The organism is Kribbella sp. NPDC056861, from assembly GCF_040687575.1.
Taxonomy (GTDB): domain Bacteria; phylum Actinomycetota; class Actinomycetes; order Propionibacteriales; family Kribbellaceae; genus Kribbella.
This window is the reverse complement of sequence record NZ_JBFBNQ010000005.1, coordinates 748,106-854,114: the sequence shown is the minus strand read 5'-3', so window position 1 is coordinate 854,114 and position 106,009 is coordinate 748,106. Positions and strand designations below refer to the sequence as shown.

Genomic DNA, 106,009 nt, shown 5'->3' with positions numbered 1-106,009 from the left:
CGGTAGGTCGTGGGAGAGTAGGACGTCGCCGGACATTCACACTGTTAAGGGCCACCCCGCAAGGGGTGGCCCTTAATGTGTTTACCCCAGAAACAATTTAGTGGCTGAGGCGCCTGGTCAACGCGTCCGCAGCCTGCCGAGTCCGCCGCGCCAACATGAACCGCTCACCGGCCGGGATCGCATCAGTCCGGAACGTGATGTGGCAGGCGGGTAGGACATTGGCAGGAAAGGTGTATGCCGACGGCTCGCGAGCTGAAGGAATCCGTCGACTCGGACGGGGAGTTAACGAGTCTGTCGACCCGGGTGGGGAGTTGCCAGCAGCGCAGCTTGGTTGTCGACCTTGCGCTGGACGCTGGTGCTGAGCGGATCCACGCCGGCGGGGTGGGAGACGGACGTAGGAAGACAAACTTGGCTGGTCGGCGAGGTCGTCGAACTGGAGTCGGGGGGAGCGCGGTCGACGTGGCTTCTGGCGAGCGGCATTGTCGTCGGCTGCGGCTGCGGCTGCGTCCTAGTCGGCTTCGGCCTCATCCTGGTCAGCATTGTGATGGGCATCTAGCCAGCGCGACTTGCATCGCCGTGGTGTTGTCGCTGCCACGCCGTGGTGTTTCGCAGTTACTGCTGCTGCACGCACACGTCGGGCCGGTGTGGCCCTGCCATAACAGGCGGGTGTTGCCTTCTTGCCACAGCATGCCGGGAATGACCTGTTGCAGGTCGCGGATGTCGCTTTGCCACAGCTCGCGGACGTCGCTCGGCGCAGTGCGCTGCTGTCGCCTCTGCCCCAGGAGGTGGTGGAGTCTCTGCGCTTTCGCGAGCGAACGTACCTCGGCCTGGCAACTCGTGCCGTCGACCTGGGCCACGGCCATGCCGGCGGGGCCGAGGAGGCGTTCGCGAGCTGGATGTCGCACGACGCGGCCGGCTGACGTCGACACTTGGGCCCACCACTGGCCGGCGTAGACGTTTGGGCTTGCGGCTGGCTGGGAGGGGCGAGCGATCTCAGTGGGGGTTAGAGGTCTTCGGGGGAGATGCCTACCAGGGCGGCTGCGGCGCAGATGTGGATCGGGGTTAGGTCTGCGGGGGCTACGGGGGCCTGGAGGAGGGTGCCTCGTTCAAAGGGGGTTAGGGCGATGTCGATGCCGTGGGCGCCGGCGATCATGCCTCGGACGTAGGTGAGCCAGCCCATCATGGGGATGCCGCGGCGGAAGACGCCGGCGGCTGCGGCTAGTTCGGTGTCGGCGATGCTGGCCCATTCGGGTTCCCAGATCGTGACGACTGCGCGGAGTACCTGGGCGAAGCGTTCTGACTGGGTCAGGGCGTCTTCGTCGCTCCAGTGCAGGGTGAGTTGGTCGGAGACCGTGGTGAGGGTGCCGCCCATGGAGAGGTCGAAGAGCCAGGGGAGTTCGCCGGCGCTCTGTAGGTGGAGGCGGGTGGTGCTGGAACCGTTCGAGAGGACCTTGGTGGTTGCCTCGACCATTTCCTTGAGCGGGGCGGAGCCGTCTGCCTCGAGGACGTGGAATCCCCAGCGTTCGTCCTGGGTCCACAGGTGGACGTCAGGGAACGCGACGGCGACCGCGGTCAGGGTGCGGCCGACGCGGAGGGCCCGGTGTTCGACTGTCTCGTCGCGGTGGGCCCACTGGGCGCGTAGTAGCCAAGATGCCATCTCACGCCCTCCGATCAGCTGCCGGCTGGACCTGTCCAACGGACGGTACGCCGAACGGTGAGGGGTTGGCCAGAGCTCCGCCTACTCCGTGTAAACGACTGAGGAGGGCTGGGACGGACATCTGCAGACACCTCACCCTCCCAGTGTGAAGGACCCCTAGGTCAATCCCGACCACCGGGGTCGGTTTTCGGTAGCAATCCACCACAATCTCGTCTCCGACAGGCAGAACTTGGCGGGCTTCCAGCAGCTCGATGCCCGACCGCCCGGTGCGCGTCTGAGCCGGTGACCTCGTTGGAGGTCTGAGTTGCCTGGCCGTACCTCGGGAGCGGCGACCGTGCCGACCTTCCCGCGGGTGTTAGTCGGTGGGTGGTTCGGGGGTGGCAGTTGGTTCGGTGGTGGCGGGGGCTTGGGCCTTGGCGTCGGTGGTGGGCTGGTTGACCGCTTTAGTGGGCTTGCGACGAGTGGCTGACTTGGTGGTTTTTGTGGTGGAGCTGGCGGTGTCGGAGGCGGATGGAGCTGCCTCGGGTGTCGTGCTGGCGGTAGTCGCTTAAGCGGTTGAGGTCGGCCTGGGCGAGCCGGAGGGGGGAGCCGGGTCGAGCGGGGGCTCGGTGGTGGCGCGGGTGGGCGCGGTAGAGGTGAGCGCTGGCTCGCTCGGGTCGGGGGAGTCGAGGGTTGGTTCGGCTAGTTCGAGGGTGGGGCGGGGGCCTCGGTAGGAGTCGAGCCAGGTGCGGAGGAGTTCTACTCGGGCGGAGTACTCCTCGTTGCCCTTGACCACGGGGGCCTGGTTGTAGGCCATCGTGTCGGAGGAGCGGCGGAGCTTGACGTACAGGCGGGACGAGGACAGGGCGTAGCGTTCCATGTCGTCCTGGAGGGCGCCGATGACGGTGATGTTGCGGTCGCGGCCGATCTGTTCGAAGAGGGCTACTGCTTCGCGGCGGTGTTGGGAGCCGAGGTTGCGGCCCAACTCGTCGAGGATCAGGAGCAGGGGGCGGTCGGAGCCGCCGGCGAGGGCGGCGGCGCAGACCAGTTTGACGGCCTTTTCGTCCATCTGGGCGGTGTTGCCCTTGACGTTGAAGGCGGAGAACGGGCCGCCTTCTGAGCGGCGCCACTTCGGGGTGACCGTCCAGCGCCAGGGCTTGTCGGGCTCGGCGGGCGGGTCGGGCTCCGGGTACTCGAGTTTGGCGCCGTAGCCGCCGTACTGCTGGTCGAGGCGGTCGAATTCTGCCGAGACCAGGCGCAGCCGGGCCTTGATGCCGTCGGCCAGCGAGGAGCGGTGGGCGCGGGCGGTGCTTTCGGATTCGTCGAGGCCTTCGCGGGCGCGCTCGAGGGCGGCGTTGCGTTCGGCACGCTGGCTGGCGATCTGCTGTTGCTGGAGGCTGTCGAACGTCTCGTGCTGAGCGAGGTGGCTTGCGAGGGTCCGTTGCAGGGCGGGGACCAGCGAGACGCGGGCTCCCAGGGTGCCGTTCGACCAGCCATCGGCGCCGTTGAGGATCTCCCAGAGCTCGGAGGGGATTTCCTCGCGGGAGCGGGCGTTCGGGAAGCAGCGGCGTACGACGTCGTCGAGCTGGGTGCAGGCCTGGTGGTTCCAGTCGGCGGTGGTACGGCGCTGCGACGCGTCGTCCGGCATCGCGACCAGAAACTCGGACGCCTCGGCGGCGCTGCCACCCCAGGTGGTCGTCCTGGTGACCAGGTCGAGGTTGGTTTGCTCCTCAAGGAGTACGAGTCGGCGGCCGGCGAGCTCGTCGAGGATGCGGCCGTGGTCGCGGCGGGTGGCTTCGAGGTTTTTCAGACGCTCGTCGCGGACGAGTTGCTGCCCGGCTGCTGCTTCGGCGGATTCCTTCGCGGCCTGGAGAGCGGGGGCGAGGGTGTCGCGGTCGGTCTCGTGCTGGTCGTTCGCCTCGCGGAGCGCGAGGATCTGATCCTGCACATCCGCGGCGGTGCCCAGGGCGCGAGCGGCCGCAGTACGGCGCTCTGCCTGGTCGACCCGCGCGCGAGCTTGCTCAAGCGCCGACGAGGCGGCTGAGCGAGCGGCGACAGAGGAGTCGAGTCGGCGCCGGGCGGCCTCGATTCGAGCAGTACGACCGGTGATCGCCTCCTCGAACTGCCCAACGGCGACCACACCAGCGGGATCGTCGATGACCTCTTTGGCGGAGCGAGCGGCCAGCGCAGCGAAGAACCCATCGAGCTTAAAGCGCTTGTCCGCCGACGCAGGCCCACCCTTGAAGGCAGCAGTGCCAGGTCGGTTGGCCAGCACCAGGAGGAAGCCCGGATAGCCGGCATCGGTCAGCGCCGTGGTCGCGAGCGCGACATCGGCCGCGTCGACGACAACAGCCTCCCGGTACGGCGCGAGCCGCGGCTCCCACTCGGCACGGTCAGAGTTCGCGAGCTCAGTGATGTCGGTCAGCGCGCCACACTCGATGCCTGCCGTGGTCAGCACCTGTTGCTGCGGAGCGGAGACGGTCTGGCCGCTCTCGGCCTCGCGCAGGTCGGCAGTCGCCTGGTCGACCGCGGAACGCGCCGCGTGGTCCAGCCCGATGTGCTCCTCAAGCACAGCACGAGCCTCTGCTTGCTCCTCACCGGCAGCGGTGAGGTCGCGTCCATCGGCCGAACGCCCAGCATCGAGCAATCGCCGATGTTCCTGGCCGAGTCGCTCGAGCTGCTCGCGGACTGAACGCTGCGCAAGATCCAGCTCGCGATCGCGCGCATCGAGCTTGTCGCGCTCCTGCCGGGTCAGCTGGACGTCGCGCAGCAGGTTTTCCTCGCTGCCGAAGGCCTCGATCTCGGTGTCGACCGTGTCGCGCTTGGCCTCCTGCTCGGCCACCCGCTCGTCGAGAACACTCAACTCCTGCACGATCTCGCTGTTTCGCGCGTCGCCGTCGACCAGGTACCGCGCGCTGCGGGCGCGCCAGGACTCTCGAGCGGCAGTCAGCGCCTCGCGGGCCGCCGCGCGTTGCAGGATGCCCGCCTCGACGGTGGCCATCTCCTGCTCCCACCGCTGCAGGTCGGCCGCGGCTTGCTTGGTCGCCTCGCGTTGGGTGTGCTCGGCGGAGCGGTGAGCCTGCTCCTGCTCCAGCTCGTGGTCGAGCCCGGTGAGGGTGGCGATCGCGTTGAAGATGCGGGCCGGGCCGAGCTCGTTCAGTGGCTCGGCGAGGAGGTTGGCGGTCGGAGACGATCTGACCGAGGTGGACAGGAACGAGACGCAGCGCACCTGGCCGCCGTACAGGACGGACGACAACTTGTTGGCGTGGAAATCGGTGCGGCCGTTGGAGTGGGGGAGCGCGGCCCAGAGCGCGTCGGCACCGGCGGCCCGCTCGGACTCGGTGGTGCCGTAGGGGACGTGCAGGCCGCTCTTCCAGCGCAGATCCAGGTACGACGCTTTGCGGTTGATCCTGATCCAGACGGTGATCGCGGCCGCCTCGATCTCGGCCAGCTCGGTCAGGTCAGGATCGGAGAAGACGCCGACGATGTAGCCGCGGTCGACGTTCGACCAGGTGCCTTCCTGGCCGGCCGCCTCGGCGGTGAAGAGCAACTCGGCTGCACCGGGAGCGCCGCTGGTCAGCCGCCATTGGTCGTCGGCGTGCAGCAGGGACAGCGCGGCGATCCAGGAGGACTTGCCGGCGCCGTTCGAGTCGACCGGGCCCTGACCGGCGACGGTGACCAGACCCTGGCCGACCATCGGGATCGGGTGCGTCGACAGCCGGGACAGGTCGACGACCTGGACGCCGAGCAGCACCTTCGAGCCGAGGATGTCGAACGGTCCGTCCTCAGCCGGGGTGGGGGTGCTCATGCCGCTCCTTCTTCAGTGGAAATGCCTTTGCGAGCGCGGATGGCCTCCGCGATCGGGCTCGACGGCGCGGCCGCGAGGATCAGCTGATCCTGCAGCCGGCGGCGCGCGGCCGGGGTGAGGCGTTGCAGTTGCGGACCCGGGATGTAGCTCGGGCCGCCGGAGTGGTCGCCGGACAGCTGGATCAAGCCGGCGGCCCGGAGACGTTGGAGGGCCAGGCGGCGCTCTTCCGCGCTGATCTTGGTGGTGCGCAGTTCGTCGACGGTCGTCGGGCGAGCCGACTTCCAGCTGTCTCCGGTGAGGATGCCTTCGCTGCGCGGGATGGCGACCGAGTGGACCAGCACGAGGACGAGGACGGCGCGGTCGACGACCGAGAGCGGTTGCCAGCCTTGCGCCGTCAGGGTCGCGGCGATGTCGTCGGCATAACCAGCCGTCCAGTGAGTCCCGTCGACGTGGACGAGGGTGCGGCCGATCAGCTTCAGCATCTTCGAGACCTGGCGGCGCAGCGTGACATCGCGAAGACCGGCCAGTTGGACCTCGGCCACCGGGTGGGCGGCGTACTGAACAGCACTGAAAGCAGCCAGTACTTCGTCGCGCGTACGGTCGCTGAGGTCTTGGAGGATGGGGTCGAAGAGGGCGTGGTGGTCGTTCATTCGTCCTCCTCGGCGGTGGCTGAGGTCGGCAGGGGGTCTGCAGCGGGGGTGGGTGCCTGCGGCGGAGCCAGTACTGCGGGAGGCGGGTCCGGCAGGACTCGGCAGACTTCACGCAGGGCCACCAGTTGAGCCGGTCCCCAAGTGATGACCCGGGGGCCCAGACGGACCTCGCCGGCCTTCTCGTTCCAGAGGAGCCAGTTGGTGGCGTGGAGGCGGCGGAGGCTGCCGATGATCAGGGTCAGGTCGCTGGACTGCTCGGGGCGGCCGCGGAGGCCGGCGTAGACGGCTTTGACCTGGGCGAGGGTGCCGGTGACGCCGGGCCAGGCGGAGCCGCTGCGGTCGGGCCAGCAGCAGGCTACGCAGATGGAGAGGACTCGGGCTGTCTCGTTGGGCTGTTCTACAGCTACGGGAGGCATGCCGAGTTCTTCCAGGACGCTGTGGCCGGCGCCGGCGGGGAGGGTTGGCAGCATCCAGAGGGAGGTGCCGTCGGGCTCGGCCGCGCGAGTGAGGCCGGGGATCGCCGGGGTGTCCGGTGAGACCTGCAGGGGGCCGGCTGATTGAACCTTTGCCCACCACAAAGCGTTGTAGCCGCGGCCACTCTCGACCGTCTCCGACGTGCTCATCGCGTCACCCGCCGGAACGAGCCCTCGGTCGCCCACGGCGTCCCAGCGGCCGGATCGATCCGCATCCCGTCGCCCCACACCAACTCGTAGTCGAGCTCGTCATGCAGATGCGCCGCTGTCAGCTCAGCCAGCACCCGCCGAGCGGTGACCCAGTCGCCCGCATCATCAACCACATCCACGATGCTCACGCTGGACTGCCCGGCCAGGATCCGCTCAGCCTGCGCTCGCAGATCCTCGCGATCCGTCGCGGCCGCGGACTCCGGCGCGTCGGTCTCGGATGAAGGCCGCGGCGGCGCCATCCGTGCAGTACCGGTACGCCGCCCGGACTCGACCGCCTCCAGCATCCCTTCCGGCGAGAAGTCCGGCGCCGCCGCGTCGAACAGCAACCCGTCCAGAACTCCAGCCAGTACGTCGGTATCGCTGCTCCGCGTGAACGTCAGCCAAGTCTCGATCGGCAGCAACCCGAGCGCCCGCGTAGTCCCGGCTCGCTCGACCAGTCGCCCGGCGGCAAGCTGCACCGCGTCGGCATAAGCGGCCAGCGACATCCGCAGTTGCGTGCAGACCTGATGCAACCCGGGCCACCGCTCGAGCACGATGCGGTGCACCTTCTCGGCTTGCTCGATCAGCCGCTCGTTACCCCAGGCGAGCTGCGCGTTCTCCCGCAGTTGGGCCGTGGTGCTGGTCGAGACCAGGATGGACAGCTCGTTCCCCAGCAGCCGGAAGACCTTGGTCAACCGCTGGATCGACGCTTGCCCCTGCTCGGCGACCGCCTTGGGATCGCTCACGCTGTGTGCTTCAAGGGTGAGCAGCTGGTGCAGCTCGGCCTGGCCGCCCTGCACCGACATCCGCTTGAGGAACATCAACATCACGTACGGCGCGAACGCCGCCCGGTGGCGCAGCTCGTTGGGCCGATCCACCAGCTTGGTGATCGCGCCGTACTGCCGCAGTACCTCGAAGCGGCGCACGATCACGTCGTGCGGATAGCCCCGGCAGGCGAGCGTGGCCTGCTCGACGGTCAACCCGTCGCTGCCCGCCTCGGCGAACGCGTCCAGGATCGCCTGGTCCGCATCCAGCAGCTCAGGATCGACGATCATCGCGCCGGCCTCACGGGCGAGCACGGCGAAGACCTGCCGGTAGACGCGCAGGACGGCCGCTTCGGCCTCCGCGTCCAGCAATGTCGCGTCCATCGTGATCTCCTCCCGTGCCCGGCCGCCCCCGAAGACAGCCAGATGAGCGACTTTATCGACGGCGACCGCCAATCAAAAACCGAGTGACGGCACGGCTGTGGATATCTACCATCCAAAGCATGATGAGACTGCTCGGCTAGCGCGTCCCCACGCCCTAGCCGACCCCAGCGAACCGAACCCGGCGCAGACCCCAGAGGGTGGTCCCCGGGGCGGTGAGCTGTTCTCATTCACCGGAGTCACCTCATGACACCGTCAGCTCTCGACGCCTTGTCGATCGGCGCGCAGCACCCGCGCGGCCGTGCCCTGCTCGCCGTCCGCAAGGACTCCGTCCCCGGCCGGATCCTGGTCGAGGGCAGCTGGGAGCACAACCAGCTGCTCACTACCGCGACCCCGATCGACACCTTCTATTACTGTCCAGAAGCCTGCGTGCAACCCGACGAGGCGGCCAGGATCGCCGCTCGGGCGCAGGAAGTCTTCCGGATCTCACCGAAGCTGCTCGCCCGAGTCAGCCGCAAGAGCAGGTCCGACGGCCTGATCTCCATCGCCCGGCTCCCGACCTGGCGACCGAATCAGCTGCACCTCGACGACGATGCGCTCATCTTGGTCGCCGACGGTGTCGAGTACGCCGGCAACCTCGGCACCCTAATCCGCACGGTCGACGCAGCCAGCGCCGACTGCCTCGTCCTCACCAGCCGCCGGGCCAAGCTCACCAACCCCGCTGTGTACGCCGCCAGCCGCGGCATGGTCCTGACCACGCCGGTCATCGAATTCGACGACATCGCAGCGGCTGCCCAATGGCTCAGGAAACACCAGTTCGAGGTCCACCTGGCCGACCCCGCCGCAACGGGCAGCTACAAAACTCCGCAGTACAGCGGACGAACAGCCTTCGTCGTCGGCTCAGAAGGCGCAGGACTGCACCAGCAGTGGCACCAGCAGGGCTTCGGCAAAGTCTCGATCCCGATGCTCGGCCAGGCCGATTCACTCAACGTCGCGTTGTCAGCGGGCATCCTGCTCTTCGAGGCTCGCGCCCGCAAGGAGGGGTGGTGACCCCGTTGACCCACGCTCGATCAGCCGGACGTCCAACGTGATCGGGGCAGCGGGGTGCTCCTTGCCCTCCACTGTCCCCAGCAGCAGCTGTACTGCGATCGCCGCCTTCCGCGGAATGTCCTGCGCGATCGTGGTCAGCTTCGGCGTCACGTAAGCACTCAGATCAAGGTCATCGAAGCCAAGCACCGACACATCACCAGGCACCGAGTAACCGCTCTCCCCAAGCCCTTCCATGATCCCGATCGCCAAGATGTCAGCGGTCGCGAACACAGCCGTCGCAGCAGGGAACTCCTCCTTCAGCCGCCGCCCGAGTTCGCGACCGCTGGCATGTGTCGTGTTGGCAGTGACCAACCGCTCCTGCCACACCAACCCGGCCTCGGCAAACGCTGCCTGAAACCCGGAGAACCGCTCGTGCACCACGCCCACGTCGGAGAACGAAGGCCCCGCGAACACGATCTCCCGATGCCCCAGCTCCAGCAGATGCCGAGCAGCCAGCAGCGCACCGGTGTGATCGTCGGACCGTACTCCGGTGGTCAGCGGATTCGCCGAGTAGCTGTCGATCGCCAGCAACGACACCTTGCCGACCGTCCGCGGTGTGAGCCGGTCGATCTCCTCGTCCAGGAACCCGAGCAGCACCGCGCCGTCCAGGCTCCACGACTGCAACGCCTCCGCGACCTCGGCCGGCTCGGCGATCCCGCGCAGCAGCAGGTGGTAGCCGCCCTTGCGTAACTCCCGCTCGATCTGCCCGACGATCGCCACGTTGTGCGGGCTGATCATCAGGCTGTCCTCGTCGGCGGCCGGCACCAGCAGCCCGATCAGCCGCGACGACTTCGCCGCCAGGCTCCGGGCCGACGCGCTCGGCACGTAGCCACGCTCGGCGACGATCCGCTGGATCCGGTCGATGGTGTCCTTCGACACCCGGGCGCGCTTGCCGTTCACCACGTTGGAGACCGTCATCATGCTGACCCCGGCCTCGTCGGCGATGTCCTTCAGCGTGACCCGCACCAGCGGCTCCTCTCGATCGTCGCGGCCAGGATACGAGTGCGACTCGCCCATTGACACCTGCCCAGGACCGGCCTTACGGTCCCACCAAGGTGGAGCGCTAAACCTACCACGATCGATCGGAGTTCGGGTGAGCCAAGAGGTGAGCACAGCGGTGACCACAGAGGTGAGCACAGACCAGTGGTGGCGGGACGCGACGATCTACCAGATCTACCCGCGCAGCTTCGCCGACGGCAACGGTGACGGCACCGGCGACCTGGCCGGCGTCCGGTCGAGACTGCCCTACCTGAGCAGCCTCGGCATCGACGCCATTTGGTTCACCCCGTGGTACCTGTCCCCGCTCGCCGACGGCGGGTACGACGTCGCCGACTACCGCACGATCGACCCGGCCTTCGGCACCGTCGAGGAGGCCGAGCAGTTGATCGAAGAAGCCTCCAAGCTCGGTATCCGCACCATCATCGACGTCGTCCCCAACCACATCTCCAGCGAGCACGAGTGGTTCAAAGCAGCGCTGGAGGACGGCCCCGGCTCACCGGCCAGGGAGCGCTTCTGGTTCCGCGGCGGCGAGGAACTGCCGACCGACTGGGTCTCCAGCTTCTCCGGCGACACCTGGACCAGGACCAAGAACCCCGACGGTACGCCGGGGGAGTGGTACCTGCACCTGTTCACCCCCGAGCAGCCCGACCTCAACTGGAACCACCCCGACGTCCGCCGCGAACACGAGGAGATCCTCAGGTTCTGGTTCGACCGGGGCGTCGCCGGGATCCGGATCGACTCGGCCACCATGCCGGTCAAGGACCCCAGCTTCCCGCAGTACGGCGAGACCGACGAGCACCCGTACGTCGACCGCGACGAGTTGCACGACATCTACCGATCCTGGCGCGCAGTCGCCGACTCGTACGCCGACCCCCGGGTGCTGGTCGGCGAGATCTGGCTGGCCGACCCCGAGCGGTTCGCCCGCTACCTGCGGCCGGACGAGATGCACACCGCGTTCAACTTCGACCTGATGGGCCGGCCGTGGAAAGCGGCCGAGCTGCGCGAGTCGATCACCTCGACGCTGGCCGCGCATGCTCCGGTCGACGCCCCGGCGACCTGGGTGCTCTCCAATCACGACGTGACGAGACCGGCCACGAGATATGGCCGCGAGGACAGCTCGTTCTCGTTCCAGGACAAGCGGTTCGGCGTACCGACCGATCTGGCCAAGGCGCAGCGGCGCGCACGGGCCGCGGCGCTGCTGACCGCGGCGCTGCCCGGCTCGCTCTATGTCTACCAAGGCGATGAGCTCGGCCTGCCCGAGGTCGAGGATCTGCCGCTCGCCGCGCTGCAGGACCCGATCTTCCACCGCTCCGAAGGCGCCGACCCCGGCCGCGACGGCTGCCGCGTACCGTTGCCCTGGACAACTACCGGTCCGAGCTTCGGCTTCAACACCCAAGGCTTCACCCCCTGGCTGCCGCAGCCCGCGGACTGGGGCTCGCACTCGGTCGAGGTGCAGGAGCGCGATCCCGGCTCGATGCTCAACCTCTACCGCGCGGCGCTGGCCGGCCGCCGTGACCTCAGCACAGAACACTTTGCCTGGCACGAACTCAACACCGCCGACGTCATCGCCTTCAGCCGGGGAGACAACTTCCTCTGCGTGGTCAACCTGGGCGACGACCCGATAGCACTCCCGCCGTACGGCGAAGTCCTGCTCGCCAGCGCCGCCCTGGCCGGCGATCGCCTCCCCACCGACGCAGCCGCCTGGCTGACCACGAAGTAGGAGAACCACCCATGAAACTCACTCCCATCGCCCTGGTGGTCGCCCTGGCGGCGAGCCTCACCGCCTGTTCGGGGTCGGACGACGCCACCAGCCAGCCGAGTCCCGGCGGCCCGGTCTCGATCAAGGTCGCCCGCGACCCCGGCCTGGACAAGGGCGCGATCGCCGCCTTCGACGCCCGGGTCGCGCAGTTCGAGAAGGACAACCCGACCATCGACGTCGTCCCGCAGGAGTACAACTGGACGGCGACCACCTTCACCGCGCAGCTTGCTGGTGGCACGCTGCCCGATGTCTTCACCGTCCCGTTCACCGACGGCCGTGGCCTGATCGAGCGCAAGCAGATCGCCGACCTGAGCGGCCTGATCGCCGGGCTGCCGTACGCGAACAAGTTCAGCGAGAAGGTCGCCCAGGCGGGCAAGGCCGAGGACGGCAAGATGTGGGCCGTCCCGATCGCGGCGTACGGGCAGGCGCTGCACTACAACCGGTCCCTGTTCAAGCAGGCCGGGCTGGACCCCGACAAGCCGCCGACGACCTGGGACGAGATCCGCTCGAGTGCCAAGCAGATCGCCGAGAAGACCGGCAAGGCCGGGTACGCCGAACTGACCACCGACAACACCGGCGGCTGGATCCTGACCACGCTGAACTACGCCTTCGGCGGCCGGACCGAGAAGATCGAGGGCGACACCGCCACGGCACAGCTGGACACCCCCGAGATGACCTCGGTACTGCAGCTCCTGAAGGACATGCGCTGGTCCGACAACAGCATGGGCGCCAACTTCCTCTATGACTGGGGCGGTATCAACCAGGCCTTCGCCTCTGGCCAGATCGGCATGTACGTCTCCGGTGGTGGCAACTACGGCTCCCTGGTCACGCAGAACGCGCTCAAGCCGGCCGACTACGGCGTAGCGACCATTCCGCTCGCCGAAGGCGGCGAGGCCGGAGTACTGGGTGGTGGCACGCTGGCGACGGTCAGTGCCAAGTCCAACGACGCTGTGAAGGCCGCCTCCGTCAAGTGGATCGACTTCTTCTACATGCGGAAGCTGGCCGACAAGGACGCGGCAGTACTCGATGCGAAGACCACTGCTGCCTCCAAGCAGCCAGTGGGCGCCCCGCAGTTGCCGGTGTTCGACAAGGCGACGTACGACGAGTCGCTGGGCTGGGTGAAGGAGTACGTCAACGTCCCGCTGGAGCAGATGAAGCCCTACACGGACAAGATGTTCGACCAGCCGCTGGTCACCGAGCCGGTCCGGAAGACCCAGGAGGTCTACAAGCTGCTCGACCCGGTCGTGCAGGCGGTGCTCACCAACAAGAACGCGGACATCGCGGATCTGCTGAAGAAGGCCGACGCCGAGGCGCAGGCACTTCTCGACCGGAAGTAGCCGATGAGAAGGGTTAAGGGCAGCAGCCTCAGTACGCTGGTCTTCCTGCTGCCGCTGCTCCTGGTCTTCGGTGTCTTCTCCTGGATCCCCATCCTGCGCGCTGTGGTGATGAGCTTCCAGGAGACCAACCTGGTCACTCCGGCGACCTTCGTCGGCCTGCAGAACTTCAAGGACGTGCTGGCCGACCCCCTGCTCTGGACAGCGGTCAAGAACACCTTGTATTTCGCCTTCCTGGCGTTGCTGTTCGGCTACCCGGTACCGCTCGTCGCAGCCGTCCTGATGAGCGAGGTACGCCGCTTCAAAGGTCTCTACAGCGCACTGGCCTACCTGCCGGTGGTGATCCCACCGGTAGTGGCAGTGCTGCTGTGGAAGTTCTTCTACGACGCCGGCCCGAACGGTGTCTTCAACACGATCCTCGGCTCGGTAGGGCTCGGCCCGGTGTCCTGGTTGCAGGACGCGGGCAGTGCGATGCCGGCCTTGGTGCTGGAGGCGACCTGGGCCGCGGCCGGCGGCACGGTCATCATCTACCTGGCTGCTCTGACCGGAGTCGCCACTGATCTCTACGAAGCTGCCGAGATCGACCGGGCGTCGATCTGGCGCAAGATCTGGCACGTGACGCTGCCGCAGCTCCGAGGCGTCCTGTTGATCACCTTCATCCTGCAGATCGTCGGAACGTCCCAGGTCTTCCTGGAGCCGTTCCTGTTCACCGGCGGCGGCCCGGCGAACTCCACGATCACGATCCTGCTGCTCATCTACGACTACGCCTTCGCGAACAGCCTGGGCGGCGAGTACGGCGCCGCCACCGCGCTGAGCATCATGCTGGCCGTTGCCCTGGGCATCCTGTCCGCGATCTACTTCCGCCTGACCCGATCCTGGAGCCGCTCATGAGCAGGGGTGTGCTCTCGTCATCGGACTGGCGCCGGCCCGGCGTACGGCGTACTGCGCGGAGTCTGCACGTCGTCCTGCTGGGACTGCTGTTCCTGATCGGTCTCGGCCCGATGCTCTGGCTGGCCAAGGCCGCGATCACCCCGACCCAGGACACCCTGCGCGCGCCACTGGCGTTGTGGCCGAACGGGATGGACTGGGGCAACCTGGCCACCGCCTGGACCCGGGTGGAGATCGACAAGTACTTCTTCAACACCGTGGTGCTGGCGGCCGGCTCCTGGTTCGTCCAGTTGCTGGTGGCAACCACGGCCGGCTACGCGCTCTCCATCCTGCGACCCCGGTACCGCCAGGCGCTGACCGGGATCGTGCTGGCCACCTTGTTCGTGCCCTCGGTCGTGCTGCTCGTTCCGCTGTATCTCACGATCGTGGACCCGCCGCTGCTGAAAACGTCGCTGATCAACTCGTTCTGGGCGGTCTGGCTGCCGGCCGGCGCGAACGCGTTCAACATCCTGATCGTGCAGCGGTTCTTCGACAACCTGCCCCGGGAGATCTTCGAGGCCGCCCGGGTCGACGGCGCCGGACCGTTCCGGATGTTCTGGTCCGTCGTCCTCCCGATGTCGCGCCCGATCCTGGGCGTGGTCTCGGTGTTCGCGATCATCGCGGCCTGGAAGGACTTCCTCTGGCCGTTGCTGGTGCTCCCCGATCCCGATCTGCAACCCCTGTCCGTCCGTCTCCCGGCGCTACAGCGTTTCGTCGAACTCGATGTGTTCCTGGCGGCACTCGCGATCTCGACGGTGATACCCGTGGCGCTCTTCCTGGTCTTCCAGCGACTGTTCCTGAAGTCCAATGCTCTGAGTGGCGCAGTCAAAGGCTAGTTCCGCCCCCGCCCAGTAACACCTGAGAGAAGGGCTCCACAGTCATGCCCAAAAAGAGGTTAGCCACAGCATTCCTGGCCATGATCTTGGCCACCACCTTCCTGCGACCAGCGGACGCCGCTGGGTTCACAGCGACCGTGCAAGCGGAGAGCGCGACCTTGGCCGGTGGCGCGGTCGTCGCGACCGACCACACCGGCTTCACCGGCTCCGGCTTCGTCGGCGGCTTCACCGACGGCAACAAGGGAGCCGCAAGGGTCACTGCTGCGGTCAGCATCCCGACAGCCGCCAGCTACGACCTGTCGCTCAGGTACGCGAACGGCACCGGTTCTGCCAAGACGCTGTCGCTCTACCGGGCCGGTACGAAGGTCCAGCAGCTCACCCTGCCGCCGTCGGCCAACTGGGACAGCTGGTCCGACCTCCACACCACCCTGGCGCTCCCAGCCGGCTCCAACCAGCTCAGCTACCGCTTCGACTCAGCGGACTCCGGCAACGTCAACCTCGACAAGTTGACCGTCACCGACCTCCCTGGCGGCGGCCCGACGCCGGTCGGCGCCCTGGAGGCCGAAGACGCGACCAAGGCCGGGGGAGTGGTCGTCGCGACTGACCACCCGGGCTTCACCGGCACTGGATTCGTCGGCGGCTACACGGACGCCAATAAGGGCAATGCCTCAACGACCTTCTCCACAACTCTCACCAAGGCCGGGTCGAGCACAGCAACCTTGAGATACGCCAACGGCACAGGCGTCGCCATGACACTGTCCCTTTACGCCAACGGCACCAAGGTCAGGCAGATCAGCCTCCCCGCCACCGCCAACTGGGACACCTGGGGCACTGCGGCCGAAGCGGTCCCGGTCGTCGCAGGCGCCAACACCATCGCCTACAAATTCGACACCGCCGACTCCGGCAACGTGAACCTCGACAACCTCACCGTCGCCGCCCCCACCGACCCGCCGCCCGCAGGCGGAGGCGGAGCCGCACTGGAGGGCTCGTTCCTCTCCGGCGGCACCTCAATCGGTACGTCGATCGCCGGGTACGCCGGCACCGGGTACGTCACCGGCTTCACCGCTGTCGGCAGCCGCGCCATCCGCACGGTCAACCCGACCGCCGCAGGCAACGCAGCCACCACCCTCCGCTACAGCAACTCCAGCGGCAGCACCAAAACCCTGAGCGCCTACGCCAACGGTGTGAAGGTCGGCCAGGTCTCGTTGCCTTCAGCAAGTGGTTGGGGCACCGTCCAGCAGACCCTGCCGCTGCGCGCCGGACTCAACCTGATCGGCTACCAGTACGACAGCGGTGACAGCGGCAACGTCGCGCTCGACGACCTCGCGGTCACCGGCTCGACCGATCTCGCCGCCCGTGGCGCGACCGTGCCCTACACGGAGTACGAAGCAGAGAGCAGCAACACGAACGGCGTCGTGATCGGACCCGACCGCACCTACCGCACTGTTGCCTCCGAGTCGTCCGGGCGGCGCGCGGTACGGCTGGACAACGCCGGCAAGTACACCCAGTTCACGTTGACCAAGCCGGCCAACTCGATCGTCGTCCGCTACTCGATCCCCGACAATGCGGGCGGCACCGGGATCACCGCACCGCTCGGCGTCTACGCGGGCGGCTCGAAGGTCAAGGACCTGACGCTGACCTCGGCGTACAGCTGGGTCTACGGCAACTACCCGTTCCCGAACGACCCCGGTCTGGGCGGCGGACACCGCTTCTACGACGAGGTCCGCTCGACGCTGCCGTCGTACCCGGCGGGCACGGTGCTCAAGCTGCAGAACGACGGCTCCACGCCGATCACGATCGACCTGATCGACACCGAGGTGGTCGCACCGGCGTACACGGCCCCGGCCAACTCGGTCGACCTGACCGCGTACGGCGCCGTGTCGGGCTCTGGTGACGACACGACCGCGTTCAACTCGGCGGTCAGCGCGGCCAAGGCGGCCGGCAAGACCCTCTGGATCCCCAGCGGCACCTTCGACCTGAACGCCCGGGTCAACATCGACAACGTGACGATTCGCGGCGCGGGCATGTGGTACTCGACGATCCGCGGCAACGCCGGCCGCGGCGGCTTCTTCGCCAACGGCGGCGCCGTGCAACTCGCCGACTTCTACTTCGCCGGCGACGTGCGCTACCGCGACCCGGACGGCTCGGTCACCACCGACGCCGCCCTGGAAGGCAAGTTCGGCCCTGGCTCGCTGATCCACAACGTGTGGCTCGAGCACTCCAAGGTCGGCTTGTGGGCCAGCAGCGGCACCGACGGCCTGTACGTCGCCGGCGTCCGGATCCGCGACATGTTCGCCGACGGCCTCAACCTCAACACCTTCAGTGGCGACGGCAGCCCGGTCGTCAACAGCCGGGTCGACCAGAGCGTCTTCCGCAACACCGGTGACGACGCGATGGCGATGTGGTCGTTCACCAGCGCGGTCGCCAACTGCGCCTTCACCTTCAACACCGCGGCCCTGCCCGCGCTGGCCAACGGCGGCGCGATCTACGGCGGCAACGGCAACAAGATCGAGGACAACCTGTTCTCCGACACCGTCTACACCGCGGCCGGGATCACGATCAGCACCTGGCACTCGGCCCAGCCGTTCAGCGGTACGACGTCCGTCCAGCGCAACACGATCACCCGGGCCGGCGGTTTCAACACCGACTGGAACAGCAGCCAGGGCGGCCTGTGGATCTACGCCGAGGGCCGCGAGATCACCTCACCGGTACTGGTCAAGGACGTCGACATCATCGACAGCACCTACCAGGGCATCTCGATGAGCTGGCAGAAGAACGTCACCAACCTGACCTTCGACCACGTGAAGGTGCAGAACACCGGCACCTTCGGGATCGACATCCAGGTCGCGGGCTCGGCCACCTTCAACTACGTGACCGTCTCCGGCACCCCGTCCGGCGGTCTCAACAACGCCTTCGGCTTCACCCTCAACCGAGGTCCCGGCAACTCGGGCTTCTGACCCCACCCCCTCCAGCCTCCCGCGCCCCTGACCGGCGCGGGAGGCTGGCCCCTGTCCGGGTAAGGGAGAATGACAGAGGTAACCGGCAGAGCTAGGAGTAGAGCAGTGGCGTTTGTGGCGGGCGAAGTTGTCGCACCGGGAGATCCGCGGATCGTGCTGGAGGGGCAGTGGGGGCATCAGCCCGGGCTGGCGATCACGGTCAACTCCGGGTCGCGGATCTCGTTCACCTTCAACGGGACCGCGGTGCAGGCGCTCTTCGACGTCGCCGAACTCGAGGTGCCGCCTCATTTGTGGATCTCCGTCGACGAGGCCGAGCCCGAGCTGCATGTGGTCGAGCAGCCGGTGATCGAGCTGACCGCGGAGGAGGCCGGGCAGCACAAGGTCGAGATCGTGGTGAAGGACGTCAACGAGCACGTGAACCGGTGGGATCCGCCGTTCGGGTGCGCTGTCGTGTTCGCCGGGCTGGTGCTGAGCTCCGGCACGCTGCTGCGGCTGAGCGGCCGTCCGAGTGGGCCGCGACTGGAGTTCTACGGCGACTCGATCGTGCAGGGCGTTCGCGCGCTCAGCGACCATCCTGAGTCCGAAGGCGCCGACGGCAGCAAGTCGTTCGCGTATCTGACCACGCGAGCCCTGGGCGCAACGGCGTACCAGGTGGGGTTCGGGCGGCAGGGCGTCGTGCGGACCGGCAACGGCGACGTACCGGCCGGGGCCGAGTCGTTCGGCTGGAACTTCGCCGGCTCACCCGCCGAGCGGGTCGAGCAGCCTGACCTGGTGGTGGTCAACCTCGGCGTCAACGACGAGACGCTGAGCGCCGCGCAGTACGGCGAGTACCTCGCCAAGCTCCGGACCGCGTACCAGGGCACCGAGATCGTTGCCCTCAGCCCCTTCAACGGCAAGCACGCCGACCAGATCGAGGCGGCGGTCAAGGCGGCCGACGACCCGAAGATCCGGTACGTCGGGACCGACGGCTGGATCACCGAGGACGACTGCACCGACGCCGTGCACCCGAGTGCCGAAGGCCACGCCAAGATCGCCACCCGGCTGACCGAGGAGCTCAGCAGGTTGCTCCCCGGCCGCAGCTGACAGCCTCGTCACCCGGGGCGAGGCGCTCCGGGTGACGAGGACCTGATCAGTTGCCCGCGATCAGCCGCTTGGCGAGCACCGGCGAGAACGTCCCGGCCGGTACGCCGGTGCCGACCCCGCAATCGCCGTCGGAGTCGCCGGGGACCTTGAGCCACAGCAAGCTGTCGACCGTCCCCGAGATGTGCCGGCCGTCGCGAGAGGTGTCGCCCAGCTTGCGCCCGGCCGGGTTGCACCACTCGCCGTTCGACCCGTTGCCGTTGCGGCTGGTGTCGATCACGAACTGCGCCGGGCTGTTCAGCGCCGCCCGGATCGCGTTGCCCTTGGTGGCCGACTCGGCGGTCCGGTAGTAGTTCGAGGTGTTGAGCGCGAAGCCGCGGATCTTGCCGACCTCCACCAGCTTCAGCCGCCGAGCTATCTCGTCGGCGGCGATCCAGGTCGCGTTGCCGCCGTCCATGTACGCCCAGGTGTTCGGGTTCTTGGCCGCGAACTGGTTGACGGCGTACTTGAGCAGATCGAGCCGGGTCTGCTTCTCGGCCGCCGGGACGCAGTCGAGCTGGGCCAGCGCGTCCGGCTCGATGACGACGACGGCAGGTCGATTGCCGATGCCGTCGGCGAACTGGCTGATCCACGCGCGGTAGGCGGCCGGAGTACCGGCGCCGCCGCCGGAGTGACTGCCACAGTCGCGGCCCGGGATGTTGTAGGCGACCAGGATCGGCAGCTTGTCGGCGGTGTCCGCAGCAGTCGTGTACGCCGTGACTGCCTGCTTGATGTCGCCGCTCCAGTTGCCGAACCAGCGCCCACCGGCCTTCTCGGCGATGTTGGTCCGGATCGTCGCGGCATCCGGGCTGGACGGGTTGTTACGCACCCAGACCGCCGGGTTGGAGTTCGGATCCACATAGAACCCAGTTGTCATCGACACCGGATCACCAGCCGGTACTGCGTTCGCCGTGGTGCAGGCCGCAACGACGGCCAGGGCGGCAGCCGCGGCAACCCGGCCGGCGCGATTCACTGGCCGTTCCAGGTCGCCAGGACCCGGAGCTTGTTCCACGGGATGTGGGACAGCGCGCCGGTCGATCCGTCCAGGCCCACGTTCTTGAAGATGCCGCCGCTGCGCATGCCGTTGCCAGGCTTGGTCCAGGGCGCACGGTTCGGGTCGGTCAGGTCGTCACCGGCGACACCGATGCCGCTGATCGGGCCGGGGCCGCCACTGTCCAGCACGTAACCGCCGTACTTCTGCATCGCGACGCAGATCATCTTCTCGCCCGCGGTCGCGCCGCTGAGCCCGTTGCAGTCGACCGACGGATCGAGCTGGAGCCGGGCGCCCATCGGCACACAGGACGAGCCGCTGCTGTCACCGTCGGTCTTGCCGGCCGGCTTGCGGAAGCCGCTGTTGCAGCTCTTGGTCGAGGTGAAGTAGAGCGCGTGCTCGATCGCTCCGCTCTGGATCTCGCTGTTCAGGATGAACCCGACCCCGGCCTGCACCTCGGCCCCGGTGCCGACGCCTTCGGTCTTGGTCTCGGTGCCACCGCCACCCGCGGCCGGCCAGACACCGCCGCAGCTGCCCTTCCAGGTGCCGCTGGACTTGCTCGCGCCCCAGATGGACTTCACGGTCTTGTCGTCCTTGTTGTAGACGACGATCCACTCGTCACCCGGCGACGGGATCTCGCGGGCGGCGTAGTCAGGAATGTGGATCCCGGCCGCGCCGACCGAGCAACCCCAGTCCTCGCTGAACGTCGGGTGGTACAGCGGGTCGCTGTTGCTGGCGGTGTAGATGGTGATCTGCCACTCGGGGCCGTTCAGCCGGGGCGTGTTGCTGCCCATCGAGCTGACGATCGAGGCCGACTTCGAGTCGATCCGGGGGTTCGCGGGGATCTGCGAGCGGAAGTAGTTCACCGAACCGTCGGTGGCGGTGAACAGGTCGGCCGGGCCGGGCTGCCGCGGATCCCAGTTCCCACTCGGCGGCGGCGTCGTGGGCGGAGTGGTCGGCGGCGTCGTCGGGGGAGTGGTGGGCGGGGTGGTCGGAGGGGTGGTGGGCGGGGTGGTCGGCGGGACGCTGCTGCCCTTCTCGTACGCACCGATGTCGTAGCCGCCGCCCACCGGCCGGACACCCTTGTCCCGGTCGAACGCCGGAGCACCGGTCGCGCTGCCCGCATCGATCGCCGTCGAGCCGTCGGCCAGGTGGTAGTCGCCGCCGCTCCGGTTCACGAAGCCCGGGTCGGTGGTCAGGTTGTGGTCGTTCGAGAACGGCCCGCCGATCCCGGAGCTGTTGCCGGCGAAGATCGTGTTCCGGACGACGTTGCCCGACCCCGACACCTCGGAGGCGCCCACGATGCCCGGCTTCGGGTTGTCGGCGATCGTGTTGTTGATGATGCTGATCCCCGAGATGGTGCCGCTGCTCTCCTTCCAGAAGGAGATTCCGCCACCCGCGTTCTTAGACGACACGTTGTTGTAGATCTTGATGTTCTGCGCCTTGCGCGAGCTGGAGTAGTCCTCGACGGCGACGGCGATGCCGGCCTTCGAGCTCTCCTTCGCGCCGTAGGTGACGTTGTTGTAGACCTCGACTCCGCTGGAGGAGTCGACATAGATGTTCGGCCCGCGGTTGTCGTGCACCAGGTTGTCGTGGATCGACCCGGCCGCGTTGTCGTCGTACTTCGCGTCGATGCCTTCCTCGCCGTTGTCGTGCACGTGGCTGTTCTTCACCTCGAACCGGGTGGTGTTGTCGCCCATCGAGATCGCCTCGTGCGAGGCGCTGGTGCCCTTGTCGTTGTTGTGGTGGACGTCGCAGCCGTCGACGGTGATGTCGCTGCCACCGAGGATCACCAGACCCCCGTTGGACGACGAGGACACCTCGCAGCCGGCGAAGACGATGTTCTTCGCCTGGTAGCCGTAGACACCGTGGGTGGGGGAGCGGGTGATGGCGATTCCGGCGATCGTCACCCAGGAGACGCTGTCCAGGTTGAGCAGACCGTTGCCGGACTTCAGCGACTTGTTGCCGTCCAGTACGACGCGCGCGCCGGCCGCGGCCTGGTAGGTGACGGGCTGGCCGGACGAGCCGCTCTTGGGTTTGAGCGACTCGACGTACGTGCCGGCGCTGATCAGGATGGTGTCACCGGGCTGGGACGCGTTGGCCGCGGCCTGGATGGTCGAGTACTGGCCGCCGGACTTGGCCACGGTCAGGGTGCGTCCGGCGGGGGCCTGCTGGGCGGTGATCGCCGCCAGCGAGGGCTGGACGGAGACGGCTGCGAGGGCCGTCACCGCCGCGATGCCGATCAAGTGGTGTCGTCTCATGGGAATCCTCTGCGAAGGGCGAAGGGGCGCAGACGAGCCTGCTGGACGGCGATGAAATCTCGATGACAGACCGCTGGTGAGTCGTCACTCAGGGTGGAGCTAGGCAGTTCGACCCGTCGGAGTCGCGGTCAGCCGGTCCTGCAGCCGGGCGGCCAGGACCGGGTGTACTCCGTCGTCCACCTCGGCCAGGGCACGCAGCAAGTAGTCCCGGGCCTGACCGGGCTGCTGGGACTCGATGCACCTGGCCAGGCCGTTGAGGGCCTGGGCGATCCCCAACGGGTACTCGCGCTCCTCGCAGAGGCGTAGTACGTGCTGGAACTCTTCTGCGGCGTGTCCCTGGCGGCCGACGGACAGCAGGCTGCGGCCGAGGTGCAGGCGGGCGTCGACCTCGTCCAGGTAGGTGCAGTTGCCTACGGCGACTTCCAGGGCCTGCCGGTGAGTCTTGACCGCGTGGGCGTGCCAGCCGAGCTGCCGGTAGGCCTCGCCGAGGTGGAGGAGCGTGTAGCTGAGCGGGAAGTCCAGGGTGTGGGTGGCGGCCAGGTCCTGCGCTCTACGGGCTGCTTCGAGCGCCGCGTGGGTGTGGCCGGCGTCCAGGTGGCAGGCCGCGATGCCGTTCAGGAGCGTCGGTTCGAGCCGCTCGTCGCCCAGTGCCCGGGCGACGACCAGTGCCTGCTCGTAGTACTCGAGGGCGGTGGAGAAGTTCCACTGGCTCGCCTGCAGCGCCGCCAGGTAGCCGAGGGTGGAGACCGTAGCTCGCTGGTCGCCGGCGAGTTGGGCCAGCCGCAGCGACTCGCGGAGCAGGTCGGCCCAGTCCGAGTTGAGGTCGAGCGATCCGATCGAGTAGCCGAGCGAGCCGAGGATGTGGGACAGCAGTGCCGGGGACTCGTCGGTGACGAGCGCGGCCGCTTGCCGCAGGTCGCAGACACCCTTCGACGGTCCGCAGCGGAACTGGCCGATGTGACCGCGCAGATACAGCAGCCGGGCCTCGCCCTCGCGGTCGGCGGAGCGTTGCGCCGCCGCCAAGCCAGCAGTCAGTACTACGTCCACTTCGTCCTGCTCGTTGCGCTGGTGCAGGTACGGCGCGAGCGCGATCGTCAGAGGCACGGTCAACTCGTCCCGGCCCAGCCGCTCGGCAGTCTGGACAGCAGCAACCAGGTTGGCTCGCTCTGCATCGGCCCAGCTCAGATCGCGGCTCACGTCAGGCCCGGTCTGGTCGGTCACCTCGTCGTCAGGGAGCGGGTCGTGGTGGTGCGCCGCGGATCGGCGGGCAGTGCGGACGTAGTACTGGAGGAGGCTGGTGATCGCCTCGTCGGTGCCGTCGGCCGGCATCTGGGCGGAGTAGGCACGGAGCAGATCGTGGAACTCGAAGCGCCCCGGCCTCGGCTGCAGCAACAGACTCGCGTCCACCAGACCCTCGAGCACGTCCTCGGCGTCATCGGCAGAGATCCCGCACAGTGCTCCGGCGCCGTACTTGTCGATGTCCTTGCCCGGCATCAGGCTCAGCCGCCGGAACATCGCTTGATGATCAGCCGGCAGTTGCCCGTACGACACGGCGAAAGCCGGACCCACGCCGTCGGTCTCACCGCTGAGCTCGGTCAGCAAGCGGTCCCGCAGCCGCTGGTTCAAGTGGGCCACCGGCCAGGCAGGTCGATGCTTCAGCCGCGAACCGGCAATCCGCAGCGCCAACGGAAGCCGCGCGCACAGCTCGATCAACTCGGCGATGGCCTCGCGGTCCGTCACGCGCTCGGCGCCGACCAACTCGGTCAGCAGCGCGGTCGCTTCCTCCTCCGCGAGCAGACCGAGAGCCAGCCGGTACCGCGTGTCCAGGCCGGCCAACTGCCGACGACTCGTCACCAGCACCGCACAAGTCGGTGCCCCCGGCAACAATGGCGTGATCGACCGGCTGTCCGGCGCGTTGTCGAGCACGACCAGCAGCCGCAGCCCCGAGGTCTCCGACCGCCACAACGCCTGGCGTCCCTCGGGGTCGCACGGAATCTGCTCCGCCGGTACGCCGATGCCGCGCAGCAGGTGATCGATCGCGCGATCGACGCCCAGCGGCTCGCGGCCGGGCGTGTGGCCGTGCAGGTCCAGGAACAACAACCCATCCGGGTACTGCGCCGCAACGCGTCGACCGGCCCGCACGGCCAGCGCGGTCTTGCCGAGCCCGGCCATGCCGTCGATCGCCACCACTGCGGGCGCGCCCTGCTGGTCCGGCCGCAGCGCGGCGACCACGGCGTCGAGTTCCGTCGTACGCCCGATGAAGGTCGCGCCGCTGTAGGGCAGTTCGTCGCGGCCGGAGCCGATCTCGCCGGTATCGCGCAGCAGTTGCTGATGGATCGCCTGCAGCTCCTGACCAGGCTCGACCCCCAGCTCGTCCACCAGCGTCGTCCGGGTCCGGAGGTAGGTCTCCAGCGCCTCGGCCCGGCGGCCGCTGCGGAACAACGCCGTCATCAGCTGGGCCGCGAACCGCTCGTCGAGTGGCCGCTCCTCGACCAGCGCCGACAACTCCGGTACGACGTCCGCGAACCGTCCGTCGGCGATCTCCAGCCCGAGGCGGTCGCTGAGCACCTCGTCCCGGCGCTCGAGCAGCCGTCGGCGCTGGCCGGCCAGGTAGTTGCCCGGCAGCCCGCTCAGCGGCTCGCCGCGGAACAGGGCGAGCGCTTCGCGGTACCGGGCCGGGTCCTTGTCCTGCCGGGCCGCGGTGATGGCCGACTCGAACCGGTCCACGTCGAGGGTGCCGGGCGGCATCCGGAGTACATAGCCACCGGTGGTCCGCTCGAGGGTCACCTCGGGCGGGAGCGCCTGACGGATGCGATAGACGTAGGTCGGGATCACCCGCAGGCCGCTGGACGGCGGGTTCTCGTCCCAGACCAGGTCCAGCAGTTGCTCCGCGGACGACTCCCGGTTGGCGCGCAGGGCGAGCACCGCCAGCATCGCCTGCTGGCGGATCGGCCCGGAGTTCAACACGGTGCCGCCGTACCGGACAGTCAGCGGCCCGAGCAGATCGATGCTGAGCGCTTCGGCCATGTCCAGAGTCTCCTCCGGTCTGTGGAGCGTTCGTCAAACCTCTGCACACTATTCGACCCTGATGGAATAGCTGCCGATTGCCGAGTCGCCGGTCAGCCGCCACGATGGGGTGATGGCGGCCACCGAAATCCCCAGCGTCGACGACTACATCGCGTCGTTCCCGGTCGAGGTGCAGGCGATCCTGCAGCAGGTCCGGAAGACGATTCACAGCGTCGTCCCGGGCGCCGGCGAGACGATCAGCTACCAGATCCCGACGATCACGCTGGACGGCAGCTCGCTGCTGTACTTCAGCGGCTGGAAGAAGCACATCGCGGTGTACCCGGTACCGACGGTCGACGACGAGCTGGCCGCGGCGATCGAGCCCTACCTGTCCGGCGCGAGCACGCTCAAGTTCCCGCTCGCCAAGCCGATCCCGTACGAGCTGATCGCGCGGCTGGCCGAGGCGTTCGTCGCATCACGGGCGGCCGAATAGCTCCGCGGGATCAGGGGAGGGCGGCGCGCTCAGCATCCAGTCGCTGAACTGCTTGGTGAACAGGTACCAGAGGCCGTCCGGCCCGAGGCGCAGCTGGGCCCGGTCGGCGGTGATCCGGTTGCCCTCGATCACTCCGTCGAGCGCCTCCAGTCCCTCCGCCAGTGCGCTGGGATCGATCTCGACCGGGTGATCGGTAGCCGCGGCGAGCCCGCCCGCGCCGCCTTCGCGCCAGGCGACCGCCCAACTCGTCAACCGTCGAGCGGTCAGCCCGCTGCGATGCGCGAGGTCGGCCAGGCCCGGCGTACCGAACAAGGCGGCGGCTCGGCGGGCCAGATCCTGATCGCGGGTCAGCCTCAGCCCGCCGTCGCCGTCCCCGGCAGCCAACTCCCAGGCGCGCCGGGCAGCGTCGGTCGCCAGCGCGACCAGATCCTTGCCATCGACACCTGACTGCCGCGGCGGCTCCAGCACCTGTACTGCGGTAGGCGCCCCAGGCTGATTCAACGGCCGCACCGGCATCGGGACAGGCCCCGGCATCCGCTGGAAAGCCGCCTTCGCCAGTACGCCGACAGGCTGCGGCTTGAGCGCCTGCGGCTCGCCGCCGACCGACCGCCGGGCTCGCAGCGCCGACAGCAGCTCGTCCTTCTGCTTGCCGCGCAGCAAGAGCAACTCGAACGGATCCTCGTCCAACGCATCGGCGATCAGGTAGCAGACCGCCGCGGAGTGCTTGCAGGGAACGGCGAAGTCAGGGCAGTTGCAGTCCGTCCGCACCTCACCCGCATCCGGCAGCAGCTCCAGACCGGCCGCCTGGGCGTCGTCGACCAGCTCCGGCGGCAGCTCCCCGTCGAGCAGCGCGGCGACGCGACCGATCTGCGCCGACACCACGTCGAGCACCGCATCCCACTCGGCATCGTCGAACGCGCGGATCTTCACCGTCACCTGGTACGGCGTGACGCGGCTGCCCTGCACCGACGCGCGCACCACCCCCGGCTCGACCTCAACCTCGAGCACGCTGCCACGTCGCGCATACGAGCGCCCACGCCCAAGCCTGTTCGGATCAAGCTGCGCCTGCCGCTCCAACGCCCCGATCCACGCCTTGCCCCACCAGGTCCCTCCGAACGGCCGTCGACTCCCAGCCCCCTTGGCCGCCGGCAGCGCCGCGCTCTCCCCGTCCCGCTGCCTCCACCCCTGCCACGGCGTCCGCTCATTCATGGTGTGCGACCAACTGCAGACGGGTTGTGAGCACTTGCCGCGCCGGACTTGGCAGGCGTCGTCGACAGCTCCACCAACTCGGTCAGCTCGGTATCCGACAGCTCACTCAGCCACGACTCACCCGACCCCACCACCGCATCCGCCAATGCACGCTTGGCCGCGATCACCGACGAGATCCGGTCCTCCAGCGTGTTCTCGGTGACCAGCCGATGCACCTGCACCGGCCGGTCCTGCCCGATCCGATACGCCCGGTCCGTCGCCTGGTCCTCGACCGCCGGGTTCCACCAGCGGTCGTAGTGCACGACATGCGTCGCCTTCGTCAGCGTGAGCCCGACCCCGCCGGCCTTCAGCGACAGCAGGAACACCTGCGCCTCACCCGCCTGGAACTGCTCGACCAGCTGCTCCCGCTTCCGCACCCCGATCCCGCCGTGCAGGAACAACGTGCGCACCTGCCGGGCCGCCAGATGCGCCTCGATCAGCCGGCACATCTCGACGTACTGGCTGAAGATCAGCACCGACTCGCCCTCGGCCAGGATCACGTCGAGCAGCTCGTCCAGCGCCGCGAGCTTGCCCGACCGCCGGGGCAGCGGACCGGGCTCGTGCAGGAACTGCGCCGGATGGTTGCAGACCTGTTTGAGCTGCGTCAGCAGACTCAGCACCAGCCCGCGCCGGGCCATCCCCTCGGCCTCCTCGATCTTGGCCAGCGTCTCCTTCGCCACCGCCTGGTAAAGGGTGGCCTGCTCCGCCGTCAGCGGTACGACGAGATCGTGCTCGGTCTTCTGCGGCAACTCCGGCGCGATCCCCGGATCGCTCTTCTTCCGCCGCAACAGGAACGGCCGGGTCACCCGCGCCAGCCGCGCCGTCGCCTCCTCGTCGTGATACCGCTCGACCGGCACCGCGATGTCCTGCCGGAACCGTTCCAGCGTCCCGAGCAACCCCGGCGCCGCCCAGTCCAGAATCGACCAGAGCTCGGACAGCCGGTTCTCCACCGGCGTCCCGGTCAACGCCAATCTCGTTGCTGCAGGCAACGTTCGCAGCGCACGCGCCGTTCTGGACAAGGGGTTCTTCGCGTGCTGTGCCTCATCGGCGACCGCGAGCCCCCAGAAGATCTCGCCCAGCACCCGATGATCCTGACGCACCACCCCGTACGTCGTCAGCACCACCTCGTCCGGCACCAGGTCGGACAGCGATCGCCCAGCCCCGTGATACCGCCGCACCGGTACTTCGGGGGCGAATTTCGTCAACTCGCGCTCCCACGTCCCGAGCAGCGTCGACGGACACACCACCAGCGTCGGCCCCCGCCCACGCTTCGACAGCTGCAGGTGCAGAGCGATCACCTGGATCGTCTTGCCCAACCCCATGTCGTCGGCCAGACACCCGCCGAACCCCAGCTCGGCCAGCTGCGCCATCCACGCCACGCCTCGCCGCTGGTAATCACGCAACGTCGCCCGCAGCCCCACTGGCTCGGCCAGCGGCTCCGGCTGCTCGGCAGCACGCAGCCGCTCGACCATCGTCAGCAACGAGCCGTCCGCGTCGAAGGCGACCAGCTCACCATCGATCTCCAGCGACCCCGTCAGCGCCGCTCCCAGCGCCTCGGCGCCACTGAGCTTCCGCGATCCACCCCGGCGCAGCTTGCGGACCAGCTCCTGATCGATCCGCACCCACCGCCCGCGCATCCGGATCATCGGACGCTTCGCCTCGGCCAGCGCGGTGACCTCCGCCTCGGTCAGGTCCTGCCCATCCAGCGTCGGCCGCCAGCGGAACGCCAGCAACTCCGTGAGACTGAAGTCGGGACCAGTCACCGCACCCGGCGTCGGCGTCGCCTGAACCGCACCCCGCAAGGCGAGCTCACCCGCGAACAACTCGGCCGGCCACAACACCTCGATCCCAGCGCCGTCGAGCGCATCACTGTCACCCGCCAGCTCGTCCAACGCCTCATCGCCAACCGGTACTTCTGCCGGCGCCGCATCCCGCAACGCCACTCCGAGCGGCGGCCAAACCCGGGCACCACGACGCAACGCCAGCAACAGATCCGTCTCGGCCCGCTCACCCAAAGCAGCCAGTACTGCGGGAGGCGCGTTCCACACATCAGCGACGTCGACCAGCAGACTCGGATCGACGCCGCTCCGCAGTTGGAGCACGGCGCGAAACTCGGAGTCGTCCTCAGGCGGCTCGATTCGCAGTACCAGTCGGGCGCCTGCCTCCTCGCTGCGCGCGGTCTCTTCGAGCCAGGCCGTCGACCCGGTCAACTCGATCGGCTCGACCGCGGCAAAGGCAGCAGCACCACCCCGTACTGCGACTGCCGCGGCGGGCGTGCGCACCAAGGTGTCGGCCAGCGCGTCCCAGAAAGCCCGGACAAGCCGCTCGGGATCGACCAACCTCAATGGCCGCGACCCCTCGACAGCCAGAGCGTGGCCCTGCGCGGGCATGGCCGAAGCGAGATTCCGCAGCCAGCCATGATCGGACGGATCCAATGGCGCCACCCGCCAAGCCCCGAAGCCGACTGGGCTCAAGTCAGGCACCAACCGACCACGCCCGACCAATCCAACACCCGCCAAGGCAGCCGCTGCCCAGGCGCGTCGGCTGCCGGACCACTCGTCGTCAACCGGCTGGGTCAAGAAGGTCAGCGCCTCAGCAACCGGCATCAGGTGAGCAGGCACCTGCACTCGCCGGACCTGCTCGCCGCGGGGGAGGACCAGCTCGACCTTCTCGTGCGCGACCAGACCGGCCGCCGCGAGGTCGCCGTACAGGACCAAGCGGCCCGCTCGCGGCGGGTCAGCTGGTGCGAACGCGATCTCCAACACCCGTCGAACCCTACCGACCGGCACCGACAACCAGCTTGACCTGAACAATGGTTGAGGTAGCAGGGTCGTTCCTGACACCCGAAGACACAGTGAAGGGAACGCGGATGAGGGCAGCGGTAGTGACGAAGTTCGGTGGCCCGGACGTGATCGAGGTCCAGGACTGGCCGGAGCCGGTCGCTGGTCCCGGTCAGGTGCTGGTCGAGATCGAGCTGACCGACCTCATCTTCGTCGAGACGGCGATCCGGCAGGGGCAGCACGGCGGCTTCTTCGACGTGACGCCGCCCTACGTGCCCGGCAACTCGTTCGGGGGAGTCGTGCGCTCGGTCGGTCCGGAGGTCGACCAGCAGTGGATCGGCCGTACCGTGCTCGGCCGGACCGTTGCCTTCGGCGCCCATGCCGAGCTGGCGGTCGCCGCTGTCGAGGAGCTGGTCGAGCTGCCGGACGGCCTGGAGTTGGAGACCGCAGTGGCGGTCTTCGGTGACGGCTTCACCACCTTGCTGCTCGAGCAGCTGGCACCGGCCCTGCAGGGCAAAAAGGTGCTGATCACGGCTGCTGCCGGCGGGATGGGCGTGCTGCTGGTCCAGCTCGCGCACCAGGCCGGCGCCCATGTGATCGCCGCGGCGCGCGGTCAGGCCAAGCTCGACCTGATCAAGGCGCAGGGCGCCGACGTGGTGATCGACTACTCCGTCGCGGGCTGGGACAAGCTGGTGCTGGAAGCAACCAACGGCCAGGGGATCGACGTCGCCTTCGAAGGTGCCGGGGGCGAGCTCGGGGCCGTCGGGTTCGGCACCGTGCGGGACGGTGGCTGGATCTCCGCGCACGGTGCGCCGAGCGGCGGCTTCGCGACGTACGACCCGGCCGAGGCGGAGCGACGTGGGATCACCGTGAAGGGGATCATGGACCTCCGCGCCGACAGCACCGAGGTCGTGGTGGCCGGCCGGGACGTGCTCGAGCGGGCGGCGCGCGGTGACCTGGTCCCGGTGGTCGACCGGACGTTCGCCCTCCAGCAGCTCGGCCAGGCGCACACCGCGGTCGAGTCCCGGTCATTGCTAGGTAAGGCTTTGATCAGGATTCGGTGACTACCGGTTAGACCAATCCCTCCACTGGGCACTGGTACCGATAGCGGTAACCAGCGCTTTGTGGAGGGCTGATCATGTCGCTCACCGATTCCGCGGTACTACGGTCAGTTGTCCCCGACCGGTTGGTCCGAGAGCTCGCCCACAGCAGGCGGGACCGGCCGTGCGGACACGATCGCGTTGCGGCCTTCGCGCTTGGCGGTGAGCAGCGCGTTGTCGGCGGCCAGCACCAATTGGTCCATCGTGCCCGCCACCTCCGGATAGATCGCGGCACCGAACGAAGCGGGCACACCGTTGATCACCGTCTTCGACGTCCCGGTGGTGCTGACCGCGACGGTCAGCGTCGCCAGCCGCTCCCGGATCCGCTCCGCGACCTCGAGCACCTCGGACTCCGAGGCCCCGGGCAGCAGCACGGCCAGCTCGTCGCCGCCGACGCGGGCCACCAGGTCGCCCTTGCGCACCTCGGCCCGGACGCTCTCGCCGACCGCCTTCAGGGCCTGGTCGCCGGCCGGGTGGCCGTAGGTGTCGTTGATCTCCTTGAACTTGTCCAGGTCGAGCAGCAGCAGGCCTACCTGGCTGTGCAGCGTCTCGGCCCGGGCCAGCTCCACCGGCACTGCGCTGGCCCAGTACGACGGGGTGGCGAGGCCGGTCTTCACATCCGTGCCGGCCGCCCGCTGGTACTGCGGGAGCAGCAGGTCGCGGTGCAGCGCGAGCACGGTCACCATCAGCACCGGGACGACCCATGGGTATGACGTCTGTACCGCCGCGATCGCCACGCCCAGGCCCAGCCCGGCGCAGACCACCAGTTGGTCGGACAGCTCGCCCAGCGCTTCGCGAGCGGTCGCCTCCGGGGAGGCCAACAGGATCGCGCCGATCACCAGCGCGTAGTTCACCAGCCACCAGGTCGCCCCGGCGGCGATCACGACGAGCAGCGACAGGAAGCTGACCGGCACCCGCGGCTCGGCGACCAGTCCGCCGGCCCGCAGGACGGCGGCAGCGGCGGCGCTGGCCAGCACGTAGGTGGAGGTGGAGAAGATCTTGCGGTGGGCAACTGTCCGTCCGTACACCCGGAACCAGGAGTACAGGTAGGCCAGCACGATCAGCGGGATCACCAGCGACAGCGGCAGCAACAGCAGGCTGGCGAAGATCCACAGGCACTTCAGGTTCGAGTGCGGTGAGGTGTTGGCGGCCATCTCCCGGCGGCGCTCGATCCCGCGGACCAGCTCCAGATGCAGCGTCGAGGCAACGGCCAGGACGGCGAAGGCGGCCCACTCCGAGGAGGTGACACCGGGACCGGACAGCGTCGAGCGGACCGCGAGGGAGGTGATGGTGACCGCAATCACATCAATTGCGAGCACATATCCCAACGCCGCGGGCGGCAACGACCAGAGCTTCCATTGTCGGGGTGGCACCCAACTGCTCCGACCGATCAGAATCATCTCAGCCTCACACAGTTCGACCTGAACGGTTATGTCTTCATCGTAACGGCCTGTTCACGTCAGGTCACCCCTGTGTCCGGATTCATTACGCGGACTCCACCACTTCGAAGGGTCGAAAATCATGAGCAAGGCAGCGCGCGCGACCGGTACCGGCAACGACTGGTTCATCGGCGGCAACGACTGGTTCCAGGGCGGAAACGACTGGTTCGCAGGCGGGAACGACTGGTTCACCGGTGGCGGTAACGACTGGTTCACCGGGGGTAACGACTGGTTCGTGCCGGCCGGTGCGCAGGGCGGTAACGATTGGTGACGAAAGGTAAATCTTTACCTTTCCTTTACGCCCGGCCGAACTGATTCACACCGGCAATTCGGCCGGCTTTCGAGATTGCCTTCACGCGGATTTTACCGAAATCCGCCGGGCCTGCCGCCAGGCGGAACCCGCGACCACCGCGGTGACCACCCCGGCGGCCCCCATCACGGCCAATGCCAGCGACGGCGTGAACCGTTCGGCCAGGACTCCGGCGAGCAGGATGCCGAGGCCCTGGCTGCTCTTCAGCGCAGTACTCGCTACGCCGAAGGCCTGACCCCGTTGGTGGTCGGGCACTGCCTGGACGAAGCTCGCGCTGGCCGGCAGATGGTAGGACGACGCGACCCCGGACAGGCCCCAGAGCAGCACTGTGACGGCCAATCCGGGTTTGAGGGCGCAGAACACCAACGGAACGCAGGCTGCGATCGCCAGCGGCCCGAGGAATCGCATCCGGCGCTCGGGGGGCCAGAGGGTGATCAGCCACATCCCGAGGACCGCGCCGGCAGGTTGGGCTGCCAGCAGCAGCCCGGCTGCCTCTGCTCCGCCGCCGATCTCGTCGGCATAGGGGACCGCCAGGCCCTCCACCGTGACGTAGAAGCCGGCGACGGTCGCCAAGGCGACCAGGGCGCGCAGGCTCGGAGTACGGGCTACCAGGGATGCTCCGGCAACCAGGTCCTTGAAGTAGCTGCGTCGGGGCTCGCCCTCGGACTGCTGCGAGGGTGCCGGTCGATGGCGTACGCCGAAACCGATGAAGGCCGCGGACAGCAGGAAGGTCGCCGAGTCGAGCAGCAGAGCACCGGAGGTGCCCACTGCGACCACTGCCAGGCCGCCTGTTCCGAAGCCGAGTACCTGGCTGAACTGGACGACCATGTCGTTCGCGGCCTTGCCCAGGACGTAGTGGTCGTCTGGCAGTACCACCGGGAGAGTAGCGGCCCGAGCGGCGTTGAACGGCGACCCGAAGGCCTGCAGCCCGACCAGCAGCAGGATGACCACCAGCAGCGGCAGCGCATCGACTGCCATCGCGGCGACCAGAACGGCGCGCGCGAGGTCCGTGATGATCATCACGCGGCGCCGCGGATAGCGATCGGCGAACCCGGCCAGTAACGGCCCGAACACCAGATCCGGGATGTAGGTCAGCGCGTAGGTGAGCGCCGTCAGCCCGGCCGACTCGGTTCGCTCGAACACCAGTACGGACAAGGCGACCCGGGCCAGCTGGTCGCCGATCACCGACAGCACGCCCGCCATGAACAGGGCGCGGAACTCGGGATGCCCGAACACATCGCGCCAGCGCGCCTTCGTCACCACCCGGCCACCATGCCGCAGACCTTAACCACTATCCGTGGTCTGACACCTCCTGCCCGTCACACCGAGGGTTTCCCTGCGCACCGGCAGGGTGCCGGCCGGACCCGATCCGTCACGGTGACCGAACACACGGTGACTGGTCAGTACCAGGGCTGGCACTGGTGTGCTGCATTCAAGGGTTTGAAGCGGCAAATCAGTGTCAAAAGTGGCAGCCGGTGACGCAGGACTTGTCCGCCGCCCGTAGACTGGTCTTGTCTGGTACCGGGGTCTGGGCGGGGCGGCTCCGACCCTGGTGCCGGACTTCTTTTCTGCCCGGTCTTCGACCCAGCTTTCGGCCCGGTCGTCGGCCCGCCGGAAACTGTCGGTGCCACCCGGTAGCGTTCGAGTTGCCAGGGGCGGCTCCTGGACGTGCTTCCTTCTCCTCTTTCCAGGCAACGTAGCGCGCCCGCTCTCCGCCCCTGGCAGCTCTTGCTGTCTATTCGGGGGAGGCATCGATGCCGCACGCGCTCGCTGCTGTGTTGCTGCGCCGCAGCCGGCTGGTCGACGCCGACGCCCTGACCCCACCGGTACGCCGCTCCGCCTGGAGCTGGCTGCGGCGTCCACTGACCACCCCGGCCGGCCTGTCCGCGTTGCAGGCAGACCTGATCGAGCACGGGCTGCTGCTGTCCGCAGACCTCTACCGGTACTGCGCAGGCCTCAGCCCGTTGGCGCTGGCCGGCTTCGGCCGCACAGTGCTCGACCTGCTCGACCTGGAGCCAGGCGCGAACGCATCCCACGTGCCACTCTTCCGCGGCTTCCCCGAGAGTGTGCCCGGCAACACCGAGACGTTCTACATCGACCGAGTCTTCGCGCAGTTGCTCCAAGAGCCGAATCAGCCCTGCGTGCTGTGTGGCGAGGCGAAGACGGTCCATCCGGTCTCGCCCTGCGCGCACCTGGTCTGCCGCTCCTGCTGGGACGGCTCCGACTTCAGCGCTTGCCCGCTGTGCCTGCGGCGCATCGATCCCGACGATCCGTTCCTGCAGCCTTCGTTCGACGAGGTGCCGACACCGGTTCGCACCAGGCGGTTGCGGCTGCTGTCTCTTGCGCCGCCGGACGCAGCACGTAGTACGGCGTCAGGGCTGTTGGCGCGCCGCGCGCCTTTGTCGGAGGCAGACCGCGCGGATCTCGCGGTGCTGCTGGCCGAGGCGGACCCGAGCTGGCTGCCCGACATCATCCCCGTGCGCGAGACCCGTGCGGTCGTTCTGGCCGAGCTGCTGCCGCGATTCCCTGCCCTGCTTGACGATCTGGTCGAGACCGCGACCGACGTACTCCGCCTGCTCTACGTGCTGATGGGCGCCGACCCTGGCCTCCGCACCCGGCCGATCCGCCGACGCTCGCTGTCGCGGGCCACTCGGCGGCAGGTGCTGGCCCGCCTCGACCGGCTGCCGGTCGAGGCGCTCGTCGAGGACATGCTGCGGCACGGCCGCGCGTGGAAGCGGATCGCGGAAAACCTGCACCCGTTCGAGTTCGCGGCCCGCTATCCGGTCGCCGCGCTGGCCTTCGCCGTGGTCCGCCGGACCAAGCTGGACGGGTCGACGCCGACCGGCCTGGCCGTGCTGAGCGAGGCGGCGGCGCATCCACTGATCCGGTTGGAGGACAACCGGCTCACGATGAGCACCTTCGCGAGCCGCATTGAGGGCGCGTTCAGCTACGACCGGCCGGATCTCGCGCTCGACCTGCTGCGCGGCCGGCCGGGGGAGATGCTGCGCCGGCTGGTCCAGTTGGCCCGGGCGCTCCCGCCCGAAGCGCAGCCCAGGCTGGTCGACGCGGTGATGACCGCGGTGTCCGATGTCTCGCCGGTCGTCCTGACCGCAGCGCTCGGTCAGCTCCGTACTCCGCCCGGCGATTTGCGGTTGTTCTTCCCGCGCGGTGGCACCACCCGGATCTGGACCACCGTGGACGAGCGCGACCCGCTGCCGGCCGGGCCGGCCGCGGCGCTGGGCGGAGTACTGGTCACCGAGTTGTTGCGGCGGGCAACGGCATTGCCGCGGATCCGGCGGGCGTTCCTCGACGAGGAGCTGTCCCGGCTGGCGGCACCGGGGTCGGAGCGGGGCGCCTCCTCGACGCTGCTGCGGATGACCCGGGGGAGCGCGCAGCCGATCCCGGAGGACGAGCTGCTGCGGCTCTTCCTGCACTGGGTCGAGCCGGCCGGGCGCCGGGTGGATCTCGACCTGTCGGTGGCGGTCTTCGACGAGGACTGGGCTTTCGTCGGGCTGTGCGACTACACCCGGTACAGGTTCGATCAGGACGCGCTGGTGCACTCGGGCGATCTGACGTCTGCGCCCGGACCGGACGGGTCGACCGAGTTCGTCGACCTGGACCTGATCGCGATGCAGCGGGTCGGCGGGCGGTACGTGCTGCCGGTGGTGTTCAGCTACAACAACGTTGCCTTCGACAAGCTGGAGCGCGGCTTCGCCGGCGTGATGCGCACCCCGTCCCAGCTCTTCGACCCGGCGGCGGTGGAGGAGCGGTTCGACCTGGCCGGACCGGCGAAGATCCTGCTGCCGTTCGGCATCGACCTGCGCACCAAGCAGCTCCGCTGGTACGACGTGAACCTGAGCGCCGCCGGCTACGGGCACAACGTCGCGCGGTACGGCGGGCAGATCGCGCTGATGGCCGCAGCGATCGAGGAGACCCACGGCGCCGGTGACCGGGTCAGCCTGTGGGAGCTGGCGTGCTGGCACGCCGCCGCGCGCACCAACGAGGTGGTGGTTCGCTGCGCCGACGGCTCGATCGTCGGCTACCTGCGCGGCGACACCGAAGAGGTGGCCGACTTCGCCCGCCGGCTGACCGCTCGCCTCGAGCCGGACCGTTACTGGGATCTCGACGCAGCCAACCGCGCGGACTTCGTCGCGGTCGTCAACGGCGACATCGACCCCAAGTCGGGCGCCGAGGTCTATGCGCTGCACCCGCAGCTGCTCGACCCGGGCAATCTCGACCTCGTCGACGCACCTCATCTGCTCTCCACTCTCGCCCCGGACGCCCGCGCGAAGATCGCCACCCGCTGACCCCCTCTCGTGCTCTTTTCAGCCTCAGTGGAATGTGGTGCGCGCCGCTCGCCGCCGACCTAGGGTCTCCCCGGCGAGGCGTCGGGGTGACGGCTGCCACAACGTGAGGGGTGGGCCGTGGGGCCGATAGGTATGTCTGTGCGGAACCGTGCCGCGAAGCGGATCGCGGGACTGATCTCGCTGGCGATGCTGGCGGCGGTGTTGCCGATGGCATCGATCGTCGAACCGGCCGATGCGGTGACCTTGCCGCCGCTGCGCGCGGTCGCCGGGGCTCCTGACGCCCAGGCCGCTCAGTCCGCGGCTCGCCGGCAGGGCTCCAAGGTCGAGGTCACCAACCTGCGGACCGAGAAGCAGACCGTCTTCGCAGCCCCGGACGGCACCATGAACCTGGAGCTGTCGCCGACCCCCGTCCGGGTCAAGCAGGGCAGCTCGTGGGTCGGCGTCGAGACCGACCTGGTACGCCGTACCGACGGTTCGGTCGGCCCTGCGGCGGCCTCGGTGGAGCTGAGCTTCTCCGGTGGCGGCAAGACCACGCCGTTGGTGGCCTTCGGCAAGGACGGCAAGCGGCTCGCGCTCAGCTGGCCGGGTGAGCTGCCCGAACCGAAGCTGGTGGGTCCCACCGCGACGTACCCGGAGGTCCGCCCGGGCGTCGACCTGGTGATGACCGCGACAGCCGCCGGCTACACCCAGCACCTCGTGGTCAAGAACGCTGCCGCGGCCGTGGCCCTCACCCGGGTCGAGCTCGGGATGCAGACCACCGGCATGACGATCGCGGCCACCAGGACCGGCGCGCTGGAGGCGAAGGACAGCAAGGGCCAGGTCGCGTTCACCGCGCCGCCGTCGGCGATGTGGGACTCCGGCGCGCTGACCTCCGTGGCGGCCGTCGAGGTCACGGCGAAGAAGCTGACTCTGGTCCCGGACCAGAAGCTGATGCGTGACCCGAAGGCGAGGTTCCCGATCACGGTCGACCCGAACTGGAACACCTGGGACAAGAACTTCTGGACCTCGGTCGTCTCCGGCAATCCGGACCGGGCGTACCCGAACACCAGCCCCGGCGGCAGTGACGTCGCCCAGGTCGGCAAGTGCGACTGGAGCAACTGCGGGATCGTGGGGACTGCCCGTTCGTACTTCCAGTTCGACACCGGCGCCGGCGGGATTCTGCAGGGCAAGGCGATCATGGGTGCCTGGCTCGACACGGCCGTCGTGCACAGCGGTAACTGCACCGACAGTTGGCACACGCTGCACGTCAGCGCCCGGGTCGACGGCAACACCAAGTGGTCCAACATGCCGACGGGTGGCGAGATCGCCGGTGCCAACGCACCTCGCGCGAACACCAACGGCAACTGCGGGGGCTGGAAGCCCTTCTCCTTCGGGCTGCCGACCAATCAGATCAACGCCGGTGGCACGTCGACGTACTACCTCCAGGCCGGCAACGAAGGCGACTCGTCGTTCTGGCGCAAGTACGACCCGGCCGCGACCAAGCTGCGGGTCAGGTTCAACGGCGCCCCGAACACCCCCGGCAACGTCCGCACCGACCCGCCGCTGGCGGCGGCCTGCAAGTGGTGCAACGGCACCCAGTACTTCTCCGGCACCTCGATCCGGTTGCTCGCCGGCCTGTCCGATCCGGACGGCAACAGCGTGCTGCCGCAGTGGGACATCTACACCAACGGCGCCGTGGAGAACCGCTACGGCGGCCTGCAGGGCAACGGCGCGACGCACGACACCACGGTCGCGCTGACCGAGGGCAAGACGATGGAGTGGTACGTCCGGGGCTGGGACACCGACGAGAACAACGGGAACCGCCTCGCCTCCGGTCCCTGGGTGAAGGGACCGGGTCCGTTCGTCGTCGACAGGACAGCTCCCTCGTCGGCGCCCAAGGTGAGCGCCGTGCTCTATCGCCAGGACAACCGCTGGCACGGCGGCGTCGGCGTGCCGGACACGCTCACCTTCGAGCGAACCACGCTGAGCCCGCCGGACGCCGGTACCGCGGATGTCGACCACTACCTGTGGGGCACCAGCAATCCGCCGACCAAGTGGGCCGACGCGACCGGAGCCCTGGGTGGCCCGGCCACCGTGACCTTCGCGCCGGAGACCGACGGACCGCAGGACATCTTCGTCCAGAGCGTGGACCGGGCCGGGAACAAGAGCCCGATCCAGACTCATCACATCTACGTGCGGGCCGGGAACGGCGCCCTTTCGCAGTACCCGCTGGACGGCAACACCACCGACGAGGCGTTCCTCGGCGACCGGGACGGCGCGCTGGCCGGCGGGCCGACGTACGGGACCGGCGCGATCGGCAGCGCGCTGCGGCTGGACGGTCTCGACGACTCATTCTCGGCACCCGGCGCGGTCCGGACCGACACGAGCTTCTCGGTCTCCGCGTGGGTCAAGCCGGAAGCGCTGCCTGACAGCCAGGTGGCCGCGATCGCCACCCAGGAAGGAGATCGGGTCGGGGCGTTCTACCTGAACTATCGCGGCGACAGCCGCAAACTGACCTTCCAGCTGACCAACAGCGACCAGGACGAGCCGAACTCGCAGTGGGTCCAGGGTCCGGCCATTCCGATCGGCGCGTGGAGCCATGTGACCGGCGTCCACGACCAGCAGAGCAACAAGCTGCGGCTCTACCTGAACGGCGCGAAGGTCGGCGAGACGGCGCTGCCGGCCGCCTTCACGCACTGGGCGGCAGCCGGTCCGCTGAGCGTCGGCCGGGACAAGTGGAACGGCAACTTCGGTGACTGGTTCAAGGGGTCGATCGACGAGGTACAGGTCTTCGACCGTGCGCTGACCGACGCCGACGTACGGGCCGCTGTCGGGCGCGACAACGTCCGGACCGGCCAGTGGAAGCTCGACGACCAGCCCGGGACGACGGCGCGCAACGACGTCGACGGCGGCTCCGACCTGGTGCTGTACGGCAACGCGGCGCTGTCCGGCCCGGCCGGCGGTGGCGCACTCGGCGGCGCACTCCAGCTCAGTGGGAGCGTCAGCAGCTACGCGGCCACCAGCGGACCGGTACTGCGGACAGACCAGAGCTACACGATCGGCAGTTGGGTGAAGGCCACCCAGGCGCCGCCGGAGGGGCAGGCCGTCACGGCGGTATCGGCCGACAGCACCACGAACAGCGCGTTCTTCGTCAACTATCGGACCGTCGGCGGCAAGGGCAGGTGGGAGTACCTCGTACCGTCCGCCGACACCGGTACGCCACGGGCCGCCGATGCCCAGATCCTGTCGACCGTCGAGGCCAAGCTCGACGTGTGGACCCACCTGGCCGCCGTCTACGACGCACCGGCCCACCAGATCAAGCTGTACGTCGACGGCAAGCTCGCCGGCACCATCGCCCAGAACGCCGGCTTCAACGCGGCCGGGCCGCTGACGATCGGTCGCGGCAGGTGGGGCGGCACACTGAACGGTCCGTGGAAGGGCTCGATCGACGACCTGCGCGCCTACAACCGGGAGCTGTCCGAGGCGGAGCTCCAGGGCATCGTTGCCCGCAGCAACGTCACGGCCGGTAGCTGGAAGCTGGACGGCACCGCGAACGACAGCTCCGGCCGGGGGCTCAACGGCACGCTCAGCGACGGGGTGCTCTGGACCGGCGGTCAGTCGGCCAACCCGGCACCGGGCGACCTGGCGTTGAAGCTCAACGGCACCAGCACACACCTGTCGGCGCCGGCGGCCCTCGATCTGCGGCAGAGCTTCTCGGCAACGGCGTGGGTGCGGCTCGACTCCGATGCCCACAGCGCCGCGGTGGTCTCCCAGGACGCCGGACGGATCAGCGCGTTCAACCTGCACCTGGCCCGGGACAAGAAGTGGGTGATGGCGATGCGCAGCTGCGACGCCAACTGGGTCTGCCTCGAGAGCAGGGCGACCGGCCCGGAGGCGCAACTGGGGGCCTGGACCCATCTGGCCGCCGTCTACGACGCCTCCGCGGGACAGCTGGCGATCTACGTCAACGGCGTACTCACCGGATCCCAGGCGTACAAGCACACCTGGGACTACGCGGCGGGTCCGCTCCGGATCGGTCGCGCCACCTGGGTCGACGGGAGCATGGTCGACTTCTTCCCCGGGGCGATCGACGACGTCAACGTCTACAGCCGGGTGTTGTTCGCCGACGAGATCCGGGCGATGGCCGGCCGTGACCTGACCCTGGCGCACAACTGGCGCCTGGACGAGCCGAGCGGCGCCACCGCGGCCGACTCGGTCGGCGCCCGCGGCGGTGCGCTGACCGGCGCGACGCACGTGGTCGGCAAGCTCGGCAACGCGCTCGACCTCGACGGCGTGGACGACACGGTCACCACCACCGGCGTGGACGTCGACACGGCGAAGAGCTTCACCGTCTCGTCCTGGGTCAAGCTGCGCCGGATCTGCGATCCCGGCGAGGAGTTCCAGTGCCGGTTCACCGCGGTCAGCCTGGACGGCGGCGCCACCAGCAAGTTCCGGCTCGGCCTGGTCCGCGACATCGACAACCACCCGTTCGGCGCCTGGACCTTCGAGATGCCGGAGGCCGACGGCACGGTGACGAAGGCGTCGGTCTCCGCGGAGGAATCGGATCTCGGCAGTTGGGTCCAGCTGGTCGGTGTGTACGACGCCAAGGCGCAACAGATCTGGCTCTATGTCAACGCGACGCGGCAGAGCGACGGCACCTTGAACACGCCGTGGAAGGCGACCGGAGGACTGCAGCTCGGCCGCGGCCGGGTCGACGGCGCAGCCGCGGAGTACTGGCCGGGGCAGCTCGACGACGTCCGCGTCTACACCGGTGCGTTGGACAAATCGCGGATCGAGACGCTGTTCGCGTCGTACCCGGTGACCGGCGGTGGAACGCCGACCATGCCGACGGACCCAGCGGCGTACTGGAAGTTCGAGGAAGGCACCGGTACGGCGCTGGCCGATGCCTCGGGCAAGGGCAGGACGGCGACCATGCGCGGCACCGCGACCTGGACGGGCGGCCGTAGTGGCGCGGGCGCCTGGTTCGACGGGATCACCGGGTACGCCGACACCGGTACGCCGGTGCTGAACACGGCGGGCAGCTTCTCCGCCTCTGCCTGGGTCTACCTGACCCAGACCGGGCAGGGGAACCGGACGATCGTCGCGCAGGACGGCAACCGCAACAGCGCCTTCCTGCTGCAGTACAACAGCCAGGCCAACCGATGGGCGGTGATCGTGCCGTCGGCCGACCAGGACAATCCGGCCGACAGGGTCCTGCTGACCTCCCCGCAAGAGGTCGTCACCGGACTCTGGACCCAGGTCGCCGTCTCCTACGACTCCGGGCTCAAGCAGCTCAAGCTGTACGTCAACGGCGTGCTGGCAGCGGCGCAGGTCGGGGTGACACCGCAAGCCTCGACCGGCAGCACGACGATCGGCAGGGGCAAGTGGAACGGCGGTCCGGTCGACTACTTCGCGCGCGGGATCGACGAGGTCCGGTTGTTCACCCGGGCGCTGTCCGACGGTGAGATGGGCAAGCTGCACGACGACGCGGCGGCGGTGTCGATCGGGTCCTGGCGGTTCGACGACGGCACCCCGCGGGACTGGTCGCATCGGACCAACCCGATGACGACTGCCGGGACGCTCGGCTACCCGGACAGCCCGATCGGTGGGAAGGCGCTGCAGCTCGATGGGCAGAGCGCCGCCACCGGCCAGTACTGGGTCGGGGCGCCGCGCGACAGCTACAGCATCTCGGCCTGGGCGAAGCTGACCCGCGGCGACAAGGTGGCCACCGTGGTCGGCCAGGACGGCGACAAGATGAGTGGCTTCGTCCTGCAGTACCGGCCGGGGCTCGACCGCTGGGTGTTCGGTACGCCGGACCGGGACGCGGAAGGCGCAGCTTCGGCGTACGCGGTGTCGGGGAAGCCGGCCGTGCTGAACGAGTGGACGCATCTGGTCGCGGTGCACGACTATGCGGCGCACCAGTTGCGGCTGTACGTGAACGGTGCGTTGGCGGGGACGAAGAACGACGTGACAGTGGTGGACAGCTGGGGTGGTCTGACGATCGGGCGGGCGAAGGTCAACGGCGTACCGGCTGATTACTTCACTGGGCTGATCGACGAGGTGCAGACCGAGCAGGGGATGGTGCCTGACGCCGAGATCGCGCTGCGGGCGGCGTACGGGCAACCGGCGGCTGGGCAGATCGGCCGGTTCGTCAACGCGGCCGGCGCTCGCTACACGGGCAGTACGGACGAACCGGTCCGGGCCGGCTACCACTTCGAGCGGTCGCTCGGAGCGCCGGTGGCGGCCGGGACCAACACGAAGGTGCTCGACTTCGGCCGGGTGTACACGGTGAAGCCGACCAACCTCTCGACCTTGCCGCTGTATCGCTGCACCTCGGGCTCGACCACGCTGGAGTCTCAGCAGGCCGACTGCGAGGGCCTCGGCACCCAGAGCGAGTTGCTCGGCTACACGCTCGCCTACGCCCGGCTGGCCCGGTACAACAACCCGGTGGCCGCTGATCACCACAGCACGACGTCCGAGGTCAATCCCGGCTACCGGTCCGAAGGCCAGCAGGGATGGCTGGCCAAGGCTCCCGGCGCCGGGGCGCAGCCGTTGATGTCCTGCCGCGACGGGGTCGACAACTTCCTGTCCGACCAGGCCGACTGCGAGGGCAAGACCGCGGTGGGCGCGATCGGGAACATCTGGCCGACGGCGCCGGCCGGACTGACCAGCGCGCCGATCTACCGTTGCTCGCTCAACGGTGAGCGGTTCGTCTCCAAGGTGCAGAACTGCGAGGGCCTCACCCTCGAACGGCAACTCGGCTACGTGCTGACGGCACTGCCTGACGTCGCCGCGGTCTTCGTGTGAGAGTTCGATGACTTTTCCGGCGTCGATGCGGTGATCATCACCCCGATCGGTGGCACCCGGGAGTACAAAGGAAGAGGCGAAGGGAGCCACGCATGACATACGACGTGGTGGTGCTCATCGAGCGGGAGATGAGCGAGGGCGACGCGCGAAGGGTCGCCGCCCTGCATGCACGGTACGAGGAGCCGGTGGACTATCACCTGCTGGTCTCCAGTCACCCCACCGAGGGGATCGGCGGTCCGATGGCGTTGCTGGGCACCAGCTTCGCCGACGTCGCCGGCTTGTCCCGGGGAGCCGGTCCGGGCCGTACGACGACCGCCACGGCGCTGGCGGATCCGCAGTACGACCTGGCCTCGGTGATCGAACACAGTTCGCGACGACTCCGCGGCCTCAACGACTGCCGGGTCAACGTCTCCATCACCCACGGTGAGATCCTGCTGGCTTTGAGAACGCTGGTCAGCAGCACCAAGAGCCAGGAGGTCGTGGTGGTCGCGTGGCCGGAGACAGCGGCTCGTTTCCTCTGCTCCAACTGGACGGAGAACGCCGGCCGGGAGCTGAAGGTCCCGCGGATCCGGGTGCTCGAACACTCCGACTAGCCGCTACGCGTCCTCCCGACCAGCGCGTCTCGCCCGCCAACGCGTCCTCGATCTGCCCGACAGTGCGCTGATACGGTCGTCACCGGCGATCCGCCGCAGCTTGACCGCCGGTAGGCAGGCAAAATGCGCACATGTTGGTCAGAGGAGTTCGCGTGAAGTCGTATTCCCCCCGGGCGATCGCGCTGGTCAGCGCCGCCGCCTTGCTGGCTGTGACTGCCTGTTCGGCGGGCTCCGGTACGTCGTCGGGCTCGTCGCCCGGCGGCGACCAGTCGCTCGTCGTCGGAGTGGTCGCCGAACCGGCCAGCCTCGACTTCACCACCACCGACGGCGCGGCGATCCCGCAGGCGCTGCTCGGCAACGTCTACAACGGCCTGGTCAAGCAGGACGAGGCCGGCAAGATCGTGCCGGACCTGGCCAAGTCGTGGACGGTCTCGCCGGACCGCAAGACCTACACCTTCGAGCTGGTCGACAACGCGAAGTTCACCAACGGCGCGGGGTTCACCGCGGCCGACGCGGTGTTCAGCATCAACCGGGTCAAGACGGCCTGGACCACCTCGCTGAAGTCGGTGATGGAGGTCGTCGCCGAGGCCAAGGCCGTCTCGCCGACCCAGCTGCAGGTCACGCTGACCAAGCCGAGCAACGGCTGGCTGTTCCGGATGACCACCCGGGTCGGCGCGATGTTCTCCCAGACCGGCGTCGACAAGCTGGCCACCGAGCCGATCGGCACCGGACCGTACAAGTTCGGCAGCTGGAAGCGCGGCGACTCGATCGTGCTCCAGCGCAACGACGCCTACTGGGGCACGAAGCCGTTCTTCAACCAGGTCACGCTGAAGTACTTCAAGGACCCGACCGCGCTCAACAACGCGTTGCTGACCGGCACCATCAACGTGATCAGCACCGTCCAGGCGCCCGAGGCGCTGACCCAGTTCACCAGCAACAGCAAGTACCAGGTGATCGAGGGGACGACGAACGGCGAGGTGGTGCTCTCGTTCAACAACTCGCGTCCGGTCTTCAAGGACCTCGCGGTCCGGCAGGCGATTCGGCAGGCGATCGACCACAAGGCTTTGCTCGACACCTGCTTCGCGGGGCGCGGCAAGCTGATCGGCAGCATGGTCCCGCCGACCGACCCCTGGTACGAGGACCTGACCGGGATCGCGCCGTACGACAAGGCCAAGGCAACGGCCGCGCTGAAGTCCGTCGCCGGTACGACGCTCCGGCTCCGGCTGCCCACGTTGCCCTATGCAACGTCGTGTGGCCAGGTGGTGAAGAGCCAGCTGGAGCAGGCTGGGCTGAAGGTGACCATCGACCAGCTCGAGTTCCCGGCGGCGTGGCTGACCACGGTCTTCAAGAACGCCGACTACGACATGTCGATCATCGCCCACGTCGAGCCGCGTGACCTGGGCGCGGTCTTCAACGCGAAGTACTACACCCGGTACGACGACCCGACGCTGGCCGGGCTGCTGGCCGCGGCGGACTCCGGCGACGAGGCGGCGCAGGTCGACAACATGAAGAAGGCCGCTCGCCGGCTGTCGGAACAGGCCGCGGCCGACTGGCTGTTCCTGCTGCCGAACCTGATGGTCGCCGAGAAGAACCTGACCGGTCTGCCGACCAACGCGATCACCGAGTCCTTCGACCTGTCCCGGCTCGCGCGTTCCTGATGGTTCTTCGCCTGGTTGAGCGCACCGCCGTGCTGCTGGTCAGCCTGGCGGTCGCCTCGGTGCTCGTCTTCGGGTTCATGGCGGTACTGCCGGGCGACCCGGCGAGGGTCGCGCTGGGGGTGAACGCGTCGGACGAGGCGGTTGCCGCGCTGCGTCAGCAGTTCGGGCTCGACCGGCCGTTGACCACGCAGTACGTGGACTGGCTCGGTGGGCTGCTGCACGGCGACTTCGGCACGTCGTACGTGTCGAAAGTTGCCATCGGCCCGCAGGTGGCCGACCGGTTCCAGGTGACGCTCTGGCTGGTCGTAGTCGCGATGGTGATCGCGCTGGTGCTGGCCGCTCCGGCGGGAACGGTGATGGCAGCGCGGCACCGCCGGCTCTCCGGTCTCGCTCTCTCTGCTCTCTCTCAGTTGGGCGTCGCGATCCCGGCGTTTCTCGCGGGGATCTTGCTGATCATGCTGTTCGCGGTGAAGCTCGGGTGGTTGCCGGCCAACGGGTGGACGCCGCCGGCTTCGGATCCGGGGATGTTTCTTCGCCAGCTGATCTTGCCGGCGCTGTCTCTCGGGCTGGTTCAGGGTGCGGTGCTCACGCGGTACGTGCGGAGCGCTGTGCTCGAGGTGCTGCGTGAGGACTATCTGCGGACCGCGCGGGCCAAGGGGTTGCGGCCGTTTCCGGCGTTGTGGCGGCACGGGGTGCGCAATGCTGCGGTGCCGGTGGTGACTGTGCTCGGGTTGCAGCTGGCGACGTTGCTGATCGGCGCGGTGGTGGTCGAGCGGGTCTTCGTGATCCCGGGGCTCGGGAGTTTGTTGCTCGACGGAGTCTCCAATCGCGATCTGCTGCTGGTGCAGGACGTGGTGATGGTGCTGGTTGTCGCAGTACTGGTGGTCAACTTCCTGGTCGATCTGCTGTACGTCGCGCTCGATCCCCGGTTGCGGGTGACCCGATGAGACGCTGGAACCCGAGTCTCGTCGTCGGTACTGCGATCGTCGGGTTGATCGTGCTGACCGCGATACTGTCGTTCTTCTGGACCCCGTACGACGCCACGCTGGTCGACCCGGCGGTCCGGCTGGCGACGCCGTCGTGGTCGCACTGGTTCGGTACCGACAAGTTCGGTCGGGACATCCTGAGCCAGTTGATGGTCGGGTCGCGGACCACGTTGTTCGTCGGACTGGTGGCCGTCGGGGTGGCGGCGGTGATCGGGGTGCCGGTCGGGATCCTCGCGGCGATGAGCCGGCGGTGGGCGAGTGAGCTCATCATGCGGTGCAACGACCTGTTGCTGGCGTTTCCGGCGTTGCTGCTGGCAATCATGTTCGGGGCGGTCTTCGGGGCCAGCACGCTGACCGCGATGGTTGCCATCGGCATCGCGACGGTGCCGTCGTTCGCCCGGGTGATTCGCAGTGGGGCGTTGCAGGTGATGCGCACGGAATACGTGCTGGCGGCTCGTGCGGCCGGACGGCGGCCGTTGCCGATCGCGGTGCAACATGTGTTGCCGAATGTGACGAGTTTGATCACTGTGCAGGCCTCGGTGTCGTTCGCGATCGCGGTACTGGCTGAGGCGGCGTTGTCGTTCCTCGGTTACGGGACGCCGCCGCCGACGCCTTCGTGGGGTCGGATGCTGCAGGAGAGTCAGGAGTTCCTGTTCAGCGCGCCGCGGCTGGCGGTGTTCCCGGGGGTGGCGATCGCGATCGCGGTACTGGGGTTCAATCTGCTGGGTGACGGGTTGCGGGACCGGTTCGATCCGAAGCTGGAGGACCGGCGATGAACGACGTACTGACTGTGCAAGGTCTGACCGTCACCGTGCGGGACAAGACGCTGGTCGAGGATGTGAATCTGACCGTTGGCCCGGGGGAGCGGGTCGGGCTGATCGGGGAGTCCGGCTCCGGCAAGTCGCTGACCGCCTTGAGCGTGATCGGCCTACTGCCCGAGGACGTTTACGCGTCCGGCTCCGTGCGGTTGGCCGGGGTTTCGCATGACCTGATCGGCGCTGACGAAAAGCAGATGTCCCGGGTTCGCGGACGGCAGCTCGCGATGGTCTTCCAGGAACCGATGACCGCCCTCAACCCGACCATGCGCGTCGGCGACCAGGTCGCCGAGGCAATGCTCATCCATCGCACCGTCGCCGGCCGCCGCGCCGCCCGCCTTGCCGCCGTCGAGCTTCTGGACCGCGTCGGCCTCCCCGACACCGCGCGGGCCTACCCACACCAGCTCTCCGGTGGCCAACGGCAACGAGTGGTCGTAGCCCTTGCCCTGGCCAACGACCCCGCGCTGCTGATCTGCGACGAACCCACCACCGCGCTGGACGTGACCGTCCAAGCGATGATCCTCGACCTGATCATGCAAGGCGTCGCCGCCCGCGAATCCGCCTTGCTCTTCATCACCCACGATCTCGCGGTGGTCGCCACCGTCTGCCAACGCGTCCTGGTCATGTACGGCGGCCGCGTGGTCGAGTCAGGCCCGGTCGCGGAGGTCTTCACCACCCCCCGGCACCGCTACACCCAAGGTTTGCTGGCAGCCTCCGACCTGGAGTCCGCCGACGCCCGCCTCCCCACCATCCCCGGCAACGTCCCCGCCGCCGGACAGTTCCCCTCCGGCTGCGTCTTCCGCACCCGCTGCACCTTCGCCACCGAAGTCTGCGCGGAAACCCCTGTCTGGGAGGGCGTTGTGGACCGCGGCTTCGCTTGCCACCACCCCGCTCCGACCTTGGAGCCAACCCGTGTCTGAGCAAACACCCAGCCCCCAGGACATCCCCGCTTCCGACGGGATTCCGGCACCCGTGAGCATCCCCGCGCCCGGCGCCATGCCTGCCTCCGGGGGTATCTCCGTGCCTGGCGCCGTTCCCGCCTCCGGGGGTATCTCCGGCCCCGGGCACCCCCAACCCCACCGCCCTGGCGGCCACCCAACTCGCTCAACCTCCGGCAACCAGCCTCCCACCACCCCCAGCCCTGGCGGCCACCCAACTCGCTCAACCTCCGGCAACCGGCCTCCCACCACCCCCAGCCCAGGCCCAGCAATCCAGGTGCTCGACGTCCACCGCGCCTACTCCCGCCCCCGCACCTCTCTCTTCAAAGCCGCCCCGACCGTCCACGCCCTCCGCGGCGTCAGCCTCGAAGTACAGCCAGGCGAACGCTTCGGCATCGTCGGCGAGTCCGGCTGCGGCAAGTCGACCCTGCTGCGCATCATCGCCGCCCTCGACCGCCCCACCTCCGGCGAGGTAGTTGTCGAAGGCACCAACATCACCCGCCTCCCGGAGCGCCGCCTCAAGTTCCTCCGGGAGAACCTCCAGCTCGTCTTCCAGGACCCGATGAGCTCCCTCGACCCCCGGATGCGGGTCCGCGACATCATCGCCGAACCGCTCGTAGTACAAGGCCATCCAGCCTCCGGAGAGCGCGTTCGCGAACTGCTCGAAGCGGTCGGCCTGTCAGCGGACGCCGGCGACCGCTACCCACACCAGTTCTCCGGCGGCCAGCGCCAGCGCATCTCCATCGCCCGCGCCCTCGCCCCGCGCCCGCGGATCCTGATCGCCGACGAACCAGTGAGCGCTCTCGACGTCTCGGTCCGCGCCCAGGTCCTCAACCTCATCTCCGACCTGGTCGACGAACTCAACCTCACCCTGGTCTTCGTCTCCCACGACCTCTCCGTGGTCAGGCACGTCTGCGACCGCGTCGCTGTCATGCACGCCGGCGAGATCGTCGAGACCGGCCCGATCGGCCAGGTCTACGTGACCCCCACCCATCCGTACACCCGCCGCCTGGTCTCCGCCATCCCCACTCTGCCAAGAGCCCTGGCCGGCGCCACCACCACCGACCTCCTGAGAGGAGCCACCGAATGAACTTCCCCGAAGGCCTGCCGATCGGCTCCGACTGGGTCCCAACACCTTCCACCGCCCCGGTCCACTTCCCGTACGACGGAACTGTGGTGGCCGAGGCGCCCATCGGCACCGTCGAGCTAGCGGGTCGGGCACTTGAGAACGCGCTCTCTGTCCGCACCCAGGTCGGCCGCCTGCCCTCCCACGTCCGGCGCAAAGCCCTACAGGGAGCGCTCTCTGCCCTCACCGAACACCGCGACGCCTTCGTCGACCTGCTGGTCCTCGAAACCGGCAAACCGCTGGTCGACTGTCGAGTCGAGGTCGAGCGCACCCTCCTCACCCTGGAAACCTCCGCCGAGGAGGTAGCCCGCCTGCACGGCGAAACCGTCCCCCTCGACCTGCTCCCCAGCGGCGACGGCCTGCAAGGCTTCTGGGTCCGCAAACCGATCGGCGTAGTCGTCGGCATCACCGGCTTCAACTACCCGCTCCTGCTAGCCGCCCACAAGATCGCCCCCGCCCTCGCCGCAGGCTGCCCAGTCATCATCAAGCCCGCCCCGCAAACCCCACTCGCAACCCTCTGGCTCGCCCACCTGATCCGCGAGTCCCTAGTCTCTGCCGGCGCCCCCGCATCCGCCGTCCAACTGGTCACCGGCGGAGCCGACGTAGGCTCCACCCTCACCACAGACCGCCGAATCGGCGCAGTCTCCTTCACCGGCTCAGCTGCCGTAGGCCACCAAATCGCCCGCGACGCAGCCCCCACCAAAGTCCTCCTCGAACTCGGCTCCAACTCGGCCCTGGTAGTAGCCGAAGACGCCAACCTCCCCGCAGCCGCCGACGCCGTAGTACGAGGCGGCTACTACGCCTCCGGCCAAGCCTGCATCAGCGTCCAACGAGTCATAGTCCTCGAATCAGTCCGCGAAGCCTTCCTCGCCGAACTCACCCCCCGCCTCGACCAACTCATCGTCGGCGACCCCCGCGACCCGTCGACCCGCGTATCAGCGCTCATCGACAACCACTCCACCACCCGAGTCCGCACCTGGATCGACAACGCGATCACCGCCGGCGCCACCCTCACCCACCCCAGCCACATCACCCAACCGACGGCCCCTCTCCCATCTCTTCCGGCCGACGCGACCTCAGCCCCCGCAACCTCCCCGGCCGCATCCGAACCAACCCCAGCCAAAAGCAGTGCAGTAATCAAGCCAACAGTCCTCCTAGACCTCCCACCCAACCAACCGATCTGGGACGAAGAAATCTTCGGCCCAGTCATCGCCATCCGCTCAGTCCCCACCCTCGCCGCCGCCTTCGACACAGTGAACGCCTCCCGCTACGGCCTCCACGCCAGCGTCTTCACCAGCTCCCTCGCAACCACCTTCGCCGCCATCGACCAACTAGACGTCGGGGGAGTGGTGATCAACGAAGTACCAGGCTTCCGCTCCGACGTGATGCCGTACGGCGGCGTCAAGGACTCCGGCACCGGCCGCGAAGGCCCCCGCTTCGCCATCGAAGAACTCACCACCACCCGAATGGCGATCATCCGCCCGAACCCCTGAGGTGAACCGATGACCGACTACGCCAACTTGTTCCGACTGGACGGCAAGCACGCGGTCGTCGTGGGCGCCGGCAGCGGCATCGGCCGCGAAGCGGCACTAGCCCTGGCCGCCCAGGGCGCACGCGTCACCGCCGCCGACCGCGACCTACCTGCCGCATCACAAACAGCCGCACTCGGCACCGAGCTTACGGCGTACGAGCTGGATGTCCTCGACGAACAAGCAGTCTTCCAAGCAGCGCGCGACCTCGGCGACGTCGACATCCTGATCTTCACCGCCGCAACCAACGTCCGCAAACGCCTCCTCGACTACACCGGTGGCGAGTTCGACCGCGTCGTCGCCCTCAACCTCCGAGCCTCGTTCGACCTCGTCCGCGCGTTCGGCGCACCGATGGCAGCGCGTGGCCGCGGCAGCATCGTCGGCTTCAGCTCGATCCGCGCCACCACCGTCGAGCCCGGCCAATCGGTGTACGCGGCAACCAAAGCGGGTCTCGTCCAGCTCCTGCGCACAGCCGCCGCCGAGCTCGGCCCCAACGGCGTACGGGTCAATGCGATCGCCCCCGGCGTGGTCGAGACCCCGCTCACCGCGCAGATCAAAGCGGACCCGAGCTGGTACGACGCCTACGCGCAAAAGAGCGCTCTCCGCCGCTGGGCCACCCCCGACGAACTGGCCGGCGCGGTCGTCTACCTCGCCTCCGACGCCTCCACCTTCGTCACCGGCAGCGTCCTGCACGTCGACGGCGGCTGGACCGCGATCGACGGCCGCTTCGATCCTCCGAACTGAACCGACCGCGCCTGACCTCGACCGACCCGTCTGGAGCTTGAGCACGATGACTGAGCATCTCGCCGATCTGACCGCCGTCGAGCTCGTTTCCCGTTACCAGGAAGGCTCGCTGTCGCCGGTCGAGGTGCTCGAAGACGTCCTCGCCCGGGTCGAGACCCTCGAACCGAAACTCTGCGCCCTCTACGCCCCTGACCCGGCCGGCGCCCGCGCCGCGGCCCGCGATTCGGAGTACAGGTGGCGGAGTGGCGAGCCAGCGGGCGCCCTCGACGGCGTACCGGTGACCATCAAGGAAAACATCGCCACCCGCGGTACTCCGGTCCCGCAGGGCACTGCAGCGACCGAACTCATCCCAGCCACTCAGGACGACCCAGCAGCCGCCCGCCTGAGAGCAGCCGGCGCCGTCATCTTCAGCAAGACCACCATGCCGGAGTACGGCATGCTCTCCTCCGGCGTCTCCACCTTCCACCACCTGTCCCGCAACCCCTGGGACCTCTCCCGCACCCCCGGCGGCTCCAGTGCCGGAGCAGGTGCAGCAGCAGCCGCAGGCTACGGCCCTATCCACCTAGGCACCGACATAGGCGGCTCCATCCGCCTCCCCGCCGGCTGGTGCGGCCTAGTAGGCATCAAGCCCACCCACGGCCGAGTAGCGGTCGGTAATCCCTACCCAGGCAGAGCAATCGGCCCACTAGCCCGTACTGCGGCCGACGCCGCGCTGGCGCTGACCGTCATGACCGGACCCGACCGCCGCGACTACACCTCCCTGCCCGGCGTAGTAGACACCTACAACCCGTCCCTGGACCCGCAGGGCCTCCGCATCGCACTACTCCTCGACGCAGGCCTCGGCCTCCCGGTAGACCCCGAGATCACCGCAGCAGTCTCCGCCGCCGCGACCGCCCTGGAGAAGGCAGGTGCCGTCGTCGAACTGATCCCGCCGATCATCACCCGCGAGATGCTCGACGGCCTCGACCACTTCTGGCGCGTGCGTTCGGCGTACGACATCAACGCATTGCCGGAAGACCGCCGCGCCAAGGTTCTGCCCGAGATCCGCCACTGGGTCTCGACCGCGGACACGCTGACCGCCTTCGACGTCTTCCACGGCTACTCGCAGATGCACGCGATGGCGTTGGCCGTCGACGCAGCCTTCGCCACCTACGACTTCATCCTGTCCCCGGTCGCCCCGATCACGGCGTTCCCCGCCGAACTCGCCTACCCGACCGACGACCCCCTGAAGCCCTTCGAACACATCGCCTTCACGGTCCCGTACAACATGTCCACCCACCCCGCCACCACCGTCAACTGCGGCTTCTCGACGGATGGTCTCCCCATCGGCCTCCAGATCGCGGCACCCCGCTTCAACGACCTAGCCGCCCTGAGCCTGGCCGGCTTCGTCGACTCGGTAGTGCCAACCCACCGACCCTGGCCGCAGCTCGGCTAGGCGAGGCGCAGCTGCGGCCGAGGATCACTCCCAGCCTTCAAGATCTCAGCAATCACCGGCACCGGCAGATGCAACTCGTCGGCCACCTGATCCACCCCGTACCCCGACTTCTCCAGCAACTCGAACGTGAGCTGCATCAACGTCGGCACCTCGATCGCACTCAATGGCCCCGGCTCCGGATACCCCCACTCGTTGAGCTGCTGCATCCCGCGCCGATAAGCATTCGGCGTCAGCACGCCAAGGTGATGCGCCCGATACACCAGCGCCTTCAGCGAAACCCCCCACCGCTGCTTCAGGTGGTGCAACTTCTCCCAGTCCAGCCGCCGGGGGAGTTCATCGACAATCTCGTCGGCCGGCATCAAGAACTCGGCAGCAAACGAATCCGCCTCCTTCTCCACGATCCGCGACCCCGGTGCCGCATCGAAATGCATCACCAGATGCGCCAGCTCGTGCGCCGAGTCGAACCGCGCCCGCGCCGCATCACCCTTGGCCGGATTGAGCAGCACCACCGGCCGGGTCGGCAAGTGCGCCGAGAACGCATCGACAGTCTGCGAGATCTCCGGCAACCGTAGTACGAGAACTCCGGCGGCCTCCAGCATCCGCACGACGTGTGGCACCGGCCCCGGCCGCAACTCGAAATGAACCCGCGCCTCCGCCGCCAACTGCGCGATATCCGCCAGATCAGGAGCCTCCGGCGCCCTCAGGTCAGGCAACAGCAGATGCGGCAACTCGACATGCTGCTCCAGCGCCGTCACCACATCGGCCGCCAACTCCGCGAACGCCAGCGCCCGATCCCGCTGCAACTGACTCGTCGTCCGCAGACTCCTGAAATGCGGACTCGACGCCGACCCCGGCTGCAACGACCGCCCCAGCGTGAAGAACTCCGCCGGCACCCCGAGCGCCAACGACATCGCCGCCACCAACGGCAACGTCGGCCGGGTCTGCCCCCGCTCGAACTGACTGACCGCCGCCGGCGTGACCCGAATCAGGTCCGCCAACTCAGTACGCCGCAACCCCCGCAACCGCCGCGCCAACGCCAGCCGCAACGGATCGAACCGCACCGCCACCCCCGCCGCCCGCCGCTCCCGCACCTCCACGTCAAGACGCGCGACAGCACCCACAGACCGAGATTCCTCCGGGCCTGTGGTCGAATCAGGCCCCATCGCGGCCGGCCACCTGGTCTTCGCCACCCCGAAGACGGACAGCGATCGGCGGCACCGGCCGTTGATCGAACCGATCCTCGTCGTACCCACCGCTGGGCACGATCGGCAACTGGTCACCCGGCAGATCCCGATGAATCAACTGCACCGCGAACCACGGCCCAGCACCGTCCAAGGTGTCCCGCGGAAACCCGAGATAGGCAGCGATGTCCGCGCTCTCCGGATCCGCCGCCCACGCGAGATGCAGGTACCGCGGCGATCCGGCCGCCGAGTTCGCCGCCAACTCCTCGTCCGGCAACTCGAACCCGTCGAACAACTCGAGCTGGTGACTGTTGGCCGCCGGCCCCTGATGCCTGGTCGCCGACGACTCCCAGTCGATCGAGTACGGATCCGCGTCCACCGACTTGCCCGGCAGCTTCGACGCCCGCAGCGTCCGCCCGAGATGCACGACCCGCAGCGAGTTGCCCTGCAGATCAGCCCGTACCTCGTTGCGCTGCGCAAACTCCTGCACGGTCCGGTTGGCGAAGTTCCGCGCCGATCCCATCCCCAGTGTCACGGCGTCATCGCCCAGGGCGGGCTCGTGCCGATCGAGATTGGTGCGCCAGACGTCGCGCAACAATCCGACCAACTCGGGCAGCACACCACTGGCCGTCCAGTCGGACGTCACCTCGCTGAGCAGGGCTTCATGCATGCGACCAGTTATAGCGGAACCCTCGGACAATTACCGGAAAATCAAGTGGGCGTGTCCCGAACTCAGTACTCGCCGTACACCTGGACCTTGGTCCCGATCGGCGTCTCCGCGAAGATGTGGTGGATCTCGGGCCGCATCACCCGCACGCACCGGTGGCTGGCCGGGTACGTCTTGATCAGCGTGTTCACCCGGCTCCCGTGCAACGCGATCCCCGGCCGGTCCTTGAGGAAGTAGATCGAGTCGTACATGTACGCGTCGTCGTACAGGCTGCTCTCGTGCGCGCCGGCCCACTTGCGCCACACCTTGCCGGTCCGGTTCGGCGTCTCGTACCCCGGCGCCCCGGTGGAGACCCAGACGATCCGCCGGATCTCCTTGCCGACGACCTGGTACAGCACCAGGCAGGTCTTGTTGACGTAGATCCCCGGCTCCTTGGTCGCCGCCGGCTTCTTGGTTGCCTTAAGCACCGACTGGACATCGGCAGCGGTCAGCCCGTCGCGGCTGACCGGCATCCCGTTGGTCTCCCGCCACGCGCACAACGCCTGCTTGGCGCGCTTGGTGATGTCGCCGTCGACGTCGCCCACCGGGTACCCGAAGGCCTTGAGCTTCGCCTCGACCTGCTTCGCGTACGCCGCCACCGGCCGCGGCTTCGGCTTGACCGTCGGCTTCGTGGTCGGCGTGGTCGGTGTGGTTGTCGGCTGAGCGCTCGGTGTGCCACTCGGACTGCTCGTCGGCGTGCCCGACACGCTGGGCGTGCTGCTTGGAGTACCGCTCGGTGTCTCAGACGGTGTCTCGCTGGGCGTCGCAGTAGGCGTCCCGTCGGACGGCGTAGCGGAAGCACTCCGACTACTCCCGGCTGAAGGTTCCGCCGCCACATCAGCGCACCCCGTCACCGCAACGGCAAACAACACAACCCCAGCAACGAGACCACGCGTTCGAGACACGATTCCCCTCTCCGTCAGCACATTCTCAGCGTCGCAGAGGCGCACCACCATCAGTCGAAGACCCGCCGAACGCACCCGTGACCGAACCGTTGCCTCCGGCCTCGACCCACCAACCAAAAGCAGGCCGGACCCACCCGGGTTCCGGCCTGCCGTGAAGAGCTTTCGACTAAAGCCCGAGGTCCCGCAGAAACTCCGGCTTGTAAGCCTGCATCACCACATACCGAGGATCGGGCGTCTCGACACCCTCATAGCTCGGCTCCGGCGCACCAGCCTCATCCACCGGCGTACTCGGATCAACCCACTCCTGCTTGGCGTGACTCCACCGCGTCAACGTGAAATCCGCACTCAGCCGATCATCAGCAACAAGCTCCCGCACAGTCTTCTCAGCCTCGCGCGCGTCGACCTCGGTACCGGCATAAATCAGCAACCGCGACCCATCCCGGGTCACCGTCACCTGCCCGCCGAGCTTCTTCTCCGCCGCCCGGTCCAGATCAACCGCCCGCAACCGCTCCAAGAACGACAACCCGTGCTCGTCGTCATCCAACTCAACCTCAACGCGGAACTCATCAGCCATACCCCCACCCTACCGACCGACGTACGGCAACTGGACACGCAACCTCGTCGCGCACGGTGACATCTCACGCCGCAAAATCACCGCCTACCCATCACCTATACTTCTGAGTCATGGAGCTGAGGCATCTCGAGCACTTCGTCGCCGTCGCCGAGCAGAAGCACTTCACCCGCGCCGCCGAGGCGATGTCGATCTCCCAATCCGGTCTCTCCGCCTCCATTCGCGCCCTCGAGCGCGAACTCCACGCTTCCCTCTTCGTCCGCAACACCCGCAGTGTCGAGCTCACCGAAGCCGGCCGAGCCCTCCTCTGCGAAGGCCGCCGCACCCTCGCCGCCGCCGAAGCCGCCAAGGACGCAGTAGCCGCAGTACAAGGCCTCCTCCGCGGCACCCTCAGCGTCGGCCTCGAACAGTGCCTAGGAGTAGTCGACGTACCGTCCCTCCTTGCCAAGTTCCGCTCCGCCTACCCAGGCGTCGAGATCGAGGTCCGCCAAGGCGGCTCCACCCCCATGCTCGACGAGCTGGCCTCCGGCCGCCTGGACGTAGCCTTCGTAGCCACCGCCGGCCACCCCATCGACGGCCTCGACCTCCGCCCCCTCTCCACCGAAGACATGGTCATGGTCTGCTCAGCAGAACACCGCCTCGCTTCAACCCCAGTCGTCTCGCTCCAAGACCTGGCGGGGGAGTCGTTCGTGGACTTCGACCCCACCTGGGGCGCCCGCGCAATCTCCGACCACGCCTTCGCCACCGCCGGGGTCGCCCACCCGGTCACCATCGAGGTCAACGACGTCCACACCCTCCTGACCCTGGTCAGCCACAACCTAGGCGTCTCCCTCGTCCCCGAACGCATCGCCGCAAAACACGGCAACCACGTCACCGTCCCCCTGGCCCCCAACTCAGCCGACTCCTGGCAAGTCTCAGTAGCCATCCCCACCGGCTCCGCCGCCAGCCTCGCCGCCGACGCCCTGATCGGCATGCTCCCCACCAGCAAAACCAACAAGCCGGCAGCCTGAACGGCGTACCGGCTTGCTGAACCTGCTTTCGCTCTACCAGGCGTAGTCCTCGGGTGAGGTCTTGTACCCCGGGAAGATCTCGTCGAGCCGAGCAAGCGCCTTGTCATCAAGCTTGAGATCAACAGCCCGTACCGCGGACTCCAACTGCTCCATCGTCCGCGGCCCCACGATCGGCCCAGTCACAGCCGGCTGATGCAACAGCCACGCCAGCGCCACGTCGCCAGGCGCATGCCCCAGCTCATCAGCAAACGCCTCGTACTGCTCGATCTGCGGCCGCATCTTCTCCACAGCCTCCTTGGCACGCCCTTCGAGCCGGCGCACCCCCTCAACATCCTTCTTCAGCACCCCACCCAACAACCCACCCTGCAACGGCGACCACGGAATCACCCCAAGCCCGAACTCCTGAGCCGCCGGCAACACCTCGCGCTCCACATCGCGCACGATCAAGTTGTAGATCGACTGCTCACTCACCAGCCCCGCGTAGTTCCGCTTGGCGGCCTCCGCCTGAGCCTGAGCAATATGCCACCCCGCGAAGTTGCTACTCCCGGCGTACAGCACCTTCCCCTGCTGCACCGCCACCTCCATCGCCTGCCAGATCTCCTCCCATGGCGTAGCCCGATCAACGTGGTGGAACTGATACAGATCGATGTACTCCGTCTGCAACCGCTTCAGCGAAGCATCCAACGCCCGCCGAATGTTCAACGCGGACAACTTGCCCCCATTGGGCCACTCATCCATGTCGCCGTACACCTTGGTCGCCAGCACCGTCTTGTCCCGATTAGCCGGATCCTTGGCAAACCACCGCCCGACGATCTCCTCGGTAGCCCCCTTGCCAACGCTGCGCCCATAGACGTTCGCCGTATCGAAGAAGTTGATCCCCTTCTCATGCGCCGCATCCATGATCGCGTGCGAGTCCTCCTCGCTGGTATGAGGCCCGAAGTTCATCGTCCCCAACACAATCCGACTGACCGACAACCCCGTACGCCCAAGCTGAGTGAAGTCCATACCACCCAACCTCCCTCGCCCACCCCAAGATTTCCAACAGAAGAATCAACTCAGTCCGATCACCCCACCTTCTGAGTGCGGTGGTACGAGCAGCAGTGTCTTGGCCGCTCATTCCGTCATACCTGGAGAGCGGGGGTCTCGCGAACATGTGTCGAGGTGGCTAATACGTTGGGTGTCCCTTAACTGAGCCCTGCTACCTGTAGCGAATACGGATTGCTGAGAGCAACACCCGCAAGGTCGGTAGGTCGAAACGCCCGCGTTCGAGCGGGCTGCCGCGCCAGGATTTACATTGGTTCAATGTGACTGAGCGTGAACGTCGATCGACCGGAGGCTGTGATGATCTCAGCTGGCGACTTTCAGGCGCTGGTGGCGCTTCGATTGAAGCAGGGCGAGTTCATGGCACTCCAGGCGGTGCAGGACGATCGCGGTGTCCAGCCACTGCTGGAGTTCGAAGTACCGGAGAAGTCTCTCGAGACGCAGCTTCGGTATCTTGAGCAGGTTGCCCGGCAGTTTCATGCATTTGGTCGGCTAGTCATGGTCGATGCGTCCGCTCTGGAGGCAGCTCCGACGTTTGGTGGTGAGCAACAAGCAGGTCTTGGCAGTCTCGCTGACCGGCTGGGCGCACCCGAAAATCTCCTTGCGTTTCCTGAGCAGATTCCATTCGTGCCGGTTGTCGGTGATGGTCTTGCCGCGAACCAGCTCGCTTGGACTGGTCGACTCTGTGCAGAACTTGGAGCTGGTGGGGCGCTTCGCGTAAAACATGAGGCGTTCATGACAGGCGAGATCGAGCGGCTGCTGAAAGGGCTGGAGCTCGCCGTCGGTGACGTCGACCTGATCCTCGATTTGGGATACCTAGAGTCCATCACTGCGGAGCTTGCGGATTCGGTGTTGAGCGCGTTCGAGGCTGCGAGGACGGTTGGGCCGTTCCGGTCCAGGACGCTACTGAGTGGCTCGATTCCATCGACTCTTGAGCGAACGGCGCTGTGGGAGCGGCCGAGGTTCGAGGAAGCTCTTTGGGGTGCTGTGGTCGACGGCGGCGGAAGAGATATCCGTCTTGGCGACTACGGGGTCGTCTATCCTCGCGGCGGGAAGTTGTTCCCCAGCAAGCACGTTAATATGAAGTACACCTGCCCTGAGCACTGGCTCTTTGGCCGCGAGCGAATGGCCGATTCGAAGAAGCAGGCTTCCACTCTGGAGATCGTCTGCCGGAACCTGGTCGAATCCGAAAGCTTCTCGGGCCCTGAGTTCTCTTGGGGAGATCAGGAGATCGCCAACGCGGCGAACGGAACGGGCACGGGTAACAGCTTGAAGAGCAAGCCGATTGCCATCGGTACCTCTCACCACCTCGCGTACCTGGCCTCGCTTCAGGCGGCTTGATAGCGGTTCATCGCCCAGGTTTCCTGCACGTCATGAGGGCAGGTGGTTCAGGTGGGTCAGTTCGGTGGTGGCGGTGGATTGGCCTAGGGGATCGCCGGTGGTGGTGGCCAAGGCGAGGGCTGCGAGCGCGGACTCAAGGGCCTTGGTGGGGGAAGAATCGGCGCGGTGGATGGCGGCGAGGGTTAGTAGGGCGTCGGTTTCTATTAGGCGGAGGGTGTACTCGCGGGCGGTTTCCAGGGCCGATTGGGCGTGGGTGGTGGCGTTGACCAAGTGGCCTAGGGCGAGGTGGGTGCGGGCCAGTGAGAGGTGGGCTTCGGCTGTGGGTTCTCGTTCGGTGGATTGTTGGGCGAGGGTGAGGCTTTGGGTGTGGTCGGTTAGGGCGGCGGTGAAGTCGGAGGTGGTTTCCAGGACTGCGCCGCGGGCTCGGTGGGCGTTGGATTGGGAGAGGGGGCTGCCGGAGGTGGTGGCCAGGGTTACGGCGTGGTGGGCCAGGGCTAGGGCTTCGGTGGGGTTGCCGGTGGTGGCCAGTACTTCGGCGAGGGTGGCGGTGGCGGCGGATTCGCCGGCGTGGGCGCCGATGGTGGAGGAGAGGTCGGTGGCTCGGCGGGCGTAGGTGAGGGCTTCGTCGTGGTTGCCGAGGCGGAGCACCAGTTGAGCCAGGTTGGTGGAGTGGCGGGCTTCGCTGACTCGGTCGGCGGTGTCGTGGGCGAGTTCCAGGGCCTCGTGGAGGTAGTTGCCGCAGGCATCTAGGTCGCCCAGGGACCAGGAGAGGATGCCCAGGTTGCCGATGGTGATGCCGATCTCGTCGGAGTCGTTGGCGGCGCGAAGGATGGCGAGGGACTCTTCGAAGTACAGGGCGGCTTCGGCTAGGCGGCCTAGGTTGTGGTGGATTAGGCCGAGGTTGGAGAGCGCTTCGGACTCGATCACTGGCCAGTTGCCGGAGCGGGCTAGGAGTAGTTGCTGGTCCAGGTGGCGGGCTGAGCGTTCGTAGTCGCCGCGGATGCCGAAGGCTACGGCCAAGCCGCCGTGGCAGCTCATTCGGGCTTCGGGGTCGGCGGCTTCCTCGGCTGCTGAGAGGGCGACCTCTAGGACGTTCACGAGTTCTGAGATGTCTTGGCGGAGGGTGTGGTAGCGGCGGAGGCGTTCGCCGAGGGTCCAGGCGATCGGGAGGGGGCCGGTGGCCGCGGCGGCGCGTAGTACGGCGGCCAGGTTTGAGCGTTCCAGGTCCAGCCAGGCCAGGGCTGTGGTGTCGGTGAAGGTCGGAGTTCCGGTTGCTGCGGGGAGTCCGAAGGTGAAGGGGCGCGGGCGGATTGTGCGGATGGCGGAGTCGGCGGCGGCGAGATACCACTGGTACAGGGCGGTTCTGGCGCTGGCCAGTTCGGCGGTGGTTTCCTCTGCCAGGGCTCGGTCGGCGGCGAAGACGCGGAGTAGGTCGTGGAGGCGATAGCGGTCGTCGCCCAGTTCCTCGACGAGGTGGTTGCCGACCAGCAGGTCGAGGCTGCGGCGGCCTTCCGCGTGGGAGACGCCGGCGATCCGGCAGCCGGCGGCGAGGTCGAAATCCGTACCGGGGTGGAGTCCGAGTCGGCGGAAGAACCTTGCCTCCAGCAACGGCAGGGCGTCGTACGACGAACTGAAGACGGCCCGGAGTGAGGTCGCCGAGTCGCCGTCGCCGGTGTCCAGTACGTCGATGCGCCCGGCTGCGGTGGACAGATCCTGGGCCAGGGTTGCCAGCGGGCGTCGTGCGGCTAGGTCTCCGGCGATCGCGAGTGCGAGGGGGAGGCCGTCGCAGGCGCGGACGATGGCTTCGGCGGCCCCTGGGTCAGCCTGGAACCGGTCGTCGCCGGCGAAGCGCCGCAGCATGGACAGGCCTTCGTTGAGGTCCAGCAGCGAGAGCGTGACGCGGGTGGCGCCTTCGCGGACGGAGAGGCCGCGGAGTTGGTTGCGGCTGGTCACGACGACCATGCAGTCGCCGGTGCCGGGCAGGAGTGGGCGGATCTGCTCGGCGTTGAGGGCGTTGTCGAGGATGATCAGGGCGCGCCGCCGGTCGAGGGTACTGCGCAACAAAGCGCTGCGAGCCTCGGTGGTGTCGGGTAGGTCGGTCAGGCCAAGGCTGGTCAGCAGGTACTCGAGGGCACGGTCGGAGTCGACGGGTGCGTCTGGGCCGTAGCCGCGCAGGTCGAGGTATAGCTGACCGTCGGGGAAGTCAGCCCGTACTTCGTGTGCCCAGCGGATGGCGAGGGCGGTTTTGCCGACCCCGGCGACGCCGTCGATGGTGGCGAGCGGCATGGTCTGCGGGCGGGCGTCGAGGACTTTCGTCAGCTGGGCCAGAAGTGAGGAGCGGCCGGTGAAGGTGCCGACGTCGGGCGGGAGTTGCGCCGGGCCGGGAGCTGGGGTTTCCAGGGCGGGAGCTTGTCCGCGGGGGCGGTAGTGGGCGATGAACCGGTCCCGGGCGGCGGTCGTCAGGCCGAGGCTGTCGGCGATCGCCGACAGTGAGTGCTTGCGCGGACGAGCCACCAGGCCGCGCTCGATGTCGGAGATGCTGCGGACGCTGAGGCCGGCTCGCTCGGCCAGTTCCTCCTGCGTCAGGCCCGCTTGCAGGCGCACTCGCGCGAGTAGGCCAGGCTCGCTGGCGCCTTGTCGTCCCCCGACCGCCGTCACGATTCGGGATCGTACTCCGGCGTACGGTCACGGTCGCGCGCCAGCGAGTCGGACCCGGCGGGAGGAGCAGCGCCGGCGGAACCGGCGGGAGGGGCAACCCTGGCGAAACCTCCCGGAAGCCGCACCCCCGGCGAAACCTCCGGTGGAACTTCGTGGTCGCCCGGCCACGCCCGGTGATCTGCTGGCGCCGAATCCACCGACGAGAGGTACCACCGTGAAGAAGACGATGACCGCGCTGGCCGTCGCGACCGTGGCGGGTGCGGCGCTGCTCACCGCGCCGACCGCGAGCGCGGCGACCGGATGCACCAAGAACGCCAGCAACAACATGTACACCTGCGGCGCCTGGGGGACCGACATCCAGGTGCACAAGATCGCCGGCCCCGGCTACGCCTTCGGGAAGGTCGATGCGGTCAACGGCAAGTTCCCGTGGGTGTTCTGCAAGGAGAAGGGCCAGACGATCACCTACGGCGGCTACACCAACAACTGGTGGATCCGCGGCAACCCGTTCCCGGACTGGAAGTTCAGCGGCGAGTACGTCAGCGCCATCTTCCTGACCCAGTCGGCCAACGAGCCGAAGGGCCTGCCGCTCTGCTGACCGGCCAATGAGCGGCCGATGAGCGGCCATTGATCGGCCACCGACCAGGCGCTGGCCCCTTCGGACACGTACAGTGTTGCGGCAGACACTGCACGGCACGGGGATCGGGACGGTCGCCCGCGTGCGCGCGGACGCGACACCGAGGGGGCCCGCCTATGCTCCGCATCCACTTCACCGCCGACGATCTGGCCCGGACCACGGTCGCGGCGCACCCCGACCTGCTCTGGGAGATCCTGCTCAGCCTCAACCTCGTGCAGAGCACCGAGGGCGAGATCTGGTACGGCGAATGGCGGCGCCGCGTCCGCCGCGAGCTCAGCCCCAACGTCGCCCGCCTGCTCTTCGAGCTGACCCCACCGGTCGGCTACTCGCCCGACTTCCTGACTCCGGCCGCGCCGCCCGAGCAGATGGAGGACTCGCTCGATCGCCTGGTCAGCGCGCCGCGGCAACAGGTCCGGGCCGACCTGGAGTACCTCGGCACCCGGCAGTCCACCAGCCCGTGGACCAGAGCCCTGGCGGAGGGCAACGTCCGCACCATGGGCACGCTGGGCCGAGCCGTCGACGCGTACCACCGCACCGCCATCGCGCCGTACTGGCAGACGGCCGCACGCGACCTCGCCGCTGAGCGCGCGACACGGCGCCGACAGGTGAAAGCCGGCGGCATCGAGAGCGTGCTCGGCAGCCTCACTGACCGCATCCGCTGGCAGTCGCCGGTGCTGGAGATCCCAGACTTCGCAGACGAGGACCTGTACCTCGACGGGCGCGGCCTGCTGCTGCAGCCGTCGTACTTCTGCTGGCAGGCCCCGACGAAGTTCCGTAGCGGTGACCTGCCTCCAGTGCTCGTCTACCCGATCCAGCACGGCCCTGCGATCGCCGGCGAGCTCGAGACAGACGTGGTCCCGTCACTGGGCTCCCTGCTCGGCGACACTCGGGCACGCCTGCTGGAGGCGACCAGCCGTGCGGTCACCACCGGTGCGCTGGCCGAGTCCTTCGGCTTGTCGTTCTCAGTTGCGCTGCGCCACCTCGGCGTACTGCGAGAGGCCGGGCTGATCGAATCGCGTGCCTGCGGGGACGTAGTACTGCATCAGCTGACCAGGCTCGGGCTGGAGTTGCTGCAGCGACCGGCAGTTGGGCACACAGCCTGAAACCACATGCCGAACTTCATGGTCGCGTGGAGCGCGCCGGTGATCTGCTGACGCCGCAAACCTCCACTGATCAGACCGAGGAGAACCGGTATGAAGAAGAAGCTCGCGGCCGCAGTACTGTCCGCTGCGGCTGTTGCCGCGCTGACTGTCGGCACCGCTACTAACGCAGACGCCGCTACTGGCTGCACGAAGAACACCAGCGGCACCTACAAGGGCGGCTACACCTGTGGTGCCTGGGGGACCGGCATCCAACTGCACGACAACCCGGGGCCGGGCGGCGTGCTCGGTACGGTCAACGCGACCGGCGGCAAGTTCCCCTGGGTGATCTGCAAGGTCAAGGGCAAGACGGTCTCCTACGGCGGCTACACGAACAACTGGTGGATCGACACCGGCGCTCTGCCCGGCTGGAAGTTCAGCGGCGTCTACGTGAGCGCCATCTTCCTGACCCAGTCCGCCAACGAGCCTGCAGGGCTGCCGCTGTGCTACTGAAGGCAGCGCTAGCGGGTGCGCTGCTGCTGGCCAGTGCAGCCTCCACCAGTACTACGGCCGCCGCCTCCGCCCCGGTCGACGGCTATGTCTGGGCCAGCCAGGTCAACATCCGCGGCGGCGGCTCGGCCTGTACGACGAAGCCCGGCCGGACGACGTGTCCTTCGGTGCTCGGCAAGTACGGGCCGGGCAAGGTCGCGGTGTTCTGCCAGAAGAAGGGTGAGGCGATCAGCGACGCCGGCTACAAGTCGTCGTACTGGAGCCTGATCCAGACCCCGGTGCCAGGGCCGCGCGGGAGCTGGCTCGGCGGGTGGGTCAGCAATGTCTACCTGCGCGGCGATGCCGTGCTCGCCAACGTGCCGTTCTGCTGAGGGGAGTCGATGATGCGAAGGATCTTGTCTGTACTCCTCGCCTGCCTGGCAGGGGTCACGGCGATGACCATTGCGCCTACTGCGGCGCAGGCGGCGACCTGCTCGCACGGTACTAGCGGCAGCGGGCAGTCGGTCTACTACTGCCCGATCTGGGTGCCTGCGGGCGGTGCACCGGTCTATGCGTCGACCAGTACCGGCTCGGGGATCGTTGACCACCTGGACTCGGGCGGTACGGCGAACTGGTTCTACTGCAAGCAAGACGGCGGTACTGCGTCCGCCTCGGGCTACACGTCGAAGAGCTGGGCCAAGACGGTCGGCGACGATCATGGTGCGACCGGTTGGGTGCCAGCGGTCTACTTCAGCGGCGCCGAGAACTACTGGAACGGTTTGCCCAACTGCGCCTCGGCACCAGCACCTAGTGACAGCTGCACGAAGGGGACGAACTCCAGCGGGGCAACGGTCTACTACTGCCCGATCTGGGTCCCCTCTGGCGGTACTCCGGTCTACGGGTCGACCAACACCAGCTCCGGCGTGGTTGACCGTCTATTGACCGGCGGCAAGGCCAACTGGTTCACCTGTAGAGCTACTGGCGGTAGTGCCCATGTGTCGAGCTACACCTCGAACAGCTGGGCCAAGACTGTCGGGGACTCGGCAGGCGCCACCGGGTGGGTGCCAGCGGTCTACTTCACGGGTGCGGAGAACTACTGGAAGGGGCTGCCCGTCTGCAGCACTGTCCCGCCGCCCCCGCCACCACCGCCGTCGGGTGGAACAGCTAGCGGCAGTGCGTGCGAGATGACGTTCACCAACATCCCGGCCCGCGCGCTGGCGATGATCCAGCAGGCCTGCGCGCAGCGGAACTACATCTACTCCTGGGACGGAGGGCACGCCGCCACCCCAGGAGCGACGTACGGGGCCTGTGTCGACGGCGACGCGTGGAACGACTGCCATGTGATCGGCTTCGACTGCTCGGGGCTCGTCCGATACGCCTACTACAAGGCAACTGGGACGGACGGCCTCAACGGCTACACGTGGACGCAGTGGGCGAAGGCGCACAACATGCCCCACAAGGCTGAGCTCACCAATGCCCAGCAGTCCTCGCTGAAGGCCGGCGACCTGATGTGGTTCGGCGCCAGTGGGCCGAGCTCACACCACGTCGCGATCTACCTCGGTGGCGGAAAGGTGATCAACGCCTTCCACTCCACCGAACACATCGGCGTCACCGGCTACGACCACGACGACTTCATCGGCGCGGTCCGGATCTGGTGAACCACCTCCGGCGGACGGGACGCGCTTCGCGGGCGTCCCGTTCGTCGGTGGGTGAACTCGGTCGGTCACGCGCTGTCATTCTGGTGCTTGTCGGTGGATGCCCGGACGAGGATGATGGTCGCCAGAACGCGGGGGCGATCGACTAGGTGGGGGACGTCCGTGGGGTGGACCGAGAGCGACGTGCGGTGGTTCGAGATCGTCGTACTGGCCGACGACGAGCTGGACGCGGAGCGCGTGGATCGGCTGGCGCGGCAGCTCCGCAGGGAGCTGGCCGAGCGGGAGTTCGACACTCGGGCCGTGACCGGTGAGGCGCCGGGCACCAGCAAGGGCGACGCGGCGGCGGTCGGCGCGATCGCGGTGGCACTGGTCGGCGCGGGTGGGATGATCCCGACCCTGATCGCCGTACTGCGGGACTGGCTGGGCCGGCGTTCCGGGCCGGAGCGGATCAGCCTCAAGTTCGGCGAGGACTCGATCGAGCTGGATCGGCCGAGTTTCGACGAGCGGGAACAGTTGCTCCGCGCGTTTCTCGCCAAGCACACGGACGAGTAGGCCATGCGCCGTCGGCTGGCGTTGCTGATCGCGACGTACGAGTACCAGGACACAGGGCTCAGGAGGCTGACCACGCCGGCGCACGACGCGGAGGCGCTCGCCGGGGTACTTCGGGATCCCGCGATCGCGGGATTCGACGTACAGACCCTGGTCAATCCGCCGTGGCACGAGGCGAGTGAGGCGATCGCGGATTTCTACGCCGAGGGCCGGCGCGACGATCTCACCCTGCTCTACTTCAGCGGTCACGGGCTCAAGGACGACAACGGCCGGCTGCACCTCGCGATGACCGACACCAAACGGACCCGGTTGCGGTCCAGCACGGTGCCGGCCCTGCTCATCCACGAAGCCATGACCGACAGCCTGTCCCGGCAGAACATCCTCGTCCTGGACTGCTGCTACAGCGGCTCGTACGAAACCCAGCAGTTCGCCAAGTCGGACTCTGCCGTCCACTTCGACGATCTGTCCGGCCGGGGCCGGACGATCCTGACCGCGTCGGACTCGACGCAGTACGCGTTCGAGGGCAGCGTCCTGCACGGCGAGGCTCCGCAGTCGGTGTTCACCCGGCATCTGGTCGCGGGACTTCGCGACGGGACCGCGGATCTGGACCAGGACGGGGACATCACCGTCGACGAGCTCTACACCTATGTGTTCGAACGGGTCGTCGCCGAGCAGCCGAACCAGCGGCCGAAGAAGTTCGATCAGGTGGAGGGCCGCACGATCCTGGCGGTCAACGTCAACTGGAGTCTGCCCGATCATCTGGTCGAGAGGCTGGCGAGTCCGTTCTCGGCAGTGAGGCAAGCGGCTGTCGGTGAGCTTGCCGAGATGCGGCGGTCCGGCAACGATCTCGTACGCCGTACTGCGCATCGCCGGCTGGAGGAGTTGGTCGAGGACGACAGTCGTTCGGTCTCGGCGGCGGCTCGCGCGGCGCTCGACACAGCTGCACCCGCGGCGCTCATCCCGCTGACGGCTCCAACGCCTGTCTCGCCGCCATCGCCGTCCCGGGTGGCGGCGACTGCGCGCCCTACCCGGCAGCCGATGTCTGACCCGAGCCCGGTGGGCGGCATCGGCGAGGCAGTCGGCGCAGCTCTTCGGCGTACTGCCGATCGGTTGACGCCGGCAACGGTTCCGCTGCCGATCTTCAGCCTCAGCGTGCTTGCCGCGGTTGCCTTGCTCGGAGCGGCCACCGTCGGGTTCGGTGTTTGCCGCTCGGATTCCAGACTGCTCTGGTACCTCGTCCTCGCCGCGGTCTCGGCCGTCGTCACGGTTGGGCTCCAGCGGCGGCTGGGTCTGCCGTTCGTTGCCGGAACCACCGTGTTCGGAGTACTTGGCGGGGCCATGATCGTCGGCTGGGCGACGGGCGCGATTCGCTTCGCTGGCTCGCCCCGGCTCTGGTCGGAACCAGTGCTCGCGGGCCTGGTGATAGCCGGCCACGCGGCGTGGATCGGTGCGGGTGCACTCGCGTTGTGGCGGCTTCGGCGCGAAGGCGAGTTGACTCTCGATCTACGCCGGTTACGCGGCCGGCTGGCCTGGACCTTGGTGGGGCTCGGGGCGGTCGCTGCGCTGGCGCAGGTGGCTACTCAGGCGTATCTGACCTACAACTCGAGCCTCGCCTTCTCCCTGCAGCACGAGCTTCGGTGGCAGCTGCCTTATCCGGTCGCGCTGCAGATCGTCGCTGCCGAGCTGGCGATCGCGGGGCCGTTGCTCGCTGTGCCGATGCGGCGCGGGGTGACGTTCCTGGCCGGGTGGATGCTGGCCGGATTCGCGCCGCTAGTCGGGGTGTACGGGATTCTCAGGAGGATCGACGCGCCGGCTGTCGCGGTGGCCGGACTGCTTGCTGGGTGGGCGGTGCTGGCTGGTGTCGTGATCGTCGCGCATCGAGGGGAATCGGCCGTGGAGCTGGCGGTCGGGAACGGGCGGCGGCGGTTCGTGGTGATGGTCGCGGCAGTGCTCCCCGTAGTACTGGGTGGGGCTGTGACGGTCCTCAATCTGCAAGGGCCGTCGTCGCCGATCGTGGTGGCGCTGGCTGTTGGATCGAACAACGATGTGCTCTACGCGGCCGACTCCGCCAACGACAGGGTGCTGAAGATCAGCACCACGACCGGCAAGCGACAGGGCGACGCTCTCGAGGTGGGAGCGAACCCGTTGTCGATGGTGCTTGCTCCCGACGGTCGCCGGCTGTACGTCGGCAACGCTCGCGGCGACTCGGTGTCGGTGATCGACGTCGATGCGTGGAAGGTGCTGGGCCGGCCGATCCCGGTCGGGTCGAAGCCTGTCGAGTTGGCGCTCAGCCCGGAGCTCGGCCGGTTGTACGTGCTCAGCGCCGACTCGGCCTCGATCACTGTCGTCGATACGGAGAAGCTGGGCACAATCGGCGGGCCCGTCAGTGGCGGCGACACTCCGTCGGCACTTGCCGTGGGGGAAGACGGGAAGCGCCTGTACGTGGCGAACCACGCTTCGTCGACCGTCGCTGTGTTCGACACCGCGACGATGCGCGCGGCACGTTCGCCGTACAAGATCACGGGGCAGCCGACAGACCTGAGCATCACCCGGGCCGGCTACCTCTACGTGCTGTCGGACGATTCCTACTCCATCGTCAACACGAACGTCGACAGCCCGCGACCGTCGCCGATCTCGCTGCCGGGGGAGGCGAGGGACGCGGTACTGACCGATGACGACTCCCGGTACGTCGTACTGGGTTCGCCGACCGGCCAGGCGGGACGCAAGGACTCGGTGACGGTGATCGAGACGAAGGGCCGGGAGGTGATCGGTACCGCCGAAAGCGACAGCGGGCTGGCGATGTCGGTCGTGATCAGCCATGACAACCAGCGCGCCTATCTCGGCGGCTACAGCTTCGAGCAAGCCCTGGTCGTGGTCGACGCGACGACTCCCAAGGTGGTCGGAGCGATCGCTCTCGAGAAGTGACCGTGACGCCGACAGCCCGCCGCGGGATGCGGCGGGCCGTTGGGCGGTGGGGTGGTCAGGCGGTGCGGAGGGCGGCGAAGAAGGTGCGGAGGTCGTCGGTGACGTCGAGCGGGCGTTCGAGGGAGGCGTAGTGGCCGCCGGATTCGAAGTTGCTCCAGTGGACGATGTTCGAGTTGTCCCGCTCGGCCAGTGAGCGGATGGACTTGAAGTCGTCGGCGAAGACGGCGACGCCGGTGGGGGCGGAGTTGATGGCCGGTTCGGTGCCGGCGTGGGCTTCTTCGTAGTGGTAGCGGCCGGCGGCGGCTGAGGTGTTGGTGAGCCAGTAGAGGGTGACTTCGGCGAGGATCTGGTCGGGGGTGACGAGGCTGGTGCCGTTGCCGAAGCTGTTGAAGAGTTCGTTCCAGGCGAGTTGGCCGACCGGCGAGTCGGAGATGCCGACGGCAACCGTTTGTGGGCGGGTGGAGTTGATGGCGTTGTAGCCGCCGACGGACTGGAACCATTGCATGTGTTCGAGGGCGGCGTAGTCCTCGGGGGTGAACTTCTCGAACTCGGTCGGGTCTCCGGACGGGAAGGAGAAGAGTTGGAGGACGTGGAGGCCGAGGAAGCCGGGAGGGTTGAGGAGGCCGAGTTCGCGGGAGATCATCGCGCCGGCGTCGGAGCCGTGGGATCCGTACGAGTCGTAGCCGAGGCGGCGCATCAGGGTGTCGAAGGTTCGGGCGACGCGGGCCATGGTCCAGCCGCGGTCGGTGAGTGGGGTGCTGAAGCCGAAGCCGGGGATGGAGGGGATGACGACGGAGAAGGCGTCTTCGGGGTTGCCGCCGTGGGCGGCGGGGTCGGTGAGCGGGGCGATCATGTCGAGGAAGTCGATGAAGGATCCGGGGTAGCTGTGGATCAGCAGCAGCGGGGTGGCGCCTTCGACGGCGGAGGGGACGTGGATGAAGTGGACGTTCTGGCCGTCGATGTCGGTGGTGTAGTGCGGGAACTCGTTGATCCGGGCCTCGTGGGTGCGCCAGTCGAACTTGTGCTGCCAGTGGTCGACCATCTCGGCGAGGTAGGCGTTCGGCGTACCGAGCTCCCAGTCGTCGCCCGGCGCCGGCTCGGGGAGGCGGGTGCGGGCGAGGCGGGTGTTCAGGTCGTCCAGGTCGGCCTGGGCGATCTCGACGGTGAAGGGGTGGATGCCTGCGGGGGAGGTGCTGCCGTTGTTGTTCATGGCTTCACCGTAGGAGCCATATAGGCACGTTAGCTTCCTGATTGAAGTACTCTTTTCGGCATGCGTGAAACCTCGTCGCGGTTGCTGTCCTTGCTGGCGTTGATGCAGTCGCGGCCGGCCTGGCCGGGGTCGGAGCTGGCCGAGCGGTTGGGGGTCAGCACGCGGACGATCCGCAACGACATCGATCGGTTGCGAGAGCTCGGCTACCCGGTGGATGCGACGCGGGGAGCGGCTGGGTACTACCAACTGGGCGTCGGGGCGAAGCTGCCGCCGCTGTTGCTGGACGATGAGGAAGCCGTTGCCGTCGCCGTCGGGTTGCGAACCGGCGCCGGGGTCAGCGGCATGGAGGAGAGCAGCGGCCGGGCGCTGGCCAAGCTCGAACAGGTGTTGCCGCATCGGCTACGGCGGCAGGTGAATGCGATTCACACGACGCTGTCGAAGGGCCCGGACAACACGGGATCGAACGTGCCGGATCCGGAGGTCGATCCCGGGGTGGTGGCGACCATCGCGGCGGCGATCCGGGACGAGCATTACCTGCGGTTCGAGTACGTCGTACCGGGGCGGGAGGCGGAGGAGGGCGAATTCGTGCCGCCGGTGCTGGTGGAGCCATATCGGTTGATGAGCTGGCAGCGGTATTGGTATCTGGCCGCGCGGGACGAGACCGGCGAGTGGCGCACCTATCGCGTGGACTGGATGGAGCTGCGGATGGCGACGGGACGGAAGTACATCCCGCGGCCGATGCCGGGTGACGACTACACGGATTTTGTGATGCGCGACGTCGCGAGTACCGGGTGGAAGGTGCATGCGCGGATCACCGTGTTCGCCTCGGCGGATGAGGTGTTGTCGCGAATCCATGCGGCAGTGGGAATCGTCGAGTCGGTGGACGAGAACACTTGCGTACTGATCACCGGCGCGGAGAGCCTCGAGGTAGTTGCCGTGTACATCGGAATGCTCGGCCTCGACTTCCAGGTTACTGCTCCAGAAGGCCTGGTGGAGCACCTCAAGGTCATCGGAGAGCGTTATCTCCGGGCGATCGAGAGCTAGGGATTTCCCAGCCCCGCGTTGCGGGCCTGGACGATTGCCGAGGGGCGGTCGGCGACGGCGAGTTTGGTGAAGATCGTGGAGACGTTGTTCGCTACCGTTTTGGGGGCCAGGCCGAGTTGGGTGCCGATGGCTGTGTTGGACAAGCCGGTTGCCAGCAGGTTGAGGATTTCTCGTTCTCGGGGGGTCAGGTCGGGGAAAGGTGCTGCGGCGGGGGTGGGTGGGGCGGCGAAGTAGGAGAGGACTCTGCGGGCTACGCCGGGGCCGAAGATGGCTTCGCCGGCGGCTACCGCGTGGATGGCTCGGGCTATTTCGTCTTATTCGGCGCCTTTGACCAGGTAGCCGCGGGCACCGGCGCGCATGGCGGCGAAGACTGAGTCGTCGTCTTCGAACATGGTGAGGACCAGTACTGCGACGTCGGGCGCGGTGCGGGCCAACTCGCGGGTCGCGGCGAAGCCGTCGAGGTCGGGCATCTGGAGGTCCAGTACTGCGACGTGCGGGTGGTTGGTGACTACCTCGCGGATGGCTTCGCGGCCGGTGGAGGCGACGCCTACTACCTCGATGCCGGGGAGGGAAGAGAGCAGGGCGGCCAGGCCGGCTCGGACGACGGGGTGGTCGTCGGCGAGCACCACGCGGACGGCGGTCATGCGGGCTCCATGGGGAAGGTGGCGTGGACTCGGCCGCCGGCGGGGGACGGGCCTGCGGTGAAGGAGCCGCCTAGTTCGGAGGCTCGTTCGTTGATTGCTTGGAGGCCGACGCCGGGGGTCCAGGCTCCGTTGGGTGGGCCGTCGTCGGTGACCTCGATCTCCAGGTGGGAGTCGCAGCGCAGGGACAGTACTGCGGAGCTTGCGCGTGAGTGCCGGACGACGTTGGTGAGTGCTTCCGTCGCGATTCGGTAGGCCGCCACCTCGAGGGCGGCGGGTAGCGCGGGGAGGCCTTCGGCGGAGACCTGCACCGAGACTGAGGCGCCGTCGGCTCGCCAGGACAACGCGTCTGCTCGTTGGCGTAGCGCTTCGACCAGGCCGAGTTCGTCCAGCGCGGGTGGGCGGAGGTCGTCGACCAGGCGCCGTACGTCGGCGATCGCGGCTCGCGTGTCTGTCCGCAAGGTCCCCACGAGTTCCGAGGCTCGCGACGGGTCGGTGGAGATCAGGTTGGCGGCCGCATCGGCTGCAAAGGCGAGGCCGGTCAGCGTCGGGCCGAGACCATCATGGAGGTCTCGGCGCAGCCGGCGGCGTTCCTCCTCGCGTGCCGCGACGAGCCGCTCGCGGGAGGTCTGCAACTCCGACGACAGTCGAGTCGCGTGCACAGCAACAGCAAGCGGTACTGCGACCAGCGCAAGCACGTTCCGGTCCGTCCCCGACAGTGCGGACTCACCCGATCGCAAACCGACCAGCAGCGAGCCGACCGCAGTACCGCCATAAGACAGCTCAACCGGTACTACGACACCCGCGACTCCCGCGGAGGCGAGCAGCGAACCGTCGGCGGCAACGGCGACGTACGGGAGGCGCAGCGCGGAGCGGATCGCCTCGACGACGCCGGGCATCCCGCCTGCCACGCCGGACGAGAGTTCCTCGCCGACCCGCGAAGCCACCCGGGCTGGGTCGCGGCGGTCGCCGTACATGGCTCGATCGACGAGGCGTTGGAGGCGAGGCAGTACTGGCGCGATCAGGAGGGCGACCAGCACCGTGACCGTTGCCGAGCGCCCGAAGCGGGAGGAGATGACTGAGTCGGTCAGCGCGACCAGTGCCGCATAGGCGCCGACGGCAAGGATCGAGAGCAGCGCCCAGGTGAGCGCGCGGGAGACGACCAGACGGATGTCGAAGAGCTGATGCCGGACGATCGCGATCATGACCGAGATCGGAATCAGCGGAATCGCCAGCAGGACCAGGATCGGCGTGCCGGTGACCAAAGCCCACGGCGCCATGAAGAGCAGCATCACGACAGTTGCCAAGAGCAACCAGAGGATCTGGCGGCGGCCGGTCTCGGCGGCTCGGCGGTAGCGGACCACCAAACCGGCGATCGCCAGCAGATAGGCGAGCAGGCCACGGAGCTCGGTTGCCGTCCACAACGGTTGCAATGCGTCATGGGACGGCAGCTGGAGATAGCCGGCCGGTCCGCCCTCGAAGAGCGGTTCAGAGCCGCTACCCATCTCCAGGACGAACAGCGGCGAGGTGACGACGATGCCGAGGGCAACCGGGCGCCACCGCGGCGAGGGCAGACGCCCGTCGGGGAACAGCAGCAGTGCCAGCGGCAGGAACAGGGCGATCGACCACGGCCAGGACCATTGGATGATCGTGGCGAGCAGGCGCTGTGGTCCGAGCGCCACGTCCTGGTTGTGGAGGAGCTGGCTCAGCGGCGCGCCGACCGCGGTAGTCGCGTGACCGATGCCGTCGGCGACGAAGAGCCAGCCGATCGGGTTGGCCGGCCGGTGCCAGGCGATCACCGCGCCGCAGATCCCGAACGTGAGCCCCATCAGCCCGTTCGTGACCAGGAAGCTGTTGAGCGCCGTGTCGAAGGACCAGTCGACGACCAGCGCCAGGATCAGCCCGGCGAGGACCTCGAGCAGCACGAAGCAGCCGAGTCCGGCGGCCAGCACTTTCCCCCTCATGGGCATCAGTGTGCGCCGCCAGGTGTCCCGCTGTCTCGGGATTGGGTTCCCGGGGTCGGCGGGTGATCTCCTGCCCGCCGGTGGACGCAGGCCCAGGCGCCGGGAGCAGCCGAGACCTGACTGTGGTCTCAGGAAGGCCCGACCGGGGCCGCAACAGGGGAGGTCGAGATGTTTCGTGCAGGGCTGGTAGTGCTCGGGCTGTTGTCGCTGGGGGACCTGGCGTCGCCGCTGCTGACCGACGGAGAGCACCCGCCGATGTCGATCGCGCTGATCGGGTCCGCGCTCGGGCTGGTCAGCCTGGCGCTGGTGATCGCAGCGTGGCGGGGTGCGCGGCGGGCGGTAGTACCGCTGCTCGTACTGCGAGTGCTGTCGGCGCTCAGCGCAGTACCGGCCTTCTTCGCCGGAGGCGTCCCGGCGGCCGCAGTAGTCGCCGCTGCTCTCACCATCGCACTAACTGCAGTCGGTACCGCGCTACTGCTGGTCCCCGCGAAGCAGTTGGCAGGCGCGCGATGACAACCACAGCAACCCGTACTACGCAGCCGACGGACACCCGTGGGATCAGCCGTTGGACAGCCGCGATCCTGCTGCCGATCGGCCCGGCCGCTGTCGCAGTACTGCGCTATGTCCTGCCCTACGACACAGTGGACGACACCTCCACGATGGTGGCGAAAGCGATCGCCGAGCCGGGAGGCGCCTCGGCAGTGCTGTGGCTCGGGTTCATCGCCGTACTGACGTTGGTGCCGGCCGCGTACGCCGTCGGCAAGCTGACTCGCCGCCGGGCGCCGAAGCTGACCCTCGTGGCGCTCGCCCTGCTGATCCCCGGCTACCTGTCACTCGGCTGGCTGGCTGGGGCCGACCAACTCTTCTGGTCGGGGGCAGACGCTGGATTGGACGCTGCCACCACGACCCGGATCGCCGAGGCAGTACACCCGACCGGCGACCTCGCTGGGGCGTTCTTCGTCCTGGGACACGTGCTGGGCACCATCCTGCTCGGCATCGCGATGTGGCGCGCACAGGTGACCGCTCGCTGGGCGGCGATGGCGGTGATCGTGTCGCAGCCGATCCATCTGGTTGCCGCAGTCATCATTCCCAATCACACCCTCGACCTGGTCGGCTGGGGGCTGCAGGCTGTCGGGTTCGCCGCGGTGGGGTGGGCGATCGTCAAACTGCGCAACGACGAGTGGGACCTGCTCGCCTAGACCCAGATCGCCGCGGGCCAGCCGTCGGCGAAGACCTCAGGCGGGTCGGGCAGCGAGACCGCTAGTCCTTGAGCGACGCGGAGCGCAGACCAGGCCACGGCGCCGGCGTCCAGTACGTCGTCGACGCCGACGGCCTGGTTCGCCAGGCCCAGTTCGCCGGTCAGGGTGATGCCGACGCCCGCCAGCAAGGCCCGGCGGCGTTCGGCGCCTGCCCAGGTGGATTTGCGGACCGTCAGGGGAGCGCCGGCCAGCTGAGCGAAGCTGACCTCCGGGTGAATCTCGACAACCAGCGAGTCGGACCGGCGGCACCACTCGTCGACCTCGAACAGCTTGCCGCGCAAGCCGTAGGCCTGGATCGAGATGCCCTGACCGGTGAGTTCGCGGTTGATGACGACCGCGTCGGCGTGTGACGGGGCCAGCAGCGCGGCTCGTACCGGGGTGGTGAAAACCGACGAGGAGAGCCGGCCGATCGCGGAGCGGGCCAGGAGGTCGGCCTGGCGGGCAGCGGTGTCGGGCAGGCCGATCGGGATGTCGATACCGATCACCTCGGCCGGGCCGCTGTGTTGGATCAGGAGTTCCATGGTGCTCGCGACGTACGCGCTGACCTGGCCGTTGTCGAGCAGTACGCCGACCCAGCCCGCCTTGCAGGCGTCGACACCGAGGACCCGGGTCATCAGACGCCCTGTTGCTTGAGGAAGGCGACGGTTCTGGCCATCGAGGTCGGCCAGGCGGCGGCGAAGGCGTGCTCCTCACCCGGGTAGGTGTAGATGGTCGCCGCCTTGCCAGCCTTCTTCAGCGCGGCATAGGTCTGCTGCGCCCAGACCGGCGGGCAGGTGGAATCAGCAAGGCCCTGCTGGATCAGCAGCGGCTCGGTGATCCGGTCGAAGAAGTTGACCGCCGACATGTTGCGCCAGAAGTCAGGGGTCTTCGCCGGATCGCCGTGCGCGCGGATGACTGCTGCTGCGGTCGCGGCGTCCGGACGCGTCCACCGGTTGAAGTTCTCGACCGCGTTCGAGCTGACCGACGCGTAGACCACAGCGGCTTTGACGAGACCTGGTTGCGCGACGAGAGCGTTGTAGGTGATGCCGCCGCCCATCGACCGGCCGAACAATCCGACGCGCTGCGGATCGACGTACGGCGAAGCCTTCAGTGCCAGTACTGCGTTGATGACGTCCTCGGTGTAGCCGATCCGCAGGTTGACCTCGTTCCGCGGGTCTTTGGACGACTGCGCGTGATTGCGATAGTCGGTGTGCAGTACGACGTACCCGCGGCGGGCGAGGTAGTCCTGCTCGCGCATCAGGCCGCGGCCGTTGGTGTAGACGGCGGGGTCGATGAAGCCGTGGTTGAGCACCAGCGCGGGGTGACGGCCGGGGGTGGTCGGGACGTTGAGGATGCCCGAGATCCGGAGCTTGCCGCTGGCGTAGGTGACGAAGTACCGGGTGTAGGCGTCGGTGCGGGTGATGACCCGGCCGAGGCGGAGGTCGCGGCCGTCGTACTTCTTCGCCATCAGCGCCGGCAGCGACACCGGGTCCGCGGCGGGAGTGCTGGGTGTCGGCGCGGTTGGGGTCGGCGAGGCCGGTGCCGAGGTGCTGGGGGTGGTGCTCGGCGACGCCGCGCTGGTCGGCGTGGAGCTGGGCGGTGGGCTGCTGGGGCTCGGATCGGCGGTCGGCGTCGAGGAGCAGCCGACGACCGTAGCGAGGACGACGGCGCCCAGCCAGGGCAGCTTCATGGTCTCCATAGTGCAGGTCGCCACAAGACCACTCGACGTACGGCGTCTGGAGAATGTACGCTTCTGCAATAATTGCACGAGCATGGAGTTGAGGATGACTGAGAGCTTTCTGTTTCTGCTGGGGAGTGGCCGGGCCGGTGGCAACACCGAGGCGCTGGCCCGGCTGGCGGCTGCCGAGTTGGCGCCTGAGGTCGAGCAGAAGTGGGTGCGGTTGGCGGAGCTGCCGCTGGCGCCGTTCCGCGATCTGCGGCACGAGGGCGACGGCGTTTTCCCTGAGCCGGTGGACAGCGAGCGGGAGTTGCTCGACGTGACTCTGGCGGCGACGGATCTGGTGATCGCCAGTCCGCTGTACTGGTACTCCGTGTCGACGAGTGTGAAGGCGTACCTGGACTACTGGACGGCCTGGATGCGCGTACCGGGTGTCGACTTCCGCGACCGGATGCGCGGCAAGACGATGTGGGCGATCACCTCGCACACCGCCACCGACGTCTCCGACGCGGATCCGCTGCTCGGCACGGTGCGGTTGAGTGCCGACTACCTCGGGATGCGGTGGGGTGGTGAGCTGCTCGCGTACGGCAACAGTCCGGGTGAGGCGGTTGCCGATGAGGCTGTGCGGATCGCCGCAAAACAACTCTTTACCGCCGGCTGACGCCCTCGACAAGCTGGGCGAAGACTCCATCCGCCGATGCTGGTGGCGAGGGCTTGACTAGCGCTGAGGGGAGGCGGAGGGTCGAAGGGAACGGGGTTGTCAGGGGGAGGTCTGGCAGCCGTCCGGGACCAGATGCTCTCTGGGGAACTTCTCGCACTGCGTCGCAGGGTGGCTAGCCGGTCTGGTCGGTGCCGCGACGGACGCGCGCCGGTCGAACAACGTGGGAACGCCCGCAAGACCGTGGAGGAGTCATGGGCGAGTACACGATCGAGGACTTGAAGGAGCGCACCAGAGGTCCCGTCTCCACCGACGCGGACGAGGGGTACGACGAGGCGCGCACGGTCCACAACGCGATGATCGACAAGCACCCGCGGGTCGTCGTGCGGTGCGAGAACGTGGGCGACGTCCAGGCCGCCATCGGCTACGCGACCGCCAACGACCTCGACCTGGCGGTCCGGGGCGGCTCCCACAGTGTGCCGGGCTTCGGCACCTGCGACGACGGTGTGGTCGCCGACCTGAGCCCGCTGCGCAACGTCCGGGTCGACCCGGTCACCCGTACTGCGCGCGCCGGCGGCGGTGCCACCTGGGGCGACTTCAACGCGGCGACCCACGCCTTCGGGCTGGCGACCACCGGCGGCATCATCTCGACCACCGGGGTCGGCGGACTGACGCTGGGCGGCGGGATCGGGTACCTGGCGCGTGGGCTCGGGTTGTCCTGCGACAACCTGATCTCGGCCGACGTGGTGACCGCGGACGGCCGGTTCCTGACCGCCAGCGAGAAGGAGCACGAGGATTTGTTCTGGGCGCTGCGCGGTGGCGGTGGCAACTTCGGCGTGGTCACCGCGCTCGAGTTCCGGCTGGCGCCAGTGGACACCATCTATGGCGGGCCGATGCTCTTCGAGATGGCGGACGGCGCTGCTGTGTTGGCCGGCTTCCGGGACCTGATCAAGGACGCTCCGGAGCAGCTAGGTGGCTTCCCGGCGTTCCAGTTGGCGCCGCCGCTGCCGTTCATTCCCGAGGACCGCCATGGCGATCCGTTCACGCTCATAGTGGCTTGCTGGGCAGGGGATCCGGCGCAGGGCGAGCAGGAGGTTGCCAAGTTCCGGCAGTTCGCTCCGGTGGTGGCGGAGCATGTGGGGGCGATGCCGTACCCCGCGCTGAACAGTGCGTTCGATGCACTCGTACCGCCGGGGCTGCAGCACTACTGGAAGGCCAACTTCGTCACCGAGCTCACCGACGAGGCCATCCAGGCGCACCTGCAGCATGCGCCCGGGCTACCGGCCGTGAACTCGACAGTGCACATCTACCCGATCAACGGCGCCTGCCACCGAGTGCCGGCCGATGCGACCGCTTTCGCCTACAGGGAAGCCAATTTCGCGACAGTGATCGCGGGGATGTGGCCGGATCCGGCGGAGAACGACCGGAGCGTCGAGTGGGTCCGCGGGTACTACGACGCGGTCTCGCCGCACTCCGAGTCCGGTGGGTACGTCAACTTCATGGCTGGTGACGATCAGGGGCGCGTTGCTGACAACTACCGGGGCAACTATGAGCGGTTGGTGGAGGTGAAGCGCAAGTACGACCCGGGGAATCTGTTCCATCTCAACCAGAACATCGTTCCTTAGAGGCCTGCGGCGCGGCGTGGGCTTGGTGCTCACGCCGCGCTGTCGGCTTGCTCGCTCGAAGTCAGATCGTCAGCAGGCGCTGGAAGAAGGCGCGGTACTTCTGCAGGGCGGAGCGGAGGTCCTCGGTGGAGGGCTCGCCGTCCGACCACTGGCCTTCCAGGTCGCGGTGCTGCTGGTCGAAGGTGGCCGAGAGGCGCTCGAGGACGTCGGAGACCAGCTTGTCGGCGTCGGTGACGGCGGAGCGCGGGTCGTCGACGAAGCCTTGCTGGACCACGTCCCAGCGGGCTTTGAAGTCGACGGCTTCGGAGGTGGGGACCAGCGGCTCGTCGGTGGCGGGTGCTGGGGTGGTCGGGGCGTGGGTGGTGGGAGGTGCCGCGTCGACTGGGGTGGAGTCCACTGCGGTGGCGTCTGCTGGAGTGGAGTCGCCCGGGGTGGCGTCGACAGGCTCGGTATCGGCGGGGTAGGTGACCGGCTCGGTCACTGTGTCGAGTGGTGCCTGATCGGCGTTTACCTGATCCACGTTGTACTGGGTGTCTGCTGGACGGTCGAGCGCGTCGGTGCCTGCTGCACGGTCCAGCGGGTTGGCGTCGGCGTCCGCAGTACGGTCCGGGGCGTCCAGGTCCGCAGTACGGTCGCGGTCGTTGTCGGTGGGGTAAGGGGTGGTCATGACTGCTCCCTGGTGTCGGTGTGGCCGTTCAGCTCGGCGGGGTTCTCCAGCAGGACGTCGACCAGCCGGCGGTAGGCGGTGACCGCCTGACGGAGTTCCTCGGTGTCGACCGGGCCCTGGGTCTGGGCGATCGCTACCTGGTGCGCCTGGCGGTAGTTCTGCGCGACCTCGGGGTGGTCCACCGAGATGTCGTCGGCGCGCTGGTCGAAGTCGTCGACCGGGTAGCCGGCTTCGCGCATCATCCGCAGTACCAGGCGGTCCGCCTGGGTGACGGCGTCACCGGGCGCGTCGACGAAGTCCTGCTGCAGTTGACTCCACTCGGCCCGGTAGCGCTCCGCGGACTCGCCGGACAGCGGGTGCACGTCCAGCTTGGCCCGGCGCTGCTCGCGGCTCCGCAGGTCACGCAGCGTCTCCTTGCGGTCACCGGATTCTTCCAGCGTGCGCTCGTACTCCGGCCCGAACCGTTCCTGCAGTTGGGCGGTCCGTCGTCGCTGGTACGCGTACAGCGCGACCGCGGCGACCAGAACGACCACGATGATGGTGATGACGGTTCCCATCAGCTCAAGTCCCTTCTGAGTAAGCCACTTCTGTACCCACTCCGAAACGACGAAACGTCCGGAACCCGGTCGGCGGGTTCCGGACGTTCGGTACTGCGGTCAGGCCTTCGGCGCCAGCTTGTGCACGACGATGCCGGACTTGAAGGTGGTGGTGCCGAGCAGTTCGAGGTAGTTGATGCCGATCTCCGACTCGGCGAACAGTTGCACGCCGTCGGCCAGCACCGGGAAGACCCAGAAGTGGTACTCGTCGACCAGCTTGTGCTCGAGCAGGGTCTGCGAGAACGAGCCGGTGCCGAACTTGAGCAGGTCGCCGCCGTCCTCCTCCTTCAGCTTGCGGACCGCCTCGACCGTGTCGCCCTCGAGCAGCTTGGCGTTCCAGGTGGTGTCGGTCAGGGTCCGGGAGGCGACGTACTTCGGCATCGCGTTGAAGGTGTCGGCCATCTCGCCGTCGCGCTGCGACCAGGCGTCGGCGAACCCCTCGTAGGTGGCCCGGCCGAGCAGCAGGGCCTCGGTGTTCTCCATCAGCTTGCCGGAGTAGCCGAAGTGCTCCTCGTCCCAGAACGGGCCGCTCCAGTTCTGCGGGTCGGAGATGCTGCCGTTGAGGGTGACGAAGGTGGACTCGATGATCTTGCGCATGATGGTGGTGCCTCTCTGATCTGTGGGTCAGGCTTGGTAGGGGTGTTTGGTGCGGGCGTCGCGAAGTGCTTGGGCCCACCAGACGAGCTGGTCGAGCGTGGTCTTGGCCGAGGCGTCGTAGCCCGAGCCGGGGCGGGGCCAGCTGCCGTCGGCAGCGAACTGCTCCCAGTAGCAGGGCAGGGACACGGTGTTGCGGATCGCCATCGCCTGCAGCTCCGTGAAGACCTGCCGCAGTTGCGCGGCGGCGTACAGGCCACCTGTCTCGCGGCCGTAGGCCACGATCGCTACCGGCTTGGCGTGCCACTCCTCGTAGTACCAGTCGAGTGCGGTCTTCAGTGGCGCCGGGAAGCTGCTGTTGTACTCCGGGGTGATCACTGCGAACGCATCCGCCGCAGCCAGCCGGGGAGCCAGTACTGCGACCTCGGCCGGCGTGGGCTCGTCGGTGTCGGTCAGTGTCTGGGGGAGGTTCGCAGTGGCCAGGTCGACCACGTCTACGTCGAGGTCGGCGCGCTTGGCGGCCTGCTGGGCGAACCAGTCGGCCACTGTCGGGCCGAACCGGCCGCGGCGGGTGCTGCCGATGATCACTGCGAGTCGGAGCTTCATCCTCTGCTCACCTCCCTCTGTTGCGTCGTTGGTGCCTCGTTGCTGTTGAGGAAGACTCTGCCCGAGAGGGTTTACGGTTTCTTTCCGATCCGCGGCGGGTCATCCGGAAACCCCCGGAAAGCTAGAGTGCGGCCATGCGTTTCGGGGTGCTCGGACCGGTGACGGCCTGGACGGACAGTGGCGAGCCGGTCACTGTCCCGGGTCTGAAGGTGCGTGCGCTGCTCGCGGACCTGCTGGTGCACGAGGGGCGGCCGGTGCCGGCCGACAGGCTGATCGACGACCTCTGGGGCGACGACCTGCCGGGCAACCCGGCCGGGACGCTCTCGGCGAAGGTGTCCCAGCTCCGGCGTGCGTTCGAGGACGCTGAGCCCGGCAGCCGTGCGCTGGTCGTCTCCGGACCGGCCGGGTACTCGCTGAAGGTCGACAGCGGCTCGTACGACGCACTGGGCTTCACCGCGCACCTGGAGCACGGGCGGTTCGAGGAAGCGCTGGCGCTGTGGCGGGGACCGGCGTACGCGGACTTCTCGGACGAGGCGTTCGTGGAGACCGCAGTGGCGCGGCTGAGCGAGCAGCGGCTCACTGCGACCGAGGACTACTTCGAGACTCGGCAGGACCACAACGCGTTGATCGGCGACGTGGCAGACCTCCTCACGGAGCACCCACTGCGGGAGCGGCTCCGTGCGGTCCACATGAAGGCGCTGTACCGCGCGGGCCGGCAGAGCGAAGCACTGGAGAGCTACGAGCAGCTGCGGACTCTGCTGGCAGACGAGCTCGGTCTGGACCCCACACCCTCGCTTGACGCGCTCCGGCAGTCCATCCTCACCCAGGAGCTGCCGCAGACCCGGCGACGCAGCAACCTGCCCGCCAAGCTCACCGAACTCGTCGGCCGCCGCGACGCGATCAGAGACGTCCAGAGCCGCCTGTACGCCGACCGCCTCGTCACGCTCACCGGGCCCGGGGGAGTTGGCAAGACCCGCCTGGCCCTTGCCGCCGCGGACGGCCTGGCGAGTCGCTTCCCCGACGGGGTGTTCCTGGTCGAGTTGGCAGCGGTCGCTCCCGAGGCGCTCAACGTCACCGGGTCGCTGGCGGACCTGGTGCAGGCAGCGCTGGACCTGCGGGACTCGGTGGGTGCGGGCGCAGGCTCTGGCGTACTGGCAGCGGCACTGCAACCGCTGGAGTTGCTGCTGGTGCTGGATAACTGCGAGCACGTAGTAGAGGCCGCAGCGGCTCTCACTGATGAGCTACTGGCCGCGGCGCCGGGACTGCGCGTACTGGCGACTAGTCGAGAGCCACTGGGACTCACTGGCGAGGCTGTCTGGAGTGTGCCGCCGCTAGAGGTGCCAGCGATGAGTGCTGCCAGGCCTGAGTTGGAGTTGTCCTCGGCTGTGCAGTTGTTCGTCGCCAGAGCATCAGCTGCCGACCGTGGGTTCGCCCTGGACGAGGAGTCGGCGGCAGCGGTTGCTGTGCTCTGCCGGCGGCTCGACGGGATTCCGTTGGCGTTGGAGCTGGCTGCGACCCGGGTGCGGGCGCTCGGCGTCCAGGGGTTGGTTGCACGGCTCGATGACCGGTTCCGGTTGCTGGCGACCGGGCATCGCGGTGCGGCGCCTCGGCAGCAGACGCTGATGGCGATGATCGACTGGAGCTGGGACCTGCTGTCGCCGTCGGAGCAGGCGGTGCTGCGGCGGCTCGCAGTACAGACTGATGGGTGTACTGCGGATGCGGCCGAGCAGGTGTGCAGCGAGGACGGGGTCGACGTCCTGGACGTCCTGATGCGACTGGTCGACCGGTCGCTGGTCGTGTCGGTCCATGGACCCGAGGGACCGCGGTACCGGCTGCTGGAGTCAGTAGCGGCGTACTGCGTCACCAAGCTGCGAGAGGCCGGCGAACTGGAGGCGGTCAGGCAACGCCATCACCAGTACTACGCGGAGTTCGCCGAGACGGCCAGGGACTACCTGACTGGGCCGGAGCAGGGCAGGTGGTTGCAGCTGCTTGATGCCGAGGCCGGCAACCTGCGCAGCGCGTTTGACGGCGCTGTGGCCAGTGGGGATCTGCTGCTGGCTGAGCGGCTTGCGGATGCGCTTGCCTGGTACTGGTTCCTGCGGGGGCGGTTTGCTGAGGCCAGGCGATCCCTGGAGGCACTGCCGGAGTCTGCGAAGGCTACAGCGTGGCTGGCCGGCTTCCTGTACGCGCAGGGGGATGTCAGCGCGGCTGCAGTGCGTGAGCGGGTTGGTGAGGTCGATGCACGGGCTGAGTGGTGGATCGCCTTCTCTGCAAGCGATTCCGGTGACCTTGCTGTTTGTCTGGCGCAGTTGGAGAGGGCACTGGCGGCGTTTGAGGCTGCTGGCGATCAGTGGGGGATTGCGGCCGTGCTGGCGGCTCGGGCGAAGCATGCGCACGTCCGTGCTGACCTGACGGGGCTTGAGGCTGATGCGGTCGAGAGTGCTCGGCTGTTCCGGCTACTGGGCGACCGCTGGGGTCTACTGCAGGCCACTGGGTGGCTTGGCGCTCTGGCTGAGCTCAAGGGCGACTTCGACGAGGCTGCGCGGCTGCATGCCGAGGGGTTGGAGATGGCGGAGGCGCTTGACCTCTGGCCAGAGGTGGCCGGGGAGCTGGGGTGGCTCGGCTGGACAGCAGTGCGGCAGGGCTCGTATGCCGAGGCGAAGGCCCTTGGGGAGCGGGCGTTGCGGTTGGCGACTGAGCAGGGGCATAGGTCGACCCAGGCGCTAGCTGAGCTGGTACTCGGGTTCGCTGCTCGGCGGTCGGGTGACTTGGAGTCTGCGGAGAGTCAGTTGCAGGCGACGATCGAGACGGCTCGCAAGCAGGACGAGCCGGTGCTGTACCTGTCGATCGTGCTGGATGAGCTCGGCTATGCGCTTGAGCTGCGGGGTGACTTGGCGCAGGCCAGGCCGTTGCATGCCGAGGCGTACCGGATCTCGCGCGAGTACGAGTCGCGGCGGGGGATGTGTTGGTCGCTGGAGGGTCTTGCGGCCTCTGTGGACGACAAGGCGGTTGCTGCGCGTCTGCTGGGAGTGGCGGCCGCAGTACGGGCTGAAGAGGGCTATGCGGTTAGTGCTGCGGAGCAGGTCGACATCGACCGGGCAGCTGGTGCTGCGCGGGCTGCGCTGGGTGGGGATGAGTTCGCGGCGCAGTACGAGGTTGGTAGTCGGTTGGAGCTGGACGAGGCGTTCTCACAGGTAGAGGTCGCCGGCTAGGTACTTGAGGCCGGTATCAGCTGCCACTGTGACGACTGTCTGCTCCGGGGACAGCTCTGACGCCATTTGGATCGCGCCCAACACGTTGAGAGCGGACGACGTACCGGCGAAGACCCCCTCCTGGCGGGACAGGGACTTGACCAGCTCGCGGGCTTCGGACTCGTCTACCGCTCGTGCCTCGTCGTAGGCGTCTTTGGTGAGCAAGGGCGGGACGATGCCGGTCGCAGTACCTTCGACGCGGTGTGGGCCACCGAAGCCTTGGGTGAGCGCGGGGGAGCTTGCGGGCTCCAGGGCGACTATGCGGTCGAGGTGTGGGCGCAGTACTTGGCCTACGCCGACCAGCATGCCGCCTGTGCCTACGGCGGCGGAGAAGGTGTGCAGCGCAGTACCGACTGTCTGGTCGAGGATCTCGCGGCCGAGCACCGCATAGCCGTCCAGCGCATCAGTGTTGTTGAACTGGTCCGTCCAGAAGGCGTTGTCGCTCGCGATGACCCGGTCGACCTCCTGGCGCATCCGGACGAACAGGTCAGGCGTGATCCGGCCGTGGTCGCTCGGAACCACCACCAGGTCGGCACCGAACGCTTGCATGGTCCGGAGCTTCTCCTGAGAGAAGGCATCAGAAGAGACGAGTGTGAGCGGGTAGCCCTTCACGGCGCAGATGAAGGCCAGCGAAGAGCCCGTACTGCCGCCGGTAAACTCCACTACGCGCTGACCGGGCCGGAGCACCTTGCGGCGTTCGGCTCCCTCGATCATCGCCAAGGCCATCCGGTCCTTGTAGCTGCCTGTCGGGTTGCCGCCCTCGAGCTTCACCAGTACCTGCGCCGAACCGGCCGGCACGATGCGCTGCAGCCGGACCAGCGGGGTGTTGCCGATCGCCTGCAGCGTCGAGGTGAGGATCATCGCTCTAGTCTGCGAACACAGCGGACGAGTCGGCAATGACCCGGTTCAGCGTCTTGGCGAATCTGTCGCGCTCGGTGGCCGGCAGGTCGGCGAGCAGCTTGTCGAGCCGCTCGGTCAGCTCGTCGTTGAAGCGGTGCAGGGCCTTGGAGCCCTCTGGGGTCAGCGTGACCTTCACCGCGCGGCGATCGTGCGGGTCGTTCTCCCGGACCACGAGGCCGCGCTGCTGGGCGCGGTCGACCAGGCCGGTGAGGCTCGACCGCTCCAGACAGAGCAGGCCGGACAGCTCCGCCATCCCGACCGAACGGCCGGCCAGGGTGCACAGCATCTGCGCCTGGGCGGCGGTGAGATCGCAGCCGCGGCCGACCTCGGCGTACAGGTTCTGCACCAGGAACGTCAGCCGGACCAGCCCGCTGGCGGCGCCCACGGTCTCCTTCACGGCGGCTCCCACTTGTGATTGTTCGTGGCACGAAGTAATTTGTTCGTCGAGTCAATATTACGTGGCACGAACTATTTAGGGTAGAGGTGGACGATGGACTACGGGCACGAGCTGGTGTTCGGCACGTTCCTCACGCCGGCGGTCGAGGACGCCGAGCGGGTGATCGCGCTCGCGCAGCTGACCGAGCAGGTCGGACTCGACCTGGTCACCGTCCAGGACCACCCGTACCAGCCGCGACTGCTCGACGCGTGGACGCTCCTGTCCGTCATCGCTGCCCACACGGAGCGCGTCTCGGTCTCCACCAACGTCGCCAACCTGCCGCTGCGCCACCCGGTCGTGCTGGCCCGCAGTGTCGCCACTCTCGACCGGATCACCGGCGGGCGAGTAGAGCTCGGACTGGGCGCCGGCGGGTTCCTGGAGGCGGTTGCAGCCAACGCTGGTCCCCAGCTGACGGCAGGGGAGAGCATCACAGCGCTCGAGGAGGCCATCGGGATCATCCGGGAAGTCTGGTCCACCACTGGTGGCGGCATCCGGCTGGAGGGCAAGCACTACACGGTCAAGGGCGCCAAGCGCGGGCCTGCCCCGGTGCACGACGTACAGATCTGGCTGGGCGCCTACAAGCCGCGGATGCTTGCGGTCACCGGGCGGCTTGCTGACGGCTGGCTGCCGTCGAGCGCGTATGCGCCGCCGGAGGAACTCGCGGCGATGAACAAGGCGATCGACGAGGCAGCCGTAGCGGCCGGGCGTGACCCGTCCGCAGTACGGCGGCTCTACAACATCTCCGGCAACTTCGCCGGCCACGGCGGCTTCTTGCAGGGGCCGGAGGAGCTCTGGATCGAGCAGCTGACCGAGCTGACGCTCACCGAGGGCATCAGCACGTACATCCTCGCGTCGGACGACCCAGACGACATCCGCCGCTTCGGCGAGCTTGCGCCCGCAGTACGAGAAGCAGTAGCCGCCGGCCGAACGACTACGACCACTATCACTCCGGTCGACACCACCGCTGCGCCTTCCCTTCCATCTGGGAACTTCAGCGTGGTTCCAACCCCGCCTCCCGCCACCAAGCGCAGCGCAATACAGCCATGGGACGAGTCAGACCGCCCCACCGGCCCCGCTCTCGACCCGACCCGCGTCTACTCACCCCAGCAGTTGGCGTCGGGCGAGCACCTGATCCAGGTCCACGACCACCTGCGCGCCGAGCTCGACCAGATCCGCGACCTGGTGGAACAGGTAGCCGCCGGCTCCCTCGGCGTCGGCCAGGCACGCTCCCACATCAACACCATGACCATGCGCCAGAACAACTGGACCCTGGGCGTGTACTGCGAGACCTACTGCCGCCTGGTCACCACCCACCACTCGATCGAAGACGCCGCACTCTTCCCGCGCCTCCGCCGAGCCGACCCAGCGCTCGCCCCAGTGGTCGACCGGCTCCAAGAGGAGCACCTGGTCATCCACGACGTCCTGGAAGGCGTCGACAAGGCGCTGGTAGCTCTAGTAGACGGCTCCGCCACTATCGACACCCTGCGGACCTCGGTGGACCTCCTGGAGGACACGCTGCTCTCCCACCTCTCGTACGAGGAGCGAGAACTGGTGGAGCCGCTGGCCCGCCTAGGCGTGATGTAGCCGCCTCGCGATCAGACCGAGCCCGAGAACGAGCACCGGAACGGCCAGCCACCAGCGGCGCAGCCGCTGCCTCCCGAGACGTGCAGCAAGGTTGGAGCGAGAGCTACTTGGCCTCACCGAGCAGCGAGGCGAGGATGTCGAGCAACCGCAGCGTCGGTGCCTCGGCCAGCACGCGCGCGGCCGACGTGGCCGGCTCGGCGATCAGCCGCACCTGGAGCAGCTTGAAGTCGCGAACGTTCGCCGGGTTGACCAGGTCGCGATGCACGGCGGCCAGGAAGTCGGGGCCGGCGGAGGCCTCGCTGTAGGTCATCCGGATGAAGCTGTCGCTGACCGGGAAGAGATACGGCCGCTTGAGGTGCAGCAGCTTCGCCTTCTTGGCGTGCCCGAAGCCGCGGTGACCGCCGAACTTCTCGTCCAGCTCGGTGGCCGCCTCGAACAGCGGCGTACCGGGTGCGGCGTCCTCCAGCTTCGCGTCGACCGGGACGGCGGCGAACTCCTTGTCCGCGTCCACCTCGAGCAACCAGGGGATGTCCGCGGCGCGCAGGTCGGCGCCGATCACCATCGTCCGCGCCAGGTCGTCGAGCGTGACCCGATCCGGCTCCGACCCACCGACGTTCGTCATCCCGGGCAGACCGTCGTAGTACTTCAGCACAGCGCCGTTCGTCTCCGCGTACAGCCGCAGCTGCGCGATGGCCTCATCCACGACGATCTTCCGACTACCGATGTTCATGGCCACACCCTCACACTCTTCGTGGCAGACCCGCCAGCCGGATTGGGCGATCCGACTTCGAATCCGAGCTACATCCGGATGCGGTGAATCGTAGGGGACGCCCACCCCCGACCCGGCACAGGGTGACATCCCCACTTGTCCACACCCTGTAACCACCCACCCCACAGCGCTCCCGGGGACCCATAAACTCTCTGTCACCACCCTTCACCGACAGGAGGCGAAAATGTCCCTTTCCCGACGCTGCCTCCTCCTGCTCCTGACCCTTCTCCTCCTCAACCCGCTGAGCATCGTGCGACCACCGGCCGCTCACGCCGAGGACGGCACCTGCATCCACGTCGACATGAGCATCACCGCCGGCGGCGAACTGCTGACCAAGGGTCCCCAGATCGCGAACGACGGCGGTTTCGGTCACGCGGGCACCGGCCAAACGTTCACCTTCCAGGCCCGCACCTTCGCCCCGGCCGCGAGCATCTGCATCATCCAGCTGACCGACGCGCGCACCTGGCAAGTCAGCGCCTGGCCCTGCACGAACCAACCGAAACCGAAGCCGGCGCGTACGCAGTCCCTGAGCTGGACCATCACGCTGCCACTCGACTGCAAGATGCCGTCCTCACCCGGGTTGCTGAGCGTTTCGCTCACCAACGGCAAGGGCGCCACCGGCGGCTACGTCAACATCTACGCGGGCGCACCCGGTTTCACCTTGCCCGACAAGCAGGCGAGAGGTCTGTTCGGGCCCTTCGCCATGCAATCCGATCCGGTCAACTCGCTGACCGGCGCGCTGGCCGCGGTCGAGACCGACGCGGCACTCCCGGGGCCTGGCGTCTCGCTGGCGGCCACGCGCACCTACAACTCCAACGACCCGACAGCTGGTCCGCTGGGTCCTGGATGGCGCCCGTCGTACTCCGATCGCCTCGCGCTCGCCGGCAACTCCGCGACCTATCTGGCATCGGACGGTCGAGAGATTGCTTTCAGCCGACGCCGCGGTGCCTTCGTCGTGGAACCGGGGGCGGCCCATTTCAACCTGGCCCAGGTCGGTACCGGCTACGTCCTGACCAGCTTCGACCAGCTTCGGATGCAGTTCTCCGCGACCGGTGACCTGCTCGCCGTGCTCGATCGCAACGGCCAAGGCATCAGAGTCGAGCGGTCTGACGGGCGAGTTGCCTCGGTGGCGAACGGTCGGCGCGCGTTGAAGTACGCGTACGACGATCAGGGCCTGATCACGGCCGTGACGCTCATCGCGCCCGGCGTCGAGTCCCGCAGCGTGAGCTACGCGTATGCAGACGGCCGACTTGTGTCAGTCACCTCTCCGGGTGGTTCGAAGGTCGCATACTCGTACGACGGCGCGGGCCGACTTGCCACCCAGACACCTGGTGCGGCCACCAAGCCCACGCTCACCACCGAGTACGACTCCGACGGTCGAGTGGCGGGCCAGACCGACGCCAACGGCGGGAAGACGACCTGGCGCTGGGAGCCGGCCGGAATCCGCGGTAAGTCGACGATGACCGATCCGGTCGGCGGCCAATGGATCAACGAGTACGAACGCAACTGGCTGGTGCGTCAGATCGATCCGACCGGCGCGACCGTGACGTTCCACTACGACTCGACCGGAAATCTCATCCGCGTTTTCGACGGACTCGGCCATGGCGCGCGGCATGACTTCGACGGCCGCGGTCGCCGGATCGCCTCGACAGATGCCACAGGCAACGTCACGAAGTACGGCTACAACGCTGCGAACGACCTGGTCGCGACCACGGACCCGATTGGCAGACAGACCACCTTCGCCTACGACCAGCGCGGCAACCTGCTGAGCACCGCTCTTGCCGGCCAAGTGTCGAGCGCGGTCTACGACAACCGCGGTCTGGTCACTTCGATGCAGGATTCTCTGGGTCGTACCACCCGGCTCGGTTACTCACCAGACGGTGACCTCCTCCGCGTCGCTGACCCCGCCGGACAAGTCGCGAGCTACGAGGTGGACGGCTGGGGCCGTCCGACCAAAGCCATCTCGTCTCGCGGGCAGAGCACTTCTTACGTCTATTCGGCCGACGGCCAACTGCTCGAGCAGCGCGCCCCGATGGGCGTCACCACCAAGCAGACCTACGACGAGCGCGGACGGCTCACCGCGGCCGTGGACCCGCGCGGCGGAGTGACTCAGCTTCGCTACGACGACGCGGATCAACTTGTAGGGATCAAGGGCCCTGACTCGTCACTCGTAGAGGCGGTCACCGAGTATGACGCCGCAGGCCGGGTCATCAAACACACCGACGCCAGCGGACGCACCCAGACCTTCGAGTACGACGGCGCCGGCCGGACCACGGCGACGACCTACGGCAACCGGACCTGGCATTTCGCCTACGACAAATCTGGGCGGCTGATCCGTACGACGCTGCCGTCAGGCAAGACCGCCTCGTTCACGCTGGATCCCCGCGGCGCGATGACGCGTCTGGACTATTCCGACAAGACACCGTCGGTCTCGATCGCCTGGGATGCGGTCGGCCGACGGACGTCGATGACCGACGCTCTCGGAGTCACCCGCTTCGGGTATGACCCCTTCGACCGACTCAGCTCTGTCACTCGCCCAAGCGCGACCGTCGCCTACCAATGGAATCGCGCCGGCAACCTCGCCTCGCGCACCGCCGCTGGCCACACAGAGAGCTACACCTGGGACCTGGCCGACCGGCTGAACGCGGCGAAAGTCGACGGCAAGACGCTCGCCTCGTACAGCTATGACCTCGCCCGCGGAGCGGTCACCGTCAAGAGATCCAGCGGCCTGACGGAAACCCGCTCGTACGACGCACTCGAGCGCGAGTCCTCGCTGAAGCTGACCAAGGGCGGCAAGAGCCTGCGCGAGGTGACCTCCGAGTACGACGCCGCCGGCAACCTCGTCCACTCAAAGGATTCGATCAGTGGCTCGACCGCCTATACCTACGACCCACTGAACCGCCTGACCGAGGTTTGCTACAAGGCCGACAAGTGTTCGAGCGACGCGACCGACTACCTCCGCTACGCCTACGACGGTGCCGGCAACCGCACCTGGGAGAACCGTCCCGACGGCAGCACCTGGTCCCTCTACGGTTCAGGCAGTGAGCTACTCGCCTCCATCGCGGCCCCGAAGGACTACCCGCGAGTCCCGCCTGTCGCGAGTTCCTACACCTATGACCCGGACGGCAACCTCTCCTCCGACGGCACCACGAAGTACACCTGGAGCGCCGCAGGCAAGCCAACGTCCTCCACAACAGCAAATGCCACAACGACCTATGCCCACACCGGCGATGGCCGCCGCGCCACCTCAACCTCCGGCGCCCAGACCACGGCCTATCTCTGGGACCCGCTGTCCCCGCAGATCCTCCAGACCGCCACCGGCAAAACCGCCCAACGCTACAGCTACGGCGCCGGCCTCATCGCCCAAACCACTTCCAGCGGAACAACTGAACTTCTGTCCGGCCGCGCCGGCTCCCTGGTCGCCACCAGCGGCAAATCGCTGACCCACCACGAATACGAGCCGTACGGCACCCCTCGCCAACCACCCGGCGACACTCCCAAGCCCACCGCCCCCACCTACGCCGGCGCCCTCCAACTGCCCAACGGCAACTACTTGATGGGCCAACGCGAGTACAACCCGTCCACCGCTACCTTCCTCTCCCCGGACCAAGGCGGCAGCTCCCAGTCGTACGCCTACGCGGCCGGCAACCCCATTTCGAACAACGACCTCCAGGGCCTCGACAACATCGAAGGCACCCTCACCGATGTCTCCACCGTCTCCGGCTGGACCTCAACCGCAGCCCTGGGTGGCGCCGTCGCATGCACCCTCATCCGCTCCTGCGCACCAGCCGTCCCGATCTTCCTCCAGGTCTCAGCCGCCACCGGCATGCTCTCCGCCGGCACCGCCGGCGTCCTCGACTCCAAAGCCTGCGTCGTCAAAGGCAACTGCTCAGCCTTGGCTGCCGACATAGCCGTCGGCGTAGTCGCCAGCCGTTTCCCGGCAATTGGACGAACTCGGGCAGACGCTGTCGCTCAAGCAGCGCGGCTGGGGCCCGACTCGGCTCGCAACAACGTCGCACGACAGGGACTGTCGAATCAACTTTGGGGTGTGGAGGGCCGTAGCATCTTTACGGACGCTGGGTATCTCAAGGCGGAGGTAATCGATGAATCGATCCGGATCATCGATGCCAAAAGCCTTCGTAATAAGCCGCTCCGTAACGTCCTGATCAGTGACGGTAGCGATATAAACGACTGGGCGAAATATTCGACCAAGACCTACAGGAGTTCGCAGGGGCCATTTCAGGTGCACTTCTACTACAATCCAGTGACTGGGCGAGTGCACTATGACACCGATTACAAGGTGATATTCAATGTCGCGAGGTGAGTGTGAAGGTTCGATGTGTGTCGATCATCAATCCAGCGACTTTGGAGCGAGTTGCTGACAGTCCCTGGGTGAGGATTGGGCAGGTGTACACCGTTCTCGAGGTGAATGCCTCGCCTGAGCATAGATTCGCGGTCCGGCTCGATCTGGGCAACGAGGCACCCGGTCTCTGGGATTCGGAGATGTTCGAAACGACCGATTCTGCGATCCCGTCTGTCTGGGTCGCTGAGTTCCGCGACGGCGGTTCGCTTCGACTTGCTCCGCCACGCTGGCTCGCGCAGGGGTTCTGGGAGAGTTACTTCGAGAACGACCCTGACGCGGTCGCGGTCTTCGAGGAGGATCGGCAGCGCATCCGAAACGAGTCGGCAGACTAGTGCGCGCGTTGGCTGTGGGTTCGAACTGACGAGTGTTGTCGACGAGTGGGGCGACGACCTGAGTCCGGCGGAACTGGCAACGAATTGGGAGTCGAGGGCAAGGCTCTGACCCAGAAGTTCAGGGTCAACTCCAGAGGTAAGATCATCGACGATCCGGGTAGCGTCTGGTTCCCAGTTCACTCCGGGCGGTTAATGATGACGGTCATTAGAATTGGCTATTGGGCTGGAGTCGAACCCGGGTGGTCGGACGTTCGCGACTTTGTGGATCCAGCCTGGGATGAGAAGGAGTGAATCAATACGGTTCTCTACCTTCGGCAGGGACTCGTGGCGAGGGCTTACCTTGGCTCATCCGAGTGCAGGTTCTGTGGCAAGCGCAATGGTTCGCTGGAATTGACCGACATGGTCTATCTGTGGCCCGAAGGACTCGAGCACCGCGTCAAAGACCACGACGTGCGCCTGCCTGCGCAGTTCGTGAAGCATGTGCGGGCCCAGGCCTTGAAGATGGATGACCTTGAGGTCGATGACTCGTGGTGGCGCGATCTGAGGCCAGGTTCTGAGTTCGGGTTGGTCGACGAGAAGTCGAACCAACTGCCGCATGACCGGCTGGCTTGACTGGCTTCGGCCATGCCCGAGCGGACGTGGTACCGGCTGGGTGCGGCGCGGACCGAACCGGATCGTCTGTGCGTGTGGTTGTCAGGTGGGGCTGGCGGCTATGTGGGTGGTGAGCAGCTGGGGTAGAGGGTAGGGGCGTTCGGTGGGGAGGCGTGACGCTGCTTCGGCTGGGGAGGTGCGGGTTAGGGCTTGGATGGTGTGCATTTCGTCGGTGAGGTCCTCGATGGAGGTGATCCAGTCGTTGACGTAGAGGGGGACTGCTTCGCCGGAGAGGCCGATCTGGATTGAGCGGGCGGTTGGCTGGGGTTGTAGGTGGAGGGTTTGTTCGGGGTCCCATTGGATGCGGACGGGGGACTGGTGGAGTTCGGTGCGCCAGGCTTCTGAGGATGCGTGGTGCTTGCGGTCGTAGTGGCTCAGGCAGCTGTGGGTCAGGGCCCATTCGAAGCCTTCGCGGGTGATGCGGATTCGCAGGACGCGGGTTTGGCCGGGCTTGGTGGCCCAGCCTGAGCGGTAGGCCATCCAGAGGAAGGATGGCTTGATCCAGGTCATGCGGGTCAGGCTGAAGGGTTCTACGAAGGTGCCGGCGCGGAGGGCGGGGTCGGCGATTTCGGGTAGGTAGGCCTGGTAGACGGTGATGGTGTCGTCGTCGTACGCGGCTCGGATCTGTCGGGACGGGGTTGCTGTGGGCATGGTGTCAGTTTCGGTTAGAGGGTGGTCAGAAGTAGGTGTAGGGCGAGGGCTGTGATCAGGAGGCTGGATAGGAGGGCGGTCGCTAGGCGGGCCGTTGGGGTGGTTAGTAGACGGCCTAGGAGGGCGCCGCTGGTTGCCAGGGCTAGTTGCCAGGAGGCTGAGGCTGCGAAGGCGGCTACGGCGAACGCTGATTGCTCGAGTGGGGGCGGGGCGGTGGTGTCTTGGCCGGCCAGGACCAAGGCGGTGAAGTAGATGACGGTGGTGGGGTTGAGCATCGTCATGCCTAGTAGGGCGAAGTAGGCGCGGCGAGGGCTGGGTGGGGTCAGTGAGGTTGGGGTGGCGGACTGGAGTCGGCGGTGCTGGATGATGGCTGTGATCGCGCTGCGGGTTGCCAGGCCGATCAGGACGAGTACCGAGGTCCACTTCAGGGGAACCGTGATCGGTTCGATAAGTGGGACCAGGGCTGAGCCGCCGATGGTGGCGAGGGCGGCGTAGAGGCCGTCGGCTGTTGCTACGCCCAGGGCGGCGAAGATGCCGAGCTTCAGCGAGGTGCGGGCGGTGAGGGCGATCAGGTACGCCGCGATTGCTCCGACAGGGATGGCGATGCCATAGCCGGCCAGGAGCCCTGCGACCAGGGCCGCGGTCACGAGCGGGAGTTGGCTGGCCTCCGGGCTCGGCCGGTCTGCTGCTGGACCCGCACCGGACGAGCGGTGGAGGTCAACAGTAGAAGGGCTTTCGTCGTGGTCATGCTTCGATCGTGCCGGTGTGCTGGTGCTGTCGGCAAGTGGATTTAGAGCTGGTGGGCGTGGGCTGTGGTGGGTGCCAGGAAGAGGAGGACCGGGCGGCCGGTGTTGGGGAGCAGGGCTTTGTAGGTCTGGAGTTGAGGGGCGTAGTGGGCGACGCGGGCGTCGAGAGCTGCGGCGGGGATGGCGTCGGTTTTGTAGTCGACGATGATCAGGGTGCCGTCGTCTTCGCGGTAGATGAGGTCTACGAAGCCTTCCAGGACGGTGCCGTCTGGTTGAAGGGTGCCTACGTAGGACTCTCGCCAGTGTTCGCGGGCTGCTGCGCGTTGGACTACGTCTGAGGTGAGGGCTGAGCGGACCAGGGCGGTGACTACGTCGGCGTACTCGACAACACCTTCCGCGATGCATTGGGAGGAGACGGCTGCGTCCAGGCCAGCGCCGGTGGAGAGGTCGACCACCTGGAGTACGCCGTGGACTGCGCGGCCGATCGCTGTGCCGTAGCGGCCCTTGGACCAGGGAGGGAGCTCTACGTCGCGTGGGGCCTTGGCGGATCCGGGGTCGGCACCCTGGAGGGCAACGGCTGGGCCGGTGCCCTCTAAGCCGGAAGCGCTTTGGGCGGAGCGTTTGCGGCTGGCCTGGCGGGCCTCTGTCACGCGGGCATTCCATTCGGCGCGGTTGACGGGTGGTCGCACCTGGGGCGTGTTGCCGGCGGTCTCGGGGGATGCCGTGATTGCGGGGCCGTTGAAGAGGATCGGGTCGGCGGCCGTGGCTGCGTGGGCGGAGGCGAAGAGTTCGGCGTTGCTGGAATGGCGGCGGGTGCCGGAGCGGTGAAGAGAGACGACCAAGTGGTCGCGGGCGCGGGTGGCGGCGACGTACAGGAGGCGGCGGCGTTCGTAGTCGTCCATTTGCTCGTCGACTGGCTGGACCAGGTCGAAGTCCTCTGTCTGGACGGAGGACTTGAGCTTGACCGCGTAGCCGCCGTCGGTCGGCCAGATGACCTGTACGCCGCGTTGACGGTTCGGGGCGGCGGTCATGCCGGAGAGGATGACGATCGGGAACTCGAGGCCCTTCGCGGCGTGGATCGTCATCACCCGTACTGCGTCGGCATCGGTCTCGGGGAGGACTGCTTCGGCGACTCGGGAGGCTTCTTCGCCTTGGTGTGCTGCCCAGGCGAGGTAAGAACGGAGGCCGCCGTGTTCGACCTCTGACCAGGCGCGGGCTTGGTCGACGACGAACCTGACTCGGCGCCAGGCGTCACGGGCGCGGGGGCCGGTGGCGGCGACTTCGAGCATGCGGCGGTCGGCGACGATCTTGCCGAGTACCTCGCTCGGGGTGAGCCAGCGGGAGGCGTAGTACGTGCGGCGGAGCCACTCCATCGCCTCGCCGACCGGGTGGGTGAGGAGCGCGTCGGAGACGGGGGCGGTGAGGTTGAAGGAGCCGCCGGATCGCTTCCAGGTGAAGAGATCGTCGTCGCCGCAGCCGAAGAGTGGGGAGCGGAGGGTGGTCACCAGGGCGAGTTGGTCGCTGGGGTCGCCGAGGGTGCGGGCGCAGGCGAGGAGGTCGCGGACCTCGGCGGTTTGGTAGACGAGGGAGCTGGCCTCGGCGCGGTACGGGATGTCGGCGCGGTCGAGGGCTTCTTCGAGGAAGGGGAGGGAGGTGCGGGCGGGGACGAGTACTGCGATGTCGCCGGCGCCGGCGGGGCGCCAGGTGGCGGTTTTTTCGTTGTAGATCTGCCAGTTTTCGGTGAGGGCTTGGTGGATGACGGCGGCTACGTCGGCTGCTTCGCGTTCGCGGAGGATGGAGGCTTGGGCGCGGGGGAGGTCTTCGTGGGGGGTGGCGCCGAGGATGGTTACTGCGGGGGAGGTGGGGTTGGGAGTGCTGTCGGTGGTGCTGGGGGTGTGGGGTGCCGGGGCGCTGGTGGGGTTGGCGTTAGTGGGTGGGGCGGTGTCGGTGGCGCTGGTGTGGGTTGCGCTGGTGTCGGTGGGGAGGGCGGGGACTGAGGTGAGGTGTCGGCGGATTGGGGTGACGCTGGCGAGGTGGGAGTCGTCGGCTGGTGCCTCGGGTGGAGTCGGTGGGCTGATGGCGTCAGATGGTGTTGTGGGTGGGGCTTCGTCGGTGTCGTCGGAGAAGTCGAGGAAGGAGAGTTGGTCGCCGGCCACTGGGGTGCTGTGGTCGGGGATCGGGGGAGACGGGCTGGTGACGTCTGACGCGGTGGGGTGAGACACGGCGTCGGATGGGAGGTTGCTTGTGGCGGGGTGTGCGGTCGCGGGGTGCGCGGCGGGGGTGTTGTCTGTGGCGGGGTGCTGGGTGAGGTTCGCGGCGGGGGTGTTGTCTGTGGCGGGGTGCTGGGTGAGGTTCGCGGCGGGGGTGTTGTCTGTGGTGGGGTGCTCGGCGGTGGGTGCAGGTGTGGTCGGGGTGGGGGTGCCGGGAGGTGCGTTGTGGTTGGGGATCGGGGTAGGCGGGATGGTGGGGTTGGGCGCGATGGGGGTGGACATGGCGTCGGACGGAAGGTCGTCGGTGGTGGGGTGTTCGGTGGCGTCGGGCGCGGGGTCGTCGGTAGTGAGGTGTTCGGCGGCGGGGCCTGCGGTCTCAGTGGGGTGCGGACTGGATGTGGTGGGCGCGGTGGGCGCGATGAGAGGCAGGGGTGCTGGTGGGCGGTGGGGCGTTAGCGGGTGGTAGGTGGGTTGGGCGGAGGGTTCGGGGGTGATGAGGGTGGTGAAGACGGTGTTGATCCAGTCGAGGACCGGGGGGACGGTGCGGAAGTTGGTGGTGAGGGTGACTGTGTCGCCCAGGAGGTCTTGGGCGGTCAGGTAGGTGGCGATGTTGGCTCGGCGGAAGCGGTAGATCGACTGTTTGGGGTCGCCTACTACGAAGAGGCTGCCGTCGGGGATTTCTATGTCTCGCCAGTCGGGGGCGTCGGCTTGGGCGCCGCCGGCTATCCGGACGGCGAGTTCGATCTGGATCGGGTCGGTGTCTTGGAACTCGTCCAAGAGTAGGTAGTGGTAGCGGTCCTGGAGGGCTGCGCGGACGGAGGGGGAGCGGCGGAGCAGGTCGCGGGCCAGGACGAGGAGGTCGTGGAACTCCAGGCGGCCTTCGGCTCGGCGGAGTTCGGCGGACTCGAGGACGCGGACGGCGAGCCAGTGGGAAAGGTGCCGTAGGCAAGCATCCAGGAGGAGTTCGACCAGGGAGCCGGCCACGTCGACGACCTCGGCGCAGTCGCCGCGGAGTTTGGTGATGTCGGGCCAGTTCTCCTTGCGGCCGATCTTGCCGACCTTCAGTGCGCGCAGGCGGTGCAGGATCGCGAGTTGGGTCTCCTGGTCCGTGGCCGTGTCGAGCATCAGGCCGAGGTCGCGGATCTGGTGGATCTTCGCCAGCAGGCGGTCGTCGTCGGCGAGGCAGTTGGCGCTGGTCGCACCGATCTGGGCGGCGGCAGCGATCAAGCCGTTCAGGTCTGGCATGGCGACGAGTTCGGGTGGGTCGACCAGCACGCGTTCGCCGATCAGGTCCCAGTCGTTGCCGAACAGGCGGGCCAATGAGCGCAGGTGCTTTAGTTCCACGCCGACGGCCATGGCGAGCAGCAGCGGCTCGGCGATGGAGTCGTCGTCCAGCAACTGTTGCTGCAGCTCGGACCAGCGCTCTTCGAAGGCGACTGACGAGCCGACTTCGTCCAGTACGTCGATCAGCGGTGGCAGCTCGGCCTCGATCGGGTGCGCCAACAGGATCTGTTGGGCGAAAGAGTGCAGGGTGCCGATCGATGCCGAATCCAGGTCGTCGAGCGCGTCTTCGGCGGTGGAGCGCGATGGGCCCTTCCGTGCCTTCTCGAACTCCACTCGCAGACGGTCTCGCAGTTCGGCGCCGGCCTTCTCGGTGAACGTGACGGCCGCGATAGTCCGCAGCGGTACGCCGTCGCGCAGGACCAGCGTGATGACGCGCTCGACCAAGGCGTGCGTCTTGCCGGAGCCTGCGCCCGCTTCGACGAACAGGGTCGACGAGGTATCGGTGCGGATCCGCTCGCGGGCATCGGCATCCAGGAGCTCAGACATCGCTCGGCACCTCTCCAGCCAATACAGGCATTGCAGTTGGGTCGATCAGCTGGACCAGACGGGACAGGGTCGGGTCGTGGCGTTTACGCTCCCACCGGGCACGTACTTCGCTGTGACCGATTCCGTCGGGGTTGCAGTACGGACATTGCACCCAGAGGAAGTCGGGGATCTCGGGCGCCTTGGCGGGGAAGTACCCGGCGGCGATCGACGAGACGATCACGTCGAGAGTGTCGACATACCGGGCCTCGACCTCGGGCGTGAGCGGGACGGGGATCCGGCGACCGCCCTTGCGGACGAACCAGTACGACGCCTCGACCGGTGTCGACGCCTCGCCCAGCCGGGCGCGGGCGGCGTACGCGTAGACCGGAAGTTGCAGCTTCGTCCCGGCGGCGACCGGGTCTGACTCGATCGCCTCGTACCGCGAGAAGCCGCCGGTCTTCACGTCGGTCACGTACAGCGTGCCGTCCTTGCCGAGGTCGACCTTGTCGGCGGATCCGCGCAGCAGCACTCGGCCGGACGGCACCGGGATCTCCACCGGCGGCTCACCGTCGACGCCGAAGCGCAGCTCACTCGCCACCACCGACGCGTTGTGTTCGAACCGCCATCGCTCGTCGTCGGCGAGCAGCACCAGCAGATCGCCGAGGATCCGCAACCGTTCGCGTTGCCACAGCCGTGGATGCCCGGTCAGCCCCTCCGCCTCGAAGCCGTCGGCCTTGTCAGCTCCGATCGCCAGCAGCAGCGACTGCTGCTCCGCGGTCCACGGCTCGCCGAACCCAGGCAGCGAACCGCTCAACCGGCTCACGAACGCGTCCAGGCTGTTGTGGATCAGATTGCCCACTTGCAGAGGCGAGATCACCAGCAGATCTTCGGGCGCCTCCAACGGCTCGACCTGCAGCAGCCGCTCGACGAAGTACGCATGAGGGCAGCTCGCATACGACTCCAGCGAGGTCGGCGACGCGATCCGGTCCTCCAGCGCGTAGTCCGGCAGCCCCGGTACGCCGGACAAGTTGCCATCGAAGCGCGTGAACTCGTCCCCACCCCGAGCGCGCAGCAACACCCGTGCCCGATCGACCACGTCGTCGGCCAGCGTCAGCCCGGCCGTCAATGCGCGCACCCGCCAGTCCTGCTCGGTCGCCGGCAAGGTTGTCGTGGTCAACGATCCCGCGTACGACGCTGAGGTCAGCAACCGATCCCCGTACGCCGCTTGGTCCCACTCGGTCGCAGCCATCGCATGGTCCCCGGTCAGCGAACGCAAGGTCCCGAGCAGCCACCGCGTCGGCAGCCGCCGGCTCGACCGCCGCAGATCGCCCCGCGGGAACGACGCCACCACCCGAGATGCGCCGGCCGAGAACGCGACCAGCAGATGCCGTTGCTTCTCGTCCAACCGATCGCGGAACGACGCCAGCTCGGGCGCAGTCGCCTCGCGCACCCGATGGGGGAGCAGTGCATCCTCGTGCACCTTGCCGGGATACAGATCCTCCGACAGTCCGACCACGAACACGAGATCCACCGACAACCCGATGCTCGCCGACAACGGCGCCACCAGTACGCCGGTGCCGAACGTCCCGACTCGCGGCAATGACTGCTGCAACTCGAGATCGAGCACGTCACGCAGTACCGACAAGCTGGCCGGCGTCCCGAGCTCGTCGAGTGTCGACAGCCCGCGCAACGACCCCTCGACCGCGACTGCCGCGTACTGCTCCTCCACCGGCAACGCGGACGCATCGCCGAGCAGCGCTTGGAAGAGCGCGAGCACCGAATGCGCCAACTCCGACCAAGTCCCGAGCTGCGAGGCGCCGATCAGCCGCCGCCGCAGCTCGATGGCGAACTCATGCAGCTTCTGCCCATTACCTGCGTTGTACTGCGCTCGCCGGATCGCGCCGATGATCGGATCGTCCGAGGCTTGCTCCTGCTCAGCAGTCCGGCGCTCCGACTCGACATAACGCTTCAGCCGCTCGTCCCAGTCGTCGCCACGCACCACCCCGGCGGCCCGCGACAGCCGCTCCCATTGCGGCACGGGAATCCGTTCACCGGTGAAGTCGCGGGTCGGCGCGTTCGCCAGGGCGCGGAAGAGGTCTGCGCGTGGCAGATCGTGGTCGACCAGCGCGAGCACTTCGAGCAACGTGCGCGCGATCGCGCGTTCGTGCACTGGGCGCGTGCCCGGCCCGTTGACCTCGATCTTGGCGGCGGCGAAGTGCTCGTGCAGCAGACGCGCGTACGGCGTCGCCGCGGAGTACAGGACCGCGATCCGGTGAGCAGGCGTTTGTTTCAGCGACGCGACGACATCCCTGACCACACAGCGCACTTCGTCGTCGGCGTCGGACGCGTTCAGCACCTTCGTGGCGACCGGATAGTTCTTGGAGATCGAGGTTGGCAGGTCTATCCCGATCCGCTCCAGCGAACGCCGGACAGCCCGATCCGCGCGGCGTACGTCGGTGAGGCCGACGATCACCGTGAGGTCGGCCGCAGCGTCGCCCAATGCCGAGACGAAGCCGGCTTCGGCCTGGGTCAGCTCTTGCGGCAGATACAGCACCAGGGCGCCGAGCTCGGTCACCACACTCGACTCGCGCCGCGCAGCCGACAGACCGTCCGTCGACTGGGTCAACACGGCCGAGGCTGCGTGCAGCAACTCGGTCTCGTCGTACCAATCAGAGCGCAGTTCGTCCGTCACGTGGCGATGGAGTCTGACCAGATCCGGACCGAGAGTCGATGCCGAGGACACCTTGTCCAGCGCGGGAGAGGTGAGATCGCGCAGCTCGCGATGGGCTGCAGCAAGCGCTTGGATCGTGGACGGGTGATCGGCAACGGCCTTGAAGACGCCCGGTGCCTCGGACAGCGCAGTACGCCAGGTCGCCGCGACGATCGGCCGGGTGGCCGGCCGTCTGGGCGCGAGGGTGCCGGCCGCGAGTTGCTCGGCCAGACGTGGCAACGTGGCCAGGTAGAGAGCGCCGATGGTCGACCGGGCCAGAAAACGCCGTGCGGTAACGCCTGCCAGGTTGTTGGGCAGCAGCAAGGTCACCGGCGTCATCGGATCGTTGCGTTTGAGCTCGCCGACGACCGCGCCGAGCTTGTCCAGCGCGGCCGCGCCGTACGCCGTGGTCTCGATCCGGGTCGTGCTCACGATGCCCCCTTCGGAACTGTTCTCCCAGACGCTAGACCACCGCGCGGACAAATTCCCGAGCCTTGGCGGAGACTGTGGAAAAGCGGCCCGGAACGGGAGAAACGCCCACATCTCAGCGGTGATCGCGCTCGACTCGGACAATGAAGGAATGACCAAGGAGAGCAGCATCGCCCGCGTACTGCTGGTGCTGGTCTTCGCGCCGTCCGGGGGCCTGTTCGGCAAAGCGGTGGCCGACGCCGCGGCCGGGCTCGAATGGTGGCCGTGGCTGGTCGCCGCGCTGGTCTGGCTGGTGCTCTCCGGGCTCGTCTCGGTGGCGGTCAGCAGCCGATTGGACGATAGATCCCGCGACGAGCACAGATAATGCTGCGATGGCCGTCGCTGTGCACCACATCGAGATCTGGGTCCCGGACCTCTCCCGGGCAATGAACGACTGGGGCTGGGTGCTCCACCAGTTGGGCTGGAAGGACGGCGACGGCTGGCCAGGTGGCTTCAGCTGGAAGTCGGGCGTCGACAGCTCCTACATCGTCGTGGAGCAGAGCCCCGCGCTGTCCGCCGACACCCATGACCGGCTCCGGCCGGGCATGAACCATCTCGCCCTCAACGCGGCAGGCCGCGCTGAGGTCGACGCCATCGTCGCCGACGCTGCCGGCCATGGCTGGACGCTGATGTTCGCCGACCGCCATCCGTACGCCGGCGGGCCGCAGCATTATGCCGCTTTCCTGCATAACCAGGACGGCTACGAGCTCGAGATCGTGGCCCCCGGATAACAGCGATCGGCTGGTGAGACTTGTGGTGCCTGGAGTGACGGACGGGACTGCTGGTGTGACATGGTTGGCGAAGGCATTCGGTTGGTCGCGGGGCGAAGGTGGAAGGACGGTGCTCGTGACGGAGCAGCCTGCTGGGGGAGGCGCGCCCGCGCCGGCCACAGAGGTGGTAGCTGGTCCGGAGATCCTGGAAGGCCGCATTCGCGGTCTCCAGTTCGCGCTCGGGCAGTTGCTCGAAAATGCGCGACAGCACACGCGCGGAGAGCACCAACGCGCAGTACAGCTGCATCGCCAGTTACAGGCGGAGACGGCGGCCGCCCGGCGGGAGTCACGCGGGCTGGTCGAGGCCGCGACCACGGAGGCTTTGGCGAACGCCGAACCTGCCGCGCGTCTGCTGGCTGACCGGTTGGCGCCTGGACTGGCATCCATTCCGCCCAACGACGCGCGCTGGCGCTCCCGCCAACTCGTCGGCGCCGGTACTCCGTCGTACGTGCGGGTCGGGGCGCTGGAAGCCGGTACGCCGGTGATCGCGCCGCTGCTGCGCACCAACGGCTGGAAGGTGACGGCCGACCGCAACGAGTCCGCCCGGCAACTGCTGCAGAGTGTCGCGTTGCGGCTGATCGCGGCGGCTGAACCGTTCCGGTTGCGGATCGACGCGTTCGACCCACGGCTGACCGGCATGATGGGTCTGCTCGGGCACCTGACCACGAAGTACCCGCAACTGGTGCCGAGGGCAACGCACACCGCGGATCAGCTGCACACGGTGCTGTCGGGGCTGGTGGACGTCTCGTCGATGCGGGCCAGCAGGCAGGCGCAGTTGGGGCACAAGCACTTCGAGGACCTGGTGCGTGAGAGCGGGCGGGTAACCGATCCGTACCGGCTCATCGTGCTGTTCGACTACCCCGCGGGCATCGACCAGTTGGCGCAGCGCGACCTGGTCCGGCTGGCGGCGACCGGCGCGGATCGCGGGATCTGCTTCCTCGTCCATCACGATCCGAGCAACGCGAACGAGTACGAGGTCGACGCCAGGCAGCTGCTCGACCTGCTCCAACCGGTTGCCATCGCCAACGAGAAGGTCGAGCTGTCGCACCTGCCGAACGTGGCGGCCAAGCTCGATCCGGCCTGGGACGCGAACGTTGCTGCCGGCATCTGCGACGTGGTCGCCGAGCTCGCGGAGATCGCCGTGCTGCCGACGATCGAGTTCAACCGGACGCTGCCGGACAGGTCGACCTGGTGGCAGCCGGTCACCGACGAGATCAGCACCGTCATCGGGTACGACGACCGCACGCCGGCCCTGGTGCGCCTGCGCAGCGGCAACCCGGCGCTGCCCCATGTCCTCATCGGCGGCGCGGTCGGGCAGGGCAAGTCGAACCTGCTGCTGGTGCTGATCCATGGTCTGGCAGCGCGCTACGACCCGGCGGATCTGGAGATGTACCTGCTCGACTTCAAGCACGGCGTCGAGTTCTCGGCGCTCGGGCCGGCCGGCGAGCGGGAGCACTGGCTGCCGCACGTCCGGGTGCTCGGGGTGCACAGTGACCGCGCCTTCGGCCTCGCCGTACTGCGGCATCTGTCCGACGAGTTGGTGCGGCGCAGTGAGATCTTCAAGTCGCACGGCAACGTGGCGGACATCGCCGAACTGCCGGCCGGGCCGGATCGGCCGCCGCGCATTC

The 106,009-nt window shown here is 67.9% G+C and carries 80 protein-coding genes (1 of these 80 only partly in view); 44 read left to right on the top strand and 36 right to left on the bottom strand.

Going from position 1 to position 106,009, the window contains the following annotated elements:
- Nucleotides 1-677 precede the first annotated feature (677 nt).
- Nucleotides 678-920 carry a hypothetical protein gene (locus AB0P21_RS28125; RefSeq protein ID WP_363700221.1) on the top strand — a complete coding sequence of 81 codons (243 nt, stop codon included), beginning with the start codon at nt 678-680 and terminating at the stop codon, nt 918-920.
- Nucleotides 921-1,003: 83 nt separating this feature from the next.
- Here AB0P21_RS28125 and AB0P21_RS28120 read toward each other — a convergent pair whose 3' ends face one another.
- The 5 genes from AB0P21_RS28120 to AB0P21_RS28100 form a co-directional block, all read right to left on the bottom strand.
- Nucleotides 1,004-1,657 carry a hypothetical protein gene (locus AB0P21_RS28120; RefSeq protein ID WP_363700220.1) on the bottom strand — a complete coding sequence of 218 codons (654 nt, stop codon included), beginning with the start codon at nt 1,655-1,657 and terminating at the stop codon, nt 1,004-1,006.
- 547 nt (nt 1,658-2,204) lie between these two features.
- Nucleotides 2,205-5,444 (bottom strand): chromosome segregation ATPase, encoded by a 3,240-nt coding sequence (locus AB0P21_RS28115; protein ID WP_363700219.1) that lies wholly within the window; start codon nt 5,442-5,444, stop codon nt 2,205-2,207.
- Entirely contained in the window at nt 5,441-6,094 is a 654-nt protein-coding gene (locus AB0P21_RS28110) for a hypothetical protein (protein WP_363700218.1), read from the bottom strand. Before AB0P21_RS28110 ends, AB0P21_RS28115 begins: the two co-directional genes overlap by 4 nt.
- Nucleotides 6,091-6,717: a hypothetical protein gene (locus AB0P21_RS28105; RefSeq protein WP_363700217.1), complete on the bottom strand. Its 627-nt coding sequence runs from the start codon at nt 6,715-6,717 to the stop codon at nt 6,091-6,093. The genes AB0P21_RS28110 and AB0P21_RS28105 overlap by 4 nt, the downstream gene beginning before the upstream one ends.
- Nucleotides 6,714-7,904, bottom strand: a complete 1,191-nt coding sequence (locus tag AB0P21_RS28100) for a hypothetical protein (RefSeq protein ID WP_363700216.1) — start codon at nt 7,902-7,904, stop codon at nt 6,714-6,716. Before AB0P21_RS28100 ends, AB0P21_RS28105 begins: the two co-directional genes overlap by 4 nt.
- A gap of 243 nt (nt 7,905-8,147) precedes the next feature.
- Between AB0P21_RS28100 and AB0P21_RS28095 the strand changes: the two genes are divergently transcribed.
- Nucleotides 8,148-8,951 (top strand): TrmH family RNA methyltransferase, encoded by an 804-nt coding sequence (locus AB0P21_RS28095; protein WP_363700215.1) that lies wholly within the window; start codon nt 8,148-8,150, stop codon nt 8,949-8,951.
- Here the strand turns inward: AB0P21_RS28095 and AB0P21_RS28090 are convergent.
- The gene (locus AB0P21_RS28090; RefSeq protein ID WP_363700214.1) at nt 8,901-9,956 is read right to left on the bottom strand and encodes a LacI family DNA-binding transcriptional regulator; all 1,056 of its coding nucleotides are present in this window, start codon (nt 9,954-9,956) and stop codon (nt 8,901-8,903) included. The two genes, AB0P21_RS28095 and AB0P21_RS28090, sit on opposite strands and share 51 nt — an antisense overlap.
- 151 nt (nt 9,957-10,107) lie before the next feature.
- Between AB0P21_RS28090 and AB0P21_RS28085 the strand changes: the two genes are divergently transcribed.
- The 6 genes from AB0P21_RS28085 (at nt 10,108) to AB0P21_RS28060 (ending at nt 18,885) form a co-directional block, all read left to right on the top strand.
- On the top strand, nt 10,108-11,709 hold the full coding sequence (locus AB0P21_RS28085) for a glycoside hydrolase family 13 protein (protein ID WP_363700213.1): 1,602 nt from the start codon (nt 10,108-10,110) through the stop codon (nt 11,707-11,709).
- Nucleotides 11,710-11,720: 11 nt separating this feature from the next.
- Nucleotides 11,721-13,085: an extracellular solute-binding protein gene (locus AB0P21_RS28080; RefSeq protein WP_363700212.1), complete on the top strand. Its 1,365-nt coding sequence runs from the start codon at nt 11,721-11,723 to the stop codon at nt 13,083-13,085.
- Between the two features lie 3 nt (nt 13,086-13,088).
- On the top strand, nt 13,089-13,973 hold the full coding sequence (locus AB0P21_RS28075) for a sugar ABC transporter permease (RefSeq protein WP_363700211.1): 885 nt from the start codon (nt 13,089-13,091) through the stop codon (nt 13,971-13,973).
- Entirely contained in the window at nt 13,970-14,845 is an 876-nt protein-coding gene (locus AB0P21_RS28070; RefSeq protein WP_363700210.1) for a carbohydrate ABC transporter permease, read from the top strand. The genes AB0P21_RS28075 and AB0P21_RS28070 overlap by 4 nt, the downstream gene beginning before the upstream one ends.
- 80 nt (nt 14,846-14,925) lie before the next feature.
- Nucleotides 14,926-17,802 (top strand): CBM35 domain-containing protein, encoded by a 2,877-nt coding sequence (locus AB0P21_RS28065; protein WP_363700209.1) that lies wholly within the window; start codon nt 14,926-14,928, stop codon nt 17,800-17,802.
- Between the two features lie 105 nt (nt 17,803-17,907).
- Complete coding sequence (locus AB0P21_RS28060) at nt 17,908-18,885, top strand: GDSL-type esterase/lipase family protein (RefSeq protein WP_363700208.1); 978 nt, start codon at nt 17,908-17,910, stop codon at nt 18,883-18,885.
- A 46-nt stretch (nt 18,886-18,931) separates the two neighbouring features.
- Here AB0P21_RS28060 and AB0P21_RS28055 read toward each other — a convergent pair whose 3' ends face one another.
- From AB0P21_RS28055 to AB0P21_RS28045, 3 genes are all read right to left on the bottom strand, one after another.
- A complete protein-coding gene (locus tag AB0P21_RS28055) occupies nt 18,932-19,894 on the bottom strand; it encodes a glycoside hydrolase family 6 protein (RefSeq protein ID WP_363700207.1) in 963 nt (320 codons plus the stop codon).
- Complete coding sequence (locus AB0P21_RS28050; RefSeq protein WP_363700206.1) at nt 19,891-22,173, bottom strand: right-handed parallel beta-helix repeat-containing protein; 2,283 nt, start codon at nt 22,171-22,173, stop codon at nt 19,891-19,893. The genes AB0P21_RS28055 and AB0P21_RS28050 overlap by 4 nt, the downstream gene beginning before the upstream one ends.
- A 99-nt stretch (nt 22,174-22,272) precedes the next feature.
- Nucleotides 22,273-25,200, bottom strand: coding sequence for a BTAD domain-containing putative transcriptional regulator (locus AB0P21_RS28045; protein WP_363700205.1), 2,928 nt, complete (start codon nt 25,198-25,200; stop codon nt 22,273-22,275).
- 112 nt (nt 25,201-25,312) lie between these two features.
- On the opposite strand from AB0P21_RS28045, the gene AB0P21_RS28040 reads away from it, so the two are divergent.
- Entirely contained in the window at nt 25,313-25,672 is a 360-nt protein-coding gene (locus AB0P21_RS28040; RefSeq protein ID WP_363700204.1) for a DUF1801 domain-containing protein, read from the top strand.
- On the opposite strand, the gene AB0P21_RS28035 is transcribed toward AB0P21_RS28040, so the two are convergent.
- Nucleotides 25,655-26,881: an SWIM zinc finger family protein gene (locus AB0P21_RS28035; protein WP_363700203.1), complete on the bottom strand. Its 1,227-nt coding sequence runs from the start codon at nt 26,879-26,881 to the stop codon at nt 25,655-25,657. The genes AB0P21_RS28040 and AB0P21_RS28035 overlap by 18 nt on opposite strands.
- On the bottom strand, nt 26,878-29,685 hold the full coding sequence (locus tag AB0P21_RS28030) for a DEAD/DEAH box helicase (RefSeq protein ID WP_363700202.1): 2,808 nt from the start codon (nt 29,683-29,685) through the stop codon (nt 26,878-26,880). The genes AB0P21_RS28035 and AB0P21_RS28030 overlap by 4 nt, the downstream gene beginning before the upstream one ends.
- Nucleotides 29,686-29,789: 104 nt before the next feature.
- Here AB0P21_RS28030 and AB0P21_RS28025 point away from each other — a divergent pair, with 104 nt between their 5' ends.
- Nucleotides 29,790-30,764: a zinc-binding dehydrogenase gene (locus tag AB0P21_RS28025; protein WP_363700201.1), complete on the top strand. Its 975-nt coding sequence runs from the start codon at nt 29,790-29,792 to the stop codon at nt 30,762-30,764.
- A gap of 104 nt (nt 30,765-30,868) precedes the next feature.
- Here AB0P21_RS28025 and AB0P21_RS28020 read toward each other — a convergent pair whose 3' ends face one another.
- The gene (locus AB0P21_RS28020) at nt 30,869-32,173 is read right to left on the bottom strand and encodes a GGDEF domain-containing protein (protein WP_363700200.1); all 1,305 of its coding nucleotides are present in this window, start codon (nt 32,171-32,173) and stop codon (nt 30,869-30,871) included.
- A gap of 148 nt (nt 32,174-32,321) precedes the next feature.
- Here AB0P21_RS28020 and AB0P21_RS28015 point away from each other — a divergent pair, with 148 nt between their 5' ends.
- On the top strand, nt 32,322-32,510 hold the full coding sequence (locus AB0P21_RS28015; protein ID WP_363700199.1) for a DEAD/DEAH box helicase: 189 nt from the start codon (nt 32,322-32,324) through the stop codon (nt 32,508-32,510).
- An 81-nt stretch (nt 32,511-32,591) separates the two neighbouring features.
- Here AB0P21_RS28015 and AB0P21_RS28010 read toward each other — a convergent pair whose 3' ends face one another.
- Nucleotides 32,592-33,809 carry an MFS transporter gene (locus AB0P21_RS28010; protein WP_363700198.1) on the bottom strand — a complete coding sequence of 406 codons (1,218 nt, stop codon included), beginning with the start codon at nt 33,807-33,809 and terminating at the stop codon, nt 32,592-32,594.
- Between the two features lie 494 nt (nt 33,810-34,303).
- Between AB0P21_RS28010 and AB0P21_RS28005 the strand changes: the two genes are divergently transcribed.
- The 11 genes from AB0P21_RS28005 to AB0P21_RS27955 all read left to right on the top strand — a co-directional run bounded on the left by AB0P21_RS28005 (nt 34,304) and on the right by AB0P21_RS27955 (nt 53,466).
- Nucleotides 34,304-36,856, top strand: a complete 2,553-nt coding sequence (locus AB0P21_RS28005; protein ID WP_363700197.1) for an MXAN_6230/SCO0854 family RING domain-containing protein — start codon at nt 34,304-34,306, stop codon at nt 36,854-36,856.
- A gap of 138 nt (nt 36,857-36,994) precedes the next feature.
- Complete coding sequence (locus tag AB0P21_RS28000) at nt 36,995-43,642, top strand: LamG domain-containing protein (RefSeq protein WP_363700196.1); 6,648 nt, start codon at nt 36,995-36,997, stop codon at nt 43,640-43,642.
- A 92-nt stretch (nt 43,643-43,734) separates the two neighbouring features.
- A complete protein-coding gene (locus tag AB0P21_RS27995; RefSeq protein ID WP_363700195.1) occupies nt 43,735-44,235 on the top strand; it encodes a hypothetical protein in 501 nt (166 codons plus the stop codon).
- Between the two features lie 152 nt (nt 44,236-44,387).
- On the top strand, nt 44,388-45,893 hold the full coding sequence (locus tag AB0P21_RS27990; RefSeq protein WP_363700194.1) for an ABC transporter substrate-binding protein: 1,506 nt from the start codon (nt 44,388-44,390) through the stop codon (nt 45,891-45,893).
- Nucleotides 45,893-46,840: an ABC transporter permease gene (locus tag AB0P21_RS27985; protein ID WP_363700193.1), complete on the top strand. Its 948-nt coding sequence runs from the start codon at nt 45,893-45,895 to the stop codon at nt 46,838-46,840. The genes AB0P21_RS27990 and AB0P21_RS27985 overlap by 1 nt, the downstream gene beginning before the upstream one ends.
- A complete protein-coding gene (locus AB0P21_RS27980) occupies nt 46,837-47,655 on the top strand; it encodes an ABC transporter permease (RefSeq protein ID WP_363700192.1) in 819 nt (272 codons plus the stop codon). The genes AB0P21_RS27985 and AB0P21_RS27980 overlap by 4 nt, the downstream gene beginning before the upstream one ends.
- Nucleotides 47,652-48,614 (top strand): ABC transporter ATP-binding protein, encoded by a 963-nt coding sequence (locus AB0P21_RS27975; RefSeq protein ID WP_363700191.1) that lies wholly within the window; start codon nt 47,652-47,654, stop codon nt 48,612-48,614. The genes AB0P21_RS27980 and AB0P21_RS27975 overlap by 4 nt, the downstream gene beginning before the upstream one ends.
- A 295-nt stretch (nt 48,615-48,909) precedes the next feature.
- The gene (locus AB0P21_RS27970) at nt 48,910-49,722 is read left to right on the top strand and encodes an ATP-binding cassette domain-containing protein (RefSeq protein ID WP_363700190.1); all 813 of its coding nucleotides are present in this window, start codon (nt 48,910-48,912) and stop codon (nt 49,720-49,722) included.
- Nucleotides 49,719-51,251, top strand: coding sequence for an aldehyde dehydrogenase family protein (locus AB0P21_RS27965; protein WP_363700189.1), 1,533 nt, complete (start codon nt 49,719-49,721; stop codon nt 51,249-51,251). The genes AB0P21_RS27970 and AB0P21_RS27965 overlap by 4 nt, the downstream gene beginning before the upstream one ends.
- A 9-nt stretch (nt 51,252-51,260) precedes the next feature.
- Complete coding sequence (locus tag AB0P21_RS27960) at nt 51,261-52,031, top strand: SDR family oxidoreductase (RefSeq protein ID WP_363700188.1); 771 nt, start codon at nt 51,261-51,263, stop codon at nt 52,029-52,031.
- A 46-nt stretch (nt 52,032-52,077) separates the two neighbouring features.
- Nucleotides 52,078-53,466, top strand: a complete 1,389-nt coding sequence (locus AB0P21_RS27955; RefSeq protein WP_363700187.1) for an amidase — start codon at nt 52,078-52,080, stop codon at nt 53,464-53,466.
- Here AB0P21_RS27955 and AB0P21_RS27950 read toward each other — a convergent pair.
- From AB0P21_RS27950 to AB0P21_RS27935, 4 genes are all read right to left on the bottom strand, one after another.
- Nucleotides 53,463-54,587, bottom strand: a complete 1,125-nt coding sequence (locus tag AB0P21_RS27950) for an ImmA/IrrE family metallo-endopeptidase (RefSeq protein ID WP_363700186.1) — start codon at nt 54,585-54,587, stop codon at nt 53,463-53,465. The two genes, AB0P21_RS27955 and AB0P21_RS27950, sit on opposite strands and share 4 nt — an antisense overlap.
- A gap of 31 nt (nt 54,588-54,618) precedes the next feature.
- A complete protein-coding gene (locus tag AB0P21_RS27945) occupies nt 54,619-55,317 on the bottom strand; it encodes a hypothetical protein (protein WP_363700185.1) in 699 nt (232 codons plus the stop codon).
- Between the two features lie 62 nt (nt 55,318-55,379).
- Nucleotides 55,380-56,060: a L,D-transpeptidase gene (locus tag AB0P21_RS27940; protein ID WP_363700184.1), complete on the bottom strand. Its 681-nt coding sequence runs from the start codon at nt 56,058-56,060 to the stop codon at nt 55,380-55,382.
- 364 nt (nt 56,061-56,424) lie between these two features.
- The gene (locus tag AB0P21_RS27935) at nt 56,425-56,832 is read right to left on the bottom strand and encodes a hypothetical protein (RefSeq protein WP_363700183.1); all 408 of its coding nucleotides are present in this window, start codon (nt 56,830-56,832) and stop codon (nt 56,425-56,427) included.
- 110 nt (nt 56,833-56,942) lie between these two features.
- On the opposite strand from AB0P21_RS27935, the gene AB0P21_RS27930 reads away from it, so the two are divergent.
- Nucleotides 56,943-57,839: a LysR family transcriptional regulator gene (locus tag AB0P21_RS27930; RefSeq protein ID WP_363700182.1), complete on the top strand. Its 897-nt coding sequence runs from the start codon at nt 56,943-56,945 to the stop codon at nt 57,837-57,839.
- A 33-nt stretch (nt 57,840-57,872) separates the two neighbouring features.
- Here the strand turns inward: AB0P21_RS27930 and AB0P21_RS27925 are convergent, their stop codons facing one another.
- Nucleotides 57,873-58,844 (bottom strand): aldo/keto reductase, encoded by a 972-nt coding sequence (locus AB0P21_RS27925; RefSeq protein WP_363700181.1) that lies wholly within the window; start codon nt 58,842-58,844, stop codon nt 57,873-57,875.
- Between the two features lie 309 nt (nt 58,845-59,153).
- Here AB0P21_RS27925 and AB0P21_RS27920 point away from each other — a divergent pair, with 309 nt between their 5' ends.
- Entirely contained in the window at nt 59,154-60,221 is a 1,068-nt protein-coding gene (locus AB0P21_RS27920) for a hypothetical protein (protein ID WP_363700180.1), read from the top strand.
- A 30-nt stretch (nt 60,222-60,251) separates the two neighbouring features.
- On the opposite strand, the gene AB0P21_RS27915 is transcribed toward AB0P21_RS27920, so the two are convergent.
- Entirely contained in the window at nt 60,252-62,825 is a 2,574-nt protein-coding gene (locus AB0P21_RS27915) for a tetratricopeptide repeat protein (RefSeq protein WP_363700179.1), read from the bottom strand.
- 268 nt (nt 62,826-63,093) lie between these two features.
- On the opposite strand from AB0P21_RS27915, the gene AB0P21_RS27910 reads away from it, so the two are divergent.
- The 7 genes from AB0P21_RS27910 (at nt 63,094) to AB0P21_RS27880 (ending at nt 70,210) form a co-directional block, all read left to right on the top strand.
- Nucleotides 63,094-63,474, top strand: a complete 381-nt coding sequence (locus AB0P21_RS27910) for a hypothetical protein (protein WP_363700178.1) — start codon at nt 63,094-63,096, stop codon at nt 63,472-63,474.
- A 155-nt stretch (nt 63,475-63,629) separates the two neighbouring features.
- Nucleotides 63,630-64,616 (top strand): winged helix-turn-helix domain-containing protein, encoded by a 987-nt coding sequence (locus AB0P21_RS27905; RefSeq protein ID WP_363700177.1) that lies wholly within the window; start codon nt 63,630-63,632, stop codon nt 64,614-64,616.
- Between the two features lie 90 nt (nt 64,617-64,706).
- Nucleotides 64,707-65,105, top strand: a complete 399-nt coding sequence (locus AB0P21_RS27900; protein WP_363700176.1) for a hypothetical protein — start codon at nt 64,707-64,709, stop codon at nt 65,103-65,105.
- Complete coding sequence (locus tag AB0P21_RS27895; RefSeq protein ID WP_363700175.1) at nt 65,096-65,473, top strand: hypothetical protein; 378 nt, start codon at nt 65,096-65,098, stop codon at nt 65,471-65,473. Before AB0P21_RS27900 ends, AB0P21_RS27895 begins: the two co-directional genes overlap by 10 nt.
- A 9-nt stretch (nt 65,474-65,482) precedes the next feature.
- Nucleotides 65,483-66,739 carry an NlpC/P60 family protein gene (locus AB0P21_RS27890; RefSeq protein ID WP_363700174.1) on the top strand — a complete coding sequence of 419 codons (1,257 nt, stop codon included), beginning with the start codon at nt 65,483-65,485 and terminating at the stop codon, nt 66,737-66,739.
- A 159-nt stretch (nt 66,740-66,898) separates the two neighbouring features.
- The gene (locus AB0P21_RS27885; RefSeq protein WP_363700173.1) at nt 66,899-67,288 is read left to right on the top strand and encodes a hypothetical protein; all 390 of its coding nucleotides are present in this window, start codon (nt 66,899-66,901) and stop codon (nt 67,286-67,288) included.
- A 3-nt stretch (nt 67,289-67,291) separates the two neighbouring features.
- Nucleotides 67,292-70,210 (top strand): caspase family protein, encoded by a 2,919-nt coding sequence (locus tag AB0P21_RS27880; protein ID WP_363700172.1) that lies wholly within the window; start codon nt 67,292-67,294, stop codon nt 70,208-70,210.
- Nucleotides 70,211-70,265: 55 nt separating this feature from the next.
- On the opposite strand, the gene AB0P21_RS27875 is transcribed toward AB0P21_RS27880, so the two are convergent.
- Nucleotides 70,266-71,420, bottom strand: coding sequence for an epoxide hydrolase family protein (locus AB0P21_RS27875; RefSeq protein WP_363700171.1), 1,155 nt, complete (start codon nt 71,418-71,420; stop codon nt 70,266-70,268).
- A 60-nt stretch (nt 71,421-71,480) separates the two neighbouring features.
- Between AB0P21_RS27875 and AB0P21_RS27870 the strand changes: the two genes are divergently transcribed.
- On the top strand, nt 71,481-72,464 hold the full coding sequence (locus AB0P21_RS27870) for a WYL domain-containing protein (protein ID WP_363700170.1): 984 nt from the start codon (nt 71,481-71,483) through the stop codon (nt 72,462-72,464).
- On the opposite strand, the gene AB0P21_RS27865 is transcribed toward AB0P21_RS27870, so the two are convergent.
- From AB0P21_RS27865 to AB0P21_RS27855, 3 genes are all read right to left on the bottom strand, one after another.
- A complete protein-coding gene (locus AB0P21_RS27865) occupies nt 72,461-72,652 on the bottom strand; it encodes a LuxR C-terminal-related transcriptional regulator (protein WP_363700231.1) in 192 nt (63 codons plus the stop codon). The genes AB0P21_RS27870 and AB0P21_RS27865 overlap by 4 nt on opposite strands.
- 126 nt (nt 72,653-72,778) lie before the next feature.
- Nucleotides 72,779-73,108: a response regulator transcription factor gene (locus AB0P21_RS27860; RefSeq protein WP_363700168.1), complete on the bottom strand. Its 330-nt coding sequence runs from the start codon at nt 73,106-73,108 to the stop codon at nt 72,779-72,781.
- Nucleotides 73,105-75,069 (bottom strand): histidine kinase, encoded by a 1,965-nt coding sequence (locus AB0P21_RS27855; RefSeq protein WP_363700167.1) that lies wholly within the window; start codon nt 75,067-75,069, stop codon nt 73,105-73,107. The genes AB0P21_RS27860 and AB0P21_RS27855 overlap by 4 nt, the downstream gene beginning before the upstream one ends.
- Before the next feature lie 168 nt (nt 75,070-75,237).
- Between AB0P21_RS27855 and AB0P21_RS27850 the strand changes: the two genes are divergently transcribed.
- Both AB0P21_RS27850 and AB0P21_RS27845 read left to right on the top strand, forming a co-directional pair.
- A complete protein-coding gene (locus tag AB0P21_RS27850; RefSeq protein ID WP_363700166.1) occupies nt 75,238-75,582 on the top strand; it encodes a hypothetical protein in 345 nt (114 codons plus the stop codon).
- Nucleotides 75,579-76,268 (top strand): hypothetical protein, encoded by a 690-nt coding sequence (locus AB0P21_RS27845; protein ID WP_363700165.1) that lies wholly within the window; start codon nt 75,579-75,581, stop codon nt 76,266-76,268. Before AB0P21_RS27850 ends, AB0P21_RS27845 begins: the two co-directional genes overlap by 4 nt.
- On the opposite strand, the gene AB0P21_RS27840 is transcribed toward AB0P21_RS27845, so the two are convergent.
- Both AB0P21_RS27840 and AB0P21_RS27835 read right to left on the bottom strand, forming a co-directional pair.
- Nucleotides 76,265-76,942 carry a DUF429 domain-containing protein gene (locus tag AB0P21_RS27840; protein ID WP_363700164.1) on the bottom strand — a complete coding sequence of 226 codons (678 nt, stop codon included), beginning with the start codon at nt 76,940-76,942 and terminating at the stop codon, nt 76,265-76,267. The genes AB0P21_RS27845 and AB0P21_RS27840 overlap by 4 nt on opposite strands.
- Nucleotides 76,942-77,997, bottom strand: a complete 1,056-nt coding sequence (locus AB0P21_RS27835; RefSeq protein ID WP_363700163.1) for an alpha/beta fold hydrolase — start codon at nt 77,995-77,997, stop codon at nt 76,942-76,944. The genes AB0P21_RS27840 and AB0P21_RS27835 overlap by 1 nt, the downstream gene beginning before the upstream one ends.
- Nucleotides 77,998-78,091: 94 nt before the next feature.
- Between AB0P21_RS27835 and AB0P21_RS27830 the strand changes: the two genes are divergently transcribed.
- On the top strand, nt 78,092-78,646 hold the full coding sequence (locus AB0P21_RS27830) for an NAD(P)H-dependent oxidoreductase (RefSeq protein WP_363700162.1): 555 nt from the start codon (nt 78,092-78,094) through the stop codon (nt 78,644-78,646).
- 251 nt (nt 78,647-78,897) lie between these two features.
- Nucleotides 78,898-80,268, top strand: a complete 1,371-nt coding sequence (locus AB0P21_RS27825) for an FAD-binding oxidoreductase (protein WP_363700161.1) — start codon at nt 78,898-78,900, stop codon at nt 80,266-80,268.
- Between the two features lie 61 nt (nt 80,269-80,329).
- Here the strand turns inward: AB0P21_RS27825 and AB0P21_RS27820 are convergent, their stop codons facing one another.
- From AB0P21_RS27820 to AB0P21_RS27805, 4 genes are all read right to left on the bottom strand, one after another.
- Nucleotides 80,330-80,935: a hypothetical protein gene (locus tag AB0P21_RS27820; RefSeq protein WP_363700160.1), complete on the bottom strand. Its 606-nt coding sequence runs from the start codon at nt 80,933-80,935 to the stop codon at nt 80,330-80,332.
- Nucleotides 80,932-81,492: a hypothetical protein gene (locus AB0P21_RS27815; RefSeq protein WP_363700159.1), complete on the bottom strand. Its 561-nt coding sequence runs from the start codon at nt 81,490-81,492 to the stop codon at nt 80,932-80,934. Before AB0P21_RS27815 ends, AB0P21_RS27820 begins: the two co-directional genes overlap by 4 nt.
- A 99-nt stretch (nt 81,493-81,591) precedes the next feature.
- Nucleotides 81,592-82,128, bottom strand: a complete 537-nt coding sequence (locus AB0P21_RS27810) for a dihydrofolate reductase family protein (protein WP_363700158.1) — start codon at nt 82,126-82,128, stop codon at nt 81,592-81,594.
- A gap of 27 nt (nt 82,129-82,155) precedes the next feature.
- A complete protein-coding gene (locus tag AB0P21_RS27805) occupies nt 82,156-82,731 on the bottom strand; it encodes an NAD(P)H-dependent oxidoreductase (protein ID WP_363700157.1) in 576 nt (191 codons plus the stop codon).
- Nucleotides 82,732-82,865: 134 nt separating this feature from the next.
- On the opposite strand from AB0P21_RS27805, the gene AB0P21_RS27800 reads away from it, so the two are divergent.
- On the top strand, nt 82,866-85,943 hold the full coding sequence (locus tag AB0P21_RS27800) for a BTAD domain-containing putative transcriptional regulator (protein ID WP_363700156.1): 3,078 nt from the start codon (nt 82,866-82,868) through the stop codon (nt 85,941-85,943).
- Here the strand turns inward: AB0P21_RS27800 and AB0P21_RS27795 are convergent.
- On the bottom strand, nt 85,920-86,843 hold the full coding sequence (locus AB0P21_RS27795; protein WP_363700155.1) for a cysteine synthase family protein: 924 nt from the start codon (nt 86,841-86,843) through the stop codon (nt 85,920-85,922). The two genes, AB0P21_RS27800 and AB0P21_RS27795, sit on opposite strands and share 24 nt — an antisense overlap.
- Before the next feature lie 4 nt (nt 86,844-86,847).
- Entirely contained in the window at nt 86,848-87,279 is a 432-nt protein-coding gene (locus AB0P21_RS27790) for a MarR family transcriptional regulator (RefSeq protein ID WP_363700154.1), read from the bottom strand.
- Between the two features lie 93 nt (nt 87,280-87,372).
- Here AB0P21_RS27790 and AB0P21_RS27785 point away from each other — a divergent pair, with 93 nt between their 5' ends.
- Nucleotides 87,373-88,902: an LLM class flavin-dependent oxidoreductase gene (locus AB0P21_RS27785; RefSeq protein WP_363700153.1), complete on the top strand. Its 1,530-nt coding sequence runs from the start codon at nt 87,373-87,375 to the stop codon at nt 88,900-88,902.
- A gap of 103 nt (nt 88,903-89,005) precedes the next feature.
- Here AB0P21_RS27785 and AB0P21_RS27780 read toward each other — a convergent pair whose 3' ends face one another.
- The gene (locus tag AB0P21_RS27780; RefSeq protein WP_363700152.1) at nt 89,006-89,632 is read right to left on the bottom strand and encodes a DUF6308 family protein; all 627 of its coding nucleotides are present in this window, start codon (nt 89,630-89,632) and stop codon (nt 89,006-89,008) included.
- 223 nt (nt 89,633-89,855) lie between these two features.
- On the opposite strand from AB0P21_RS27780, the gene AB0P21_RS27775 reads away from it, so the two are divergent.
- The 3 genes from AB0P21_RS27775 to AB0P21_RS27765 all read left to right on the top strand — a co-directional run bounded on the left by AB0P21_RS27775 (nt 89,856) and on the right by AB0P21_RS27765 (nt 94,978).
- Nucleotides 89,856-93,995 (top strand): DUF6531 domain-containing protein, encoded by a 4,140-nt coding sequence (locus AB0P21_RS27775; protein WP_363700151.1) that lies wholly within the window; start codon nt 89,856-89,858, stop codon nt 93,993-93,995.
- A 17-nt stretch (nt 93,996-94,012) separates the two neighbouring features.
- Nucleotides 94,013-94,366 (top strand): hypothetical protein, encoded by a 354-nt coding sequence (locus tag AB0P21_RS27770; RefSeq protein ID WP_363700150.1) that lies wholly within the window; start codon nt 94,013-94,015, stop codon nt 94,364-94,366.
- A 390-nt stretch (nt 94,367-94,756) separates the two neighbouring features.
- A complete protein-coding gene (locus AB0P21_RS27765) occupies nt 94,757-94,978 on the top strand; it encodes a hypothetical protein (RefSeq protein WP_363700149.1) in 222 nt (73 codons plus the stop codon).
- A gap of 81 nt (nt 94,979-95,059) precedes the next feature.
- On the opposite strand, the gene AB0P21_RS27760 is transcribed toward AB0P21_RS27765, so the two are convergent.
- The 4 genes from AB0P21_RS27760 to AB0P21_RS27745 all read right to left on the bottom strand — a co-directional run bounded on the left by AB0P21_RS27760 (nt 95,060) and on the right by AB0P21_RS27745 (nt 103,575).
- Nucleotides 95,060-95,668: a DUF4291 domain-containing protein gene (locus AB0P21_RS27760; RefSeq protein WP_363700148.1), complete on the bottom strand. Its 609-nt coding sequence runs from the start codon at nt 95,666-95,668 to the stop codon at nt 95,060-95,062.
- 14 nt (nt 95,669-95,682) lie between these two features.
- Complete coding sequence (locus AB0P21_RS27755; RefSeq protein ID WP_363700147.1) at nt 95,683-96,315, bottom strand: LysE family transporter; 633 nt, start codon at nt 96,313-96,315, stop codon at nt 95,683-95,685.
- Nucleotides 96,316-96,458: 143 nt separating this feature from the next.
- Nucleotides 96,459-100,454, bottom strand: coding sequence for a UvrD-helicase domain-containing protein (locus AB0P21_RS27750; protein WP_363700146.1), 3,996 nt, complete (start codon nt 100,452-100,454; stop codon nt 96,459-96,461).
- Nucleotides 100,447-103,575 carry a PD-(D/E)XK nuclease family protein gene (locus tag AB0P21_RS27745; RefSeq protein ID WP_363700145.1) on the bottom strand — a complete coding sequence of 1,043 codons (3,129 nt, stop codon included), beginning with the start codon at nt 103,573-103,575 and terminating at the stop codon, nt 100,447-100,449. The genes AB0P21_RS27750 and AB0P21_RS27745 overlap by 8 nt, the downstream gene beginning before the upstream one ends.
- Before the next feature lie 148 nt (nt 103,576-103,723).
- Between AB0P21_RS27745 and AB0P21_RS27740 the strand changes: the two genes are divergently transcribed.
- From AB0P21_RS27740 to AB0P21_RS27730, 3 genes are all read left to right on the top strand, one after another.
- Nucleotides 103,724-103,936, top strand: a complete 213-nt coding sequence (locus tag AB0P21_RS27740) for a hypothetical protein (RefSeq protein WP_363700144.1) — start codon at nt 103,724-103,726, stop codon at nt 103,934-103,936.
- A gap of 7 nt (nt 103,937-103,943) precedes the next feature.
- Nucleotides 103,944-104,342: a VOC family protein gene (locus tag AB0P21_RS27735; RefSeq protein WP_363700143.1), complete on the top strand. Its 399-nt coding sequence runs from the start codon at nt 103,944-103,946 to the stop codon at nt 104,340-104,342.
- A gap of 115 nt (nt 104,343-104,457) precedes the next feature.
- Nucleotides 104,458-106,009: the 5' portion of an FtsK/SpoIIIE domain-containing protein gene (locus AB0P21_RS27730; protein ID WP_363700142.1), read on the top strand. The gene runs 1,214 nt beyond the window's last position; the window shows 1,552 of its 2,766 coding nt (coding positions 1-1,552); its start codon is at nt 104,458-104,460; the stop codon falls past the right edge of the window.

Coding starts and splice junctions, on each gene's coding strand:
- AB0P21_RS27750 (WP_363700146.1), bottom strand. CDS start 100,454: ATGTCTGAGCTCCTGGATGCCGATGCCCGCGAGCGGATCCGCACCGAT.
- AB0P21_RS28005 (WP_363700197.1), top strand. CDS start 34,304: ATGCCGCACGCGCTCGCTGCTGTGTTGCTGCGCCGCAGCCGGCTGGTC.
- AB0P21_RS27830 (WP_363700162.1), top strand. CDS start 78,092: ATGACTGAGAGCTTTCTGTTTCTGCTGGGGAGTGGCCGGGCCGGTGGC.
- AB0P21_RS27875 (WP_363700171.1), bottom strand. CDS start 71,420: ATGAACAACAACGGCAGCACCTCCCCCGCAGGCATCCACCCCTTCACC.
- AB0P21_RS27785 (WP_363700153.1), top strand. CDS start 87,373: ATGGACTACGGGCACGAGCTGGTGTTCGGCACGTTCCTCACGCCGGCG.
- AB0P21_RS27890 (WP_363700174.1), top strand. CDS start 65,483: ATGATGCGAAGGATCTTGTCTGTACTCCTCGCCTGCCTGGCAGGGGTC.
- AB0P21_RS27825 (WP_363700161.1), top strand. CDS start 78,898: ATGGGCGAGTACACGATCGAGGACTTGAAGGAGCGCACCAGAGGTCCC.
- AB0P21_RS27860 (WP_363700168.1), bottom strand. CDS start 73,108: ATGACCGCCGTCCGCGTGGTGCTCGCCGACGACCACCCCGTCGTCCGA.
- AB0P21_RS27900 (WP_363700176.1), top strand. CDS start 64,707: ATGAAGAAGAAGCTCGCGGCCGCAGTACTGTCCGCTGCGGCTGTTGCC.
- AB0P21_RS27740 (WP_363700144.1), top strand. CDS start 103,724: ATGACCAAGGAGAGCAGCATCGCCCGCGTACTGCTGGTGCTGGTCTTC.
- AB0P21_RS28075 (WP_363700211.1), top strand. CDS start 13,089: ATGAGAAGGGTTAAGGGCAGCAGCCTCAGTACGCTGGTCTTCCTGCTG.
- AB0P21_RS28100 (WP_363700216.1), bottom strand. CDS start 7,904: ATGGACGCGACATTGCTGGACGCGGAGGCCGAAGCGGCCGTCCTGCGC.
- AB0P21_RS27800 (WP_363700156.1), top strand. CDS start 82,866: ATGCGTTTCGGGGTGCTCGGACCGGTGACGGCCTGGACGGACAGTGGC.
- AB0P21_RS27930 (WP_363700182.1), top strand. CDS start 56,943: ATGGAGCTGAGGCATCTCGAGCACTTCGTCGCCGTCGCCGAGCAGAAG.
- AB0P21_RS27870 (WP_363700170.1), top strand. CDS start 71,481: ATGCGTGAAACCTCGTCGCGGTTGCTGTCCTTGCTGGCGTTGATGCAG.
- AB0P21_RS27810 (WP_363700158.1), bottom strand. CDS start 82,128: ATGCGCAAGATCATCGAGTCCACCTTCGTCACCCTCAACGGCAGCATC.
- AB0P21_RS27980 (WP_363700192.1), top strand. CDS start 46,837: ATGAGACGCTGGAACCCGAGTCTCGTCGTCGGTACTGCGATCGTCGGG.
- AB0P21_RS28035 (WP_363700203.1), bottom strand. CDS start 26,881: ATGAATGAGCGGACGCCGTGGCAGGGGTGGAGGCAGCGGGACGGGGAG.
- AB0P21_RS28110 (WP_363700218.1), bottom strand. CDS start 6,094: ATGAACGACCACCACGCCCTCTTCGACCCCATCCTCCAAGACCTCAGC.
- AB0P21_RS28120 (WP_363700220.1), bottom strand. CDS start 1,657: ATGGCATCTTGGCTACTACGCGCCCAGTGGGCCCACCGCGACGAGACA.
- AB0P21_RS28095 (WP_363700215.1), top strand. CDS start 8,148: ATGACACCGTCAGCTCTCGACGCCTTGTCGATCGGCGCGCAGCACCCG.
- AB0P21_RS27995 (WP_363700195.1), top strand. CDS start 43,735: ATGACATACGACGTGGTGGTGCTCATCGAGCGGGAGATGAGCGAGGGC.
- AB0P21_RS27955 (WP_363700187.1), top strand. CDS start 52,078: ATGACTGAGCATCTCGCCGATCTGACCGCCGTCGAGCTCGTTTCCCGT.
- AB0P21_RS28045 (WP_363700205.1), bottom strand. CDS start 25,200: ATGGCCGAAGCGCTCAGCATCGATCTGCTCGGGCCGCTGACTGTCCGG.
- AB0P21_RS27960 (WP_363700188.1), top strand. CDS start 51,261: ATGACCGACTACGCCAACTTGTTCCGACTGGACGGCAAGCACGCGGTC.
- AB0P21_RS27945 (WP_363700185.1), bottom strand. CDS start 55,317: ATGCATGAAGCCCTGCTCAGCGAGGTGACGTCCGACTGGACGGCCAGT.
- AB0P21_RS27775 (WP_363700151.1), top strand. CDS start 89,856: ATGTCCCTTTCCCGACGCTGCCTCCTCCTGCTCCTGACCCTTCTCCTC.
- AB0P21_RS27905 (WP_363700177.1), top strand. CDS start 63,630: ATGCTCCGCATCCACTTCACCGCCGACGATCTGGCCCGGACCACGGTC.
- AB0P21_RS28070 (WP_363700210.1), top strand. CDS start 13,970: ATGAGCAGGGGTGTGCTCTCGTCATCGGACTGGCGCCGGCCCGGCGTA.
- AB0P21_RS27795 (WP_363700155.1), bottom strand. CDS start 86,843: ATGATCCTCACCTCGACGCTGCAGGCGATCGGCAACACCCCGCTGGTC.
- AB0P21_RS27840 (WP_363700164.1), bottom strand. CDS start 76,942: ATGACCCGGGTCCTCGGTGTCGACGCCTGCAAGGCGGGCTGGGTCGGC.
- AB0P21_RS28025 (WP_363700201.1), top strand. CDS start 29,790: ATGAGGGCAGCGGTAGTGACGAAGTTCGGTGGCCCGGACGTGATCGAG.
- AB0P21_RS27975 (WP_363700191.1), top strand. CDS start 47,652: ATGAACGACGTACTGACTGTGCAAGGTCTGACCGTCACCGTGCGGGAC.
- AB0P21_RS27935 (WP_363700183.1), bottom strand. CDS start 56,832: ATGGCTGATGAGTTCCGCGTTGAGGTTGAGTTGGATGACGACGAGCAC.
- AB0P21_RS27805 (WP_363700157.1), bottom strand. CDS start 82,731: ATGAAGCTCCGACTCGCAGTGATCATCGGCAGCACCCGCCGCGGCCGG.
- AB0P21_RS27845 (WP_363700165.1), top strand. CDS start 75,579: ATGACAACCACAGCAACCCGTACTACGCAGCCGACGGACACCCGTGGG.
- AB0P21_RS27820 (WP_363700160.1), bottom strand. CDS start 80,935: ATGACCACCCCTTACCCCACCGACAACGACCGCGACCGTACTGCGGAC.
- AB0P21_RS28080 (WP_363700212.1), top strand. CDS start 11,721: ATGAAACTCACTCCCATCGCCCTGGTGGTCGCCCTGGCGGCGAGCCTC.
- AB0P21_RS27855 (WP_363700167.1), bottom strand. CDS start 75,069: ATGAGGGGGAAAGTGCTGGCCGCCGGACTCGGCTGCTTCGTGCTGCTC.
- AB0P21_RS28050 (WP_363700206.1), bottom strand. CDS start 22,173: ATGAGACGACACCACTTGATCGGCATCGCGGCGGTGACGGCCCTCGCA.
- AB0P21_RS27835 (WP_363700163.1), bottom strand. CDS start 77,997: ATGAAGCTGCCCTGGCTGGGCGCCGTCGTCCTCGCTACGGTCGTCGGC.
- AB0P21_RS27815 (WP_363700159.1), bottom strand. CDS start 81,492: ATGGGAACCGTCATCACCATCATCGTGGTCGTTCTGGTCGCCGCGGTC.
- AB0P21_RS28105 (WP_363700217.1), bottom strand. CDS start 6,717: ATGAGCACGTCGGAGACGGTCGAGAGTGGCCGCGGCTACAACGCTTTG.
- AB0P21_RS27760 (WP_363700148.1), bottom strand. CDS start 95,668: ATGCCCACAGCAACCCCGTCCCGACAGATCCGAGCCGCGTACGACGAC.
- AB0P21_RS27735 (WP_363700143.1), top strand. CDS start 103,944: ATGGCCGTCGCTGTGCACCACATCGAGATCTGGGTCCCGGACCTCTCC.
- AB0P21_RS28040 (WP_363700204.1), top strand. CDS start 25,313: ATGGCGGCCACCGAAATCCCCAGCGTCGACGACTACATCGCGTCGTTC.
- AB0P21_RS27965 (WP_363700189.1), top strand. CDS start 49,719: ATGAACTTCCCCGAAGGCCTGCCGATCGGCTCCGACTGGGTCCCAACA.
- AB0P21_RS27985 (WP_363700193.1), top strand. CDS start 45,893: ATGGTTCTTCGCCTGGTTGAGCGCACCGCCGTGCTGCTGGTCAGCCTG.
- AB0P21_RS27780 (WP_363700152.1), bottom strand. CDS start 89,632: ATGAACATCGGTAGTCGGAAGATCGTCGTGGATGAGGCCATCGCGCAG.
- AB0P21_RS27880 (WP_363700172.1), top strand. CDS start 67,292: ATGCGCCGTCGGCTGGCGTTGCTGATCGCGACGTACGAGTACCAGGAC.
- AB0P21_RS27925 (WP_363700181.1), bottom strand. CDS start 58,844: ATGGACTTCACTCAGCTTGGGCGTACGGGGTTGTCGGTCAGTCGGATT.
- AB0P21_RS28065 (WP_363700209.1), top strand. CDS start 14,926: ATGATCTTGGCCACCACCTTCCTGCGACCAGCGGACGCCGCTGGGTTC.
- AB0P21_RS28015 (WP_363700199.1), top strand. CDS start 32,322: ATGAGCAAGGCAGCGCGCGCGACCGGTACCGGCAACGACTGGTTCATC.
- AB0P21_RS28115 (WP_363700219.1), bottom strand. CDS start 5,444: ATGAGCACCCCCACCCCGGCTGAGGACGGACCGTTCGACATCCTCGGC.
- AB0P21_RS27850 (WP_363700166.1), top strand. CDS start 75,238: ATGTTTCGTGCAGGGCTGGTAGTGCTCGGGCTGTTGTCGCTGGGGGAC.